Annotated in this window: 89 protein-coding genes; 58 read left to right on the forward strand and 31 right to left on the reverse strand. The window is 70.9% G+C overall.

The genetic code is table 11. The annotated features are described in order from the left end of the window. Positions 1-141 precede the first annotated feature (141 nt). Positions 142-795 (reverse strand): MBL fold metallo-hydrolase, encoded by a 654-nt coding sequence (locus KBX71_RS25780; protein ID WP_210820423.1) that lies wholly within the window; start codon positions 793-795, stop codon positions 142-144. Positions 796-802: 7 nt separating this feature from the next. Then, a complete protein-coding gene (locus KBX71_RS25785) occupies positions 803-1,519 on the reverse strand; it encodes a maleylpyruvate isomerase family mycothiol-dependent enzyme (protein WP_210820424.1) in 717 nt (238 codons plus the stop codon). 179 nt (positions 1,520-1,698) lie between these two features. Here KBX71_RS25785 and rsgA point away from each other — a divergent pair, with 179 nt between their 5' ends. The 5 genes from rsgA to KBX71_RS25810 all read left to right on the forward strand — a co-directional run bounded on the left by rsgA (position 1,699) and on the right by KBX71_RS25810 (position 10,260). Beyond that, positions 1,699-2,769 (forward strand): ribosome small subunit-dependent GTPase A, encoded by a 1,071-nt coding sequence (gene rsgA, locus KBX71_RS25790; RefSeq protein ID WP_210820425.1) that lies wholly within the window; start codon positions 1,699-1,701, stop codon positions 2,767-2,769. A 204-nt stretch (positions 2,770-2,973) separates the two neighbouring features. Continuing rightward, positions 2,974-5,919, forward strand: coding sequence for an excinuclease ABC subunit UvrA (gene uvrA, locus KBX71_RS25795; RefSeq protein WP_210820426.1), 2,946 nt, complete (start codon positions 2,974-2,976; stop codon positions 5,917-5,919). A 157-nt stretch (positions 5,920-6,076) separates the two neighbouring features. Then, on the forward strand, positions 6,077-6,562 hold the full coding sequence (locus tag KBX71_RS25800) for a Rieske (2Fe-2S) protein (protein WP_210820427.1): 486 nt from the start codon (positions 6,077-6,079) through the stop codon (positions 6,560-6,562). A gap of 176 nt (positions 6,563-6,738) precedes the next feature. Next, positions 6,739-8,727 carry an excinuclease ABC subunit UvrC gene (gene uvrC / locus KBX71_RS25805; protein ID WP_210820428.1) on the forward strand — a complete coding sequence of 663 codons (1,989 nt, stop codon included), beginning with the start codon at positions 6,739-6,741 and terminating at the stop codon, positions 8,725-8,727. An 873-nt stretch (positions 8,728-9,600) separates the two neighbouring features. Then, positions 9,601-10,260, forward strand: coding sequence for a C39 family peptidase (locus KBX71_RS25810; RefSeq protein WP_210820123.1), 660 nt, complete (start codon positions 9,601-9,603; stop codon positions 10,258-10,260). 67 nt (positions 10,261-10,327) lie between these two features. On the opposite strand, the gene recQ is transcribed toward KBX71_RS25810, so the two are convergent. After that, positions 10,328-12,172: a DNA helicase RecQ gene (gene recQ, locus KBX71_RS25815; RefSeq protein WP_210820429.1), complete on the reverse strand. Its 1,845-nt coding sequence runs from the start codon at positions 12,170-12,172 to the stop codon at positions 10,328-10,330. A 268-nt stretch (positions 12,173-12,440) separates the two neighbouring features. Here recQ and rapZ point away from each other — a divergent pair, with 268 nt between their 5' ends. From rapZ to KBX71_RS25855, 8 genes are all read left to right on the forward strand, one after another. Continuing rightward, complete coding sequence (gene rapZ / locus KBX71_RS25820) at positions 12,441-13,343, forward strand: RNase adapter RapZ (RefSeq protein ID WP_210820484.1); 903 nt, start codon at positions 12,441-12,443, stop codon at positions 13,341-13,343. Beyond that, on the forward strand, positions 13,340-14,443 hold the full coding sequence (locus KBX71_RS25825) for a 2-phospho-L-lactate transferase CofD family protein (RefSeq protein WP_210820430.1): 1,104 nt from the start codon (positions 13,340-13,342) through the stop codon (positions 14,441-14,443). Before rapZ ends, KBX71_RS25825 begins: the two co-directional genes overlap by 4 nt. Before the next feature lie 54 nt (positions 14,444-14,497). After that, positions 14,498-15,478, forward strand: a complete 981-nt coding sequence (gene whiA / locus KBX71_RS25830; protein ID WP_030337350.1) for a DNA-binding protein WhiA — start codon at positions 14,498-14,500, stop codon at positions 15,476-15,478. Positions 15,479-15,745: 267 nt separating this feature from the next. Then, a complete protein-coding gene (gene gap / locus KBX71_RS25835; protein WP_210820431.1) occupies positions 15,746-16,750 on the forward strand; it encodes a type I glyceraldehyde-3-phosphate dehydrogenase in 1,005 nt (334 codons plus the stop codon). 52 nt (positions 16,751-16,802) lie between these two features. Continuing rightward, complete coding sequence (gene pgk, locus KBX71_RS25840) at positions 16,803-18,005, forward strand: phosphoglycerate kinase (RefSeq protein ID WP_210820432.1); 1,203 nt, start codon at positions 16,803-16,805, stop codon at positions 18,003-18,005. Beyond that, a complete protein-coding gene (tpiA, locus tag KBX71_RS25845; protein WP_210820433.1) occupies positions 18,006-18,797 on the forward strand; it encodes a triose-phosphate isomerase in 792 nt (263 codons plus the stop codon). It abuts the gene before it with no gap. A gap of 96 nt (positions 18,798-18,893) precedes the next feature. After that, positions 18,894-19,154: a preprotein translocase subunit SecG gene (secG, locus tag KBX71_RS25850; RefSeq protein WP_124816438.1), complete on the forward strand. Its 261-nt coding sequence runs from the start codon at positions 18,894-18,896 to the stop codon at positions 19,152-19,154. Between the two features lie 140 nt (positions 19,155-19,294). Further along, positions 19,295-19,636, forward strand: coding sequence for an RNA polymerase-binding protein RbpA (locus KBX71_RS25855; protein WP_124816419.1), 342 nt, complete (start codon positions 19,295-19,297; stop codon positions 19,634-19,636). A 17-nt stretch (positions 19,637-19,653) separates the two neighbouring features. Here KBX71_RS25855 and pgl read toward each other — a convergent pair whose 3' ends face one another. The 6 genes from pgl to tkt form a co-directional block, all read right to left on the reverse strand. Further along, positions 19,654-20,424 (reverse strand): 6-phosphogluconolactonase, encoded by a 771-nt coding sequence (gene pgl, locus KBX71_RS25860; protein ID WP_210820434.1) that lies wholly within the window; start codon positions 20,422-20,424, stop codon positions 19,654-19,656. Between the two features lie 143 nt (positions 20,425-20,567). Further along, positions 20,568-21,584 (reverse strand): glucose-6-phosphate dehydrogenase assembly protein OpcA, encoded by a 1,017-nt coding sequence (locus KBX71_RS25865; RefSeq protein WP_196925493.1) that lies wholly within the window; start codon positions 21,582-21,584, stop codon positions 20,568-20,570. After that, complete coding sequence (gene zwf / locus KBX71_RS25870) at positions 21,581-23,134, reverse strand: glucose-6-phosphate dehydrogenase (RefSeq protein WP_210820435.1); 1,554 nt, start codon at positions 23,132-23,134, stop codon at positions 21,581-21,583. The genes KBX71_RS25865 and zwf overlap by 4 nt, the downstream gene beginning before the upstream one ends. A 2-nt stretch (positions 23,135-23,136) precedes the next feature. After that, on the reverse strand, positions 23,137-24,786 hold the full coding sequence (locus KBX71_RS25875; protein WP_210820436.1) for a glucose-6-phosphate isomerase: 1,650 nt from the start codon (positions 24,784-24,786) through the stop codon (positions 23,137-23,139). Positions 24,787-24,808: 22 nt separating this feature from the next. Then, positions 24,809-25,984: a transaldolase gene (gene tal, locus KBX71_RS25880; protein ID WP_124816410.1), complete on the reverse strand. Its 1,176-nt coding sequence runs from the start codon at positions 25,982-25,984 to the stop codon at positions 24,809-24,811. A gap of 15 nt (positions 25,985-25,999) precedes the next feature. Further along, on the reverse strand, positions 26,000-28,138 hold the full coding sequence (gene tkt / locus KBX71_RS25885; RefSeq protein ID WP_210820437.1) for a transketolase: 2,139 nt from the start codon (positions 28,136-28,138) through the stop codon (positions 26,000-26,002). Between the two features lie 267 nt (positions 28,139-28,405). Between tkt and KBX71_RS25890 the strand changes: the two genes are divergently transcribed. From KBX71_RS25890 to KBX71_RS25900, 3 genes are all read left to right on the forward strand, one after another. Then, on the forward strand, positions 28,406-29,359 hold the full coding sequence (locus tag KBX71_RS25890; RefSeq protein WP_124816407.1) for a heme o synthase: 954 nt from the start codon (positions 28,406-28,408) through the stop codon (positions 29,357-29,359). Between the two features lie 350 nt (positions 29,360-29,709). After that, positions 29,710-30,045 carry a hypothetical protein gene (locus tag KBX71_RS25895; protein WP_124816405.1) on the forward strand — a complete coding sequence of 112 codons (336 nt, stop codon included), beginning with the start codon at positions 29,710-29,712 and terminating at the stop codon, positions 30,043-30,045. Between the two features lie 14 nt (positions 30,046-30,059). Further along, on the forward strand, positions 30,060-30,980 hold the full coding sequence (locus tag KBX71_RS25900) for a RimK family alpha-L-glutamate ligase (RefSeq protein WP_210820438.1): 921 nt from the start codon (positions 30,060-30,062) through the stop codon (positions 30,978-30,980). Between the two features lie 411 nt (positions 30,981-31,391). Here the strand turns inward: KBX71_RS25900 and KBX71_RS25905 are convergent, their stop codons facing one another. Then, complete coding sequence (locus tag KBX71_RS25905) at positions 31,392-32,357, reverse strand: heme A synthase (RefSeq protein WP_210820439.1); 966 nt, start codon at positions 32,355-32,357, stop codon at positions 31,392-31,394. A 98-nt stretch (positions 32,358-32,455) separates the two neighbouring features. On the opposite strand from KBX71_RS25905, the gene KBX71_RS25910 reads away from it, so the two are divergent. From KBX71_RS25910 to KBX71_RS25970, 13 genes are all read left to right on the forward strand, one after another. Further along, positions 32,456-33,256 carry a helix-turn-helix transcriptional regulator gene (locus KBX71_RS25910; protein WP_372431739.1) on the forward strand — a complete coding sequence of 267 codons (801 nt, stop codon included), beginning with the start codon at positions 32,456-32,458 and terminating at the stop codon, positions 33,254-33,256. After that, positions 33,253-34,683 carry a Fe-S cluster assembly protein SufB gene (gene sufB, locus KBX71_RS25915; protein WP_210820440.1) on the forward strand — a complete coding sequence of 477 codons (1,431 nt, stop codon included), beginning with the start codon at positions 33,253-33,255 and terminating at the stop codon, positions 34,681-34,683. Before KBX71_RS25910 ends, sufB begins: the two co-directional genes overlap by 4 nt. A 57-nt stretch (positions 34,684-34,740) precedes the next feature. Beyond that, positions 34,741-35,883 (forward strand): Fe-S cluster assembly protein SufD, encoded by a 1,143-nt coding sequence (gene sufD / locus KBX71_RS25920; RefSeq protein ID WP_210820441.1) that lies wholly within the window; start codon positions 34,741-34,743, stop codon positions 35,881-35,883. Beyond that, the gene (locus KBX71_RS25925; protein WP_091403693.1) at positions 35,883-36,209 is read left to right on the forward strand and encodes a non-heme iron oxygenase ferredoxin subunit; all 327 of its coding nucleotides are present in this window, start codon (positions 35,883-35,885) and stop codon (positions 36,207-36,209) included. The genes sufD and KBX71_RS25925 overlap by 1 nt, the downstream gene beginning before the upstream one ends. Beyond that, entirely contained in the window at positions 36,209-36,982 is a 774-nt protein-coding gene (gene sufC, locus KBX71_RS25930) for a Fe-S cluster assembly ATPase SufC (protein ID WP_210820442.1), read from the forward strand. Before KBX71_RS25925 ends, sufC begins: the two co-directional genes overlap by 1 nt. 20 nt (positions 36,983-37,002) lie before the next feature. Then, a complete protein-coding gene (locus tag KBX71_RS25935; protein ID WP_210820443.1) occupies positions 37,003-38,307 on the forward strand; it encodes a cysteine desulfurase in 1,305 nt (434 codons plus the stop codon). After that, a complete protein-coding gene (gene sufU, locus KBX71_RS25940; protein ID WP_091403700.1) occupies positions 38,307-38,780 on the forward strand; it encodes a Fe-S cluster assembly sulfur transfer protein SufU in 474 nt (157 codons plus the stop codon). Before KBX71_RS25935 ends, sufU begins: the two co-directional genes overlap by 1 nt. A 67-nt stretch (positions 38,781-38,847) precedes the next feature. Next, positions 38,848-39,294, forward strand: a complete 447-nt coding sequence (locus KBX71_RS25945; protein ID WP_210820444.1) for a metal-sulfur cluster assembly factor — start codon at positions 38,848-38,850, stop codon at positions 39,292-39,294. 203 nt (positions 39,295-39,497) lie between these two features. Further along, the gene (locus tag KBX71_RS25950) at positions 39,498-40,097 is read left to right on the forward strand and encodes a TIGR03086 family metal-binding protein (RefSeq protein WP_210820445.1); all 600 of its coding nucleotides are present in this window, start codon (positions 39,498-39,500) and stop codon (positions 40,095-40,097) included. 396 nt (positions 40,098-40,493) lie between these two features. After that, positions 40,494-41,126: a LysE family transporter gene (locus KBX71_RS25955; protein WP_210820446.1), complete on the forward strand. Its 633-nt coding sequence runs from the start codon at positions 40,494-40,496 to the stop codon at positions 41,124-41,126. 63 nt (positions 41,127-41,189) lie between these two features. After that, the gene (locus tag KBX71_RS25960; protein ID WP_210820447.1) at positions 41,190-41,837 is read left to right on the forward strand and encodes an acVLRF1 family peptidyl-tRNA hydrolase; all 648 of its coding nucleotides are present in this window, start codon (positions 41,190-41,192) and stop codon (positions 41,835-41,837) included. A 96-nt stretch (positions 41,838-41,933) separates the two neighbouring features. Further along, entirely contained in the window at positions 41,934-42,245 is a 312-nt protein-coding gene (locus KBX71_RS25965; protein ID WP_210820448.1) for a muconolactone Delta-isomerase family protein, read from the forward strand. A 2-nt stretch (positions 42,246-42,247) separates the two neighbouring features. Beyond that, on the forward strand, positions 42,248-42,613 hold the full coding sequence (locus tag KBX71_RS25970; protein ID WP_247684130.1) for an SgcJ/EcaC family oxidoreductase: 366 nt from the start codon (positions 42,248-42,250) through the stop codon (positions 42,611-42,613). Between the two features lie 984 nt (positions 42,614-43,597). On the opposite strand, the gene KBX71_RS25975 is transcribed toward KBX71_RS25970, so the two are convergent. Continuing rightward, positions 43,598-44,509: a neutral zinc metallopeptidase gene (locus KBX71_RS25975; protein ID WP_210820450.1), complete on the reverse strand. Its 912-nt coding sequence runs from the start codon at positions 44,507-44,509 to the stop codon at positions 43,598-43,600. Positions 44,510-44,772: 263 nt separating this feature from the next. Here KBX71_RS25975 and KBX71_RS25980 point away from each other — a divergent pair, with 263 nt between their 5' ends. After that, a complete protein-coding gene (locus KBX71_RS25980; protein ID WP_210820451.1) occupies positions 44,773-46,377 on the forward strand; it encodes an ABC-F family ATP-binding cassette domain-containing protein in 1,605 nt (534 codons plus the stop codon). Between the two features lie 21 nt (positions 46,378-46,398). Here KBX71_RS25980 and KBX71_RS25985 read toward each other — a convergent pair whose 3' ends face one another. Next, the gene (locus KBX71_RS25985; RefSeq protein ID WP_210820452.1) at positions 46,399-46,998 is read right to left on the reverse strand and encodes a cadmium resistance transporter; all 600 of its coding nucleotides are present in this window, start codon (positions 46,996-46,998) and stop codon (positions 46,399-46,401) included. 216 nt (positions 46,999-47,214) lie between these two features. Between KBX71_RS25985 and KBX71_RS25990 the strand changes: the two genes are divergently transcribed. The 3 genes from KBX71_RS25990 to KBX71_RS26000 all read left to right on the forward strand — a co-directional run bounded on the left by KBX71_RS25990 (position 47,215) and on the right by KBX71_RS26000 (position 50,347). Next, on the forward strand, positions 47,215-47,442 hold the full coding sequence (locus KBX71_RS25990; RefSeq protein ID WP_007462679.1) for a helix-turn-helix domain-containing protein: 228 nt from the start codon (positions 47,215-47,217) through the stop codon (positions 47,440-47,442). A gap of 46 nt (positions 47,443-47,488) precedes the next feature. Then, complete coding sequence (locus tag KBX71_RS25995) at positions 47,489-48,256, forward strand: enoyl-CoA hydratase/isomerase family protein (protein WP_210820453.1); 768 nt, start codon at positions 47,489-47,491, stop codon at positions 48,254-48,256. Positions 48,257-48,370: 114 nt separating this feature from the next. Then, entirely contained in the window at positions 48,371-50,347 is a 1,977-nt protein-coding gene (locus KBX71_RS26000) for an ABC transporter ATP-binding protein (protein WP_210820485.1), read from the forward strand. A gap of 14 nt (positions 50,348-50,361) precedes the next feature. On the opposite strand, the gene mug is transcribed toward KBX71_RS26000, so the two are convergent. From mug to KBX71_RS26030, 6 genes are all read right to left on the reverse strand, one after another. Continuing rightward, on the reverse strand, positions 50,362-50,928 hold the full coding sequence (gene mug, locus KBX71_RS26005) for a G/U mismatch-specific DNA glycosylase (RefSeq protein ID WP_210820454.1): 567 nt from the start codon (positions 50,926-50,928) through the stop codon (positions 50,362-50,364). Further along, positions 50,925-51,686, reverse strand: a complete 762-nt coding sequence (locus KBX71_RS26010) for an SDR family oxidoreductase (RefSeq protein ID WP_210820455.1) — start codon at positions 51,684-51,686, stop codon at positions 50,925-50,927. The genes mug and KBX71_RS26010 overlap by 4 nt, the downstream gene beginning before the upstream one ends. Further along, on the reverse strand, positions 51,671-52,216 hold the full coding sequence (locus KBX71_RS26015) for a hypothetical protein (RefSeq protein WP_247684131.1): 546 nt from the start codon (positions 52,214-52,216) through the stop codon (positions 51,671-51,673). The genes KBX71_RS26010 and KBX71_RS26015 overlap by 16 nt, the downstream gene beginning before the upstream one ends. Then, entirely contained in the window at positions 52,213-53,031 is an 819-nt protein-coding gene (locus KBX71_RS26020; protein ID WP_210820456.1) for a DUF692 domain-containing protein, read from the reverse strand. The genes KBX71_RS26015 and KBX71_RS26020 overlap by 4 nt, the downstream gene beginning before the upstream one ends. Continuing rightward, the gene (locus tag KBX71_RS26025) at positions 53,028-53,960 is read right to left on the reverse strand and encodes a TIGR04222 domain-containing membrane protein (RefSeq protein WP_210820457.1); all 933 of its coding nucleotides are present in this window, start codon (positions 53,958-53,960) and stop codon (positions 53,028-53,030) included. The genes KBX71_RS26020 and KBX71_RS26025 overlap by 4 nt, the downstream gene beginning before the upstream one ends. A gap of 81 nt (positions 53,961-54,041) precedes the next feature. Beyond that, positions 54,042-54,614 (reverse strand): TetR/AcrR family transcriptional regulator, encoded by a 573-nt coding sequence (locus KBX71_RS26030; protein WP_030337284.1) that lies wholly within the window; start codon positions 54,612-54,614, stop codon positions 54,042-54,044. 77 nt (positions 54,615-54,691) lie between these two features. Between KBX71_RS26030 and KBX71_RS26035 the strand changes: the two genes are divergently transcribed. The 3 genes from KBX71_RS26035 to KBX71_RS26045 all read left to right on the forward strand — a co-directional run bounded on the left by KBX71_RS26035 (position 54,692) and on the right by KBX71_RS26045 (position 57,391). Then, positions 54,692-55,552, forward strand: a complete 861-nt coding sequence (locus KBX71_RS26035) for a carbon-nitrogen hydrolase family protein (RefSeq protein WP_307847317.1) — start codon at positions 54,692-54,694, stop codon at positions 55,550-55,552. 65 nt (positions 55,553-55,617) lie between these two features. Continuing rightward, positions 55,618-56,262, forward strand: a complete 645-nt coding sequence (locus KBX71_RS26040; protein WP_210820459.1) for an HAD family hydrolase — start codon at positions 55,618-55,620, stop codon at positions 56,260-56,262. 196 nt (positions 56,263-56,458) lie between these two features. Next, a complete protein-coding gene (locus KBX71_RS26045; protein WP_210820460.1) occupies positions 56,459-57,391 on the forward strand; it encodes a serine protein kinase RIO in 933 nt (310 codons plus the stop codon). A gap of 44 nt (positions 57,392-57,435) precedes the next feature. On the opposite strand, the gene KBX71_RS26050 is transcribed toward KBX71_RS26045, so the two are convergent. After that, positions 57,436-57,684 carry a DUF2630 family protein gene (locus tag KBX71_RS26050; RefSeq protein WP_124821979.1) on the reverse strand — a complete coding sequence of 83 codons (249 nt, stop codon included), beginning with the start codon at positions 57,682-57,684 and terminating at the stop codon, positions 57,436-57,438. Between the two features lie 443 nt (positions 57,685-58,127). Between KBX71_RS26050 and KBX71_RS26055 the strand changes: the two genes are divergently transcribed. From KBX71_RS26055 to KBX71_RS26095, 9 genes are all read left to right on the forward strand, one after another. After that, a complete protein-coding gene (locus tag KBX71_RS26055) occupies positions 58,128-59,465 on the forward strand; it encodes a cytochrome P450 (RefSeq protein ID WP_210820487.1) in 1,338 nt (445 codons plus the stop codon). Continuing rightward, entirely contained in the window at positions 59,462-60,379 is a 918-nt protein-coding gene (locus KBX71_RS26060; RefSeq protein ID WP_210820461.1) for a terpene synthase family protein, read from the forward strand. The genes KBX71_RS26055 and KBX71_RS26060 overlap by 4 nt, the downstream gene beginning before the upstream one ends. After that, positions 60,372-61,988, forward strand: a complete 1,617-nt coding sequence (locus tag KBX71_RS26065) for a prenyltransferase/squalene oxidase repeat-containing protein (protein WP_210820462.1) — start codon at positions 60,372-60,374, stop codon at positions 61,986-61,988. Before KBX71_RS26060 ends, KBX71_RS26065 begins: the two co-directional genes overlap by 8 nt. A 124-nt stretch (positions 61,989-62,112) precedes the next feature. Continuing rightward, positions 62,113-64,689 carry a nitrate- and nitrite sensing domain-containing protein gene (locus KBX71_RS26070; protein ID WP_210820463.1) on the forward strand — a complete coding sequence of 859 codons (2,577 nt, stop codon included), beginning with the start codon at positions 62,113-62,115 and terminating at the stop codon, positions 64,687-64,689. A gap of 90 nt (positions 64,690-64,779) precedes the next feature. After that, positions 64,780-65,202, forward strand: coding sequence for a roadblock/LC7 domain-containing protein (locus KBX71_RS26075; RefSeq protein WP_124821974.1), 423 nt, complete (start codon positions 64,780-64,782; stop codon positions 65,200-65,202). 5 nt (positions 65,203-65,207) lie between these two features. After that, entirely contained in the window at positions 65,208-65,594 is a 387-nt protein-coding gene (locus KBX71_RS26080; RefSeq protein WP_030337267.1) for a DUF742 domain-containing protein, read from the forward strand. Then, positions 65,575-66,186 carry an ATP/GTP-binding protein gene (locus tag KBX71_RS26085; RefSeq protein ID WP_196925521.1) on the forward strand — a complete coding sequence of 204 codons (612 nt, stop codon included), beginning with the start codon at positions 65,575-65,577 and terminating at the stop codon, positions 66,184-66,186. Before KBX71_RS26080 ends, KBX71_RS26085 begins: the two co-directional genes overlap by 20 nt. 48 nt (positions 66,187-66,234) lie before the next feature. Beyond that, positions 66,235-66,606 (forward strand): YciI family protein, encoded by a 372-nt coding sequence (locus tag KBX71_RS26090; RefSeq protein WP_210820464.1) that lies wholly within the window; start codon positions 66,235-66,237, stop codon positions 66,604-66,606. A gap of 29 nt (positions 66,607-66,635) precedes the next feature. Next, positions 66,636-67,871 carry an RNA polymerase sigma factor gene (locus KBX71_RS26095; protein ID WP_210820465.1) on the forward strand — a complete coding sequence of 412 codons (1,236 nt, stop codon included), beginning with the start codon at positions 66,636-66,638 and terminating at the stop codon, positions 67,869-67,871. A 297-nt stretch (positions 67,872-68,168) separates the two neighbouring features. On the opposite strand, the gene KBX71_RS26100 is transcribed toward KBX71_RS26095, so the two are convergent. Beyond that, the gene (locus KBX71_RS26100) at positions 68,169-68,357 is read right to left on the reverse strand and encodes a DUF397 domain-containing protein (protein WP_210820466.1); all 189 of its coding nucleotides are present in this window, start codon (positions 68,355-68,357) and stop codon (positions 68,169-68,171) included. Then, on the reverse strand, positions 68,348-69,115 hold the full coding sequence (locus tag KBX71_RS26105) for a DUF5753 domain-containing protein (RefSeq protein WP_210820467.1): 768 nt from the start codon (positions 69,113-69,115) through the stop codon (positions 68,348-68,350). The genes KBX71_RS26100 and KBX71_RS26105 overlap by 10 nt, the downstream gene beginning before the upstream one ends. 114 nt (positions 69,116-69,229) lie before the next feature. On the opposite strand from KBX71_RS26105, the gene KBX71_RS33980 reads away from it, so the two are divergent. Further along, positions 69,230-69,673, forward strand: a complete 444-nt coding sequence (locus KBX71_RS33980; protein ID WP_247684133.1) for a hypothetical protein — start codon at positions 69,230-69,232, stop codon at positions 69,671-69,673. Positions 69,674-69,730: 57 nt separating this feature from the next. Then, positions 69,731-69,946 (forward strand): hypothetical protein, encoded by a 216-nt coding sequence (locus KBX71_RS26115; protein WP_210820468.1) that lies wholly within the window; start codon positions 69,731-69,733, stop codon positions 69,944-69,946. A 77-nt stretch (positions 69,947-70,023) separates the two neighbouring features. Here the strand turns inward: KBX71_RS26115 and KBX71_RS26120 are convergent, their stop codons facing one another. Continuing rightward, on the reverse strand, positions 70,024-72,876 hold the full coding sequence (locus KBX71_RS26120) for an aconitate hydratase (protein WP_210820469.1): 2,853 nt from the start codon (positions 72,874-72,876) through the stop codon (positions 70,024-70,026). 213 nt (positions 72,877-73,089) lie between these two features. Between KBX71_RS26120 and KBX71_RS26125 the strand changes: the two genes are divergently transcribed. After that, a complete protein-coding gene (locus tag KBX71_RS26125) occupies positions 73,090-73,821 on the forward strand; it encodes a DedA family protein (protein WP_210820470.1) in 732 nt (243 codons plus the stop codon). A 150-nt stretch (positions 73,822-73,971) separates the two neighbouring features. Here the strand turns inward: KBX71_RS26125 and KBX71_RS26130 are convergent, their stop codons facing one another. From KBX71_RS26130 to KBX71_RS26140, 3 genes are all read right to left on the reverse strand, one after another. Continuing rightward, complete coding sequence (locus KBX71_RS26130) at positions 73,972-74,631, reverse strand: C39 family peptidase (protein ID WP_210820471.1); 660 nt, start codon at positions 74,629-74,631, stop codon at positions 73,972-73,974. A gap of 615 nt (positions 74,632-75,246) precedes the next feature. After that, positions 75,247-75,969 (reverse strand): hypothetical protein, encoded by a 723-nt coding sequence (locus KBX71_RS26135; RefSeq protein ID WP_210820472.1) that lies wholly within the window; start codon positions 75,967-75,969, stop codon positions 75,247-75,249. A gap of 65 nt (positions 75,970-76,034) precedes the next feature. Further along, positions 76,035-76,223, reverse strand: coding sequence for a hypothetical protein (locus KBX71_RS26140; RefSeq protein WP_196930465.1), 189 nt, complete (start codon positions 76,221-76,223; stop codon positions 76,035-76,037). Between the two features lie 19 nt (positions 76,224-76,242). On the opposite strand from KBX71_RS26140, the gene KBX71_RS26145 reads away from it, so the two are divergent. The 5 genes from KBX71_RS26145 (at position 76,243) to pulA (ending at position 84,665) form a co-directional block, all read left to right on the forward strand. Then, the gene (locus KBX71_RS26145) at positions 76,243-77,049 is read left to right on the forward strand and encodes a hypothetical protein (protein ID WP_210820473.1); all 807 of its coding nucleotides are present in this window, start codon (positions 76,243-76,245) and stop codon (positions 77,047-77,049) included. 37 nt (positions 77,050-77,086) lie between these two features. Next, positions 77,087-77,476 carry a hypothetical protein gene (locus tag KBX71_RS26150; RefSeq protein WP_124821962.1) on the forward strand — a complete coding sequence of 130 codons (390 nt, stop codon included), beginning with the start codon at positions 77,087-77,089 and terminating at the stop codon, positions 77,474-77,476. Positions 77,477-77,574: 98 nt separating this feature from the next. Continuing rightward, on the forward strand, positions 77,575-78,264 hold the full coding sequence (locus tag KBX71_RS26155) for a hypothetical protein (protein WP_210820474.1): 690 nt from the start codon (positions 77,575-77,577) through the stop codon (positions 78,262-78,264). A 111-nt stretch (positions 78,265-78,375) separates the two neighbouring features. After that, positions 78,376-79,059: a cellulose binding domain-containing protein gene (locus KBX71_RS26160; RefSeq protein ID WP_210820475.1), complete on the forward strand. Its 684-nt coding sequence runs from the start codon at positions 78,376-78,378 to the stop codon at positions 79,057-79,059. 110 nt (positions 79,060-79,169) lie between these two features. Next, positions 79,170-84,665, forward strand: a complete 5,496-nt coding sequence (gene pulA, locus KBX71_RS26165; RefSeq protein WP_210820476.1) for a pullulanase-type alpha-1,6-glucosidase — start codon at positions 79,170-79,172, stop codon at positions 84,663-84,665. Between the two features lie 52 nt (positions 84,666-84,717). Here pulA and KBX71_RS26170 read toward each other — a convergent pair whose 3' ends face one another. The 3 genes from KBX71_RS26170 to KBX71_RS26180 all read right to left on the reverse strand — a co-directional run bounded on the left by KBX71_RS26170 (position 84,718) and on the right by KBX71_RS26180 (position 90,313). Beyond that, positions 84,718-86,364 carry a hypothetical protein gene (locus KBX71_RS26170; protein WP_210820477.1) on the reverse strand — a complete coding sequence of 549 codons (1,647 nt, stop codon included), beginning with the start codon at positions 86,362-86,364 and terminating at the stop codon, positions 84,718-84,720. Between the two features lie 294 nt (positions 86,365-86,658). Then, a complete protein-coding gene (locus tag KBX71_RS26175; RefSeq protein WP_210820478.1) occupies positions 86,659-88,506 on the reverse strand; it encodes a right-handed parallel beta-helix repeat-containing protein in 1,848 nt (615 codons plus the stop codon). A gap of 325 nt (positions 88,507-88,831) precedes the next feature. Then, positions 88,832-90,313, reverse strand: a complete 1,482-nt coding sequence (locus KBX71_RS26180; RefSeq protein WP_210820479.1) for an aminopeptidase P family protein — start codon at positions 90,311-90,313, stop codon at positions 88,832-88,834. Positions 90,314-90,445: 132 nt separating this feature from the next. Here KBX71_RS26180 and asnB point away from each other — a divergent pair, with 132 nt between their 5' ends. Then, on the forward strand, positions 90,446-92,407 hold the full coding sequence (asnB, locus tag KBX71_RS26185; RefSeq protein ID WP_088951893.1) for an asparagine synthase (glutamine-hydrolyzing): 1,962 nt from the start codon (positions 90,446-90,448) through the stop codon (positions 92,405-92,407). Positions 92,408-92,521: 114 nt separating this feature from the next. Here the strand turns inward: asnB and KBX71_RS26190 are convergent, their stop codons facing one another. After that, positions 92,522-93,616, reverse strand: a complete 1,095-nt coding sequence (locus tag KBX71_RS26190; RefSeq protein ID WP_210820488.1) for a lytic polysaccharide monooxygenase — start codon at positions 93,614-93,616, stop codon at positions 92,522-92,524. A gap of 367 nt (positions 93,617-93,983) precedes the next feature. Between KBX71_RS26190 and KBX71_RS26195 the strand changes: the two genes are divergently transcribed. From KBX71_RS26195 to KBX71_RS26205, 3 genes are all read left to right on the forward strand, one after another. Further along, the gene (locus KBX71_RS26195) at positions 93,984-95,177 is read left to right on the forward strand and encodes an XdhC family protein (protein WP_307847320.1); all 1,194 of its coding nucleotides are present in this window, start codon (positions 93,984-93,986) and stop codon (positions 95,175-95,177) included. Positions 95,178-95,291: 114 nt separating this feature from the next. Next, on the forward strand, positions 95,292-96,227 hold the full coding sequence (locus KBX71_RS26200) for a carbohydrate kinase (protein ID WP_210820481.1): 936 nt from the start codon (positions 95,292-95,294) through the stop codon (positions 96,225-96,227). A gap of 194 nt (positions 96,228-96,421) precedes the next feature. After that, a complete protein-coding gene (locus KBX71_RS26205; RefSeq protein ID WP_210820482.1) occupies positions 96,422-98,248 on the forward strand; it encodes an alpha-galactosidase in 1,827 nt (608 codons plus the stop codon). A gap of 21 nt (positions 98,249-98,269) precedes the next feature. On the opposite strand, the gene KBX71_RS26210 is transcribed toward KBX71_RS26205, so the two are convergent. After that, positions 98,270-99,100, reverse strand: coding sequence for an MBL fold metallo-hydrolase (locus KBX71_RS26210; protein WP_210820483.1), 831 nt, complete (start codon positions 99,098-99,100; stop codon positions 98,270-98,272). Continuing rightward, positions 99,097-99,501, reverse strand: coding sequence for a thioesterase family protein (locus tag KBX71_RS26215; RefSeq protein WP_124820573.1), 405 nt, complete (start codon positions 99,499-99,501; stop codon positions 99,097-99,099). The genes KBX71_RS26210 and KBX71_RS26215 overlap by 4 nt, the downstream gene beginning before the upstream one ends. Positions 99,502-99,628: 127 nt before the next feature. Between KBX71_RS26215 and KBX71_RS26220 the strand changes: the two genes are divergently transcribed. After that, on the forward strand, positions 99,629-100,683 hold a 1,055-nt coding region (locus KBX71_RS26220), incomplete at its 3' end, for a phosphatase PAP2 family protein (RefSeq protein ID WP_247684134.1).

Here is a 100,683-nt window from a genome sequence, read left to right on the forward strand (position 1 = left end):
GGCTTGATCCCTGCGCCGGGCACGGCGGGCCCCCGCCCCCGTCGTGGTTCCGGTTTGTGTGGGGGTGCCGCCACCGCCGATCGGGTGTTGATCTTGGTGGTGAACGGTCGACGGTTGGTGATCTTTTTTGGGGTTGGGGGGTTACCAGCCTCTTGCTTTCCACTGGGGGAGGGCGGGGCGTTCGGCGCCCAGGGTGCTGTCCTTGCCGTGGCCCGGGTAGAACCAGGTGTCGTCCGGCAGGTGGTCGAACAGCTTGTGCTCGACGTCGCCGATCAGCGCCGCGAAGCGCTCCGGGTCCTTGTCGGTGTTGCCCACGCCTCCGGGAAAGAGACTGTCGCCGGTGAACAGGTGCGGGGTGCCGGCCGGGTCGCGGTAGAGCAGCGCGATCGAACCCGGGGTGTGCCCCTTGATGTGGATGACCTCCAGCGCGCAGTCGCCGACCGCCACGGTGTCGCCGTCGGCCAGCCGCTCCGCCTCGATCGGCAGCCCCGTCGCGTCGTCGGCGTGCACCAGCGCCCGGGCGCCGGTCTTGGCGACGACCTCCTCCAGCGCCACCCAGTGATCCATGTGCTGGTGGGTCGTCACCACGGCGGTGAGCCCACCGTCACCGATCAGGTCGAGCAGCCGGGGCGCCTCGTTGGCGGCGTCGATCAGCACCTGGTCACCGGTGCCCGTGCAGCGCAGCAGGTAGGCGTTGTTGTCCATCGGGCCCACCGACAGCTTGCTGATGGTCAGCCCGTCCAGCTCCCGAACCGCCGGTGCGCCGCCGTGCGTGACGTCTCCGCTGTATGTCATGACGTTTCTATATCCATTCCGGTGGGGTAGGCAGGGGACCGTCGGGGGTGACGGAGAGCGGGGCGCCGTCGGCACGGCCGATCAGCCAGGCGGCGAGGTCGCGGGCGGGACCGGCGACGATCGGGGCGCCGACCCGCTCCCCGATCACCACCTCATGCCCGTTGCCGTCGAGGCGAAGCACCACCGATGGCGGTGTCGGCCCCGTTGCGTGATGGCTGGCCGCCTCGCGCAGCAGGCGGTGGGCGAACGTCTCCGACCAGTCCGCCGCCCGATAGTCGGCGGCCAGATCGAGGTGGTGCACCTCGATCTCGCGCAGCCGGCCCCAGACGAGCAGCGCGGCCGGCCACGGGCCCTTCCGCGCCTGCACCGTCGCCGCCCAGGCCTCGGCCGGCATCGCCGCGACCGCCTCGGAGAACAGGTCCGCGGTGCGGCGCAGGTCGTCCAGGTGCGCGGTCGGTGGCCGGTTCGAACCGGCTTCGATGTCCGCCGTGCGGGCCTCCAGCGAGGCGTACATCGGTAGCGCCTCCCCGGTGCGGGCCGCGGTGAGCAGGTTGACGAAGCCGTCGGCGTTGCGGGCCAGATGCGCCAGCACGTGGCCGCGCGTCCAGCCGGGCAGCAACGACGCGGCGGCCAGGTCCACGGCGTCGAAAGAAGCGGCGGTACGGAGTAGTCGGCTGGTGGCCGCGTCCACCTCGCCCATCAGCAGCAGCGGATCCGTGGTCACCCGTCGACCCTAGCGGTCCGCCGCCCGCGCCGTCGCCGGGGAAATCGCTTTCGGCGCGTCGGCGCGCGACCTACCGTCAGCGGCAGACGCGGCACCGGGACATCGGACGGAGGTGGTGATCATGCCGGACGTGGCACGCGTGTTCCGCCATCACCAGCTTCGACACCGATGAGGATGCCATGACGATCGATCTGACCGCGCTCGGCTGGGACGCCGAGCGGACGGCGTACGCCGCGCGCCGCGGCGAGCACCAGCCGGGCCGGGTGGCCCGCGTGGACCGGGGGGTCTGCACGGTGCTCACCGCGCTCGGCCCGGTCCGGGCCAGCCTGGGCGGGGCGGTGCTGACCGCCGCCGCGCGGGACCCGTCCGCGCTGCCCTGCGCCGGGGACTGGGTGCTGCTCACCCATTGGCCGGACCGCCGCGTCACAGCGGAGGCGGTGCTGCCGCGGCGGGCCGCGCTGATCCGGCGTACCGCCGGCAAGGACGCCAGCGGCCAGGTGTTGGCCGCCAACCTCGACGCCGCCGCAGTGGTCGAGCCGGTGCACCCCGAGCCGGATGTGGGCCGGATCGAGCGGCTGCTCTCCCTGGTCCACGAGTCCGGCGCCCGGCCACTGGTCGTGCTGACCAAGGCGGACCTCGCGGCTGACCCGACCGCGTTGGCCCGCCAGTTGGCCGCTGTCGCTCCCGGGGTGCCGGTGCTGCCGGTCAGCGCCGAACGTGGCCTCGGGCTGGACCCGCTGCGCGCCGAGGTGGCGCCCGGCCGCACGCTCGGCCTGCTCGGCCCGTCCGGTGCTGGCAAGTCGAGCCTGGTCAACGCCCTCGTCGGGGCGGTGATGATGCCCACCCAGGCGATCCGGCGCGTCGATGGCAAGGGTCGGCACACCACCACCTGGCGGGCTCTCGTACCCATCCCCGGTGGCGGCGCGGTGATCGATACGCCCGGCGTGCGGGCGGTCGGCCTGCTGGACGGCGCGGCCGGGCTCGACCGGGCGTTCGCCGACATCGTCGGGCTGGCCGAGGGCTGCCGGTACGCCGACTGCGGCCACGACGGCGAGCCCGCGTGCGCGGTCCGGGAGGCGCTGCACACCGGCGAGCTCTCCACCCGCCGGTGGGAGAGCTGGCGGCGGTTGCAGGGTGAGGTGACCCACGAGAGCCGACGGCGGGAGGCCCGGGTGGCTGCGGAGCGGCGCGGTGGGTGGCGTTCGGCCCGCCGTCGGGCGGCCCGTCCGCCGACGCCGGGGGGTTACTGACCGAGCGCCTACCGGTGCCGGGCCGGCGGGCTTTCGGAGGGCGCGGCCGACCGGGCTGAGCTGGGGGAATGTGCGGGCGGGGGAAACTGTCATACCTCGGGGCTAGAGTTGCCGAGGCGTGTTTTCCGCGCCCGCACGACCGCTCAAGACCACCCAGAGCGGGACACATCCTTCGCTTCGTCTTCTCCCGGGAGTACACGCACCGTGGCCGACCGACTGATCATCCGTGGCGCGCGCGAGCACAACCTGCGTGACGTCAGTCTCGACCTGCCCCGGGACGCACTCATCGTGTTCACCGGGCTGTCCGGGTCGGGCAAGTCGAGCCTGGCCTTCGACACGATCTTCGCCGAGGGGCAGCGCCGCTACGTCGAGTCGCTCTCGTCGTACGCCCGGCAGTTCCTCGGCCAGATGGACAAGCCAGACGTCGACTTCATCGAGGGCCTGAGCCCGGCCGTCTCGATCGACCAGAAGTCCACCTCGCGTAACCCGCGTTCGACGGTCGGCACCATCACCGAGGTCTACGACTACCTGCGCCTGCTCTACGCCCGCATCGGTGAGCCGCACTGTCCGGTCTGTGGCGAGCGCATCTCGCGGCAGAGCCCGCAGCAGATCGTCGACCGGGTCCTCGCGATGGCCGAGGGCACCAAGTTCATGGTGCTGGCCCCGGTGGTCCGTGGCCGCAAGGGCGAATACGTCGACCTCTTCGCCGAGCTGCAGGCCAAGGGCTATGCCCGGGCCCGGGTCGACGGCGTGGTGCACCCGCTGACCGAGCCGCCGAAGCTCAAGAAGCAGGAGAAGCACACCATCGAGGTGGTGATCGACCGGCTCACCGTCAAGCCGAGCGCCAAGCAGCGGCTCACCGACTCGGTCGAGGCCGCCCTGGGCCTGTCCAGCGGCCTGGTCCTGCTCGACTTCGTCGACCTTCCCGAGGACGACCCGGACCGCGAGCGCCGCTACTCCGAGCACCTGGCCTGCCCCAACGACCACCCGCTCGCCATCGAGGATCTCGAGCCTCGGGTCTTCTCCTTCAACGCGCCCTACGGCGCCTGCCCGGAGTGCACCGGCCTGGGCACCAAGAAGGAGGTCGACCCGGAGCTGCTGGTCCCCGACCCGGAGCGCAGCCTGCGTGAGGGCGCCATCCAGCCCTGGTCCACCGGGCACAACCTGGAATACTTCCTGCGCCTGCTGGAGGCGCTCGGCGAGGCTCAGCACTTCGACATCGACACCCCGTGGCGGGCGTTGCCGGCGCGGGCGCAGAAGACGATCCTGCACGGCTCCGACGATCAGGTGCACGTGCGCTACCGCAACAAGTACGGCCGTGAGCGCTCCTACTACACCGGCTTCGAGGGCGTGGTGCAGTGGATCGAGCGCCGGCACTCCGACACCGAGTCCGAGTGGTCGCGCGACAAGTACGAGGGCTACATGCGTGACGTGCCGTGCGCGGCGTGCGGCGGCGCCCGGCTCAAGCCCGAGGTGCTCGCTGTCACGTTGGCCGGCAAGAGCATCGCCGAGGTCTGCAACCTGTCCGTGGGGGAGTGCGCCGACCTGCTCGCCGGCATCGAGCTGACCGACCGGCAGAAGATGATTGCCGAGCGGGTCCTCAAGGAGATCAACGCTCGACTGCGGTTCCTGCTCGACGTCGGCCTCGACTACCTCTCCCTGGATCGGCCGGCCGGCACGCTGTCCGGCGGTGAGGCACAGCGCATCCGGCTGGCCACCCAGATCGGCTCCGGCCTGGTGGGCGTGCTCTACGTGCTCGACGAGCCGTCGATCGGGCTGCACCAGCGTGACAACCACCGGCTGATCGAGACCTTGATCCGGCTGCGCGGGCTGGGCAACACGCTGATCGTGGTGGAGCACGACGAGGACACCATCCGCACCGCCGACTGGATCGTCGACATCGGGCCCGGCGCGGGCGAGCACGGCGGCAAGATCGTGCACAGCGGCTCGGTGCCGGCGCTGCTGAAGAACAAGGAGTCGATCACCGGGGCGTACCTGTCCGGTCGACGGTCGATCCCGACGCCGACGGGTCGCCGCCCACAGGACCCGGCCCGGGAGTTGGTGGTGCACGGCGCGCGGGAGCACAACCTGCGCAACCTGACCGTCTCGTTCCCGCTGGGCCAGCTGATCGCGGTCACCGGGGTCAGCGGCTCGGGCAAGTCGACGCTTGTCAACGACATCCTGTACGCGGTGCTGGCCAACCAGATCAACGGCGCCCGGCTGGTGCCCGGCCGGCACACCCGGGTCTCCGGTCTGGAGCACGTGGACAAGGTCGTCGGCGTGGACCAGTCGCCGATCGGCCGGACGCCGCGCTCCAACCCGGCCACCTACACCGGTGTCTGGGACCACGTCCGCAAGCTGTTCGCCGAGACGACCGAGGCGAAGGTGCGCGGGTACGGCCCGGGGCGGTTCTCGTTCAACGTCAAGGGCGGGCGCTGCGAGGCGTGCTCGGGTGACGGCACCATCAAGATCGAGATGAACTTCCTGCCCGACGTGTACGTCCCCTGCGAGGTCTGCAAGGGCGCCCGGTACAACCGGGAGACCCTGGAGGTGCACTACAAGGGCAAGACCGTCTCGGACGTGCTGGAGATGCCGATCGAGGAGGCCGCCGAGTTCTTCTCCCCCATCCCGGCCATCCACCGGCACCTCAAGACGCTCGTCGACGTCGGCCTGGGCTACGTCCGCCTCGGTCAGCCCGCGCCGACCCTCTCCGGCGGTGAGGCGCAGCGGGTCAAGCTCGCCTCCGAGCTGCAGAAGCGCTCCACCGGGCGGACGGTCTACGTGCTCGACGAGCCGACCACCGGTCTGCACTTCGAGGACATCCGCAAGCTGCTGATGGTGCTGGAGGGGCTTGTCGACAAGGGCAACACGGTGATCACCATCGAGCACAACCTCGACGTGATCAAGACGGCGGACTGGCTGATCGACATGGGTCCCGAGGGCGGCCACCGCGGCGGCACCGTGCTCGCCACCGGCACTCCCGAGGAGGTCGCCGAGGTGGCGGAGAGCCACACCGGCGAGTTCCTGCGCCAGGTGCTCAAGCTCGACGGCGAGGCCAAGGGTGCGGCTGCCGCCACCACCCGGGCCGCCAAGGCCAACGGCGCGACCAAGACACGGGCCAGCCGTAAGGTGCCGGCCGGCGCACGCTGATCTCTCGGTACGTGTTCGCGGGGCGGGTCGGTTGACGACCCGCCCCGTCCCATTTGCCGGTCGGACGAATGCCGCCGTGAACCATCCGGCACAGTTGCCCGTGTGGAGAAGTGTGGCCGGCTCTTGACCGGCCCAGCGGGCTAGAGAGAGGCGAGGCATGAGTGACGATCAGGCACTGACCGGTCCGGGTACGCAGACACGTCGTACCCTGCTCACCGGCGTCGGGGCGGTCGGCGCGGCCGTCGTCCTGGCTGCCTGCGGCAGCGACGACGGTGGCAGCGGCAGTGACGCACCCACAAGTGGTGGTCCCGCCGTGCCCAGCACCGGCGACGCCGGCGGCGGCGACCGGCAGAAAGCCCAGTCGTTGGCCACCACCGCCGACATCCCGGTCGGAGGCGGCAAGGTCCTCGCCGCCGAGGGTGTGGTCATCACCCAGCCCGCGGCGGGCCAGTTCAAGGGCTTCAGCCCGATCTGTACGCACCAGAACTGCCCGGTGACGAACGTCGACGGCGGCACCATCAACTGCACCTGCCACGGCAGCAAGTTCTCGATCGAGGACGGCTCGGTGAAGGCCGGCCCGGCCACCAAGCCGCTGCCGCCCAAGAACATCAAGGTCACCGGCGACCAGATCTCGCTGGCCTGATCCGACCCGGGCTGGCCCGGCCGCCTTTCGCTGACCGGTCGGCCCGGCGTCGCAGGATCGACTCGCGTTTCCGGAAGTCGGGGTGTTGGCGGTGTGCCGACACCCCGACTTCCGGGACGCCGAGTGGATCACGCGCCTGCGGTGGGCTGTCGGTGCTGCGGACTACGCTTGTTGGCGTGGCTGACCCCTCGACCTACCGCCCCGCACCCGGCACCATCCCGGAGCTACCGGGGGTCTACCGCTTCCGCGACGGCACCGGCCGGGTGATCTACGTCGGCAAGGCGCGAAATCTGCGCAGCCGACTCAACTCCTACTTCGGCGACGTCTGGAACCTGCACGAGCGCACCCGGCAGATGGTCACCACCGCCGAGTCGGTGGACTGGATCACCGTCGGCACCGAGGTCGAGGCGCTCCAGCAGGAGTTCACCTGGATCAAGCAGTACGACCCCCGCTTCAACGTCCGCTACCGCGACGACAAGTCGTACCCCTATCTCGCCGTGACCCTCGACGAGGAGTACCCACGGCTGCAGGTGATGCGCGGCGCCAAGCGCAAGGGCGTGCGTTACTTCGGTCCCTATTCACACGCCTGGGCCATCCGGGAGACCCTCGACCTGCTGCTGCGGGTGTTCCCCGCGCGCACGTGCTCCGCCGGGGTGTTCAAGCGGGCCGGCCAGGTCGGTCGTCCCTGCCTGCTGGGCTACATCGGCAAGTGCTCGGCGCCGTGCGTCGGCACCGTCTCCGCCGACGAACACCGGGCCATCGTCGACGGGTTCTGCGACTTCATGGCCGGGCGCACCGACACCATGGTCCGCAAGATCGAACGCGAGATGACCGAGGCGAGCGAGCAACTGGAGTTCGAGCGGGCCGCCCGGCTACGCGACGACGTGGCCGCGCTGCGCCGGGCCATGGAGAAGCAGACAGTGGTGCTCGGCGACGGCACCGACGCGGACGTCGTCGCGTTCGCCGACGACCCACTCGAGGCGGCCGTGCAGGTCTTCCACGTCCGCGACGGCCGGGTCCGTGGCCAGCGCGGCTGGGTGGTGGAGAAGACCGAGGATCTGACCACCGGGGACCTGGTGCACCACTTCTGCACCCAGGTGTACGGCGGCGAGCACGGCGAGACCGACGTGCCCCGGGAACTGCTGGTCCCCGAGCTGCCCGCGGACGCCGACGCGCTGGCCGAATGGCTCTCCAACCATCGAGGCAGTCGGGTCTCGCTGCGGGTGCCGCAGCGTGGCGACAAACGCTCACTGATGGAGACGGTGGAGCGCAACGCCAAGGACGCGCTGGCCCGGCACAAGCTCAAGCGCTCCGGTGACCTGACCACCCGGGGCAAGGCACTGGACGAGATCAGCGAGGCGCTGGGCATGAGCACCTCGCCGCTGCGCATCGAGTGTTTCGACATCTCCCAGATCCAGGGCACCGACGTGGTCGCCAGCATGGTGGTCTTCGAGGACGGGTTGCCCCGCAAGAGCGAGTACCGGCGGTTCATCGTCCGGGGCGCCACCGACGACCTCTCCGCGATGTCCGAGGTGCTCCGCCGCCGCTTCGCCCGCTACCTGGACGCCAGGGCCGAGACGGGCGAGGTGGGCGTCGAGTCGGCCGACGACGCGGCCGCCCCTGAGGACGCGGTCGAACCGCAGGTCGGTGTCCTGATCGATCCGACCACCGGCCGGCCCCGAAAATTCGCGTACCCGCCGCAGCTGGTGGTCGTCGACGGCGGCGCCCCACAGGTCGCGGCCGCCGCGCAGGCCCTCGCCGACCTGGGCATCGACGACGTGGCCCTGTGCGGGCTGGCCAAGCGGCTGGAGGAGGTGTGGCTCCCGGACGACGAGTTCCCCGTCATCCTCCCGCGCACCTCGGAGGGGCTCTACCTGCTGCAACGGGTGCGTGACGAGGCGCACCGGTTCGCCATCACCTTCCATCGGCAGCGCCGCTCCAAGCGGATGACCGAGTCGGCACTGGACCACGTACCCGGCCTCGGCGAGGTGCGACGCAAGGCGCTGCTGCGGCACTTCGGCTCGCTCAAGCGACTCTCGGCCGCAACCGTCGAAGAGATCACCGAGGTGCCGGGGGTTGGTCGGCGCACCGCCGAGGCGATCCTGGCCGCCCTCGACAAGGACACAAAGGCCGGCGACAGCGCGGAGGCGAAGCCCACCACCTGAGCACTTGTCGGCGCTCGCCCGGCTGAACAGCTCACGCAGACGGTCCTCGCTCGCCCGATGATGGGCGGTCGCGGCCGGGCATGATCGTGCTCGATCCTGGATGTAGTGGCCTCGTTGCGCTGGGAGGGGCCTGTTTCCTGGATCGAGCACGATCATGCGGGCCGCGAGGTTCCGTATGGCGCGCTGCCCCTGGCCGGGCCGGCCGTGCGGCGCGGCTGCCCCGTGCGTCGGGCCGATCCGTGCCCCGCCCCGTCCCGCCTTCGACCGGTCCGGGCGCGCGAACGGGGCGGGCGGGCATGATCGACTCGGCTTTCATGATGTCGGGGTCTCCCCGGCGCCCGGACACCGCGACTTTCAGGAACCCGAGTGGATCGCGTCGCCGTGGCCGCCGTGTCGGGTTCGGTGGGCCGGTAGTGTGCGTGGTTTGTCGGGTTTGGCCTCACTGTCGGGTGGTCGGAGCCACCCCCGTGGCGGAATCGGCGGCCGGGCCGGGTCGTTATACCTGGCAGACCACCGCACCAGTCCGGGTCACGGCGCGCGGGCCTCGCCGGGAAACAGTCGCCGGGCCCTCCCGCCGGGAACATCCGGCAGGCCACCCCGGTTACATCCCCCGCACCGTCGAGCACCACGACGGCCCGGGCATGGCAGCCGCCGGGAACATCTGGCAGGCCGCCTCGGTTACATCCCCCGCACGGCCGAGTACCACAACGGCCCACCCCCTGCGGGTAGGCGGAATTACCCGCCACCGCGAACGGTTACACCCTGTCCCGACGCCGACCCCTTTTTCCGCGGGTCGCCGGGCGCAAATCTTTCCCGCACCACCACACCCCCCGAGGTGGTGCGGGCACCCCCGATGCAGAGGAGCACGCCACCATGCGTACCGATCTGATCCGTAAGACCGCCCTCACCGCCGCTGGTCTCGCCTTCACCGGCGGCGCCATCGCCGGCCCCGTCACCACCGCCTTCGCCGCCCCCAGCGGCAAGCCGGCCACCCAGACCCAGACCGACCGCAAGGGCCACGGCGACCGGGAACTCGGCGTGCGCTACGAAGCCCAGCCGAACTTCTACTACTGCGGCCCCGCCGCCACCCGAAACGCCCTGTCCGTGCAGGGCAAGAACATCAACGTCGACGACATGGCCAAGGAAATGGGCACCACCGAAGCCGGCACCAACTCCATCAACGACATCACCCCCGTCCTGAACAAGGAAACCGGCAAGACTGACGCCTACCGGTCCGTAGAAATCAGCACCCCCGACGCCGACGCGAAGCAGACCGACACCCTGCGCGCCGACATCGTCCGCACCGTCGACGACGGTAGGGCCGTGGTCGCGAACATCGCCGGCACCAGCACCGACACCGTCGGCACCACCCACTCCTACCAGGGCGGGCACTACATCAGCGTCGTCGGCTACCACGACAACGGCAACACCGTCACCATCGCCGACTCCGCCGACCCCAACCAAGCCGCCTACCAGATCACCGTCGAGCACCTCGCCGACTGGATCGCCACCCGCGGCTACGCCACCAGCTGACACCCAACACCACACACGAAGCGAAGGGCCGGACCCCACCACAGGGGCCCGGCCCTTCGGCATGACCTCAGTCGGTGGCGAGGACGGCCAGGATCTGCTCGCCGTACTTGGCGAGTTTGTTCTCGCCGACCCCGCTGACGCGGGACAGGTCGGCCAGGGTGCTGGGCGCGTCGCTGGCGATCTGTCGCAGGGTGGCATCGTGGAAGATCACGTACGCCGGGACGCCCTGCTCTTTCGCGCTCGTCGCACGCCAGCCGCGCAGCCGCTCGAACAACGAGGCGGCGGCCGGGGTCAGTTCGGCGACGACTGTGGACGAGCCGCGCGGCTTCGATGAGCGGCTCGATGCCGGCTTCTCCGGTTCGCGGCGGAGGGTGACCGTGCGGCGGCGACCGAGGACGTCGGCGCTCGCCTCGGTCAGCACCAGGGTGCCGTAGTCGCCCTCCACGGCGAGGAGCCCCTCGGCGAGCAGTTGCCGGACCACGCCCCGCCACTCGGCCTCGCCGAGCTCGGAGCCGATGCCGAAGACGGTCAGGGAGTCGTGACCGTACTGGCTGATTTTGTCGTTCTGTTTGCCGAGCAGGATGTCGATGCAGTGCCCGGCGCCGAAGCGCTGGTTGCGTTCGCGGTCGAGGCGGAAGACGGCGGACAGCAACTTCTGGGCGGCGACGGTGCCGTCCCAGGACTCGGGTGGGGTGAGGCAGGTGTCGCAGTTGCCGCAGGCGGCCGTTGTCGTCTCGCCGAAGTATTCGAGCAGTTGGACCCGCCGGCAGCGCACCGTCTCGCAGAGGGCGAGCATGGCGTCCAGGTGCGCGGCTAGGTTGCGGCGGTGGGCGAGGTCGCCATCGGAGGTCTCGATCATCTTGCGTTGCTGGACCACGTCCTGCAGCCCGTACGCGAGCCAGGCGGTGGACGGCAGGCCGTCGCGGCCGGCGCGGCCGGTTTCCTGGTAGTAGCCCTCGACGGATTTGGGCAGGTCGAGGTGGGCGACGAAGCGGACGTCGGGCTTGTCGATGCCCATGCCGAAGGCGATGGTGGCCACCATGACCAGGCCGTCTTCCCGCAGGAAACGCTGTTGGTTGCGAGCGCGGGTGCCCGCGTCCAGCCCGGCGTGGTACGGCAGCGCGGCGACCCCGTTGGCGGTGAGGAACTCCGCCGTCTTGTCGACCGAGGCCCGGGACAGGCAGTAGACGATGCCGGCGTCGCCGGGGTGCTCGTCGCGCAGCAGGGTCAGCAGTTGCTTGCGGGGCTCGCGTTTGGGCACGATCCGGTACTGGATGTTGGGCCGGTCGAAGCTGGCCACGAAGTGCCGAGCGTCGTCGAGGTTGAGTCGGGTCGCGATTTCGGTGCGGGTGGCGCTGGTCGCGGTGGCGGTCAGCGCGATGCGGGGGACCTCGGGCCAGCGTTCGTGCAGCATCGACAGGGCGAGGTAGTCGGGGCGGAAGTCGTGCCCCCACTGGGACACGCAGTGCGCCTCGTCGATCGCGAAGAGGGAGATGCGCCCCCGGTCGAGCAGGGCGAGGGTGGACCGGACGCCGAGCGCCTCCGGGGCCAGGTAGAGCAGGTCCAACTCGCCGGCGACGAAGGCGGCTTCCACCCGCCGTCGGGCGTCCAGGGTCTGGGTCGAGTTGAGGAAGCCGGCGCGGACGCCGACCGCGGTGAGGGCGTCGACCTGGTCCTGCATGAGCGCGATCAGCGGGGACACGACGACGGCGACCCCGTCGCGGACCAGGGCCGGGATCTGGTAGCACAGGGACTTGCCACCACCGGTGGGCATCAGCACCAGTGCGTCGCCGCCGGCGACCACATGGTCGATCACGTCCTGCTGGAAACCACGGAACGCGTCGTAGCCGAAGACCCGGCCCAGCACGTCCAGGGCGTCGGAAGCGGCACGCAGGTCGGTGGGAGAAGCCATCCGGGGAGTCTACGAGCCGACGCCGACAGCGCCCGTCCGGCGCACCCGGGTCGGGTGGTCCGGACGGGCGACGCGGTCAGCCGGGCTGGTGGGCTCGGTGTCGGGGGAGCGACCGTCGACATGGTCCGCAGGCACCGTCCGGCCACGGGTGCCGGGCCACGACCCGGCGGCGGGATAGAGTCGCTGATTGACCAATCGCGGCCGAGGGCGGCCGCGGCGCCACGGCTTGGGGGTACGGGTGAGCGAGGCGCGCACAACCGGTGACCGGATCGACGGCCCGGATGCCAATGACGAGCAGCTGGCGGCCGAGTCGGAGACCACCCTCGTGGTGGTCACCGGCCTCTCCGGGGGCGGCCGAAGCACTGTCGCCCGGGCGTTGGAAAACGTCGGCTACTACGTCGTGGACAACCTGCCACAGGCCCTGATGCTGGACATGGCCGAGTTGGCGTTCAAGGCGGGCGGCGCGGCCCGGCGTACCGCGATGGTGCTGGACGTGCGGTCGCGGGCCTTCTCGACGGACCTGGCCGGGGCGATCCGGGAGCTCAAGGAACGCGGGTTCTCGCCCCGGGTGGTCTTCGTCGACGCCGACGACGAGGTGCTGATCCGGCGGTTCGAGAGCGTTCGGCGTTCGCACCCGTTGCAGGGTGACGGGCGGCTGGCCGACGGCATCGCCGTGGAGCGCGGTCTGCTGGAGGAGGCGCGCGACCAGGCCGACGTGATCATCGACACCAGCCACCTGAACGTCAACCAGCTTCGGCGGCGCATCGAGGAGCTGTTCGGCGGCGAGGACGCCCGCCGGCTGCGGGTCACCGTGCTGTCGTTCGGCTTCAAGTACGGCCTGCCGCCGGACGCCGATTTCGTGTTGGACGCCCGCTTCCTGCCGAATCCGTACTGGGTGCCGGAGTTGCGGGAGCACACCGGGCGGGAGGAGGCGGTCAGCGCGTACGTGCTGGGCCAGGAGGGCGCGGACGCCTTCGTCGCCTCGTACGCCGACCTGGTCAACGCCACCACGAGCGGCTTCGAGCGGGAGGGCAAGCGGTACCTCACGGTCGCCGTGGGCTGCACCGGCGGCAAGCACCGCAGCGTGGCCATCGCCGAGGAGTTGGCCAGCCGACTGCGTCACTCCGGGCTGGCGGCGAACGCCCAGCACCGCGACCTGGGGCGGGAATGACGGCCCGGCGGGTGGTGGCGTTCGGCGGCGGGCACGGGCTGTCCGCCTCGTTGCGGGCGCTGCGCCACTGCGCTCCCGAACTCGACCTCGACATCACCGCGGTGGTGACTGTGGGTGACGACGGCGGCTCCAGTGGTCGGCTGCGGGCCGAGCGGGGTGGCCTGCCGCCGGGAGATCTGCGCCAGGCGCTTGTGGCGTTGGCCGGGGATCACCCGGCCACCCGGCGCAGCGCCGGGCTGTTCCAGCACCGCTTCGCCGCCGTACCGGTGGGCGTACCTCGATCGGGGGCGACCGACGGGAGCCCGGCGGTGGGCGACGACCCGGACCGGGACGGCGTGGCCCCGCGCGGCACCGACGGGGCGTCGGCCGGCACCGACGGGGCGTGGGCCGGCGGGGCGTCGGCCGGCACCGACGGTCTGACCGGGCACGCGGTGGGCAACCTGGTGCTCTGCGGCCTTATGGAGCTGCTCGGCGACCCGGTGGCCGCGCTGGAGCACGCCGGCGCGATGCTCGGCGCCGTCGGCCGGGTGTTGCCGATGTCCCGCCAACCGGTCGGCATCGAGGCTCGGGTACGCGGCGTCGACCCGGCCGCCCCCGACGAGGTGCGTACGGTGAGTGGCCAGCACCAGGTGGCCGTCACCACCGGGCGGGTCGAGTCGCTGCGGCTCACCCCGAGCGCCCCACCGGCCTGCGCCGAGGCCATCGAGGCGATCCGGGCAGCCGATTGGTTGATCTTCGGGCCGGGCAGCTGGTACACGAGTGTGCTTCCGCACCTGCTGGTGCCGCAGTTGGCCGACGCGATCGTGTCCACCTCGGCGCGGCGGCTGGTCACGCTGAACCTCGCCGCGGAGAAGGAAACCCTCGGGCTTTCGGTCGCCGACCATCTCGCGGCCCTGCACTGGTACCTGCCCGAGCTCAAGGTGGATCTTGTGCTCGCCGATGCCAAGGCGGTGGGTGACCCCGAACCGGTCGAACGTGCGGCAGAATCGCTGGGTGCCCGCCTGGTCCTCGCCCCCGTCGCCGTTGTCGACGGGACTCCCCGCCATGATCCGGCTGCCCTGGGCGCCGCGCTGGTGCCTGTACTGGGTGCCGATCGTTAGACACGTACGTAATCTCCGGCGACACGCCGGAACAGGTCCGTGAGGGGACGCACAATGGCGATGACGGCCGCGGTCAAGGACGAGCTGAGTCGGGTCGACGTGCCCAAGCCCTGCTGCCGACGGGCGGAGATGGCCGCTTTGCTGCGCTTCGCCGGCGGGCTGCACATCGTCTCCGGCCGCGTGGTGGTGGAGGCTGAACTGGACACCGGGGCGGTGGCCCGGCGGCTGCGCCGGGAGATCGCCGAGGTCTACGGCTACCCCAGCGAGATCCACGTGCTGGCCTCCGGTGGGCTGCGCAAGGGCAGCCATTTCATCGTGCGGGTGGTCAAGGACGGCGAGGCCCTCGCGCGGCAGACCGGCCTGCTCGACGTGCGGGGTCGCCCGGTGCGGGGGCTGCCCCCGCACGTGGTGGCGGCGAACGTCTGCTGCGCGGTCTCCGCGTGGCGGGGCGCGTTCATGGCCCACGGCTCGCTCACCGAGCCCGGCCGCTCCAGCGCGCTGGAGATCACCTGCCCGGGGCCGGAGTCGGCGTTGGCGCTTGTCGGCGCGGCCCGCCGCATCGGCATCACCGCGAAGAACCGCGAGGTACGCGGGGTGGACCGGGTGGTCGTCAAGGACGGTGACGCGATCGCCGCGCTGCTCACCCGGATCGGCGCCCACTCCAGCGTGCTGGCCTGGGAGGAGCGTCGGGTACGCCGCGAGGTGCGGGCCACCGCCAACCGGCTCGCCAACTTCGACGACGCCAACCTGCGCCGCTCGGCGCGGGCGGCGGTCGCCGCCGCCGCCCGGGTCACCCGCGCGCTGGAGATCCTCGCCGACGAGGCGCCCAACCACCTGACCGACGCCGGGCGGCTGCGCCTGGAGCACCGGCAGGCGTCGCTGGAGGAGTTGGGTGCCCTGGCCGACCCCCCGCTGACCAAGGACGCCATCGCGGGGCGGATCCGCCGGCTCCTCGCGCTGGCCGACAAGCGGGCCCGCGACCTCGGCATCCCGGATACGGAAGCAGCCGTCACGCCCGACATGCTCGTGGTCTGATAGGACGGTGGGGCCGCACGGTGCGCCCGGGAGCACGACCCGGCGCAGCGTGGTCTCGCACGCTCGGATAGGGTCGCTGAGTACGGCAAGGGGGCCGACACCGGCACTTCTCGTCGTGCCCACCGCCTCGGGGCGGTCAGGTCCTCAGACCGCGCGGCGGGGTGGCCGAGTTGAACCGTCGACGGCCGGCTCCAACGGTCGGCGCACACCATTCCCGCCGGCCCGTTGTCTGAAGCCGGCGGACCAGAACGCGAGGAGATGGGACCTGTGACCACCCGGGTTGGCATCAACGGCTTTGGCCGAATCGGCCGTAACTTCTTCCGGGCAGTGCTGGCGTCTGACGCCGACATCGAGATCGTGGCGGTGAACGACCTGACCGACAACGCCACGCTCGCCCACCTGCTCAAGTACGACAGCATCCTCGGTCGCCTGCCCTTCGAGGTCAAGGCCACCGCCGACGAGATCACCGTCGGTGGCAAGACCATGAAGGCGTACGCCGAGAAGGACCCGTCGAAGCTGCCGTGGGGCGAGGTCGGCGCCGACGTCGTCATCGAGTCGACCGGCTTCTTCACCGACGCCACCAAGGCCAAGGCGCACGTCGACGGCGGGGCCAAGAAGGTCATCATCTCCGCCCCGGCGAAGAACGAGGACGTCACCGTCGTCATGGGTGTCAACCACGACACCTACGACCCGGCGAAGCACACCATCATCTCCAACGCCTCGTGCACCACCAACTGCCTCGCCCCGATGGCGAAGGTCCTGCACGACACGTTCGGCATCCAGCACGGTCTGATGACGACGATCCACGCGTACACCCAGGACCAGAACCTTCAGGACGCGCCGCACTCGGACCTGCGTCGGGCCCGGGCCGCCGCGCTGAACATCGTGCCGACCTCGACCGGCGCCGCCAAGGCGATCGGTCTGGTCCTGCCGGACCTCAAGGGCAAGCTCGACGGGTACGCCCTGCGGGTGCCGATCCCGACCGGCTCGGTCACCGACCTCACCGTCAACGTGGGTCGCGAGACCACCGTGGACGAGGTCAACGCCGCGCTGAAGGCCGCCGCGGACGGCCCGCTCAAGGGCATCCTGGTCTACAACGAGGACCCGATCGTCTCCACCGACATCGTGACCGACCCGGCGTCGTGCATCTTCGACGCGCCGCTGACCAAGGTCGTCGGCAACCAGGTCAAGGTCGTCGGCTGGTACGACAACGAGTGGGGCTACTCCAACCGGCTGGTCGACCTGGTCAAGTTGGTCGGTTCGTCGCTGTGAGCGCGAGGAGTGAGCTTGCGAGCCCCGCAGTCGCGAACGGAAGGCTAGCTCTGTGAGTGCCCTCCGGACCCTCGACGACCTGCTCGCCGAGGGGGTGTCGGGTCGGCGCGTGCTGGTGCGCGCCGACCTGAACGTCCCGCTCGACAAGCAGACCGGTGCCATCACTGATGACGGCCGGATCCGCGCGGTGCTGCCGACCCTCGGCGCGCTGGTCGAGGCCGGCGCGAAGGTGGTCGTCTGCTCGCACCTGGGCCGCCCGAAGGGCGCTCCGGACCCGCAGTTCAGCCTGGGCCCGGTCGCCGGGCGGCTCGGTGAGCTGCTCGGCGCGCCTGTGCACTTCGCCACCGACACCGTTGGTGATTCCGCCCGCTCCACAGTGGCCGGGCTGGCCGACGGTCAGGTCGCCCTCCTGGAGAACCTGCGCTTCAACGCCGGTGAGACCAGCAAGGACGAGGCCGAGCGGGGTGCCTTCGCCGACCACCTCGCCGCGTTCGGAGACGCGTACGTGGACGACGCGTTCGGCGCCGTGCACCGCAAGCACGCCAGCGTCTTCGACGTACCGGCCCGGTTGCCGCACGTCGCGGGCCGGCTGGTGCTGCGTGAGGTCGAGGTCCTCTCCAAGCTCACCGCTGACCCGGAGCGCCCGTACGTGGTGGTGCTCGGTGGGTCGAAGGTGTCCGACAAGCTCGCCGTGATCGAGGCTCTGCTGCCCACTGTCGACCGGCTGCTCATCGGTGGCGGGATGTGCTTCACCTTCCTGAAGGCCCAGGGCCTGGAGGTGGGCACCTCGCTGCTGGAGAAGGACATGGTCGAGACCTGCCGCAACCTGCTGGAGCGGTCCGGCGGCAAGATCATGCTCCCGGTCGACGTGGTGGTCGCGGACGCGTTCGCTCCGGACGCGGCGCACGACACGGTCCGGGTCGACGGCATCCCGAGCCACCGGCTCGGCCTGGATGTCGGCCCGGAGACGGTGGCCGGCTTCAGCGCCGCGCTGTCCCAGGCGAAGACGATCTTCTGGAACGGCCCGATGGGCGTGTTCGAGATGCCGGCGTTCGCGGCGGGCACCCGGGGGATCGCCGAGGCGATCACCAAGGCCGACGCGTTCAGCGTCGTCGGCGGCGGCGACTCCGCTGCGGCGGTGCGTGCGTTGCGGCTGGACGAGACTGATTTCAATCACATCTCCACCGGTGGTGGCGCCTCCCTGGAATACCTCGAGGGCAAGACCCTCCCCGGCATCGCGGCCCTGGAGAACTGAATGTCGAGCACGACCCGCCGGCCGTTGATGGCCGGCAACTGGAAGATGAACCTCAACCACCTCGAGGCCAACCTGCTGGTGCAGAAGCTGGCGGCGAGCCTCACCGAGAAGCAGCTCACCGCCGTCGAGACCGTCGTGTTGCCGCCCTTCACCGACCTGCGAACCGTGCAGACGGCGGTGGACGGCGACAAGCTGCTCATCGGCTACGGCGCACAGGACCTCTCCCCGCACGCGTCCGGCGCGTACACCGGGGACATCTCCGGGCCGATGCTGGCCAAGCTCGGCTGCACGTACGTGGTGGTCGGGCACTCCGAGCGGCGGGCCTACCACCACGAGGACGACGCGTTGGTCAACGCCAAGGTCAAGGCGGCGCTGACGCACGGCCTGACGCCGATCCTGTGCGTGGGGGAGGGGCTGGACATTCGCGAGCAGGGCACCCACGTGGCGCACTGCTCCGACCAGCTCGACGGGGGACTGGCCGGGCTCACCCCCGAGCAGGTGCGGCAGGTCGTGATCGCGTACGAGCCGGTCTGGGCGATCGGCACGGGCAAGACCGCGACCCCGGACGACGCCCAGGAGGTCTGCGGGGCGGTGCGTCAGCGACTGGCGGAACGCTTCGACCAGGAGACCGCCGACCAGGTTCGGGTCCTCTACGGCGGCTCGGTCAAGGCGTCCAACATCGCCTCGATCATGGGCCAGGCGGACGTGGACGGGGGTCTGGTGGGGGGCGCCAGCCTGGACGCGGAGGAATTCGCTCAGATCTGCCGGTTCCCGGAGCACCTCGCCCGCTGATCGCTCGGTATCCTTGACACCGCCCGTCCGCCGGTCGGTGCCGCCGTGCCCGATCAGACCGGGCGAGGATCGCTACGAGAGGAACTGACCCCAGCCATGCCGATCTGGTTCGCATACACGTTGATCGTGTTGCTGGTCATCACGAGCATTCTGCTCACCATGCTGATCCTGCTGCACCGCGGCAAGGGCGGCGGTCTGTCGAGCATGTTCGGCGGTGGCGTCAGCTCCAGCCTCGCCGGCTCCTCGGTCGCGGAGAAAAACCTGGACCGTTACACCGTTCTGGTGAGCGTCGTCTGGTTCGCCGCGATCGTCGGGCTCGGGCTCTGGCTGCGCCTCCAAATGAACAGCGGCGCCTGAGCAGGCTCAGTAAGTCGTACAATCTGCGCGCGGTTCGTCACTCGACGGGCCGCGCGCAGGCTTTTCTCCGCTGCACCGCGTCGCCCGCCGCTCCACCCCCGAAGACGGCGGGTCCCCTCCGACGACAGGAGCGAGCAGCCGTGCCGAGTGGCAACGTTATCCGGGGAGCCCGGGTCGGGTCCGCACCCATGCGCCCGGACGAGCGGCACCAACCCGCCCCCCGACAGGACGTCACCTACTGGTGCCGTAACGACCACCGGGTCGACATCCGGATCGCCGCGGACGTCGAGCCGCCACCCCTGTGGGACTGCCCCCGCTGCGGCCTGCCCGCCGGCCGGGACGCCGAGAACCCGCCGGGCCGGGTCCGCGCCGAACCGTACAAGAGCCACCTGGCGTACGTGAAGGAGCGGCGCACCGCCGAGGAGGGGGAGGCTCTGCTCGCCGAGGCACTCGCCGCACTACGCCGTCGACGCGGCGAGTAGCAGGCTCCTCCTCGCGCTCAGCGCAGGCTGCGCAGTCGGGCCGGTACGTCGGCTGCCGCCGCCCGGTCCAACAGCCAGCGGGTGCGGCCCACGCCGCGCACCCCGGCGGCCGGCAACTGCACCGGCCCGGCACCGGCCAACGCCATACCCACCGCGCGAGCCTTGTCGGCGCCGGCGGCCACCAGCCAGACCTCCTCGGCGGTGTTGATCGCCGGCAGGGTGAGGGTGGTCCGCGTCGGCGGCGGCTTGGGGCTGCCCCGCACCGCGCTGACCGGCCTGGTCTCGTAGCCGACCGGGTGCCCGGGGAAGACCGACGCCACGTGGCCGTCCTCGCCGACGCCCAGCATCAGCACGTCGAAGTGCGGCAGTGTGGCGTGTCCGGGCCGGGCGGCGCGTGCCAGTTCGTCCGCGTACGCGGCAGCCGCCGCCTCGGGGTCGTTACCGGCGGGGCCGTCCGAGGCTGGCATCGCGTGCACCCGGGCCGGGTCCAGCGGCACCGCGTCCAGGAGGGCGGCGCGGGCCTGGGTCTCGTTGCGGTCCGGATCACCGGCGGGAAGGAATCGTTCGTCGCCCCACCACACGTCGACCCGGGACCAGTCCACCGCGTCGCGGGCCGGCAGCGTCGCCACCGCCCGGTACACGGCCGCGGCGACCCGCCCTCCGGTGAGCACCACCGAAGCTTCGCCCCGATCGGCCTGGGCGTCGAGCAGCTTCACCAGCAACCGGGCTGCCACGGCCTGCGCCAACAGGTCGGCGTCGGCGTGGACGGCGACACTCGCCTCACTCATGGTTGCGCCTTCGTTTCCCGACCGCGAGGCGGTCGCTGTCGTGCCCGGGGCGGTGTGCCCGAGGTGGTGGGGCGGAAACCCCGAAGATTGCGGGGCAGGGCCGGTGTGTACCGGCCCTGCCCGACGTCCTGCCCCGGCTGGGCTCAGCCCTCGCCGCTCGTGCCAGTGTGCGCGGTGACCCCGGCCTCGGCGCGCTGCGCGGTGGCCGGATCCTTCCAGACGTGGACTCGCTGCGGAGGGCGCTGGTCCAGCCCTCGCAGCCCCGCCGTCGCACCCAACGCCTCCGCGTACACCTGGTCGGCGTCCAGACGCCGCAGCTCCTCGGCCAGTTCGTCGCCGAGCGGGCGACGGACCAGCGGCAGGGCCCGGTCGTCCTGGCCGGTCCGCCGGAACACGGCCATGCTGTCCTCGCGGGTCAGCGTCAGCTGGTCGCCGTTGGCGCAGCTGAGCTGCACCTCCCGCATCCGAGGGAATTCGTTGCTGTCCACCCGGCGTGGGGTGATGCCGAGCCGGCTGGACAGCCAACCCGCCATCAGCGCCGCCGTCGGGTCGGTCGGCGGCGCGACGATTGTCGCCTCGGTGACCCGGTCGCTCGTGGTGTCGAACGCCCCGGCGACCAGGGTGCGCCACGGGGTGATCCGGGTCCACGCCAGGTCGGTGTCGCCCGGGGCGTAGTCCCGGGCACGCTGCCGCAGCGCCTCCACCGGGTCGGCGGCCTGCGCGGAGTCGGTGATCCTCCGGTCGGCCACCACTCCGAGGAAGTCGGTGGCGATCTCCGCCGGCGGTTCGCCGTGCCACCAGGTGACCACCGGCACGTCGGGAACGAGCAGCGGCATCACCACCGACTCGGCGTGCAGGGACAGCCGGCCGTACATCCGGGTGACGACCGCCTCGCACGGGCCGAGCCGCCCACCGACGACGATCTCCGCGTCCAGGCGGTTGCGGTCCCGTTCGATCTCCGAGCGCACCACCACCACGAGCCGGCACGGGTGGGCGGCCGCCGCGATCGTCGCCGCCGCCTCCGCCTCCCGGACCCGCTTCTCGTCCACGACCACGATGAGGGTGAGCGCCATGCCGCTGGCGACTCCGCCGGCGCTGCGCCGCTCGGCGGCGAGCGCCTTGACCACCTCGTTGCCGGTGGTGTCCCACAGCCCGATCATGCTCGTCTCCAGGCGCGGCCCTCGCGGGCCAGCATCTCGTCGGAGGCCCGTGGGCCCCACTCCCCGGCCCGGTACGGCTCCGGGGTGGTGCCCTCCCAGGCGTGCTCCAGGGGATCGATCACCTGCCAGCTCTGCTCGACCTCGGCCGCGTCCGGGAACAGGGTGCGATCGCCGATCAGCACGTCCAGGACCAGACGTTCGTACGCCTCGGGGCTGGACTCGGTGAACGCCTCGCCGTACTGGAAGTCCATCGCGATGTCGCGGACCTCCATGGTCGTGCCCGGCACCTTCGAGCCGAACTTGAGCACCACACCCTCGTCCGGCTGCACCCGGATGACCAGCTGGTTGTTGCCCAGCGACTCCATGTCGGCGTCGTTGAACGGCAGGTGCGGCGCCTTCTTGAACATGATGGCGACCTCGGTGACCCGCCGGGGCAGCCGCTTGCCGGCCCGGATGTAGAACGGCACCTCCGCCCAGCGGCGGTTCTGAATGCCCAGCCGCACCGCCACGTACGTCTCCGTGGTGGAGTCGGTGGGGACGTCCCGCTCATCCAGGTAACCGACAGCGCGTTCGCCGCCGACCCAACCGGGCAGGTACTGGCCGCGGACAGTGTCCCGGGTGACGTCCTTGGGCAGGGTGATGGCCTTGAGCACCTTCAGCTTCTCGGTCCGGATCTCGTCGGCGTCGAAGCTTGTCGGCTCCTCCATCGCCACCAGGGCGAGAAGTTGCAGGAGGTGGTTCTGCAACACGTCGCGGGCGGTGCCGACGGTGTCGTAGAAGCCGGCGCGGGTGCCGATGCCGACGTCCTCCGCCATGGTGATCTGCACCGAGTCGACGTACTTGGAGTTCCACAGCGGCTCGAACAGGTTGTTGGCGAACCGCAGGGCGAGGATGTTCTGAACCGTCTCCTTGCCCAGGTAGTGGTCGATCCGGAAGACGTCCTGCCGGGTGAACACGTCGTCGACGAGGTCGTTGAGCGCCTTCGCCGACGGCAGGTCGTTGCCGAACGGCTTCTCCACCACGACCCGGCGCCAACCGCCGGACTTGTCGTTGTCGGCCATCCCGGTGCGGGCCAACTGCTTGAGCACGACCGGGAACGCCGCCGGCGGGATGGAGAAGTAGAACGCCGCGTTGCCGGTGATGCCGTGGGTCTGGCGCAGATCGTCAAGCGTCGAGGCGAGTTGGTCGAAGGCGGCGTCGTCGTCGAACGACCCACCGACGAACTTGATGTTGCCGGCCAGCCGCGCCCACACCTCGTCCCGCCACGGGGTGCGGGCGTGCTTGCGAGCAGCCTCGCAGGCCAACGTCTCGAAGTCGCCGTCACCCCAGTCGCGGCGCGCGAAGCCGAGCACCACGAAGCCCGGCGGCAACAGCCCCCGGTTGGCCAGGTCGTAGACCGCGGGGAGCAGCTTCTTGCGGGCCAGGTCCCCGGTCACCCCGAAGATCACCAGAGCGCAGGGCTCGGGGATCCGGGGCAACCGGCGGTCCTGCGGGTCGCGCAGCGGGTTCACCGAACCGCCTCCTCGCTCCGCCTCACTCACGTCGTCCATCCTCACGCCCGCAGATCACCTGCCGCGTCCAGTAGTTGGGCGACACCGGCGGCCCGGTCGGTCAGGTGCAGGCGCAGCACCGGCCGCTCCCGACCGGCGAGGGCCTGCCGGTCCCCGGCGGCCTGCGCCGCCTGCAGCTCACCGAAGGTGTACGGCTTGCCCGGCACCGCCAGGTCCTCGGCGACCGCACCGGTCACCTGGAGGTAGCTGCCCACCTGCGGACCGCCCTTGTGGTACTGGCCGGTCGAGTGCAGGAACCGCGGACCCCAGCCGAAGGTGACCGGCCGCCCGCCCGCCTGGGCCAGCAGCGGCCGCAGTCGGGCCGCGTCGGCGTCGGCGAACCGATCGAGGTACGCCATCGCCGCGAGGTAACCGTCGTCGCCCAGCCCGTCAAGCAGCCAGCGCAGCACGCCGGCGAGGTCCCCGGGGGCGCCCTGCGGGGCGTACACCTCGATCGCGCCCTCGGTGAACGACGGCGTCTCCGCCGGCAGGCCCGAGGCCAGGATCTTGTTGGTGTTCTCCTTGGACTCGGTGACGTTCGGCTGGTTGAACGGGTCGATGCCGAGCACCACGCCGGCCACCGCGGTGGCGTACTCCCAGGCCAGGAACTGCGCGCCCAGCGGGCCGTTGACGGCCACGTCCGGGGCGGCGCCGCCGCCCGGCACGTCACCCGGGGCCAGCGCGCCGCCGTAGCTGACGGTCAGCACGTCCGCGCCGGTGGCGCCGGGGCTCTGCGGAGACTCCACGACCACCGGGAGGATGCCCACCCCGGCCTTGCCTGTCGACTCGGCGATCAGCTGCTCGGCCCAGTCGCCGAGCCCGTCGATGCCGGTGCCGTCGGAGACCAGGGCGACCTTGTCCCGGGCCAGCGTGGCCGCGGCGCCCAGGGCGGCGCCCAACGCCAGCGCCGGGTTGTTCTGGTCCGCGCCGAGCGACGTGGCCAGCGCGTCAGCCTGGTCGAGCAGCTCCGCGACCTCGACCCCGGCCAGCGCCGACGGCACCAGACCGAAGGCGGTCAGCGCCGAGTACCGGCCGCCGACGTTCGGGTCGGCCAGCACGGTGAACGCGCCCATCTCGGCCGCTGTGGTCTCCAGCGGCGAACCCGGGTCGGTGACGATGACGAAGTGCCGGCCGGCCTCCGCCTCGGTCATCCCGGCGTCCAGGAACGCCTGCCAGTAGGCGCGCCGGTGGCTGTCGGTCTCCACCGTCGAGCCGGACTTGCTGGCCACCACCACGACGGTGCGCTCCAGCCGGTCAGCGAGCGCCGCCCGGACCTGGCCCGGGTCGGTGGTGTCCAGCACGGTCAGCGGGCGACCCAACGTCTGGGTGATCACCTCGGGCGCGAGCGACGAGCCGCCCATGCCGGCGAGCACCACATGATCCAGGTCGGCCAGCTCCGCGGTCAGCTCGGCCAACTGCACGAGCAGTTCGCGGCTGCGCCGGTGGGTGTCCACCCAACCCAGCCGGATCTTCGCCTCGGCCTCGGCGTCCGGACCCCACAGGCTCGCGTCCTTGCCCGCCAGCTTGCCCGGGACGCCGGCCTTCACCAGCGCGTCCCGGGTCGAGGCGGGCGCGGCCTTGTCGACCGCGTCCGCGCCGTACACCGCGAGCCCGGCGGCTGCCTCCACCGGCCCTGCAAGAAGGTCGCTCATGCCGTCACTCCGCTTCGCTCGCTCATGCGCCACCGGTCTTCTCGGCGGCCTTGGCGTTGCCCTTGGCCGCCTTGTTCGGAGCGCCAGTGCCCTTCGCCGCCGCCTCCAGCGACTTGCGGACCCCGTCGAGCAGCTCCTGCCAGCTGGCCTCGAACTTTTCCACACCCTCGCGCTCCAGGGTGTCGATCACGTCGTCCATGTCCACCCCGACCGACTTCAGGTCGGCGAAGACCTTCCGGGCCGCGTCGTAGGCGCCGGTGATGGTGTCGCCGCGGGTCTCGCCATGATCGGCGTACGCGTGGATGACCGACTCCGGCATCGTGTTGACCGTGCCGGGGGCGATCAGCTCCTCGACGTAGATGACGTCCCGGTAATCCGGGTTCTTCGTCGAGGTGGACGCCCAGAGCGGCCGCTGCGGGTGCGCGCCGGCGCCGGCCAGCGCCTTCCAACGGTCGGAGGAGAACACCTCGGAGTAGCGCTCGTACGCCAGCTGCGCGTTGGCGATGGCGGCCTTGCCCTTCAGCGCCTTCGCCTGGTCGGAACCGACCTTCTCGAGCCTTTTGTCGACTTCGCTGTCTACGCGGGAGACGAAGAACGATGCGACCGAGCCGATCTTGGACAGGTCGTGGCCGTTCGCCTTGGCCTGCTCCAGACCGGCGAGGAACGCCTCCATGACCGCCGAGTAGCGGTCCAGACCGAAGATCAGCGTGACGTTGACGCTGATCCCCTCGGCCAGGGTGGCGGTGATCGCCGGGAGGCCGGCCTCGGTGGCCGGGATCTTGATGTAGAGGTTGGGGCGGTCCACCAGCCACCACAGCGCCTTGGCCTCGGCCACGGTCTTGTCGCTGTCGTGCGCCAGCCGGGGGTCCACCTCGATGGAGACCCGACCGTCCACGCCGTCACTGCCGTCGTACGACGGGCGCATCACATCGCAGGCCCACCGCACGTCGTACGTGGTGAGCATGCGCACCGACTCCTCGACCTCGACGCCACGGGTGGCGAGGTCGTGCAGCTGCCAGTTGTACTCGTCGGCGTCGCTCAGCGCCTTGGCGAAGATCGTCGGGTTGGTGGTGACACCGGCCACGTGCTTCTCGCGGCGCAGCTGGTCCAGCCCGCCGGAGCTCAAACGCACCCGGGAAAGATCATCGAGCCAGACCGCCACGCCCGCGGCGGTGAGCTCATTCAGCTTGTCCGTCATGCCGTCCACGCTCCCTCAGTTGCCGGTCGTGAAACCGGTGATGTCGCCCACCCGGGCCAGCGAGGCGTGTGCCGCCGCCACGATCCGGTCGGGGGTGAACCCGAACTGCTCGAAGAGCACGGTGTGCGGGGCGCTCGCTCCGTAGTGCTCCAGGCTCACGCTCTCGCCGAGGTCACCGACGACACCGCGCCAGGACATCGCGATGCCCGCTTCCACGCTCACCCGTGCCTTTACCCCGCGCGGGAGCACCGACTCCCGGTACGCCTCATCCTGCTCGTAGAACCACTCCTGGCATGGCATCGAGACGACCCGGGTTGGGGTGCCGTCGGCCTCCAGCCGCTCCCGGGCGGTCAGGCAGAGCTGCACCTCGGAACCGGTGCCAACGATGATCACCTGAGGCTTGCCGTTGGACGCCTCGGCCAGCACGTAGCCGCCCTTGGCCACGCCCTCCGCGCTGCCGAGGACGTCGCGGTCCATGGTCGGCAGCGGCTGACGGCTCAACGCCAGCGCGGTGGGCCGGTCGGTGTGCTCCAGCGCCTGCCGCCAGGCCCAGGCGGTCTCGTTGGCGTCCGCCGGCCGGACCACGTCCAGGCCCGGGATGGCGCGCAGCGCGGTCAGGTGCTCCACCGGCTGGTGGGTCGGGCCGTCCTCGCCGAGGCCGATCGAGTCGTGCGTCCAGACGTAGGTCACCGGCAGCTTCATCAACGCGGCCAGCCGCACCGACGGACGCATGTAGTCGCTGAAGACCAGGAACGTGCCGCCGTACGGGCGGGTGCCACCGTGCAGGGCGATGCCGTTGAGGATCGCGCCCATGGCGTGCTCACGGATGCCGAAGTGCAGCGTGCGGCCGTACTCGTGACCGGGGAAGTCCTTGGTGGCGTGCGTGGCCGGGATGAACGACGGCTCGCCCTTCATCGTGGTGTTGTTGCTCTCGGCCAGGTCGGCCGAGCCGCCCCACAGCTCCGGGAGCACCGGCGCGAGCGCCTCCAGGACCTTGCCGGAGGCGGCCCGGGTGGCCACACCCTTGGCGTCCGCGGGGAAGACCGGCAACGCGTCGGTCCAGCCGTCGGGGAGTACGCGGCCGGCCAGCCGCTCGTAGAGCGCGGTGCGCTCCGGGTTGGCCTTCTTCCAGGCGTCGAACGCGGTGGTCCACTTCTGCTCTGCGTCGGAGCCGCGGCCCATGACCGTGCGGGCGTGGCCGAGCACCTCCTCGTCGACCTGGAAGGTCTGCTCCGGGTCGAAGTCGAGGATCCGCTTGGTGGCCTTCACCTCGTCGGCGCCGAGCGCCGAGCCGTGGATCTTGCCGGTGTTCTGCTTGTTGGGCGCGGGCCAGCCGATGATGGTGCGCAGCGCGATGAAGGAGGGGCGGGCGGTCTCCGCCCTGGCGGCCACCAGCGCCGCGTACAGCGCCTCGGCGTCCTCGTGGTAGTCGCCCTGGTCGGCGTCGCCGCTGCGCCAGTCGACGGTCTGCACGTGCCAGCCGTACGCCTCGTAGCGGGCGGCCACGTCCTCGCTCTTGGCGATCCGGGTGTCGTCCTCGATGGAGATCTCGTTGTCGTCGTAGATCACCGTGAGGTTGCCCAGCTGCTGGTGGCCGGCGAGGGCGCTGGCCTCGTGGCTGATGCCCTCCTCGATGTCACCGTCGGAGACGATGCACCAGATGTTGTGGTCGAAGACGGAGGCGCCGAGCTCGGCCTCGGGGTCGAACAGGCCGCGCTCGCGGCGGGCCGCCATGGCCATGCCGACCGCGTTGCCCAGACCCTGCCCGAGCGGGCCGGTGGTGGTCTCCACGCCCGGCGTGTGCCCGTGCTCGGGGTGCCCAGGCGTCTGCGAGCCCCACTGCCGCAGCGACTTCAGGTCGTCCAGGCTCAACGGGTAACCGGAGAGGAACAGCTGGATGTATAGCGTCAGGCTGGAGTGCCCGGCGGAGAGGACGAACCGGTCGCGTCCCGGCCAGTTCGGGTCGGCCGGGTTGTGCCGCATGACGCGGTTGAAGAGGAGGTACGCCGCGGGCGCGAGGCTCATCGCGGTGCCCGGGTGGCCGTTGCCGGATTTCTCAACGGCGTCCATGGCCAGCACGCGGACGGTGTCTACGGCCCGGCGATCGAGGTCGGACCAGTTCAGTGCGGAGTGCTCGGGTCGTTTAACAGCCACGATGGTTGTGCTCCTCGGCAGATGGGCGGAACCCTCACTGATGACCTTATCGAGCGTCCCTAAACGTGCGCCCGGGGATCTGTGCATGGTGTGCGCTACGTGACCATCCGGATGCTCGGTTCAACCCGGTGGTGTGACGGCCCGCACCGTTGTCGGGTCGGCCGGGCAGCCAAAACGACGACGCGTAGTGTGTGGGTCGGTATGCGGACCCGTTGTGGTCCCGACCAATCCGATCTCCCCGTGCCCGATGCCGGAAGGTGGCAATCCGTGAGCATGATCACCGAGCGCCCCGCGAGCAACCCGGCCGGGCAACACCCGGCGCGGGCGGCCGAGGGCCCGGTGGCCCGGCGGGACGTACGCGCGGTCCTCTCGTCGTACGTGGCGCTCACCAAGCCGCGGATCGTCGAGTTGCTGCTGGTCACCACCATCCCGGCGATGATGCTCGCCGAGGGCGGGCTTCCGTCGCTGTGGCTGATGGCCGTCGTGCTGATCGGCGGTTCGCTCGCCGCCGGCGCGGCCAGCGTGCTCAACTGCTACATCGACCGTGACATCGACCAGTTGATGCGGCGTACCAAGCGCCGGCCGCTGCCGGCGCACACCGTGTCGCCGCGAAGCGCGCTGATCTTCGGTCTGGTGCTGGCGGCGGTGTCGATCGTCCTGCTGGCGGCGTTCACCAATCTGCTGGCCGCCGGGCTGACCCTCGCCGCGATCGTCTACTACGACCTCGTCTACACCCTGTGGCTCAAGCGCTCCACCCCGGCGAACACCTTCTGGGGTGGCGCCTGCGGTGCGGCACCGGTGCTGATCGGGTGGGCGGCGGTGACCGGCTCGCTGTCGCCGGCCGCCTGGGGGCTCTTCGCGGTGGTCTTCTTCTGGCAGATGCCGCACTTCTACCCCCTCGCGATGAAGTACAAGGACGACTACGCCCGGGCCGGCATCCCGATGCTGCCGGTGGTGGCCTCGGTCCGCCGGGTGAACGCCGAGATCCTGATCTTCGCGTGGCTCACCGTGCTCACCTCCCTGGCCGTCTGGCCGCTGGGGCTCAGCGCGATCTACGGGGTGCCGACCCTGGTGGTGGGCGCCATCTTCCTGGTCGAGGCTCACCGGCTCTGCCGGCGCGCGACGCGCGGCGAGGCGGTCAAGCCGATGCGGCTGTTCCACTGGTCGACGACGTACCTGACGATCGTCTTCGTGGCCGTCGCGCTCGACGCGCTGATCTGACCCGTCCCGCACGCCCCGGCTCTGCCCGTCGGCTCTGCCCGTCGGCTCTGCCCGTCGGCTCTGCCCGTCGGCTCTGCCCGTCGGCGAACGGTAGCCGTGATCTAGTGACTAATCATGGACGTGGATGAGTTGTCCGGGTTTAACGTCACATCAGAGTAACTTTCGGCATGAGTCGGATCGGCTCAACTCGGGGCGGTTCGGAGGCGATTTGTCAGCGTGGTTTGACGGTAAAAGTCAGTAAATAAGCGGACAGCAAACCTGTGGTCATCCTTAAACCTGTAGGTAATTGGCATCACAAAAGGTTCATGGTTCTCGCCCGACCGGGTGCGACTCTGCTTAGGCTTCGCGTCATGGCAGATGGTTCCGATACGACGCTGACGGCCGAGCAGACCGCCGGCGAGCAGGCGCCCCACGGCCTGGTCGCGGGCCTCAAGGCGTTCGCCGCCGGACACGGCGGCGCGAAGGCGGTCATCGAGTACGTCGGCAAGCGTGGCGCGCGGATCGTCCTCGTGGGTTCCGACGGTGAGTGGGGCGACCAGTTCGCCGACGACACCGTCACCGCCCGGGAGGCGTGCGCCAAGGCGGGAGTCACCGTCGAGAACGCCTGGGAGCGCGAGCTGATGGACCAGATGCGTCCGAGCAACGACCTCTGGCGGTCGATGGCCCGCCGCACGATGTCCCGCTGAAACAGACAGCTGAATTGACCACATATCACCAGTCGACCCGGGGGGAACCCCGGGTCGCTCTCGTTACCTGCGCCGACCTGGCCGACCTCGACCCGGACGACCGGCTGGTCCTCGCCCCGCTCGCGGCCCGTGGCGTCGCCGTCCAGGCCGTCATCTGGGACGACCCCGACGTCGACTGGTCGTCCTACGACCTGGTCGTGCTCCGCTCACCCTGGGACTACGCGCTACGCCGCGACGAGTTCGTGTCCTGGGCGGCCACCGTGCCGACGCTGGTCAACCCGGCCGACGTGGTCCGCTGGAACACCGACAAGCGCTACCTCGCCGAGCTGAGCGCCGCCGGGGTGCCAACCGTGCCAACGTCGTGGATCGGGCCGGGGGAGAGCTGGCAACTGCCCGCCGAGACCGGCGAGTACGTGCTCAAGCCCGCGATCAGCGCCGGCAGCCAGGACACCGGCCGGTACGACCTGGCCGACCCGGAACACCGGGACCTGGCCGCCGCACACGTTCGCCGGCTCTCCGAGGCCGGCCGGGTGACCATGGTCCAGCCGTACCTGCGTGCCGTCGACACCGAGGGCGAGACGGCACTGCTCTTCCTGGCCGGCCCGGATGGGCTCACGTTCAGCCACGCGATCCGCAAGGGTCCGATGCTGGCCGGGCCGGACCTCGGCCCGGACGGGCTCTACAAGGCTGAAGAGATCACCGCGCGCACCGTCCGCCCCGAACAGCTGGCGGTGGCCGAGCGGACCCTCGCGGCGATACCTGGTGGCACCCGACAGCTGCTCTACGCCCGGGTCGACCTGATCCCCGGCCCGGACGGCGAGCCGGTTCTGGTCGAGCTGGAGCTGACCGAGCCGTCGCTCTTCATCGGGTACGTGGACGAAGCCCCTGACCGCCTCGCCACCGCGATCACCACCCGCCTGACCCGCCGCGCCTGACCCGCCGCCTGACCTCCCGCACCGCGTGGTGCCTGCGGTGCCCGTGCTCTCCGCCGCAAGATCGCGCAGCATCCTGGTTGTAGTGGTGTCGGTGCGTCGGTGATGCCACTACATCCTGGTTCGAGCGTGACCTTGGCGGCCGTGGGCACCCCAAACCCCGCTCCGGGTCCGTCCGGGGCGGGGTTCGTCGTCAAGATCCGCGCAGTTTCGGGGATGTTGCTGTCTCTCGGCGTGTCGGAGGCAGCAACATCGGGGTAGTTGCGGAGATCTTGGCGCGGGGCGCGGGGCGCGGGGCGCGGGGCGCGGGGCGCGGGGCGCGGGGCTCGGGCGGCGGGGGGACTAGGCGGCGGGCGGTCGTCAGGTGGCCAGGGTGCGTCAGGTGGGGAGGGTGCGTCGGGCGGGCAGGGTGCGTCAGGCGGTGACTGGTACCGGGGTGGCGGTGTCGGCCGGGGCGGCCTGAGGGGTCGGCGCGACGGGGTGGCGTTCCCGGGTGGACCACTGCACCGCCAGGGCGGCCAGCAGCACCAGGCAGGAGCCGAGCATGTGCGCGCCGACCAGGATCGCCGGCACGTGGGTGAAGTACTGCACGAAGCCGATCACGCCCTGACTCAACTCCACGGCGAGCAGGATGATCGCGGCGCGGGTGGCCCGCTGCGCACCGACGGCGCGGAACGCGAAGATCAGCGCCACCGAGAGGCCGATCAGCAGAAAGACCCCGTCGGCGTGCACCTGCGAGATCGTCTCCGGGTCGAGCCCGTTGCGGGCGGCGCCGTGGTCGCCGGCGTGCGGGCCGCTGCCGGTGACCCAGGTGCCGATGGCCAGCACCGCGACGGTGACGCCTGTGGTGATCCGGGCCAGCGTGCGCAGAGGTGCGGGCACCACGGCCACTGTCGGGCCGTCGGGGTCGCCGATGCGCCGCCAGAGGGCGTACGCGGCGGCGATCACCGCCATCGAGGCGAGGAAGTGCAGGCCGACCACCCACGGGTTGAGGTTGGTGAGCACTGTGATGCCCCCGACCACCGCCTGGGCGGGGATGCCCAGGAACACCGCGACCGCGAGGGGCAGCAGCCCGGGTCGGCGCGGCCGGTGCAGCAGTACGGCCAGCAGGGTGGCCAGCGCGATCAGGCCCACCGCGAAGGTCAGCATCCGGTTGCTGAACTCGATCACCCCGTACACACCCATCTCGGGGGTGGTGACGTACGAGTCGTCGGTGCACCGGGGCCAGGTGGGGCAGCCGAGGCCCGAGGCGGTCAACCGGACGGCCCCGCCGGTGACGACGATCGCCACGTTCGAGATGATCGAGGCGAGCGCGAGACGGCGCAGCAGGTTGCCGGAGACCGGACGGGCGATTCGGTTCACGGCGCAAATCCTACGCACTGTAGTGATCGAGGTTCGTCCGACTCCGCCGGCTCGGTGGCTCGGATCACCGGGGCCCGGGTTTGCGACCCTCCGGGTAATTACGTAACGTTGGCGTTGTGAAAAACGCGGCGGCGCTCTCCGGGCACCAACCGACGGCCGTACCGGCCCTCGGTGCGCCCGTCTCCGCGCCCGCCGTGACCACGTCGACCGGCCTCGCCGGGTCGGCGGCGGCCGAGATCTCCACCCGGGATCGGGTCACCCAGTTGCTGCTGGAGCAGGGTGCCACCACCGCCGCGCAGCTTGGCGCGGCGCTCGGGCTCAGCCCGGCGGCGATCCGCCGACACCTGGACGCGATGCTCGCGGACGGTGACGTGTACGCCCGCGAGCAGACCGTGCAGGGCAGTCGCGGTCGGGGGCGCCCGGCCAAGGTGTTCCTGTTGACCGAGGCCGCCCGGGTCCGCTGTGGCACACACCACTACGACAACATGGCCACCGCCGCGCTGCGGTGGATCGCCCGCAGCGGCGGTTCGGGCGCGGTCGAGGCATTCGCCACCGAGCAGGTGTCCGCGCTCGAGTCCCGTTGTCGGACGGCTATGGAGGACGCCGGCGACGAGCCTCTCGCCCGAGCCGAGGCACTCGCCGCAGCGCTCACCGCCGAGGGTTACGCTGCCAATGCGACCACGATCGCCTCCGGCGGCCAGCTCTGTCAGCACCACTGCCCGGTGGCGCACGTGGCCGCCGAGTTTCCCCAGCTGTGCGAGGCCGAGACCGCGGTTATCTCCCGTCTGGTCGGCACCCACGTGCAGCGTCTGGCCACCATCGCGCACGGCGACGGGGTGTGCACAACGCACATCCCGACCCAGCCGAGCCGCGTTCAATCAGGTAATCCCGTCACCACTGTGAGGACAGATAGATGACCGAGCAGATCGTCCAGCCCCTGACCCAGGAAGAGCAGCTCGCCGCCCTGGGCCGGTACGAGTACGGCTGGTCCGACCCGGACGCCGCCGGGGCGGTCGCCCAGCGCGGCATCAACGAGGCCGTGGTGCGGGACATCTCGGCCAAGAAGAGCGAACCGGCGTGGATGCTCGACCTGCGGCTGAAGGGCCTGCGGCTGTTCGGCCGTAAGCCGATGCCGGCCTGGGGCGCGGACCTCAGCGGGATCGACTTCGACAACATCAAGTACTTCGTGCGGTCCACCGAGAAGCAGGCCACCAGCTGGGAGGACCTGCCCGAGGACATCAAGAACACCTACGACCGGCTGGGCATCCCGGAGGCGGAGAAGCAGCGGCTGGTCGCCGGTGTCGCGGCGCAGTACGAGTCCGAGGTCGTCTACCACAAGATCCGTGAGGACCTTGAGGAGCAGGGCGTCCTCTTCCTGGACACCGACACGGCGCTGCGCGAGCACGAGGACGTCTTCAAGGAGTACTTCGGCACGGTGATCCCGGTCGGCGACAACAAGTTCGCCGCCCTGAACACCTCCGTGTGGTCCGGTGGCTCGTTCATCTACGTGCCGAAGGGCGTGCAGGTGAAGATCCCCCTGCAGGCCTACTTCCGGATCAACACGGAGAACATGGGCCAGTTCGAGCGGACGCTGATCATCGTCGACGAGGGTGCGTACGTGCACTACGTCGAGGGCTGCACCGCGCCGCTCTACTCCTCCGACTCGCTGCACAGCGCGGTCGTGGAGATCATCGTCAAGAAGAACGCGCGCTGCCGCTACACGACCATCCAGAACTGGTCGAACAACGTGTACAACCTGGTCACCAAGCGCGCCGTCTGCCACGAGGGCGCGACCATGGAGTGGGTCGACGGCAACATCGGCTCCAAGGTGACCATGAAGTACCCGGCGGTCTACATGACCGGCGAGCACGCCAAGGGCGAGGTGCTCTCGGTGGCGATGGCCGGCGAGGGCCAGCACCAGGACGCCGGCGCCAAGATGGTGCACGCCGCGCCGCACACCTCCTCGAACATCATTTCCAAGTCGATCGCCCGTGGCGGCGGCCGCACCTCGTACCGGGGTCTGGTGCAGGTGCTGGAGGGTTCGCACCACAGCCGGAGCACTGTCAAGTGCGACGCGCTGCTGGTCGACACCATCTCCCGCTCGGACACCTACCCGTACGTCGACATCCGCGAGGACGACGTGTCGATGGGGCACGAGGCGACCGTCTCGAAGATCAGCGATGACCAGCTCTTCTACCTGATGAGCCGGGGTCTGAGCGAGGACGAGGCGATGGCCATGATCGTGCGCGGCTTCATCGAGCCGATCGCCAAGGAGCTCCCGATGGAGTACGCCCTGGAGCTCAACCGTCTGATCGAGCTTCAGATGGAGGGCGCGGTCGGCTGACGCCGCCCGCCCTACCGAGCACCTGACACCGTCGTCGTAGAACAGACCAAGGAAGAAATGACTACCCAGGCTTCCGCGCCGCCCAGCACCAAGTCGCAGGCGCTGCGCTCGTACGACGTCGCCGACTTCCCGGCCCTCACCGGCCTGGAGGAGGAGTGGCGCTTCACCCCGCTCAAGCGCCTCCGCGGCCTGACCAACGAGGCGCCGGCCGCGACCGGCGCGGTCCGACACGAGTACGGCGACCTGCCCGAGGGCGTCGCCATCACCCGGGTCGGCCGTGACGACGAGCGGGTCGGCAGCGTGCTGACCCCTGTCGACCGGGTCAGCGCGCTGGCCTACGGTGCCGCCGCGGACGCCCTGCTGCTGCGGGTGGCTCCCGACGTGGTGCTCGGCGAGGCGGTGCGCCTGCGGGTGGTCGGCGAGGGCGTCGAGCAGCCGTCGTTCGGTCACACCTTCGTCGAGGTGGGCCGGTTCGCCGAGGCGACAGTGGTCCTGGAGCACGTCGGGTCGGCCACCCTGGCCGACAACGTCGAGGTGGCCGTGGCCGACGGCGCGAAGCTGACGCTGGTCACTGTCGCCGACTGGGCCGACGACGCGGTCCAGGCCCAGCACCTGAAGATCAAGCTGGGCCGGGACGCCAGGGTCATCCACATCCAGGTCTCCCTGGGTGGCGATCTGGTCCGGCAGTTCACCAGCGTGGAATACACCGGGCGCGGTGGAGAGGCAGAGCTGTACGGCGTCTACTTCGCCGACTCGGGCCAGCACCTGGAGCACCGGCAGCTGGTCGACCACAGCGTTCCGGACTGCCGCAGCTACGTCGGCTACCGGGGTGCCCTGCAGGGCGAGAGCGCGCACACCGTCTGGGTGGGCGACGTCCTCATCCGGGCCGAGGCGACCGGCACCGACACGTACGAGATCAACCGGAACCTGCTGCTCACCGACGGCGCGCGGGCGGACTCCGTACCCAATCTGGAGATCGAGACCGGCGAGATCGCCGGCGCCGGCCACGCCAGCGCGACCGGCCGCTTCGATGACGAGCAGTTGTTCTACCTGATGGCCCGGGGAATTCCGGAGAGTGAGGCCCGCCGGCTGGTGGTCCGTGGCTTCTTCGCCGAGCTGATCAACAAGATTCCGGTGGAGTCGCTGCGCGAGAGCCTCGGCGACGCGATCGAGGCCCGGCTGACCAAGGCGGGCGCTTGATGATCCGAATCTGCTCCACCGAGGACGTGCCGAAGGGCACCGCGATCAGCGCGGACGTCGACGGCACGCCGATCGCCCTGGTGCATGGCGAGGACGGCGGCTTCTACGCCGCGTACGACGAGTGCTCGCACGCCTCGGTCGCGCTCTCCGAGGGTGAGGTCGATGGCTGCACGCTCGAGTGTTGGCTGCACGGCTCGCGCTTCGACCTGCGCACCGGTGAGCCGACCGGCCTGCCCGCCACCGAACCCGTTCCCGTCTACCCCGTCGAAGTCCGCGACGGCGACATCTACCTCAGCCTGACGCCGAGTAATGGAGTGACCCGATAATGAGCACCCTGGAGATCCGCGACCTGAAGGTGTCGGTCAAGCTGCCCGAGGGTGAGCTCAAGCCGATCCTGCATGGGGTAGACCTGGAGGTGAAATCCGGTCAAACCCACGCGATCATGGGCCCGAACGGCTCCGGCAAGTCCACCCTGGCGTACTCGATCGCCGGTCACCCCAAGTACGAGATCACCGGCGGCACGGTGACCCTCGACGGCGAGGACGTGCTGGCCATGACGGTCGACGAGCGCGCCCGCGCCGGCCTCTTCCTGGCCATGCAGTACCCGGTCGAGGTGCCCGGTGTCTCGGTGGCGAACTTCCTGCGGACCGCGAAGACCGCCATCGACGGCGAGGCGCCGAAGCTCCGTACCTGGGGCGGCGAGCTGCGCGGCGCGATGGAGCGCCTCCAGATGGACCCGGCGTTCGCCCAGCGCAACGTCAACGAGGGCTTCTCCGGCGGTGAGAAGAAGCGGCACGAGATCGTCCAGCTGGAGCTGCTCAAGCCGAAGATCGCGATCCTCGACGAGACCGACTCCGGTCTCGACGTGGACGCGCTGCGCGTGGTCAGCGAGGGCGTCAACCGGGTCCGCGACAACGGCGACACCGGCGTGCTGCTGATCACCCACTACACCCGGATCCTGCGCTACATCAAGCCGGACTTCGTGCACGTCTTCGTGGCCGGCCGAATCGTCGAGCAGGGCGGCTCGGAGCTGGCCGACAAGCTCGAGGCCGAGGGCTACGAGCGGTACGCCGCCGGGGCCGGCACGGCCAAGGCCTGAGCGGGAGAGGCGCTGCCGAGATGACCAGCATCGCGATCCCTTCGGGGATGCCGCAGTACGACGACGTGCCGCGTTTCGACGTGGCCCGGGTGCGCGCCGACTTCCCGATCCTCGATCGGGAGATCAACGGGCACCCACTGGTCTACCTCGACAGCGCCAACACCTCGCACAAACCGCGCCAGGTGCTCGACGTGCTCGACGAGCACTACGCGCGGCACAACGCCAACGTGTCGCGCTCGGTGCACACCCTGGGCACCGAGGCCACCGAGGCGTACGAAGGGGCGCGGGCGAAGATTGCCGCGTTCATCAACGCGCCGAGCGTCGACGAGGTGGTGTTCACCAAGAACTCCACCGAGGCGATCAACATCGTGGCGTACGCCTTCTCGAACGCCTCGCTGCGCCCGGACGCCGACAGTCGGTTCCGGCTCGGTCCGGGCGACGAGGTGGTGATCTCCGAGATGGAGCACCACTCGAACATCGTCCCGTGGCAGCTGCTCTGTGAGCGGACCGGCGCGACCCTGCGCTGGTTCCCGGTCACCGACCAGGGTCGGCTGGACGAGTCGGGCCTGGAGGATCTGGTCACCGAACGGACGAAGATCGTCTCGTTGGTGCACATGTCCAACATCCTCGGCACCGTCAACGCCACCTCCCGGATCACCGCGCGGGTCCGCGAGGTGGGTGCGCTGCTGCTGCTGGACTGCTCGCAGTCGGTGCCGCACCTGCCCATCGACGTGGTCGACCTGGACGCCGACTACATCGTCTTCACCGGCCACAAGATGTGCGGTCCGACCGGCATCGGCGTGCTCTGGGGTCGGGGTGAGCTGCTGGCGGCCATGCCGCCGGTCTTCGGCGGCGGCTCGATGATCGAGACGGTCACCATGGCCCGGTCCACGTTCGCCGCGCCGCCGGCCCGCTTCGAGGCGGGCACCCCGCCGATCGCCGAGGCGGTCGCGCTCGGCGCGGCGGTCGACTACCTGACCGGCATCGGGATGCCGGCCATCCAGTGGCACGAGAAGGAGCTGACGGCGTACGCGCTGGACGCTCTCGGCTCGGTGCCGGACCTGCGGATCTTCGGCCCGACCGTGCCGGTCGGCCGGGGTGGCACCATCTCGTTCGCGCTGGGTGACCTGCACCCGCACGACGTGGGTCAGGTGCTCGACTCGCTCGGCGTGCAGGTGCGGGTGGGCCACCACTGTGCCAAGCCGGTGTGCAGCCGGTTCGGCGTCCCGGCCATGACCCGGGCCTCGTTCTACCTCTACACCACCACCGAGGAGATCGACGCTCTGGTGGCAGGTCTGGAGCAGGTGCGGAAGGTGTTCGACTGATGCAGCTCGACCAGCTCTACCAGGAGATCATCCTGGACCACTACAAGCGCCCACACGGGCGTGGCCTACGCGACGCCGACGACCCGGGCGACCAGGTCGCGGAGGCGCACCACGTCAACCCCACCTGCGGTGACGAGGTCACCGTCCGGGTGGCCACCGACGGCACGGTGCTGCACGACATCTCGTACGACGGGATGGGCTGTTCGATCAGCCAGGCCTCGGCGAGCGTGCTGCACGAGTTGCTGCGCGGTCGCGGCGCTGGGGAAGCATTCGAGGTGCACGAGGCGTTCGTGGAGTTGATGTCCGGACGTGGTCAGGTCACGCCGGACGAGGACGTGCTCGGTGACGGGGTTGCTTTCGCGGGTGTGGCCCGTTACCCCGCCCGGGTCAAGTGCGCGCTGCTGCCGTGGATGGCGTTCAAGGACGCCGCAGCACGCGCCGGTGTGGGCGTGAGTCCGGAGGTGAAGGCGTGACGGTGCGTCAGCGAGCCAATGACACAGTGGTGCCCTGTGGCATCACACAGCGATGCGGAGGGACGGCATGAGCGAGAACATCGCTACCGAGGCGACGCCGGAGGCCGGTGACACCACAGTGGTGCCGCAGACCGACGCCGCGACGACCGATGGCACCGGTGACGCCGCCGCCCCTGCGGGCGGCGTCAGCAAGGCCATGATCGCCGACATCGAGGAGGCGATGAAGGACGTCGTCGACCCGGAGCTCGGCATCAACGTGGTCGACCTGGGCCTCGTGTACGGCGTACACGTCGATGACGAGAACGTCGCCACCCTGGACATGACGCTCACCTCGGCGGCCTGCCCGCTGACCGACGTCATCGAGGACCAGACCCGGCAGGCGCTCACCACCGGCCCCGGCGGCGGCCTGGTCAACGACATCCGGATCAACTGGGTGTGGCTCCCGCCGTGGGGGCCCGACAAGATCACTGACGAGGGTCGGGACCAGCTCCGTTCCCTCGGCTTCAACGTCTGACCCGACTTCGTCCTACCTTCGTCGAGCGCGGTGCCCGTTTGGGCGCCGCGCTCGATCTGTTGTGCCTCGATGCGAATCAGTAGTGGAACGGATCGTTCCGGTCTGCTAGTCTGATTGCAGAACGGAGCGGAATATTCCGTTCACAAGCGAGTGGGTTCGCTCGCTTGGCGGGGTCGGCGGAAAGGGTCGGGACAATGGGTGAGATGGCAGCTGGACAGTGGCGGGTCGTGCTCGACGAGGCGCACAAGGCACTCCGGACGACCGCCGAGGGAATCCCGGCCGACGCCTGGGACCTGCCCACCCCGTGCGAGCGGTGGACGGTCACGCAGGTGCTCCAGCACGCGACAGGTGACCAGACCGCCTTCGCGGCGGCGATCGTCGGCGGGGCGGGGCCGTCGGAGGACCCGTTCGCCCCCTCCGGTCGGATCGAGGGCGACAAGCTCAGCGGGCTGCGCGCCGCCCTCGACGCGTCCGCCCACGCCTGGGCGGGCGTCGCCGACGACGATCCGCAGGTACGGACGCCGCTGCCCCAGGGTGCGCTGCCGGCCGAGGTGGGTGCCGTCGCGTGCGCCCTCGACGCGGCGGTGCACGCCTGGGACATCGCGGTGGCCACCGGTCAGCCGTCCCCGCTCCACGACGACCTGGCCCGCCCCCTGCTGGAGGTCGCCCGGCAGATCGTCGAGCCGTTGCGGAACTACGGCGCGTACGCCGCGGCGCTCGACGCCGGCGCGGAGGCCGACGACGTCAGCGCCCTGCTCGCCTACCTCGGCCGCGACCCCCGGTGGGCCGGCGTGCGGCGCTGACCGCTCGACCGACCTGAGATCGCGGTCGATCATTGATGTAGTGGCCTCGGTGCGTCGCCGAGGCCACTACATCCTGGTTCGGGCGTGACCTTGGCGGCCGTGGACACCCCAAACCCCGCTCCGGGTCCGTCCGGGCCGGGGTTCGTCGTCAAGATCCGCGCAATATCGGGGATGTTGCTGTCTCTGGCTTGTCGGAGGCAGCAACATCGGGGAAGTTGCGGAGATCTTGGCGCGGGGCGCGGGGCGCGGGGAAATTCGGTGGCGGGGGTGCCGGTTTGGCGCGCAGGATGCGCGTGTGATTGAGGCGTACCCGATGCAGGTCCCTGTCCGTGCGGCGACTGCCGTGCGTCGACAGCGGCCGCTCCGGGGACGAGCCTCGACCCGCCACCGACGTCCGTGACCGGGGCGTTCCTCGCCGGCCTGGTCGCCGGTTACGGCGTCGCCATCCCGGTCGGCGCGATCGCGATCCTCATCCTGGGGCTCAGTGCCCGTACCTCGTTCCGGGTCGGTGCGGCCGCGGCGCTCGCCGTGGCGACGGCCGACGGGCTCTACGCGGCCGTCGCCGCGCTCGGCGGCGCTGGCCTGGCCGACGTCATCGCGCCGGTCGCCGGGCCGCTGCGGGTGGTCGCCGCCGTGGTCCTGTTGGGGCTCGCCGGGCACGGCCTCTGGCGGACGTTGTCCGCGCACCGCTCGCGGCGGTCGCCGACGGCACGCGCCGGTCGGGGCATGAGTACTCCGGGGCGGGCCTACGCGGCGCTGCTCGGGTTGACCCTGCTGAACCCGATGACGGTGCTCTACTTCACCGCGCTGGTGCTCGGCCGTCGGGACACGGCCGACCCGGGCATGCTCCCCGTGGCGCTGTTCGTGGCCGGTGTCTTCCTGGCGTCGGCGAGCTGGCAGTTGGTCATCGCCGGCGGTGGCACGGTGGTCGGTCGGGCGCTGACCGGGCCGCGTGGCCGGCTGGTCACCGGCCTGCTCTCCAGCGCGCTCATCGCCGCGCTGGCGGTGGCTGCGGTCCTGCCGGGCTAACCGTGCTGGATCCGCGTGCCGCCCGGGGGTCCGGACGGGCCCGCTGTGCCGTACGGTCGGGCGATGACCAGTCGACCCGCAGCCGGCGGAGGCCGGTGGGTCGAGGTCGACCCGGCCCGCGTCGGCCGCTGGGTGGAGGGCTTCGCCGACCGGCACGGCCCGCCCATCACCAGCGCGCGGGAGTACGGCCTGCTGCTCGCCGCCCCGGACGGGGCAACCGCCGAGCTGTACGCCCCACCGGGTGCGCCGGCCGGTGTGGATGTGGACGGGTTCGTGGCCGCCGCCGTCATGCCCCGCCGGATCGGCCTGCTGCTGGCCCGCAAGGGCGCGGTGGCGATCGGGGTGGCCGCGGGCGCCGACCTCGTCGTCTCCAAGGTGGACACCCGGTACGTGCAGGGGCGCACAGCGGCGGGGGGATGGTCGCAGCACCGGTTCGCCCGTCGGCGCGACAACCAGGCGAAGGCTGCGCTGGGTGACGCGGCGGACCTGGCCGTACGGCTGCTGTTGCCGGAGGCGGCGAAGCTCACCGCGCTGGTCTGCGGCGGTGACCGGCGGGCGGTGGACGGGGTGCTGGCCGACCGGCGGTTGGCGCCGCTCGTGCCGTTGCGGGCGGAGCGGTTGCTCGACGTGCCGGAGCCCCGGCACGTGGTGCTGGTCGCGGCGGTGGGCGCGGCCCGGTCGGTGCGGATCCTGGTGCGTGACCCCGACTGACCTCGGCGTTCGGCGGCGGTGTCGGAGGGGGAGACGACCGCCACGCGAAACGGGGTTCCCGGCGTGCCGCCCGGCCGGTGGTCGGAGGATGGGCGCGTGGAGTTTCTGGTTGACATGGTGACGACGGTGCCGCGGGGAACCTCGGACGACGGGGTCGCCGACATGCGCGCTCGTGAGGCGGCGCGTTCGGCCGAGCTGACCGCGCAGGGCAGTCTCCTGCGGCTGTGGCGGCCACCGCTGGCGCCGGGGGAGTGGCGTACGTGGGGGCTGTTCCAGGCCGACGACGCCGATGAGTTGGAAGCCGTACTCGCGTCGATGCCGCTGCGCGCCTGGCGGCGCGAGACCGTGACGCCGTTGACGCCGCACCCGAACGACCCGGGTCAGCCGCCCCGGCAGCCGGGGAGGTGACCATGGCCAGCAGCGACGAGCAGATCCTGCGGACCGTCCTCGACCGGTGGGCGTCGGCGGTCGACGCCCACGAGCCGGAGCGCGTCGCGTCGTCCTTCACCGAGGACGCGATCTTCCAGGGGCTGCGTCCGTACACCGTCGGCCGGGCCGGGGTCGCCGCGTACTACGCCGCCCAGCCGCTCGGCCTGACCGCCGCGTACGACATCCGGGAGGTCCGCCGGCTCGCCGACGACGTGGTCCTGGGCTACCTGGAGGTCGAGTTCGGCTTCACCGACCGACCGGCGCTAACGGTGTACCTCGGCGTGCTGACGCGACGGGTCGGGGACGTCTGGTTGATCGGGCACTACCAGGTGTCGCGGCGCGACTGAGGGCACCCCGTTCCCCGGATATCTGGACTCAACGGCGTTGGTTGCCTGAAGCAAGGTCATGCTTGCTGGGCGGCAAGCATGACCTCGGGATTTGGCACGAAATCGGCTTCAGTCGTCGGCTCCGCCTCAGGCTTGCCAGGCAGCGCATTCACCGCCATCAGAGCATCAGGTATCGGCGAGCGGGGTTGACAGGCCCTGGAGACAAGCGTTGTATAAACAGCGCGGCACCAAGAGAGCGAATTCCGGTAACGGGATTTCTCGGTCCGGGTGCCGCGCTGGTCGACTACGGCGATTTGTGCACGGGGGGCCGTGGCTCGAGCGACGTCGGTCGTTCCAGGATGTCATGGGTCATCGCAGCGTCTGATGACCTCGGAATTCACCTGGAGGACACGTGTTAAAGGCAATGACCAGGCTTTTCTCGGTCGCAATTATCCTGATGGGTTTGTCCTTGACCGCTGCCTCGCCGGCGGCGGCCTCGGTTGCCCAGGAGCGAACCGCCAAGCCCGCAGCAGAATGTGTTACCGCAGCTCAGGGTTCATCTGACATGGTTCCCATGTTCGAGATCAACCCTTGCGCCGACCTGGACTTCAGTCAGGTCAACGATTGCACCTCCGGCACGTGCTATTCATACTGCTGGGATGTTGTGCACCCGTACACCTATTACTGGTGCGAGAGTCAGAAGAAGAACGTCCGGCATCATAATTGGCTCACCTACCGCACTGGTACTCGTATGCCGAGTGGGTGCACTGGCAGTGTCGCAGCGGCGTAATTCGGAGAACTGACGCAGAAATTGATGGTCGAGAGTAATTGACAGTCCTATGGCCCATTGCTCTCGATCAGCGTGTCTGTCGTCAGGTGCAGTGCCGTTGACGAAGCCTCCCCGTCCCGACGTCTGCACCCGAAACGCTGCCGGGCCTTGACCCGACTGACGGTAAACATGGACGTGGCAGGCCCCGCGGGGCCTGCCACGTCGCTTGTTGAATGTCAGAGCTGGTCGGTGCCGAAGGTGTCGCAGGTCTTCGGGTCGCCCTGATCGTAGCCCCGGCTGAACCAGCGCTTGCGCTGCCCGGACGTGCCGTGGGTGAACTGGTCGGGGTTGACTCGTCCGCCGGAGCGCTCCTGAATGCTGTCGTCACCGATCGCCTCGGCGGCGTCGATGGCCTGACTGACGTCGGCCTCGGTGATCGACTTGAACAGGGGCTTCTCGCCGGTTCTGTCCTTGCTCTCGCTGGCGTGCTTTGCCCAGGCGCCCGCGTAGCAGTCGGCCTGCAACTCTAGCCGCACGGAGGCGGACTTGGGGCCGCTCTGGTCGCCCTGGCCGGCCTGCGCGTTGGTGCCGAGCAGGTTCTGGACGTGGTGGCCGTACTCGTGGGCCAGCACGTACGGCTGGGCGAACTCGCCCTTGGCCCCGAATCGGGTGGCCAGCTCGTCGTAGAAGCTCAGGTCGATGTACACCTTCTGGTCGGCGGGACAGTAGAACGGGCCGACACCCGAGTCGGCCTGCCCGCAGCCGGTGTTCACGGCCTCCTGGAAGAAGTTGGTGATGGTGGGCTCGTACTTGCCATTGCCCAGCTCCGGGTATGCCTTCTGCCAGTACCCCTGGATGCTGTTGACGTAGAGCAGGTTGCGGCAGCGCTCGTCCTGGAGGCGGTCCGGGTTCGCGGTGGAGCACACCTGGTCCAGGTCGTCGCCGGCCTGACCGCCCTCGTCGCCGTTGGTCATCGCGTTGAGGCCGAAGCCGCCGCCGAGCAGGGCGATGAGCACAGCCACCACGATGCCGATGATGCCGCCCCGACCGCCACCTCCCGGGATGGGGATGCCGATGCCGCCCCCGCCGCCGCGACCCAGGTCTTTGGCCTGGGAGGTGTCGAGCTCGGCCCGCTCGTTGAGTTCCATGCTGACCCCGATCGCCGTATGCCGGTGAATGTCGTCTGTGTGTCGTTTTGTCGCGTGAGTGCCGGACGGGGTCCGGACAGGCGTTCCGATACCCGATGATCTTGATCGGTAATCCGGGCGGGACGTCCGACGGCGCCCGGTACACTTGTCAGGTGCTGCGCTGCGAAGGCTGAACCGCCCCGCGCCGTCGGGCCCCTTGAGCCCGCCGGCCGTTTCGCGTGCCCCGAGTCAGCCTTCCGAACCCCGAGAGCGAGCCCGCAAACATGATCACTGCCACCGGCCTGGAACTGCGTGCCGGTTCCCGGATCCTGCTGTCCGACACCACCCTGCGCGTGCAGCCCGGTGATCGGATCGGCCTGGTCGGTCGCAACGGCGCCGGCAAGACCACCACCCTGAAGGTGCTCGCCGGCGAGGGGCAGCCGTACGGCGGCCAGATCGACAAGCGCAGCGCCATCGGCTATCTCCCGCAGGACCCGCGCACCGGTGACCTGGAGGTGACCGGCCGCGACCGGGTGCTCTCGGCGCGCGGCCTGGACGTGTTGATGTCCCAGATGCAGGAGGTCGAGGCCCGCCTGGCCGAGGACGCCAGCGACAAGCTGGTCCGTCGGTACGGCGCGCTGGAGGACCAGTTCGCCGCCCTCGGGGGGTACGCGGCCGAGGCTGAGGCCGCGCGGATCTGCGCCAACCTCGGCCTGCCGGACCGGGCGCTCGCCCAGACCATCGGCACCCTCTCCGGCGGTCAGCGTCGGCGCATCGAGCTGGCCCGGATCCTGTTCCGCGACGCGGGCGAGAACGGCGGCGGCATCCTGCTGCTCGACGAGCCCACCAACCACCTCGACGCCGACTCGATCACCTGGTTGCGGGGCTTCCTCGCCAACCACAAGGGCGGCCTGATCGTGATCTCCCACGACGGCGCGCTGCTGGAGTCGGTGGTCAACAAGGTCTGGTTCCTCGACGCCACCCGGTCGGTCATCGACGTGTACAACCTGGGTTGGAAGGCGTACCTGGAGGCGCGCGAGACCGACGAGCGGCGCCGCCGTCGGGAGCGGGCCAACGCGGAGAAGAAGGCCGGTGCGCTGATGGCGCAGGCCGACAAGATGCGGGCCAAGGCCACCAAGACCGTGGCCGCGCAGAACATGGCCCGTCGTGCCGAGAAGCTGATCTCCGGCTTGGAGGAGGTGCGGGTCGCCGACCGGGTGGCCAAGGTGCGTTTCCCCAGCCCCGCGCCGTGCGGCAAGACCCCGCTCACGGCGACCGGCCTCTCCAAGTCGTACGGTTCGCTGGAGATCTTCACCGACGTCAACGTGGCGGTGGACCGGGGCTCCCGGGTGGCCATCCTCGGGCTCAACGGCGCCGGCAAGACGACGCTGCTGCGGATGCTCGGCGGGCTGCTCAGCCCGGACACCGGCGGGGTGCACGCGGGGCACGGCCTGCGGCTGGGCTACTACGCCCAGGAGCACGAGACGCTGGACGTGGAGCGGACGGTGTTGGAGAACATGCGCGCCGCCGCCGTCGAGCAGTCCGACACCGACCTGCGCAAGATCCTTGGCGCGTTCCTCTTCTCCGGTGACGACGTGAACAAGCCGGCCGGCGTGCTCTCCGGTGGTGAGAAGACCCGGCTGGCGCTGTCCACCCTGGTCTGTTCCGGCGCCAACGTGCTGTTGCTCGACGAGCCGACGAACAACCTCGACCCGGTCAGCCGGGAGCAGGTGCTCGACGCCATCGCCAACTACCCGGGCGCGATCGTCCTGGTCACCCACGATCCGGGTGCGGTGCTGGCGCTCAAGCCGGACCGGGCCATCCTGCTGCCCGACGGCGACGAGGACGCGTGGAGCGACGACCTGCTCGAACTGGTCGAGCTGGCCTGAGCGAGGAGGCTCGGCCTGCTCTCAACCGAGCAGGTCGGCCAGTCGGCCGAGCACACCGGAGCTGACCAGGATCACCAGTCCGATGGCGATGAAGATCGTCGGCACCAGCCAGGCGCCGGCCCGCTCGACCAGGCGGACCACCCTCCGGTGCCCGCCCAGCCAGGCCCCGGCCACGCACCACAGGGCGATCAGCAGCACGAAGACCAGCAGGAACACCGCGCTGTCGGCCACCCCAAGGGCCCGGAAGACGGGTACGTAGACCGCGACGTTGTCGGCGCCGTTCGCGATCGTCACTCCGGCCACGCCGAGCGCTCCGGTGACGACCGTGGGCGTCTCGTCGTCGCCCGAACCCCGCAGTGCGCGTACGCCGAGCGCGATCGGCAGCAGGCCGAGCAACCCCGTCCACGGGTCGGGCACCACCAGGAGTCCACCAGCGATCACCGCGCTGGCCAGCGCGAGCGCGCCGATGCCGAGGTATTGCCCGGCGACGATTTCCCAGGTGCGGGGTTGGCCGGTGGTGCGGGCCGCGACGAAGAACAGCGTCAGGATGACGATGTCGTCGATATCGGTGGCGGCGAAGACCACCGCCGCCGCGCCCGCGGTGCTCAACAGGTCGATCACGACCGAAGGCTACGGGTCGTCGACAGCCGCCAGCTCGCGGCTGTGGTACGCCCGGACGCCGCGGCGGACCCCATCGCCAGGATCACTCTATCGGGAAGCTGACATTGCATAGCGTGTCGGTTGGCGAAGAGTTGATATCTGGCGCATGATCGTCCGAGGCGGTCTAATAGGTGGGACCGTATCCGAACCGCACAGTCTGGGACGTGAGGACACAGCATGGCAGCCACTGGCACAGCCACCAGCACTGAGAAGGGTCGCCGGATCGTCGGAGCCGAGCGTCAGACGCTCGCCAAGGACCTGGTAAAGCGGTACACCTCGGGGGAGAGCATCCGCGCGTTGGCGGCCTCGACCGGCCGTTCCTACGGGTTCATCCACCGAGTGCTCACCGAGTCCGGGGTGCAGCTGCGTCAGCGCGGTGGTGCCCGGCGCCGCAAGAAGGCGTGACCCGCCCCTCAGCGTCGTTCACCAGCGCCGCGCCCCGGGACGTCCGGTGACCGCCGAGGCGACCGGGGTTCGGCTGACCTGCGACGGGCCGGTCGCCACGGTGACGTTGTGCCGGCCCGACGTGCTCAACGCCCAGACGCCCGCGATGTGGCGAGCGATGAGCGACTTCTCCCGTGACCTGCCCGGCGACGTGCGGGTGGTCGTGGTCCGTGGTGAGGGTCGTGCGTTCTCGGCCGGCCTCGATCTCGCGGTGGCGGGCGCCTCCGGCCCGGGGTCGTTCGCCGAGTTGGCCGCGCTGTCCGAGCAGGAGTGCGCCGAGCGCATCGCGGAACTCCAGGCCGGTTTCACCTGGCTGCACCGACCGGACGTGGTCTCCGTCGCGGCCGTGCAGGGCCACGCGATCGGTGCCGGCTTCCAGCTCGCGCTCGCCTGTGACCTGCGAGTGCTGTCCGCGGACGCGAAGTTGTCGATGGCCGAGGTGACCCTCGGCCTGGTGCCGGATCTGGCCGGCACGAAACGCCTCGTCGAGTTGGTCGGATATTCGCGGGCGTTGGAGATCTGTGCGACGGGCCGCCGGTTGGACGCCGCCGAGGCGGACCGGATCGGGCTGGCCACCCTTGTCGTACCCCCGGCCGAGCTGGACGGCGCGGTGCGGGACCTGACCGCCGGCCTGCTCTCCGGGGCCCGCGACGCGGTGGTGGAGATCAAGGCGTTGCTCGCCGGTGCGGGCGGCCGGTCGCACGCCGACCAGCAGCGCGCCGAGCGGGAGGCGCAGACCCGCCGGCTGCGTGACCTCGCCGGCACTGGAGAATAGGTAAGGACCGCACGGGAAGATCCGGGTTACGACCGAGGTTGTCACACTCGTCGGGAGAATTGACCTGACGGTGCGGTCTGCCCGGCGACCCGGAGGTGAGCGATGTCCAACCCGATGTCCGGCGGTGGCATGGTCGGGTGGAGCATGCTCCGGTCGATGCGCAACCGCGACGAGGTCTCCGCCCACCGGCTCAAGCGCGGCGTGGCCCGCCGCATCGTCGCGTTCGCCCAGCCCTACCGGCGCGACATCATCGTCTTCCTGGCCACCGTGGTGTTGGCCGCCATCATCGGCGTGGCCACTCCGGTGCTCGCCGGTGACGTGATCAACGCGATCAACCGGGGCGGCACCGAGGCCGGCCGGCTCGTGGTGCGGCTGGCCCTGTTCATCGCCGCGCTGGCGGTCGCCGACGCGCTGCTGTCGCTGGCCCAACGATGGTATTCCGCCCGCATCGGCGAGGGCATCATCTTCAACCTGCGCACCCGGGTCTACGACCACGTGCAGCGGATGCCGTTGCAGTTCTTCACCCGTACCCAGACCGGCGCGCTGGTCAGCAGGCTCAACAACGACGTGCTCGGCGCCCAGCGGGCGTTCACCTCCACCCTGTCCGGTGTGGTCAGCAACGTCATCCAGTTGGTGCTCACCGCGGCGGTGATGTTCACCCTCTCCTGGCAGATCACCGCGCTCTCCCTGGTGCTGCTGCCGATCTTCATCATTCCGGCGCGCCGGGTCGGTCGACGGCTGGCGGACATCACCCGCGAGGCGTACAACCTCGACGCCAAGATGAGCGCCACCATGACCGAGCGCTTCGGGGTGGCCGGCGCGCTGCTGGTGAAGCTCTTCGGCCAGCCCGAGATCGAGGCCCGCCGGTTCGCCGACCGGGCTGAGCGGGTGCGCGACATCGGCATCCAGTCCGCGATGTACTCACGGACGTTCTTCGTGGCGATGCTGCTGGTCGCCTCACTGGCGCAGGCGCTGACCTACGGTCTCGGTGGCTGGCTCGCGGTGACCGGCGGCGTCAGCGCCGGCACCGTGGTGACCCTCGCGCTGCTGCTCACCCGCCTGTACGGGCCGCTCACCGCGCTGTCCAACGTGCGGGTGGACGTGATGAGCGCGCTGGTCTCCTTCGACCGGGTCTTCGAGGTGCTCGACCTCAAGCCGGGCATCGTGGAGAAGCCCGACGCGGTGCGGGTGCCCCGGGGCGCCGGCCGGGTCGACTTCCGCGACGTGCGTTTCCGCTACCCGAGCGCCGCCGAGATCTCCCTCGCCTCGCTGGAGGAGGTCGCCACGCTCGACCGGACCGTCAACGAACCGGTCCTCAAGGGGGTCTCGTTCAGTGTCGAGCCGGGGCAGATGGTCGCGCTGGTCGGCCCTTCCGGGGCCGGCAAGTCGACACTGTCGATGCTCATCTCCCGGATCTACGACGTCAGCGACGGGCAGGTGCTGGTCGGCGGGGTGGACGTACGCGACGCGACACTCGCCTCCCTGCGCGACGAGATCGGTGTGGTCACTCAGGATTCGCACCTGTTCCACGAGACGATCGCCGAGAATCTTCGCTACGCCAAGCCGGACGCCACCGACGACGAGATCTGGGCCGCACTGGCCGGTGCGCAGGTGGCCGACCTGGTCCGGGCGCTGCCCGACGGTCTGGACACCACAGTGGGGGAGCGCGGCTACCGGTTCTCCGGCGGCGAGAAGCAGCGCATCGCGATCGCGCGACTGCTGCTCAAGGCCCCGTCGATCGTGATCCTGGACGAGGCGACCGCACACCTGGATTCGGAGAGCGAGGCGGCGGTGCAGCGGGCGCTGTCGGTGGCGCTGGCCGGGCGTACCGCACTGGTGATCGCACACCGGCTCTCCACAGTGCGCGACGCCGACCAGATCCTGGTCCTCGACGGCGGCCGGATCGTCGAGCGGGGTCGGCACGAGGAGCTGGTCGCGGTCGGCGGGCTCTACGCCGAGCTGTACCGGACCCAGTTCGCGATCGCCGACTCGCCCACCCCGTTCGTCGACGCGACCGGCCCGGAGCCGGTGGTCATGCCGCTGGGCACCTACCGCGCCGACGAGGTGCTGCCGCCCGCCGCCGCCAACTGACGTCGCCGAGTCGATCAACGGGCCGGTAGTTCCGTCGCGACGCGCAGCTCGGCGAAGGCGAGGCCCAGGGTGACCGGGGTGAAGTGGGCGTTCAGGCCGCTCGGGTTGGGCAGCACCCAGAGCCGGGCGCCGGCCAGGGACTCCGGCTGCGGCCCGAATGTGGCTTTCGGCCGCTGAAAACCGATCCGGTACGCGGTCACCCCCACCACGGCCACCCAGCGCGGCCGGTACCGGGCCACCTTCTCGGTCAGGGTCGCCGCGCCGTCGAGGAGTTCCTCGGCGCTCAGCTCGTCCGCGCGGGCGCTGGCCCGGGCGGCCATGTTGGTGATGCCGAGCCCGAGCGCGGGCAACTCGTCCTGTTCGCTGGGGTGCAGCAACCGGTGTGTGAACCCGCCCCGGTGCAGGGCGGGCCAGAACCGGTTGCCGGGCCGGGCGAAGTGCCACCCGGTCGCGGCCGACCACAGGCCCGGATTGATGCCGACGAAGAGCACCGTCAGCCCCGGCGCGAGGACGTCGGGGATGGTCCGGTCCGCGGCCGCCGCCAGGTCCGCCCGGGTCGGCCGGACCCCACCTGCCGTCACAGGCCGCGCAGCGCGCCGCCGTCCACCGGCAGGGTGATCCCGGTGAGGTAGCTCGCGGCGGGGGAGAGCACGAACGCGGCCACACGGCCGAACTCGGCGGGGTCGCCGAGGCGGCGCAGCGGGATGGTGGCCTCCGCGTCGGCGCGGGCGCGATCCGGGTCGCCGGTCGCGGCGAAGAGTTCCCGGTTGCGGTCGGTCAGGATCCGGCCGGGCAGCAGCCCGACCACCCGGACCCCCCGCGGGCCGTAGTCGTCGGCGATGTCCTTGGCCGCGCCGACCAGGCCGGGCCGCAGGCCGTTGGAGATGCCCAGGCCGGGCACCGGGCCGCGGGCCGAGGTGGAGAGCACCAGCCCGATCGCGCCGCCCTCGGGCAGTACGGCGGCGATCGTGCGGACCGCCCGGATGGTGCCGAGGAAGACGGTTTCGAAGGAGAGCCGCCACTGCTCGTCGGTGATCGCCGCGGCGTTGCCGGCCGGTGGGCCGCCGACCGAGATCAGCGCGCCGTCGAGTCGGCCGAAGTGCTCCTGGGCGGCGGCGACGAGCTGCCCCGGGGTTTCCGGGTCGGTCAGGTCCGCGGTCAGCCCGACGGCGTGCTCCGGGCCACCCAACTGCTGTGCGGCGGTGGCCACCGCCGCCGGGTCCCGAGCCGAGAGCACCACCCGCGCGCCGTCGGCGACAAGGCTCTGCGCGGTCGCGTAACCCAGGCCGCGAGACGCGCCGGTGAGGACGTAGACGCGGTCGGTCAGTCCGAGATCCATAACTTCGATCCTGCCGCATCCGGTAGACCGTCGCCAGGAGGGGTGGGTACCCGTGGGGCGGGGCGCAGCAGGCGTACCCGGCCGACGATCTGGACTGCGACGGCGCCGCCGGCGCGGCCCACCGCCGGCACTCGGCGCGGACGCGGCGCCCGAAGCCCGTCATAGCGCAGGCGCGCCTCACGGACGGCCAACTCCTCGGCGGCCGCCGGGGGGAGCGCGTGCTGGTCGTGCAACGCACGGGCCAGGTCCCAACCGTCGCGCAGTGATCCGGCGGTGGGTCGCCGGGCGGCCCAGTCGGCGAAGGTCCTCGACCACCCGGCGCCGAGGCCGGCGGCGAGCAGTGGCCAGTGCCGGGCCACCTCGCCGGCCCGCTTGCGCAGCAGGGCCGCGCGGGTGGCGGCCAGGGGGCCCGGCGCGAACCCCGCCGGGGGTGGCCCTCCGGCGACCAGCGCCGCCACCAGTTCGGCCTGCCGTTCGGCGAGCCCTGCCCGGGGCGTGGGCATGAGGTCGCCGTCGGGTGCGCCGGTCATGTCACGGCCGGGAAGCCCGCGGCGGCGGCCAGGGCGTCCAGTTCCGCGCGGAGCTCGGCGGCCGGCGGGTAGTGGCCGTCGCGCTCCAGCAGCAGCGCCGGCGGTCGCCGCCGGTCGCAGAGCGCGCCGACCAGCTCCAGCACCTCCGCCGGCACCGGGTCGGTGTGGGTGTCGTGGTAGAAACCGCCGTGCTCGGCGCCGCCGGCCACGTGGGCGTACGCGACCCGCTCCAGCGGCAGGCGGTCCAGCAACGTGAGCGGGTCGGCGCCCCGGTTGCGGGCGTTGGCGTGCACGTTGGCCACGTCCAGCAGCAGCAGTGCCCCGGTCCGGTCGAGGATCTCGGTGAGGAAGTCCGCCTCGTCCAGCTCGTCGTCGGGCCAGTCCACCAACGCGGCGATCGGTTCCAGCGCGATCGGCACCGGAAGCTCGGCCTGTGCCCGCGCCACGTTGGCGCAGACCGCGTCGACGGCTTCCCGGCTGCGCGGCAGCGGCAGCAGGTGGCCGGCCTCCAGGCCGCCCGCCCGGACGAACGCGATGTGCTCGCTGACCAGCGGGGCGTCCAGGCGTTTCGCCACCGCGGCCAGGTGGGCGACCCGGGCCCTGTCGACCGGCTCGGCGCCGCCGAGGGAGAGCCGAACCCCATGCGGTACGACTGTCACCGCGCGTTCCCGCAGCTGCGTCAGGCCGGGCGGGAGCGGCCCGGAGGCGGGCACCCCCTCGGCCACCACCTCGACGAAGCGCAGGCCGGGCAGCTCGGCCACGAAGCCGGCGATCTCCGGACGCCAGCCGATGCCGACGCCGGACGGGCCGGTCATCCGCCGCACCCGCCGCCGCCCCCGCACCCGCCGCCTCCACCGCCGCAGGAGCTGCCGCCGTCTCCACCGGAGCTGTCGCCTCCGCCACCGGACGATCCGTCGGAGCCGCCCGTCCAGCCTCCGTTGCCGGAGATGGCCTGGCGCTGGATCTCGGCCTGCTCGGCGAAGCCCGGGTCGAGCGCCCAGAGCGAGGCGGTGCCGTACAGGGCCACGCCCATCGCCGCGCCGGCCGCTCCGTAGGTGGCGTAGGCCGGCGCGGAGGCGGGCGCGAGGTGGGTGTGTTCGCGGCGGACGGAGCGGAGGGCGGTGCGGCCGGCCCGGGTGCGGACGGGCGCGCGGCCCAGCAGCAGGGCCGCGCCCAGGAGGCCCGCCAGGGTGAGCAGCAGGTAACCCACCGGGCGATCGCTGAACAAGCCGGAGAACAGCCGGAGCACGCCGAGACCCAGGAGGGCCAGCAGGACCTGGTTCCAGAGGCGGGCGCGGGCGCGCTGCGTGTCGTTGGTCAGCAGCCCGCGCTGCTCCAGGCCGTTGCGGATCTGCTCCAGCGCGGTGCGTACGCGCTCGTCCTGCGGCAGGTCCCGGACCCGCGAGTGCCGGTGGGCTGCCCAGTGGATGGCCTGGTCCAGCGGGGTGAGCCCGGACGGGGCGGCACCGACGGTGGTCAGCCGGCGGTCCGGGCGCACGCCGACGGCGCCGCTGCCGCGCAGCCCGCCCAGGGCGGCGTGTACCGCGAGCTGGGGACCACCGTTGAGGTACGCGACCTGCTGTGGTCCGAGTGGATCGAGTGTGGTCTGCGCCGGGGCGGCCAGCAGGCGGATCCGGTGGTACGCCACGATCGCCACCACCACGATCGCCGCCGCGAGGTAGTACCGGAGGAAGGTCGGGCCGGAGATGCCCCAGGTGTCGCCGGAAGCGGCGTAGACGATCATCGACTGCTCCTGTCACCGGAGGGATCGGCGGCCCCATTGTGGAGCAGCGTCGCCACGGGCGACCGACCGGTGTCCGCGTGGTCAGTGGCGGCGGACCGCCTCCTCGACCAGGTCGAGCACCGGGCCCAGGTCACCGGCCGGTCGGCCCATGGCCAGGTGCAGCACCAGGCCGTCGTAGGCCAGCTCCAGGAACTGGGCCAGCACGTCGATCGGTACGTCCTCGCGCAGCACCCCGGCGTCGCGCTGGCGGGCCAGCCGGTCCCTGGTCGCCTCGGCGATCGCGGCGGACCGCTCGGCCCACCGCTTGGCGAACGCGGGGTCGGTGCGCAGCCGCCGGGACACCTCCAGTTGGCTGCCCAGCCAGCCGGTGGTGTCCGGGGAGACGGCGCGGGCGAGCAGATCGCGCATCACCTGCACCAGACCGTTGCGGGCCACCGTCTCGACCATGGCCGCGGCGTCGTCCTCGGCGACGGCCAGGAAGAGTGAGTCCTTGTCGCGGAAGTGGTGGAAGATCGCGCCACGGGACAGGCCGGTGGCCTCCTCGAGGCGGCGTACTGTCGCCCCCTCGTAGCCGAGCCGGGCGAAACACGCCCGGGCCGCGGCGAGGATCTCCTGCCGGCGCGCGTCGAGCTGGTCCTGGCTTACTCTGGGCACACGTCGATCGTCGCAGGTCACCCCGGGGCATGCAAACCGTACGTACGGCTTGGGATGTCGCCGATTACCATCGCCCGGTGACCCAGCCCCGCACCGTGCCCAGCTCCCCGCTGACAGTGGCCACCGTCCAGGCCACCCCCACGCCGGGCGACGTCGTCGGCAACGTGGTCGTCGCCGCCGACCTGGTGCGCCAAGCCGGCGAGCGGGGCGCCCGGGTGGCAGTCCTGCCGGAGTTGTTCCTCTGCGCGTACCACCCGCCGGCCCTCGCCGCCGACCCGGCCGGCACGGACGTCGCGGCCGATCCGGCCGGGATGGTCGCGGATCCCCGGCTCGACCCGCTGCGCGTCGCGGCGCGCGAGGCCGGCGTCACCGCGCTGGTCGGCGCGGCCGTCCGGCACCCGGACGGCCGGCGGACCATCGCGGCGCTGGTGGTCGACCGGGCCGGCGGGGTACGGGTCGGGTACGACAAGCAGCAGTTGTGGGGCGACGAACGGGAGCTGTTCACCCCCGGCGATCGGGGTGCCACGTTGCTCGTCGACGACTGGCGGCTCGGGCTGGGCATCTGCTACGACGGGTGTTTCCCCGAGCACGGCCGGGCCGCCGCCCTCGACGGGGCACACGCCTACCTGTGTCCCAGCGGATACCTGGCCGGCTCCGAGCACCGCCGGGATCTCTACTACGCCGCGCGTGCCCTGGACAACACGATGTTCGTGGTCTTCGCCAACTCGGTCGGCGGCGTCGACCCGTGGCGGTTCAACGGCGGCGCGGCCATCTACGACCCCGAGGGGCGGGTACTGGTCCGCGGGGCCGACGACGGCGCGGCGGTGCTCGTGGCGACGCTGGATCCCGCCGTGCTCGGAGCCACCCGGGCGGCCCACTCGATGCTCGTCGATCGGCTGTCGGAGCAGGGCGGCCCCCGCGTGTCGATGCCTGGCTGAGCCCTTCGACAGGTCAACAGCCGCCGCATCTGTTGGCGGACACGTCGGTCCCGTAGGGTGCCCGAGTGCCACTGCTCCTGCTGGACCTGGACAACACCCTGCTGGATCGGGCCGGGCCGTTCCGCCGCTGGGGTCAGCGCTTCCTGGACAGCATCGGCGCGCCCCACACCGACATCGACTGGCTCGTCTCGATCGACGCCGACGGTCTGACCGACCGCTGGGACCTCGCCGACGCCATCCGGGACCGCTACGAGCTGCGCATTCCCTCGATCGATCTGGTGGAGGAGCTGCACGACGGCGTGGTGGCGCAGACCCGGCTCGACCCGCTGACCGCCTGCGCGCTGCGGATCGCCGACGACGCCGGCTGGGTGCCGGTGGTGGTCTGCAACGGCACCGTACGCGTCGAGGACGCCAAGATTCGTCGGACCGGGCTGGACCAGTACGTCGCCGACTGGGTGATCTCCGAGGAGGCCGGCGTCAGCAAGCCCAACCCGAGAATCTTCGCGCTCGCCGCCCAGCGGGTCCGGATGCCACTGCGGGGGGCGTGGGTGATCGGTGACAGCCCGGAGGCGGACATCGGCGGCGCGGCGGCCGTCGGGCTGCCCAGTGTCTGGCTGCACCGAGGGCGCACCTGGTCGGACGTCCGGTTCGCGCCGAGCCGCACCGTGGACGGGTTGATCGCCGCGGTCGCCACCGTCCTGGCCCGCTGAGTTTCCCGCGCTGGAGGTCGCGTTCAGGCGGCGGCTCGGTAATTCGGTTGACCGCCTGCCGTGGTGGTACGAGCATTGTCCGCGCATGGTGCATCCCGGGCGTGTGTCCGGTTGAGGAGAGGGGGTCGGTCATGGCCGTCTTCGCAGGTCGCTTCCAGCCGCCTATCTCAGCCTCGACCAAGGGAACCTCACCACAGTGCGCGATCATGACCTTCCGGCGCTGGAGCGCCGCAGCCGCGGCAAGAGCCGCTTCGACGACGACGAACCACAGTTTCTGAAGCGCGGGCGGCCCACTGAGCCGCTCGCGGACCCGGACAGCGAGCCCGACCCGGACACCGGCGAGCGCTGGTCGTCCTGGGACGACGCCGTGCACGGGCCACAGCCCCACCCGGCCTGGCTGGTCACCGAGTTGGCCGCCAAGGACACCGAACTGGGTGTGCTGAAGACCGGCAAGGAGGCGGACGTCCACCTGGTCCGTCGGGCGGTGCCCGACACCGACCGGTCCTGCCTGCTCGCTGTGAAACGCTACCGCGATCCCGAGCACCGGCTGTTCCACCGCGATGCCGGCTACCTGGAGGGCCGCCGGGTCCGCCGGTCCCGGGAGAATCGGGCGATGGCCGGTCGGACGGCGTTCGGCCGGCAGATGATCGCCGGGCAGTGGGCAGCGGCCGAGTTCGCCGCGCTGAGCCGGCTCTGGGAGATCGGCGCCGGGCACGACCGGATCGCCGTGCCGTACCCGGTGCAGGTGCGCGGCACCGAGCTGATGCTGGAGTTCGTCGGTGACGCCGAGTCGGGGGAGGCGGCGCCCCGACTGGCCCAGCTACGACCCGACCCGGCCGAGCTGCGTGACCTGTGGGCCCAACTGGTGGAGGCGCTGCGGGTGCTGGCTCGGGCCGGCTACGCGCACGGCGACCTGTCGCCGTACAACCTGCTCGTGCACCAGGGTCGGCTGGTCGTGATCGACCTGCCGCAGGTGGTCGACGTGGTGGCGAACCCGCAGGGGCCGGAGTTCCTGGCCCGCGATGTGCGGGTGGTCGGCGCCTGGTTCGCGGCTCGTGGTCTCCCCACCGAGCAGGTCGATCCCGGCGTGTTGACCGGAGAGCTGCTGCGCGAGGCGGGCCTGCGCTGATCGGAGCGGGTCGGGCGGCCACACCGCCCGACCCGCCGCGTCGGCTACTGCAGGTAGCGCTCCACCTCGGGCTTGGGGCGTTCGCCCTGGGCGTCCGGGTCGCCGTGGGTCTCCCGGGCGGCCCGTCGGCGGCGCAGCAGGTCCCAGCACTGGTCGAGGGACTCCTCCAGCGCGCGCAGTCGTTCGCTGGCGTCGCCCTCGGTGCCCGACTCGTGGGCCTGGGCGTCGGCACGCAGCTTGTGTTCCTCGTCGACCAGCTCGGAGATCCGGTTCAGGATGGTCTTGTCGTCCATGCCACAGAGCCTGGCACAGGGTGCCGGGCATCGCCCGGATTCGGGGGTACCGGTGCGTCAGGCGTCACTGGCCCGCGCCGGCCAGCTCCGACACGCCCGCCTGGTGCTGATGCCGTGGTCGGTCGGCGGCACGCGCCCGTTGCGCCCGTCGCGCTGGTTCGTCGGCCGGCCCGGCGCGGCACCTCGCCTGACAATCCATTCAGGATTCCCGTAGGGCGAGACATTGATGTACGTGCGTTGGCGTAACCGGAAATTGCGCTGTCCGCAAGTCTGGAGGTGCCCCTCGTTTGATGAGATGCTTCCGTCGGCCCAGAAGGTGAAAGTTTCATCAACCTGCCCGACCGAAGTGGACCGCTACGGTCGCCGGGACGACGAGGAGAAGTGGTTCGATGTCGCAGGTGTTCGAGGCACGCCCCGCCACCGTCAGCCCCGAACCCCGGACGATCCCGTTACGACGCGCTCTGCCCGCACTGGTCCGTGACCCGCTGGGCGCGCTCGTCGACTTCGCGCAGGCCGCCGACGGCGAGGTCATCCGGCTGAACCTCGGCTCGTTCCGCCCCTACCTGGTCAGCCATCCTGAGCACCTGCAACGCGTTCTGCGGGACAACGTTGCCAACTACACCCGGGACGGCGACGGGTTGCTCTGGCGACCCGTTCGTCGGATCGTCGGTGACGCCATCCTGGTCGCCGAGGGTGAGGTCTGGGAGTCCAGCCGAGGCGCTCTGCAACCGTTGTTCACCGCCAAGCGGGCCGAGACGCTCGTCGACAAGATGGCCGAGGCGATCAACGAGGCGGTCGACGAGTGGCTCGAACCGGCCCGCGCCGGTCGCCCGATCGACGGCGGCGCCGAGCTGACCCGGATCGTCCTGCGCACCACCATGCGGGTGCTCTTCGCCGACCGGATCTCGGTCCCCGACGCGCTGCGGATCAGCGCCGCGCTGGACACCGTCACGACCGCGATGCTCCCACGGCTGCTGATGCCCGCCGTGCCGTACGCGGTGCCGATGCCCGGCGACCGGCGCTTCCGCGAGGCCGTGCGCACCATCGACGAGGTGGTACTGCCGATCATCCGGGAGGCTCGGGCTCGCCCCACCGACGGCGAGGACATCATCTCCACCCTCTGCCGGCCGCGCGCCGACGGCAGCGAACCCGACGAGTACGCGATCCGCGGCGACGTGGTCGCGATGTTCTCCACCGCCACCGAGACCACGATCGCCCTGCTCTCCTGGCTCTGGCCGGTGCTGGCGTCCCGGCCCGACGTGGCCGAGCGGATGACCGACGAGATCGAGCGGGTGGTTGGCGCCGAACGGGTCGGCCGCGAGCACCTGCCCCAGCTGCGCTACGGCCGGATGGTGCTCGACGAGATGCTGCGGCTCTACCCGGCCGGCTGGATGATCCCGCGCACCGCGGTCGGCGACGACGTGCTGGGCGGGGTACGGATCAAGGCCGGCGGCACCGTGCTGGTCAGCCCGTACGTCACCCAGCGGATGTCGACGTTCTGGGACGACCCGGCGCTCTTCGACCCGGAGCGGTTCGCGCCGGAGCTGCCCCGGCGGCGCTACCGCTACTCCTACTTCCCGTTCGGCGGGGGCCCGCACCAGTGCCTCGGGCAGTACCTGTTCCTGCTGGAGGCCCAGCTCATCGTCAGCACCGTGCTGAGCCGCTACCGCTTCCAGCTCAGTGAACCGGTCGACCTCACCCCCCGGATGGGCGCCTCGCTGCAACCCAAGCAACGGGCCGAGCTCATCCTCACCCCGGTCGAGCGCACGGCCGCATCGTGACGGAGACCCCGCGACCGGCGCGGGCCGGTCAGGACGCGGTCGCCGAGCAGGGCCGGGTGTGCGCGCTCGCCGTGCGGGGCGTACGCGACCTTCAGGATGTCACCGCCGCCCACCCCGAGCTGTTCGACGCCGCGCCGTTCGACCCGGCGCTGCTCAGCTCAGTGGCCACCGCCATCGCCTTCACCGCGCCGTGGCACACCGCCGCGGAGCTGCGGATCACCACTCGTACCCTGCTCTGGGTCTTTGCCGCCGACTGGCAGGTCGACTACCTCGCGCGGTCCGTCGACGACGTCCGGGAGGTGGTGACCGACTGCCTCGCGGTGGCCGACGGCGCGGCGCCGCCACCGGGGCGGCACCTGGCGCGGCTGCTGGCCGACCTGCGCGACGAGCTGACCACCGTGCCGGCCTTCGCCCGGCTGCGGCCGATCTGGCGCGACGAACTGGCCCGGATGCTCGCCGCCGTGGCGCGGGAGTGGGACTGGAAGAACCTGCCGACCGACCCGACCACCGGGCGGCGCCTGCCCGACCTGGACCGCTACCTGGACAACGCCGACAACCTCGCCTGCTCCTTCGTCAACGTCACCCACTGGATCGCCACCGGCGACGACCGGACCCTCGCCCAGCTGACCGACCTGCTCGACGCCGGTCGTGGCGTGCAGCGCGTACTGCGGCTGGTCAACGACCTGGCCACCCACGGCCGGGACGCCGAGTGGGGGGACCTGAACGCCCTTCTGCTGGTCGACGACCCGGCGCAGGTGCACGACCGACTGGCCGAGCTGACCGCCCGGTCCCGGGGGGACCTGGCCGCCCTGGCCGAGCGGTGTCCCCGCCAGGCGGACTACCTCAACCGGCAGATCTCCTTCACCGGCGGTTTCTACCAACTGTCGGACTTCTGGGGGGCACGCGATGAGTGACCGCGCCACCCGGGTGTTGGCCGACGCGCCGACCGCCGCCGACCCGGTCACCGACGCCGCCCGCGAACTGATCGCCGGTCTCGGCCTGCGGCCGTGGGGGCAGGTCGCCGCGTCGGTGTACGAGACCGGGCGTCTGGTCGCCGTCGCACCCTGGCTGACCGGGCACGACCAGCGGATCGCGTTCCTGGTGCGCAGTCAGCGCCCGGACGGGGCGTGGGGCCCACCCGAGGGGTACGCCCTGGTGCCGACGCTGAGCGCCACCGACGCGCTGCTCGCCGCGCTCGTCGACGGCAGGGCCGGGACGGAGCTGCTCGCCCCCGTGGCCCGTGGGCTCGGTGCGCTCGTCGGCACGCTGCTCCGCACCGACGCACGGACCCTGCCGGACACTCCCGCGCTGGACCTCATCGTTCCGGCGCTCGTCGACACGATCAACGACCGGCTCGCCGGGCTGGAGCGGGCCACCGCCGACCGACTGCCCCACCCGCCGTTGCCGCTGCCCGCCGGGCTCAACCGGGACCGGCTGCGCGCCGTACGGTCAGCGGTGGCCGCCGGGGCGGCGCTGCCACCGAAGCTGGCTCACTTCTACGAGATCCTGGACGCGGCACCCGCGGACGCCGGCCCCACGCTCACCGCGGTCGGCGCCTCGCCCGCCGCGACCGCGGCCTGGCTGACCGCGGCCGGCCCGGCCGCAGGCCCCACCGCGTACGCCTTCCTGCGGGCGTTGATCCGCGACGAAGGCGGCCCGGTGCCCTGCCCGGCACCGATCACCGTCTTCGAGCGGGCCTGGGTGCTGGGCGGCCTGAGCCGGGCCGGCATCCCGATCAACCCGCCGAACTCCGTCGTGGAGACCCTGACCGCCGCCACCGCCGGCCAGGGCATCGCCACAGGTGAGGGCCTGCCGACCGACGCCGACACCACCTCGGTGTCGCTCGACGCGTTGGCCCGACTCGGCCGTCCGGCCGACCCGGGCAGTCTGTGGGCGTACGAGACGGCTGACGGCTTCTGCACCTGGCCGGGGGAGGACGGCTTCTCGGTCACCACAAACGCCCACGTGCTGGACGCCTTCGGTCAGCACCTGAGCCGGCACCCGGACGCGGACGCGCGCTATCACCGGGCGGTCGACCGGCTGAGCGTGGTGCTGCCCGGGCACCAGCGCGCGGACGGCGCCTGGCAGGACCGCTGGCACGCCTCGCCGTACTACGCCACCGCCTGCTGCGTGCTGGCACTTGCCGAGTTCGGGCGGGGTGCGGCCGCCGCCGAGGCGGTGGATCGGGCGGCCGGCTGGGTGCTGAACAGCCAACGCGCGGACGGGTCGTGGGGGCGGTGGGGCGGCACCGCCGAGGAGACCGCGTACGCCCTCCAGGTGCTGCTGACGGTGCCGACGACTGTGCCACGGGTCGACGACGCCGTGGCTCGTGGGCACGCCTACCTGCACGAATCCGCCGCCCGGGAACACCCTCCACTGTGGTACGGCAAGGAGCTGTACTGTCCGACCGTGATCGTGCGCGCCGCAGTGCTCGCCGCCTGCCGACTGGTCGGCGTTCGTGCCTCCGGCGCGGACCGATCGGTGGTGGATTGCGGTTACCGGTCAACAAAAACAACAACTTGAGGGGTTGTGTGGACACTGCTAGCGTACGCAGAGCCTCAGCCCCGGATGCCCCGCTGCGGTGGGACGTCGCCCCCTCTGATCACCCGTTGATGAGCTGAGTCAACGCCCGGCCTGGGACGGTTCAATGCGTTCTCGCGGTACGAGTATCCGCACCAAGATTGTCGCCCTGCTGCTCTCCCTGGTCGCGCTGTGGATGTTCGCGGCCTGGGTGACCCTGCGGGACGGCTTCAACCTGCTCGGTGTCCAGTTGCTCAACAGCAAGGTCTACACGCCGAGCGAACCGCTGTTGCAGGAACTCCAGGTGGAGCGGCGGTTGACCCAGGCGTACCTGAGCAACCCCGACGCCACGCAGCGGACGGCTCTGGAGGCCGAGCAGCGTAAGGCCGCGGAGCTGGCCGGCGACTTCGCTGACTCGGTGCGCAACTGGCAGGTCGACATCGCCGGCAGCTCCGCACTGGACACCCAGCTCGGCATGACGATCGCCCAGATCAACGCGTTGGAGCAGACCCGCGCCGAGGTGCTGGACCGCAAGATCGACCGGATCACCGCCGCCGAGGCGTACACCGGAGCGATCGAGTCGATCTTCCAGATCTACGACGTGACGGGCAGTCTGGACGACAAGCAGATCGCCGCCGAGGCGGCGGCCCTGATCCAGCTGAACCGGACGAAGGAGCTGATCTCCCAGGAGGACGCGCTGCTCAGCGGCCTCTTCGGCAACGGTCGGATGAGCGGCGCCGAGTACGCCCGCTACGTCGCGTTGGTCGGCTCGGAGCGGTTCCTCGGTGAGGAGACCCGGGTCCGGCTCGCCGACGCCGACCAGCGCCGTTACCAGCAGCTCGTCGAGGGTGAGGCGTTCACCCGACTGCGCGCCGTGCAGGACAGCATCATCCGCGAGGGCCGGCCGTCGACCCAGCTGCCGATCGGCGCCGAGCAGTGGCGGGGCACCGTCGAGCCGGTGCTGGCCGAGGTGAACAACGCCGTGACCGCGGGCGGCGAGGGCATCGTGGGTCGGGCCACCGGTGTGGCCGTGATGGTCGTCGTCCGACTGGTGCTCGCCACCGGTCTGGGCCTGCTCGCCGTCATCGCCTCCGTCGTCATCTCGATCACCACCGCGCGGAACCTGCTGCGCCAGCTGGACCGGCTGCGTGAGGCCGCCTGGCAGCTGGCCGACGAGCGGTTGCCCCGGGTGGTGGAGCGGCTCGGGCGCGGCGAGGAGGTCGACGTGGCCACCGAGGCGCCCCCACTGGAGTTCGGCACCGACGAGATCGGCCAGGTCGGCAAGGCGTTCAACGCCGTGCAGGAGACCGCCCTGCGGACCGCCGTCGAGCAGGCCGACCTGCGTCGCAACGTCCGCGAGGTCTTCCTGAGCCTGGCCCGACGCACGCAGGCACTCGTACACCGCCAGCTCACCCTGCTCGACTCGATGGAGCGCCGCGAACACGACGCGGAGGAGCTGGAGGACCTGTTCCGGGTCGACCACCTGGCCACCCGGATGCGGCGCAACGCGGAAAACCTCATCGTGCTCTCCGGCTCCACCCCCGGTCGGGCCTGGCGGCGCAACATCCCGATGGTCGACGTGGTGCGCGGTGCCGTGGCCGAGGTGGAGGACTACACCCGGGTCAACGTGCTGCCGCTCGGGCCGGTCTCCCTCGCCGGCCGCGCGGTCGGCGACATCATCCACCTGCTGGCCGAGCTGATCGAGAACGGCCTGTCGTTCTCCCCGCCGCACACGACCGTCGAGGTCCGCGGCCAGCTGGTCTCCAACGGGTTCGCCATCGAGATCGAGGACCGGGGCCTCGGCATGAGCGAGGAGGACCTGGCCGCGGCGAACCACCGGATCGTCGACCGGTCCGAGCTGAACCTCGCCAACGCCGCCCGCCTCGGGCTCTACGTGGTGAGCCGGCTGACCGAACGGCACGGCGTGCGGGTACGGCTCAAGGAGTCCGCGTACGGCGGCACCACGGCTGTCGTGCTGATTCCGCTGGACCTGGTCACCGAGGCCGGCGTCTCCCCGGAGGACTCGGGCTCGTTCCGGGCCGGTTCGGCCATCCCGATGCCGTCGGCGCCCACCGCGGACACCGGCCGTCCGGCGTCCCTCGCACCTGTCGCGCTCGCCGCGCCGACGACCACCACGCCGGACGTGCCGGCGACGTCGGCGGTGCCGGTGACGTCGGCGGTGCCCATGTCGACCGACACCACCACCCCGACGACGGACGAGGAGGCCGAGGCGGACACTGTTCTCCCCACCCGACAGCGGACCACCCCGGCGTCCGGCACACCCGACCTGCCCACCCGTGCCCGGCGGGGCCCGGGTCAGCCCGCACTTGAAGCCCCGACCGTGCCCACTGGCCTACCCGCCGTCGAACGCGTCCGCCCGGAGGCCCGCGACGCGGAGCCGGTCGCGGCCGGCGACGGTGGTCCGATGCCCGCCCGCGCCGAGACGGACCGGACCGACTCCGGCCTGCCCGTCCGGGTCCGACAGGCGAGCATCGTTCCCGAGTTGCGAGACGACCCGGCGATGTCGGAGACCGACGACGAGGATGTGGTGCGCCCACCGGAGCAGGTTCGCCGGATGATGAGTTCCTACCAGACCGGCACCCGGCGTGGGCGGACCGACGCGGCTCGGCTGCTCGGCGGCGCCTCCGGCGCCCCGGCGGCGACGCCGTCCGAGCCGACCGACGAGGATCCACAAGCGACCTGACCGAGCACCGATGACGCGGGTTTCCACGCGGTGTGACGGTCAAGCCCCAGACGAACACGGCGCACAGCCGGGCGAGAAGAGGACGACGAAGTGACCCAGAAGACGGCTTCGAGCGCCGACCTGACGTGGTTGCTGGATGACCTGGTGGGCCGGGTGAAGCAGGCCGAGCACGCGGTCGCGCTCTCCACCGACGGCCTCATGATGGCCTCCTCCCAGGGGTTGAGCCGGGACGACGGCGAGCACCTGGCAGCGATGGCGGCCGGCATCCAGAGCCTCGCCCGGGGTGCCGGCAAGCGTTTCGGTGGCGGGCAGGTGCAGCAGACCATCATCGAGATGCAGTCGTCGTTCCTGTTCGTCACGGCGGCCGGCCGCAACGCCTGCCTGGCGGTGCTGGCCACCGAGGACGCCGATGTCGGCCTGATCGCCTACGAGATGGCGATGCTCGTCACCCGGGTCGGCAAGTACGTCGCGTCGCCGTCGCGCGGCACCGATCAGCAGGTCGGCGAGAGGTAGCGGCGATGACGGTCCAGGGGGAGTCCGCAGACCATCAGTGGGTGGATGACCATGCGGGTCCGGTGGTGCGTCCGTACGCGGTGACGCGCGGTCGGGCCCGCCCGGTCACCGGCACATTCGACCTGATCTCCCTGGTCACGGCGACCCGAGCCGAGGTCACGCCCGAGGTCGGTCTCGGTCCCGAGCATTTGGCGATCGTCGGGCTGTGTCAGCGCATACAGTCCGTCGCCGAGATCGCCGCCCATCTCGACCTGCCGGTGGGCACCATCCGGGTGCTTCTCGGTGATCTGGCAGCCCGCAGCCTGGTGCAGGTCCGCGAGCCGCAGACCACGGCCGGTCTTCCCGACAACAGCATCTTCGAGGCGGTAATCAATGGACTACGGGCACTCTGACCGGCCGGCGGGAGCGACGCCACTGCCCACCGCGATCAAGATCCTGGTCGCGGGCGGCTTCGGCGTGGGCAAAACGACAATGGTTGGCGCGGTCAGCGAAACCCGGCCGTTGCGCACCGAGGAGGTGCTGACGGAGTCGGGGGTCGGCATCGACGACCTGTCCGGGGTGGAGGCCAAGACCACCACCACGGTGGCCATGGACTTCGGCCGGATCACCATCAGCGACGACCTGGTGCTGTACCTGTTCGGTACGCCGGGGCAGGACCGGTTCTGGTTCGTGTGGGACGAGCTGGCGTTGGGCGCGATCGGCGCCGTGGTGCTGGCCGACACCCGCCGGCTCGCCGACTGCTTCCCCTCGATCGACTACTTCGAGGGTCGGGGCACGCCCTTCGTGGTCGCGGTCAACTGCTTCCAGGACGCCCGGAAGTACCGGCTCGACGAGGTGCAGGCCGCGCTGAACCTGGACCCGGGTGTGCCGGTGCTGCTCTGCGACGCCCGGCAACGTGAGTCCAGCAAGGAGGTGCTCGTCACGCTGATGGAGCACGCCATGAAGACCCGCGAGGCCCGCCGCCGCGCCGCCAGCGGAGACTGACAGAAGTTTTTCGGGGGAGGGTGTCCGGAACACCGTCGGCCGATCGTCATGCTGGCGACACCCCGAGAAACCAAGGAGCGACCAGATGAAGTACATGATGTTCGTTTGCAGCGACACCGAGCCGGACACCGACCCCACCGAGCTGCCCGACATCCACAAGTGGGTGGCGGAGAACGACTCCCAGGGCCGCGTCTGACCGGCAACGAACTGGGGTCGACAAGCGCTGCCACCACAGTGCGTGTACGCGACGGTGAGCTGCTCGTCTCCGAGGGGCCGTTCGCGGAGACCGCCGAGGTGATCGTGGGCTTCGACCTGCTCGACTGCGCCGACCTGGACGAGGCGATCGAGGTGGCCCGCACCCACCCGATGGCCCGCCAGGGGCGACTGGAACTGCGCCCGTTCGCGGACCTGTCCGACTGACGGAGTTGTCCACCTCACAGCGCCGGCCGATGCGCATCCCGGCACCGGCCGGTGCCGTGGCGGCGGAGGCCGTTGCCGCCGCCGGCGTCGAGGCGTACCCCCGGATCGTCGCGACACTGATCCGGGTGACCGGCGATTGGGCGTTGGCCGAGGACTGCGCCCAGGAGTCGTTGACCGTCGCCCTGGAGCGCTGGCCCGCCGACGGCGTGCCGACCAACCCGGGCGGCTGGCTCATGACGGTGGCCCGCAACCGGGCGATCGACGTGCTGCGCCGGGCCACAGTGGAGCGGCGCAAGCTGCACGACCTGGCCCTGCTCACACCGGACGACGCGTCGCCCGAGCCGCAGGTGGGGCAGGACGTGGTGGACGACCGGCTGCGGCTCATCTTCACCTGCTGCCACCCGGCGCTCGCGCTCGAGGCCCGGGTGGCGTTGACGTTGCGAACGGTCTGCGGTGTGCCGACCGCCGACATCGCCCGCCTCCTGCTGGTCAGCGAGTCGACGATGACCCGCCGCCTGACCCGGACGCGCACCCGCGTCGCGCAGGCGGGCATCCCGTACCGGGTGCCGAGCGGGCCGGCGCTGACCGAGCGGCTGCCCGGCGTCCTCGCCGTGCTGTACCTGCTGTTCACCCGGGGCTACGTCGCCGACGGCGAGCCCGCCTTCGCCGACGAGGCGGTCCGGCTGGCCCGGCTGCTCGACCGGTTGATGCCCGAGCAGTCCGAGGTCGCCGCGCTGCTGGCGCTGTTCCTGTTCCAACACTCCCGTGCCGACGCCCGCCGCGACGCCGCCGGCACCCTGCTCACCCTGCAACGGCAGGACCGCGACCGGTGGGACCGCGAGGCCATCGCCGAGGGCCTGGCCGCCCTCGATCGGGTACGCCACGACGGGCCGTACGCGTGGCAGGCCCGGATCGCCGCCTGCCACGCCACCGCCGCCTCGGCCGACGACACCGACTGGCCGACGATCGCGTGGGCCTACGACGCGCTGGCCGACATCCGCCCCTCGCCGGTGATCGCGCTCAACCGTGCGGTCGCACACGGCTACGCGTACGGGCCGGCTGCCGGGTTGGCCCTGCTCGACGCGGCGCGTGCCGGGGGTGGGCTGGACGGCTACCCGCTCAGTGTGGCGGTGGAGGCCGACCTGGTGGCCCGGCAGGGTGACCGGCCGCGGGCGGCCGGACTGTTCCGGGAGGCGGCGGCAGCGGTGGGCTCGACCGCCGAACGCCGTGCGCTGCTCGACCGGGCCGACGAACTCGATCGGTAGCGGAGCGGTCGCACGCCACCAGGAGCGGTACGTCGGTCATCTGGACCGGCGCCGCCACGCCGATCACGGAGTTGTGGTGGGCGACAAAGCCCCCGTGAATTGCCAAACCAGGCATCACCACTCCATTATCGACGAGCCGGGTCTGCCCCCGCTCCGCGATCTTGCATTTTCTGTCCCGACACAAGGGGCATACCCGCTCAGGTCGACGACCGAAACTGCAAGATCGGCGCGATCTTCTCGCTCTGCACACGTTGGTCTACCTGCACCGTGGGGCCGCATGGTCGATTGCGGGGAGGGTCAGCAGCGCTTGGCCATTGCCACGAACCGGGTCCAGGCCGCCGGGTCGAAGGCGAGCGCCGGACTGGCCGGGTCCTTCGAGTCACGTACGCCGATGACGCCCGCGAGGTTGTCGGCCACCTCGACGCAATCGCCGCCGTTGTTGCCGCTCTTGCTGCTCTTGCGCCACCGAGCGCCGGTCAGGTCCATGATGCTGCCGCTTCTCTGATGAGGCTGAGGGACTGCGCACGCGACAGGGCACCGTCGCGAATGCGTTCCCACCGTCGATCGAGCGTAGCAACGTCGCCAACCTTGTCGATGAGCTGCGCCTGCGCCTGGCTGTCGACGTGCGCGACCCGCGCCCCGTCCGGCATCTCGGCCACCGTGAACGGGCCACCGAGGCCCGGATACATGCCGACGTCGACGGGCACGACGAACAGCGACACGTTCGGCAGCGTGGCCTGCTCGGCCAGCCGCTCGCACTGCTCCCGCATCATGGCCCGGTCGCCGTCGAGGGTGCGCCGCAGGACTCCCTCGTCGAGGACCGCGACGAGCAGCGGCGGGCGTTCCCGGCGCAGGATGGCCTGCCGGCTCAGCCGCGCCTCGGCGAGGTCGTCGGCCTCGGCCGGTGTCAGCGCCTCGCCGACCAGTGTCGCCAGCGCGTACGCCTTGGTCTGAAGGAGGCCCGGTATCCACGCGAGCTGAAACGACCGCAGCGACAGTGCCTCGCGCTCGATCTCGGCCCACTGTCGGAACCAGGCCGGCGTCCGGCGCTTGAGCGCGTCCGGCCACAACTCATCGACGTTCCGGCCGAGCAGTTCGGCCACCCGCGCACGATGACGCGTCTGCGGAATTCGTCCCGTGCTCGCCCACTTGGCGGCCGTCTTCGGATCGACACCAATCTGAGCAGCGAGACTGTCCGCTGTGTGGCCCCTCTCGGCCATCGCGGCCTGTACTGCTCGATTCATCTCCAGACCCTCCAGAACGTTCCAGACGTCGGAAGGAAATACTTCTACGCGGTGTGATCGCTTGGCAACCCTCGGCAGGGTGCTGTGTAGACAGCATCAACGAGGGAGCACCGGATGCCCGAGGACAGGTCCTGCAACCGCCCACACCGGCCAGGCAATCGACCGGGCCAGCCGGCCTCGCCCCGCGTGAACGTCACCGGCCCGACCGGGCCACGGCACCCTCCGTACCGTGGCCCCGGTCGCGCGCCGAACGTCGTACCCGAGTCACGTTGGCGGTCCCGGTGCGGCCCGCCGGTCGCGCATACCGCCGACGGCCCCCTGTGGACGTGCGACGCCTGCGGTCGGGACTGGCCCTGCCCTGCGCTGCGAGCGACCCCGACGGACGCCGCCCGCCGGGCGACCCTGATTCCCGAGTTCTCCCGGATCACCCGCCGGGCGATCCGCGATCTGCGCGGCCAGCCGGGCGGCCCCGATCCGGTCGCCATCGTCCGCCGTTTCCTCTGGTTCCTGCCGCTCACCGACGAGGAGGCCCGCGCGGTCGCACTGCGGCTGCGCTGAGCGTTCACCCTTGTCGCCAACCCAGCCGGTGCGACCGGCGACCGATATGGTGGCCACATGGAATTGCCGTTCGTGGTTGCTCTGCGCGGTTATGACATGCGTCAGGTCGAGAGTCTCTTCGCCGAGGTCGATGGGGCTCTGGCTACTGACAGCGCTGTGGCACGGGCTGCCGCGCGAGACGCGCTGCGGGCGGCCAGCCTTCGACGGCGGTTACGTGGCTACGACGTCCGGGAAGTGGATGCGGCGATAGACGAGCGACTCCGGGCGCTCTGACCGCAAGCCTTCCTAAGTGTTGACGGCGAAGGCCGCCCCCGCCGAAGCGGGAGCGGCCCTCGACCAGCCGTACGCGATCAGTTGGCGATCATGCGGCGCAGCACGTACTGCAGGATGCCGCCGTGCCGGTAGTAGTCCGCCTCACCGGGGGTGTCGATCCGCACCACGGCGTCGAACTCGACGCCGGTGTCGGTGCTGACCAGCACGGTCTGCGGGGTATCACCGTCGTTGAGGGCGGTCACCCCGGTGATGGTGAACGTCTCCGTGCCGGTCAGGCCGAGCGACTCCGCGGTGACGTCCACCGGGAACTGCAGCGGCAGCACGCCCATCCCGATGAGGTTGGAGCGGTGGATCCGCTCGTACGACTCGGCGATGACCGCCCGGACGCCCAGCAGCATCGTGCCCTTCGCCGCCCAGTCCCGCGACGAGCCCGAGCCGTACTCCTTGCCAGCCAGCACGACCAGCGGGATGCCAGCCTCCTGGTAGGCCACCGAGGCGTCGTAGATCGAGGTCTTCTCGCCGGTGAGGTGGTTGACGGTGAAGCCGCCCTCCACCCCCGGCACCAGCTGGTTGCGCAGCCGGATGTTGGCGAAGGTGCCCCGGATCATCACCTCGTGGTTACCCCGACGGGAACCGTACGAGTTGAACTCGTGGCGCGGCACGCCGTGCTCGGCGAGGTACGTGCCGGCCGGGGAGTCCGCCTTGATCGCGCCAGCGGGCGAGATGTGGTCGGTGGTCACCGAGTCACCCAGCTTGGCCAGCACCCGGGCGGCGGAGATGTCGACGACCGGGCTCGGCTCCTGCTGCATGCCCTCGAAGTACGGGGGCTTCCGCACGTAGGTGGAGTCGCTCTCCCACGCGAAGGTGTCGCCGGTCGGGGTCGGCAGCGACTGCCACCGCTCGTCGCCGGCGAAGACATCGGCGTACGCGGCGCTGAAACCGGTGGCGCCGATCGCCTGGGCGATGACGTCCTGGATTTCGGCGCTGTTCGGCCAGATCTCGCGCAGGTAGACCGGGTTGCCTTCGGTGTCCTCACCGATCGGCTCGTTGGCCAGGTCGATGTCCATCGTGCCGGCCAGGGCGTAGGCGACCACCAGCGGCGGAGACGCCAGGTAGTTCATCTTGACGTCCGGGTTGATCCGGCCCTCGAAGTTCCGGTTGCCGGAGAGCACCGAGACGACCGACAGGTCGTGCTCGTTGACCGCGGCGGACACCTCCTCGGGCAGCGGGCCCGAGTTGCCGATGCACGTGGTGCAGCCGTAGCCGACCAGGTTGAAGCCGAGCTTGTTCAGGTACGGCGTGAGGCCGGCCCGCTCGTAGTAGTCCATGACGACCTTCGAGCCCGGGGCCAGGGTGGTCTTCACCCACGGCTTACGGGTCAGGCCCTTCTCCACGGCGTTGCGGGCCAGCAGCGCGGCACCGATCATCACCTGCGGGTTGGACGTGTTGGTGCAGGAGGTGATCGCGGCGATCACCACGGCACCGTGGTCCAGCTCGTACTCGACGCCGTCGGCGCCGGTCACCCGGATCGGGTGGCTGGCCCGGCCACCAGCGCCGACCGCCGCGGTCTCCAGGTCACGCGGCTCGTCGGCCGGGTCGCTGAACTCGTTGGCCGGCGGGTCGCTGGCCGGGAACGACTCGGCACTGGCCTCGTCGGCCGGGCCGTTGGCGCCGCGCGGCAGCTCCTCGCGGGGCACGCCCGGCTTGAGGTCACGCTCACCGACGGAGTCGTCGGCCACGTAGTCGGTCAACGCGGAGCGGAACAGCGTCTTCGCGGCACCCAGCGGCACCCGGTCCTGCGGGCGCTTCGGGCCGGCGAGCGACGGCTCGATGGTGCCGAGGTCCAGCTCAAGGCGCTCCGAGTACTCCGGCTCGTGGTCCGGGTCGTGCCAGAGGCCCTGCTCCTTGGCGTACGCCTCGACGAGCGCGACCTGCGCCGCGTCGCGACCGGTCAGCTCCAGGTAACGGATCGTCTCCGCGTCGATCGGGAAGATCGCCACGGTGGAGCCGTACTCCGGAGACATGTTACCGATGGTGGCCCGGTTGGCCAGCGGTACGGCGCTCACGCCGGGGCCGTAGAACTCGACGAACTTGCCGACCACACCGTGCTTGCGCAGCATCTCGGTGATGGTCAGCACCAGGTCGGTGGCGGTGGTGCCGGCCGGCATCTCACCGGAGAGCTTGAAGCCCACCACCCGGGGGATCAGCATGCTGACCGGCTGGCCGAGCATCGCGGCCTCGGCCTCGATGCCGCCGACGCCCCAGCCCAGCACACCCAGGCCGTTGACCATCGTGGTGTGCGAGTCGGTGCCGACGACCGTGTCCGGGTACGCCTGGCCGTTCCGTTCCATGATCGTGCGGGCCAGGTACTCGATGTTGACCTGGTGCACGATGCCGGTGCCCGGCGGGACGACCTTGAACTCGTTGAACGCGGTCTGACCCCAGCGCAGGAACTGGTAGCGCTCCTTGTTGCGCTCGTACTCGAGCTCGACGTTGCGGGCGAACGCGTCCTCGCGGCCGAACAGGTCGGCGATGACCGAGTGGTCGATGACCAGCTCGGCCGGGGCGAGGGGGTTGACCTTGGTGGCGTCGCCGCCCAGGTCGCGTACGGCCTCGCGCATGGTGGCCAGGTCGACCACGCAGGGCACGCCGGTGAAGTCCTGCATGAGGACCCGCGCCGGGGTGAACTGGATCTCCACGCTCGGGGCGGCGGTGGAGTCCCACTCGCCGAGCTGGCGGATGTGGTCGGCGGTGATGTTCGCGCCGTCCTCGGTCCGCAGCAGGTTCTCCAGCAAGACCTTCAGGCTGTACGGCAACCGGGCCTGGCCGTCCACCTTGTCGATCTTGAAAATCTCGTAGCTCGCGTCTCCGACGCGTAGCTGGGTCTTCGCACCGAAGGTGTCGAGGCTCGCCACGTCGTACTCCTTCACACCAGCGACCGTGAGTAGTCCTGAGCAGTCTGTCGCACCGGTCGGGGTGCCGCCGAGGTTAGGTGACACTTACCGCCCGATTCCGCTTCCAACAAAACCGTACGTCCGTCTTGCTATCTGCGCAACCCGGCGTCACGGGCTGGGCGGCCCACGACCGCGCCGCGTCGTCGGGTCGGCGGGGGTAGGGTCGGGGCCGATCGGAAGGGGTGCCGAGTGATAGACGTTCAGCACTGGCTCTCGGCGCTACCTCCGGGCGTGATCTACCTGATCGTCGCCGGGGTGATCGGTGTGGAGAGCATGGGCGTCCCGCTGCCCGGCGAGATCGTCCTGGTCAGCTCAGCCCTGCTCGCCGCCACAGGCGTCGTGGAGCCGGAGTGGGTGGCCAGCGCGGCGGCGTTCGGCGCCATCGTCGGCGACTCCGTCGGGTACGCCATCGGCCGACGCGGCGGTCGACCACTGCTCGTCCGGCTGGGCAGACGATTCCCCAAACACCTGGGCCCGGCGCAACTCGCCCGCGCCGAACAGAGCTTCGCGCGGCACGGCGTCTGGGCGGTCTTCTTCGGCCGGTTCGTGGCACTGCTGAGGATCCTGGCCGGGCCGCTCGCCGGCGCCCTGCACGTGCCCTACCGCCGCTTCCTGCTGGCCAACGCGGCCGGCGGGCTGGTCTGGGCCTTCGGCACGACCTACCTGCTCTACTCGGTTGGCCGCGCGGCCGAACACTGGCTGAAGGACATCTCCTGGGCCGGGTTGGTCCTCGCGGTGCTCGCCGGGCTCGGCAGCACCTGGTGGCTACGCCGACGCGCGCACCGCATCGAGGCGGCCGACACTGCCGCCGCCTCGGCCGCGCCCGAGCCGGCGTCCCAGACTGCTGGGGCGGCTTCGGGCGGTGAGTCTGGTGCGGTGGCCTCCGGCGGTCAGTCTGGTGCGGTGGCCTCCGGCGGTTAGTCGGCCGAGGTGGCCCCGGCGGTTGGTCGGCTGTGGTGGTCGCGGTCGGCGTTGAGCCGATCCGCGCGGGCGAGCACTGACCTAGGCATGCCGAAGGGCCGGGCCCCTGTGGTGGGGTCCGGCCCTTCGCTTCGTGTGTGGTGGTGGGTGTCAGCTGGTGGCGTAGCCGCGGGTGGCGATCCAGTCGGCGAGGTGCTCGACGGTGATCCAGTAGGCGGCGGTGTTCGGGTCGGCGGAGTCGGCGATCTTCACCGTGTTGCCGTTGTCGTGGTAGCCGACGACGCTGATGTAGTGCCCGCCCTCGTAGGAGTGGGTGGTGCCGTCGGTGTCGGTGCTGGTGCCGGCGATGTTGGCGACTACTGCCCTACCGTCGTCGACGGTCTTGACGATGTCGGCGCGCAGGGTGTCGGTCTGCTTGGTGTCGGCGTCGGGGGTGCTGATTTCTACGGACCGGTAGGCGTCAGTCTTGCCGGTTTCCTTGTTCAGGACGGGGGTGATGTCGTTGATGGAGTTGGTGCCGGCTTCGGTGGTGCCCATTTCCTTGGCCATGTCGTCGACGTTGATGTTCTTGCCCTGCACGGACAGGGCGTTTCGGGTGGCGGCGGGGCCGCAGTAGTAGAAGTTCGGCTGGGCTTCGTAGCGCACGCCGAGTTCCCGGTCGCCGTGGCCCTTGCGGTCGGTCTGGGTCTGGGTGGCCGGCTTGCCGCTGGGGGCGGCGAAGGCGGTGGTGACGGGGCCGGCGATGGCGCCGCCGGTGAAGGCGAGACCAGCGGCGGTGAGGGCGGTCTTACGGATCAGATCGGTACGCATGGTGGCGTGCTCCTCTGCATCGGGGGTGCCCGCACGGCACTCAACGGGGGGTAGTGCGACCGTGCGGGGGAAGTTCATGGCGACGCCGGCGATCCGGGGGGACCTGCTCGGGCGTTGCGGGGGATGTAACCGGGGCGGCCTGGCGGGTGTTCCCGGCGGCTGCCGCGCCCCACCACCCGATGGTCGCGGTGGCATGCCAGGTATAACGACCCCGGCCGACCGCCGATTCCGCCGTCGGGGTGGCCCCGACCACCCGACACCACAGGTCAAACCCGACAACCCGCCCACGTGGCGAACCGGACACGCCGGCTGTGACTGCCTGATCGACTCGGGTTCACGGAAATCGCGGGGTCCGGGTGCCGGAGATCCCCCGACTGCATGAAAACCGAGTGGACCATGCCCATCTGGGCCGTTCGCGCGCCCCGCCCCGCCCCGCCTGGCCCGGCCCGGTGGCAGAAGATCTCACCGGCGGCCCGACCCGGGGATCGGGCTCGGCCCCCGCCCAACACGCACCACACCACCCAAGATCGTGCTCGATCCCGGAAGGAGGCCCCTCGTCACGATGAGGAGGCCACTACAACAAGGATCCGGCGCGATCATGCGGGGCCGGAACGGTCAGGTTGCGTCGAGCAGCTCCAGGACCGCGTCGCGGGCGGCCAGCACGGCTGCCTCGGACTGCGGGCCGGGGTTGAGGATGTCGAAGGAGTGCTGACCGTCCGGCACCTCGATCACCCGCATCGGCCAGCCCTGCGCGGTTGCCGCGGGGAGGAACGCGTCGATGCCGGCCAGGACCGGTGGGATGTCCTGGCCGGCGCGGGTCAGCACCAGCGGCACGCCCGTGCCGGCGCTGAGCGCTTCGACCGGCAGGAACCGAGCGTCGACCTCCCAGCCGGGGAACGGGATGAGCAGCGGGTACGTCAGTGCGATCCCGCGTAGCCATGGCGGCGGGACACGGAGCCAGTCGGCCGCGAAGAGGCCGCCGCCGGAGAAGAACCACAGCACCACCCGCTCGGGGTCGACCCGTGGATCGGCGCGGACCTGCTCGATCATCGCGGCGATGTCGTCGGCTGCGGCGGGCAGTGCCGACAGCTCGGACACCTGGTAGCTGACCAGCGCGGTGACCACGCCGCTCCCGGCGAGCAGTGCGCCGTAGCCGCGGTAGAGCAGCCAGTCGCGGGGATCGGGCGCGTCGGGTGGCAGTGGAGCGCCGTGCACCACCACGACAGCGGGCGCGGGGCCGCTGTGGGTGGGCAGGTGCAGGTCGACGTCGCCGTGTCGTTCGATCGGCGCGGGCGGGGTGGACAGGACGAAGGGCCGTTGTGCGACGGGCGTCGTCATGGCCTCATCATATCGATCTTCAACCTGCCCGGCTGCCCCGACCAAGATCTACAGGGGACTGTCGGTCAGGCCGGGTCGCCGGGCTTCGCGGTCTCGCCTGCCTGGGCGTGCCGTTCCAGTAGCCGCTGCCGGATCTCCTCCGGGGTGTACGCGCGCCGACGCCGTTCGGCCCGCGCGATGACCACGCCGGAGGCCGCGACGCCGGCGAGCCCGGCCAGCCCGAGAACCTTCCACCACCGCATTCGTTGCCGCATCGGCCTAGGCTAGACCCTCATGAGCATCAGCCTGGATGAGGCCGTCGAGTTGACCCGCACCGGTGACGTGTGGGTTTTCCGGGGTCGTAGCGTGCCGGACCGGGCGATCCAGTTCACCACCAACAGCCCGGTGAACCACGTCGGGATGGCTGTGGTGTTGGACGACATGCCGCCGCTGATGTGGCACGCGGAGTTGGGCAGGTCGTTGCCGGACCTGTGGTCGGGCACCCACCATCGCGGCGTCCAGCTGCACGACCTGCGGGACGCGGTCTGCGTCTGGGCCAACCGCTACGGCCAACGGGCCTGGCTGCGGCAGCTCGACCCGCCTGCCGACGGGGAGATGGAGCAGGCGGTGCTGCGGACGATCGCGCGGTTGGACGGTACGCCGTTCCCGTCGACCGCGCAGTTGGCGTGGCGCTGGGTGCGTGGTCGGGTGCCGGCACTGCCGCGCCCCGGCCGGCTTCCCGCGCTGCCGCAGCTCGGTCGGCTGTCGGCGCTGGCGCGCCCCGGCCACCCGACACCTCGACCGACCCCAGCCGACCGCGCCGGCCAGACCGACCGCGCCAACCCGGCCGACCAGGCTGACCGCGCCAACCCCTCCGGCTCGGTCAGCTCGGCCCGATCGGCGAGGGAGCGGGACCGGGCACTGGAGACGGCGTACTGCGCCGAGGTGGTGGCGGTGACCTATGAGGCCATGGGGTTGCTGCCGGCTGGCCGGCGTCCGAACTGGTATGACCCGGGGCGGTTCTGGAGTGGGGACGACCTTGGACTGGGCGCCGACGCCCGGTTGGGTTCGGAGATCGAGGTGCGGGTGCCGCTGCGCTGAGGTTTGACCTGGGCGGTCACCGGCAATTGCTGTGACCGTGAACGCCTCCACGGATCTTGACACGTTGGCCGACTTCTTCGACCGGTACGGCGTGGCGTTGACCTCCGGCGATCTGCCGGCCATCGCCGGCTGTTACGCCCTGCCGGGGTTGGTGGTGGCCGACACCTACAGCTTCTCGTTCACGACCCCGGCGGCGGTGGCGTTGTCCTTCGTGGGCGCCGCACCCGACTACCAGAGCCGGGAGTTGGTCGCGGCCCACGCCCGGATCGAGGACGTGCAGCAGGTGTCCGCGCTGTTGACGATGGTGGCGGTGGAGTGGGAGTTCCTGGACAGTCGGGGGCAGGCGGTGCCGGGGGAGCGGTACCGCTACCTGCTGCGTATCTCGGATGATGGTCCACGGATCTGCACGGTCGTCCGGACGGGCTGACCGACCGGGGCCGGTCGGCCCGATCCGTACCCGCCCGGTTCCCGGTCCGTGCGGCGCTGGCTACGCTGTCGCGTCGGTGGGGGACGAGGGGAGACCTGATGGCGGTGCGGCCGGACGGTGCGGCAGGTTCGCGGGCGGCGCGGGTGTTGGCGTCGATGCCGTGGATCGTGGTGCTGCTCGGTGTGTGCGCGCTGGTGGTGCTCCTGGTGATTGCGCTGTTGTCGTTCCGGACCAGGGAGCGGGATGCCGCGCCGCAGGCCGCGCCTCCGGCGTTCCTGCCGACCGTGCCGGCCGCCGCGTCGGCCACCGGTGGGCCGACCCCGGGCGCTGTGGAGCGACGCTCGGTGTCGCCGCGACCGTCGCGCAGCAGTCGGACGCCGTCGCCGCGGGCCACCGTGACCGGCTCGCCGGTCTCGCCGGCTCCGGGGCGGACGAGCGCCCTGATGGCGCCGCCAGTTCCGGTGGACGACACGGTCAGCGCCGGATACCAGGTCGGTACGAACGGCTGGGACGGGGACGCGGCGGTTCTGTCGATCGCCAACAAGTCGAGTCGGTCGGTGGACTGGCAGGTGGAGTTGACTCTCGACGACGACACGTGGGCCCTGCGAGTTGTCGATGACTCGGGCGTCTCGGTGCGGGGGCGCGGGCACGGGGAGTTCGTGTTGCGCGGCACCCGTTCGCTGGGACCGGGCGACTCTCGGACGCTGCGGCTGCGCGTCGGCTGGGGCGAGTCGGCGCAGCGACCCCTGAAGTGCACGATCAACGGGGTCGACTGCCGGATCGGCTGAGCTGGCGCCGGGTCGGTGGTACGGCGGGGGTTGCGCCGTCAAGGCTTTCCGGCTCGGGCCGCCGATCGCTAGGCTGCGCGGACGGTCCGCTGAAGGAGGTACATGTCCGGCATGCGCCGTTCTCCGCGCCCGCCGCACGGTCCGGTCGCGATCGCATCGTCGCCCTGGATCGTGGTGGGCGCCGGTGTCGTCGTGATGGTGGTCCTGGTCTTTGTGGCCATGGGCGCATACCGGGGACGTAGCCCCGCACCGGACGGCGCGCGGCCGCCGGCGCTGCCGGTGCCGTCGGCGGTGGTGGCGCCGAGCGTGCCCACGTCGGTGCCGTCTCCGGTGCCGGTGCTGCCGGGGCTGTCCGGGCGTGCGAGCGGACTGCCGCCGAGCGCCACGGCCCTGTCGGGATCACCCTCGGCCGGGCCGACGGTCGGTGCGACCGGGAGGCCGACGGCGGCGCGGTCGCCGAGCCGGGCGGCGCAGGGGCAGCCGGCGATGAGCGGGCGGTACCGGGTGGTGCAGAGCTTCGACGGCGGTTTCATCGGCGAGGTGGCGATGGTCAACGCGTCGGCCCGGAGCCGTGGTTGGACTGTGCGGTTGGAGTTCTCCGGTGGGCGGCTGGTGACCGCCTGGGTGGAGGGTGTTCCACAGGGGACGATCAACCAGTCCGACGACGGCTTCACGTACGTCAGCGGGGTTGAGGTGTCGCCCGGCGGTTCGGTGTCGTTGCGGTTCCACATGGAGCGGGCGTCCAGCACGCCACGTGAGTGCACTGTGGACGGGGTGCGCTGCGGGGGGTTCTGAGCGGCGCTCCCGCAAGGATGCTGCTTTGTTGCGACCATGTTTGCAAGACATTGCAGAATGTTTCGGCAAGGGTTAGCGTGCGGCCAATCAGCGACCAGAGGAAGGCGTCGATGAAACCCACGCCGATACCGCGCAGCGCCCTGCTGGCCCTTGCCTCCCTGCTCACCGCCACGCTCGTCGGCGCTCCGGTCGCCGTGCATCCCGCCGCCGCGGGCCCTCCGCCGTCCGACCGCGCTCCACTCCCGATCGGCGGCGCGATTCAGTGGCGTGACGAACCCACCGCCGAGGCGCTGCTGAAGGCCGGCGGCAACTCCGCCCGAGCCGAGCAGTTCTACTTCGTCCTGCCGGACCGGTTCGCCAACGGCGACCCCCGCAACGACCGGGGCGGCCTCACCGGTGACCGGCTGCGGACCGGCCTCGACCCGACCGACAAGGGCTTCTACCACGGCGGTGACCTCAAGGGCGTCATCGACAAACTGGACTACATCCAGGGGATGGGCACCACGGCGATCTGGCTCGCCCCGATCTTCAAGAACCGGCCGGTGCAGGGTGCCGGCAACGACATCTCGGCCGGCTACCACGGCTACTGGATCACCGACTTCACCCAGGTGGACCCGCACTTCGGCACAATGGAAGAGATGAAGCGGCTGGTCAAGCTCGCCCACCAGCGTGGCATCAAGATCTACCTCGACGTGATCGTCAATCACACCGCCGACGTCATCAAGTACGCCGAAGACAAGTACGCGTACGTGGACAAGGCGACCTCGCCGTACACCGACGCGCAGGGCCGGGCGTTCGAGGACCGCAACTACGCCGACGGCAGTCGCGCGTTTCCGCCTGTCGACAAGGAGTCCTTCCCGTACACGCCGACGTTCGCGGAGCCGGGGGACGCGAGCGTCAAGGTCCCCGCCTGGCTGAACGACGCCACCATGTACCACAACCGAGGTGACTCCACCTTCGCGGGCGAGAACAGCGAGTACGGCGACTTCTTCGGCCTCGACGACCTGTGGACCGAGCGTCCCGAGGTGGTCCGAGGGCTGACCAGGGCGTACGGGGACTGGATCGGCGCGACAGGCGTAGACGGGTTCCGGTTGGACACCGTGAAGCACGTCAACATGGACTTCTGGCCGCAGTTCAGCCTGGGCATCGAGCGGGCCGCCGAGAAGGCCGGCAAGAAGGACTTCTTCATGTTCGGCGAGGTGTACAGCGCCGACCCGGAGATCAGCTCCAGCTACGTCCGGCAGGGTGGCCTGCCGGCCACCCTCGACTTCGCCTTCCAGGAGGCCGCGCGAGGCTTCACCGCCGGCGCCGGCTCCGCGAAGGCGCTCGCCGACGTGTACGCCCGCGACGACCTCTACACGGCCCGCGACACCGACGCGGGCCGGATGCCCACCTTCCTCGGCAACCACGACATGGGCCGGATCGGTTCGTTCATCGCGGGTGGTGGCAGCGACCCGGCCAGCCACCTGCGTCGCGACCAGCTCGCGCACCAGTTGATGTTCCTGACCCGTGGCCAGCCGGTGGTCTACTCCGGCGACGAACAGGGCTTCACCGGTCCGGGCGGGGACAAGGACGCCCGCCAGGACATGTTCGCGTCGACGGTTCCCGACTACCTCGACGACGACCTGCTCGGCACCGACCGCACCCACGCCAGTGACCAGTTCGACACGGCCCACCCGCTGTACCGGACCATCGCCGAACTGGGCCGGCTGCGCCAGGCGCACCCGGCGCTGCGCGACGGCGTGCAGGTCACCAGGTACGCGGCCGACGGGCCGGGCGTCTTCGCCGCCTCCCGGATCGACCCGGCCGACCGCACCGAGTACGTGGTGGCCGTGAACAACGCCGACACCGCGCAGACTGTCACAGTGGACACCTGGTCGGCCGGCGCCACCTTCACCAGCATCTACGGCGGCTCAGGCGGCGAACAAGCCGGCGACGACGGTGAGCTGACCCTCAGCGTGCCGCCGCTGTCGGCGGCGGTGTACCGGGCCGGCAAACCCATCGCGCCGCCGGCCGACAAGCCGACCATCACCATCACCAGCCCGGCTCCGGACGCGCCGGTCGCCACCCGGGCCGCGGTCACCGCCCGGGTGACAGGTGACCCACTGGCCACCGTCACCGTCGCGGCCCGGGTGGCCGGCGGCCGGTGGACGCTGCTGGGCAGCGCCGACCACGGCCCGTACACCGTGCAGCACGACCTGACCGGCCTGGCCGGCGGCACCCCTGTCGAGTACAAGGCGGTGGTCCGCGACGGCCGGGGCCGTACCGCCACCGCCCGGTCCGCAGCGGTCGTGGGCACCCCGGAGCAGGGCAGCTCCCGGGAGTGGGCGGTCGTGCACTACCAGCGCCCCGCCGGGGGGTACGACGACTGGGGGCTGTACGCCTGGGGGGACATCGACACGGCGTACGTCACCGAGTGGCCGCAGGGGCAGCCGTTCGCCGGGGAGGACTCCTACGGCCGGTTCGCCTGGGTGAAACTCAAGCCGGGCGCGACGTCGGTGAACTTCCTGGTTGTCGACAAGGCTGGTACGAAGGACGTCGCCCAGGACCGCAGCATCGACGTCACCCAGACCGGCGAGATCTGGCTCAAGCAGGGCGACCCGGCGATCTACCCGAGCAGGCAGGCGGCCACCGGCGAGCCGGACCCACCGGTCGAGGAGGGCACCGCCGTGCTCCACTATCGGCGGGCCGACGGCAACTACGACGGCTGGGGCCTGCACGTGTGGGACGGTGCGGCCAACCCGACCGAGTGGTCCGCGCCGCTGAAGCCCACCAGGACTGACGCGTTCGGGGCGGTGTTCCGGGTGCCGCTGGCGGCCGGCGCCACCGGCCTGAACTACATCATCCACCAGGGCGACACCAAGGACCTGCCCGACGACCAGCGGCTCGACGTCGCCAGCGCCGGCCGGGAGGTGTGGCTGCTCGCCGCCACACCGGGCCGCCTGCTGCCGTCGACGGCCACCACCGCCAGCGGGGACACCGACATCAGCAAGCAGAAGGCGCACTGGATCGACAGGTCCACAGTTGCGTGGCAGACACCCCCGACCGACGGCAGGACGTACGCGCTGGTCGCCGCGCCCGCCGGCGGGGTCGGCGTGGTCGACGGGGAGCTGACCGGGACGTACACCACGTTGCCGCTGCGGGCGCAGCGCAACGGGCTCACCGAGGCCCAACGCGACAGGTTCCCGCACCTGTGGTCGTACCGTAGCTTCGCCCTGGACCGGGCGGACCTGGCCAAGGTCCCGGCGGCGCTGCGGGGGCAGCTGCTGGTCACCGAGCGCGACGCCGAGGGTGCGCTGCTCGCCGCGACCGGCGTGCAGATCCCCGGCGTGCTCGACGACGTGTACTCCCGGGCGGCCGACGCCACCCTCGGGCCCACGTTCGTGGGCCGGACGCCGAGCCTCGCGCTGTGGGCGCCGACCGCCCGGAGCGTGCGCCTGCACCTGTTCGACTCGCCCACCGCCGCCCCGAAGGCGGTGCCGATGCGCCGCGACGACCGCACCGGCGTCTGGTCGGTGCGCGGTGACCACACCTGGACCGGGAAGCTCTACAGGTACGAGGTGCGGGCCTGGCAGCCGGCGGCGCAGAAGGTGGTCACCGCGTCGGTCACCGATCCGTACTCGGTGGCCCTCGCCGCGGACTCCACACACAGCCAGCTCGTCGACCTGAACGACGCGGCGCTTGCCCCGACGGGCTGGCGCACGCTGCGCAAACCGGCACCGGTGCCGCCCGCGAAGGCGCAGATCACCGAGCTGTCCGTTCGGGACTTCTCCATCGCCGACGACACCGTGCCGGCCGAGCGGCGGGGGACGTTCCTCGCGTTCACCGATCCGGGAACCGCCGGTATGACCCACCTGCGGGCGCTCGGCGACGCCGGGGTCACCCACCTGCACCTGTTACCGGCGTTCGACTTCGCGACGATCCCCGAGAAGCGGGCCGACCAGCGCCAGCCGGCCTGCGACCTGGCGGCGCTGCCGCCGGACTCGGCCGAGCAGCAGAAGTGCGTGGCGGCGGTCGCCGAAACCGACGGCTACAACTGGGGGTACGACCCGCTGCACTACACAGTGCCGGAGGGCGGCTACGCCGTCGATCCGGTCGGCGCGGCGCGGACCACCGAGTTCCGGCGGATGGTCGCCGGGGTGAACGACGCCGGGCTGCGGGTGGTCATGGACGTGGTCTACAACCACACGTCGGCGGCCGGCACCGACCCGAAGTCGGTGCTCGACCAGATCGTGCCCGGCTACTACCACCGGCTGCTGGAGGACGGCACTGTGGCCGACTCCACCTGCTGCGCCAACACCGCTCCCGAGCACGCCATGATGGGCAAGCTGGTGGTCGACTCGCTGGTCACCTGGGCGCGGCAGTACAAGGTGGACGGCTTCCGGTTCGACCTGATGGGTCACCACCCGAAGGCGAACATCCTGGCCGTCCGCGCGGCACTGGACCGGTTGACAGTCGCCCGCGACGGCGTGGACGGCCGGTCGATCCTGCTCTACGGCGAGGGCTGGAACTTCGGTGAGGTCGCCAACGACGCCCGTTTCGTCCAGGCCACCCAGGCCAACATGGCCGGCACCGGCATCGGCACCTTCAACGACCGGCTGCGCGACGCGGTGCGCGGCGGCGGCCCGTTCGACGCCAACCCGCGGGTGCAGGGTTTCGCCTCCGGGCTCTACACCGACCCGAACGGCGACGACGTCAACGGGTCACCGGCCGAGCAGAAGGCCCGACTGCTGCACGCCCACGACCTGATCAAGGTGGGGCTCACCGGCAACCTGCGCGGGTACCGGTTCACCGACACCACCGGGCGTGCGGTCACCGGGGCGCAGGTGGACTACAACGGCTCCCCGGCCGGCTACACCGCCGCGCCGGGGGAGGCCGTCACCTACGCCGACGCGCACGACAACGAGATCCTGTACGACGCGTTGGCGTACAAACTGCCGCAGGCCACCACGGCGGCCGACCGCTCCCGGATGCAGGTGCTGGCGCTGGGCACTGTGGTGCTGGGCCAGGGCACCGGATTCGTCACCGCCGGCACCGAACGGCTGCGGTCGAAGTCGCTGGACCGCAACTCGTACAACTCCGGTGACTGGTTCAACCAGATCCGCTGGGGCTGTGAACGGGGCAACGGGTTCGGCGCCGGTCTGCCGCCCGCGCCCGACAACGAGGACAAGTGGTCGTACGCGAAGCCACTGCTGGCCGACCCGGCGCTGGTGCCGGACTGCGCGGCGATCAACACCACCGACGCCCGGTACGCCGAGTTGCTGCGCATCCGGGCGTCGTCGCCGGTGTTCGGGCTGGCCACCGCCGAACAGGTGCAACAGCGGGTCGCGTTCCCGCTGTCCGGAGCGCAGGAGACGCCCGGGGTGCTGACCATGACCCTGGACGGCAGTGGGCTGGGCGGGCCGTGGAAGTCGCTGACCGTCGTCTTCAACGGCACCCCGTCGGCGGCCGAGCAGACGCTGACCGGACTGCGCGGAGTGGACGTGGCACTGCACCCGGTGCTTGTCGACTCGGCCGACCCGGCGCTGCGTACCGCCTCGTTCGACAGGGCGGCCGGCACGTTCACCGTACCGGCGCGCAGCGTGGCGGTCTTCGTCCAGCGATGACGTGAACCGGCCCCCTTCCGCGTCGCGCGGAAGGGGGCCGGTCCGTTGGTGATCAGGCGAAGCAGTTCTCGATGGTGCCGCCTGGGATGGCCAGGCAGTTGGTCGGACGGTTCGCGGTGATCGCGGACTTGTCGTCCACGTTCACGTCTCCGAAGAAGCTGAAGACACCGCCCGGCTCGAAGGTGGAGAAGTTGTGGGCGACCTTCGTCTTCGACAGGTTGACCTCGCCGAAGATGTTGAAGATGCCGCCGCCGACTCCGATCGGGCCCACGGCCCGGTTGCCGACAACCTCGCTGTCGCGCAGCGTGGTGACGCTGCCGGCGTTGAAGAGCCCGCCGCCGAAGAAGCCGGCGGTGTTGTCCTTGATGCTGCTCTTCTCGAACGTGGCCACGCTGTCGAAGGCGATGGCCACACCGCCACCGACACCGGCGGTGCTGTTCTTCTCGACAGTGACGTTGTGCAGGTTCAGCTGGCTGTCGGCGGCAGCGAGACCGCCACCGGCGAGAACCGCGGTGTTCGAGACGAACTTGGTCTCGTACGCCGTGGTGTTGCCCTCGATGTCGAGGTAGCCGCCACCGAAGCCGAGCGTCTCGTTGTCGGTGATCTCGGTCTTCTTCAGCTCGACCGTTCCGCCGTCGACGTCCTCGGTGAAGATCTCCGCGGCACCGTTGGAGATACCGCCACCACCGATGACGGCGGTGTTGTCCTTGATCTTCGACTCCTCGACCTTGAGCAGCCCGGCGTTGAAGACGCCACCGCCGAAGAAGAAGGCGGTGTTACGGGTGACGGTGCTGTGCCAGATCTTCGTGGTGCCGAAGTTGGCCACACCACCACCGTTGCCGCCCGACTGGTTCAGGACGACCTCGGACTCCAGGATCTCGGCGGTGCCACCCGGCTGGACCAGGATTCCGGCGCCGTCGTTCTCCTCCGGCTGCTCGACGAGCGGCGTGACGACGCCCGGCGTGGCCTTCGGGGTGACCTTCGGCGCGGCCTTCAGGCCCGCCTTCGGGTTGGCCTGCCGCGCGGTGAGCGCCTGGGCCAACGGGGTGCCCGCCTTCACCTGCGCGGCGAGCGCCTCGGAGTCCGAGTAGGCCGCCCAGACAGCGGCCGGCTCGACGCCGTTCTCCAGTTCGAGGGTCTGGCCGCCCTTGATGGTCAGGCCCTTGATGGTGAGGTGACCACCGGCGCCGACGTTGAGGATGCGGAAGTAGTCCGCCGTGGCTTCCCGAGAGATCGTGGTGTGCTCGCCCTTGAGCGTGATCCGCTCGGTGATGATCGGCAGGCCGTTGCCCTGGTAGTCGTTGCGGGTCAGGTTGTAGGTGCAGCCCTTGGCCAGCTCCAGCACACCGCCGTGCTTGTTGTTGGCGAACACGATCGCCTGAATCAGCTTGTCGGTGTCGCAGGGCACCTCCTTCCCACGCTCGTGGTCCTTGTCCTTGTCCTTGTCCTTGTCCCGGTCCTTGTTCTTGTCCTCGTCCTTGTCCCAGTCGCGCGCCTCGTCACCCCGCTGGTCACCGTCCTTGCTGACCTGCGCGGTGTTCCAGTTCAAGCCGACCGCACCGGCGCTGCCCGCGACGCCAACCGCCGCGAGACTGATCACGCCCGTCAAACCGGCCACGCCACTGGCGAGCCAGAGCTTGCGGCGGCTCTTGGCCGTCGCTCGCCCGGAGGCTTCGTTGTTCGTTAGGTAGTTGGACATCGGAGCTCTCTGCCCTCTCCTCGTACCAGACAGGGTCGCCGCCGTCAGACGGGTGTCCCCTGCTACAAATCGGTTGTAGCTCCCAAAACCACCGTATGAGAAGGTTCCTCGCCTCGCGGGCTTATCCGAGAGAAGCCCACATTCGGTTCATGTTGCCCACACCAGGGCCTGGACCGACACACGACCACCCAAGCCGGCCTGCACGCACCTGACCTGCCCAAATGGGTACGCCCCTCCGAGCCGCTCGCGGCTCGAAGGGGCGCACCCTCTATGTGGTTCAGCCACCCGTTCCGGTCAGAAGCACCCGGGAACGTTCAGGCAGTTGGTGGGGCGGTTGGCGGACACCACGGACTCGTCGTCCAGCCGGACGAAGCTGAAGAGGCCGTTGGAGATCCCGCCGGGCGGCAACGTGGCGAAGTTGTGCGTCACCTTCGTCCGGTGGAGGCTGATCTCGCCACCATCGGTGTTGTAGATGCCACCGCCGCTGCCGAACGGGCCGACGGCCCGGTTGCCCGTCACCTCGCTCTCGCGCAGCGTGGTGACGCTGTCCTCGTTGTAGAGGCCGGCACCGAAGAAGCCTGCGGTGTTGTCAGTGATCCTGCTGTTCTCGATCGTCGCGACGCTGTCGGAGGTCACGGCCACGCCGCCACCCACGCCAGCGGTGCTGTTCTTGACCACCGTGGCGTCCTTGAGGGTGAGCTGGCTGTCGGCCACCGCGATGCCACCACCGGCGAGGAGCGCGGTGTTGTCACTGACCGTCGTCTGGTGCAGCGTCGTGGTGCCCTCGACATCCAGGACGCCGCCGCCGAAGCCGAGCGTCTCGTTGTCGGTGATCTCGCTCTTGTAGACCCAGACCGAGCCGCCGTCGACGTCCTCGGTGAAGATGTCGGCAGCGCCGTTGGAGATGCCGCCGCCGCCGATGATCCCGGTGTTGTCCTTGATCTTCGACTCGTCGACCTGGAGTACGCCGGCGTTGAAGACGCCGCCGCCGAAGAAGAAGGCGGTGTTGTGCGCGACGGTCGTCTTGCTGAGCCTGGTGCTGCCAAAGTTGGCCAGCCCGCCACCGTTGCCGCCGGACTGGTTGTAGAGCAACTCGCTGTCCAGGATCTCCGCGCGACCACCGGGCTGCACCAGCACCCCGGCGCCGTCGGTGAAGCCAGGCTGCTCGACCAGCGGCACTACCGCCGTACCGGCACCCACCGGCTTCGCCGCCGCGGCTACCGGCTTGGCAGTGGTGGCCTTGGTTGCTGCCGTTGCGGGCTTGGCCGGCGCTGCTTTCGCAGCCGGCTTGGCGGCAGCCTTGGCTGGCGCTGCCTTGGCGGTGGCCTTGACAGGCGCTGCCTTCGCTGCCGGCTTTGCTGCCGCTGCCGCTGCCGGCTTGGCGCTGGGCGCGGCAGCGGTCGCCGACTTCGCGGCGGGCGGCTGGGCCACGGTCGAGCGGACCTGGGCCGAGTACGGCGCCCAGACCGTCGCCGGGTCGGCGGTCATCGGGGACTGAAGGGTCTGCCCACCCCTGATGCTCAGGCCCTTGAGAGTGAGGTGCCCGCCGGCGCCGACGTTGAGGATGCGGAAGTAGTCGGCAGTGGCCTCGCGGCCGATGGTGGTGTGCTCACCCTTGAGGGTGATGCGCTCGGTGATCACCGGCAGGCCGTTGCCGTCCTGGTTGCGAGTCAGGGTGTAGGTGCAGCCCCTGGCCAGCTCCAGCACGCCACCGTCCTCGTTGTTGGCGAACGTGATCGCCTGGATCAGCTTGTCGGAGTCGCACGGGACCTGCTTGGTACGGTCCTTCTCGTCGTCCTTGCCGTCCTTGCCGTCCTCGCGGTCCTTGTCATTCTTGCCGGACCGGTCGTCGAAGCCGCTCCAGTCGTCGCCGCTCCACTCGTCGTCCTGACCACCATCGTCCTTGGCGCCGCCCAGGTTCGCGCCGCCGTCATCGCTGACTTTCTGCCGGTCGGTCGACGGCTGCGCGTCGGACACCTGGTCGGACTTCGGCTTGTCGTCCCGAGCGGCGACGCCGCCGAGGGCCGCCAGGCCGACCACGCCGGTCAGCCCGGCCACGCCGGCGACCCAGAGCGCCCGCCTTCGCCGTGTCGGCGGAGCTGCCGAGGCCCCGCCGTCGGTACTCGTTACGTCGTTGGACATCAGAGCCTTCCGCCCTTTCCTGCTACCAGACGGGATCGCACCGCCCGAGGCGCCACGACCAGCTACAAATGGGTTGTAGCCTCTGATCCCCACCGTATGAGAACGATCTTCGCGATGCGGACGTATCCGAAATAACCACGCATTTGGCGCAGGTCAGGTGAAGGCGGCCAACCGGTCCGGGCAATAGAAAAGCCCCGAGCAGCACGAACACCGAACGTTGCACGACAGAAACCCCTGGTCGCCAGCCCTCAAGAAGGGGCGGGCGGCCAGGGGTGGGCGGGCCAGGGATCGGGGCTTGATCCGTCAGCCCCGGCAGAACACCGGGTCAGCCGGGCAGGCGGGGGCCGGCTTCGCGCTGCGCGGCCAGCCAGGTCTCCACCTCGTCGGAGGTGCGGGGCAGGCCGGCCGACAGGTTCACCGCGCCGGTAGCGGTGACCAGCACGTCGTCCTCGATCCGGATGCCCACACCGCGCAGCTCGGCGGGGACCAGTTCGTCCTCCGGCTGGAAGTACAGGCCGGGCTCGACGGTGAGTACGTAGCCTTCGCCCAGGGCGCCGTCGCGGTACGTCTCCTTGCGAGCGTTGGAGCAGTCGTGCACGTCGATGCCGAGCATGTGCCCGAAGCCGTGCAGCGTCCACCGCCGGTAGACCGTCGACTTCTCGTCCATCGCCTCGTCCACGCTCACCGGCAGCAGACCCAGCTCGGACAGGCCCTCGGCAAGCACCCGCATGCAGGTCAGGTGGACGTCCTTGAACTTCACACCGGGGCGGATGGCCTCGATGCCGGCCTGCTGCGAGGCGTACACGATGTCGTAGACCTGGCGCTGCAGCGCGGTGAACCGGCCGCTCACCGGCAGGACCCGGGTGACGTCGGCGGTGTAGAGGTTGTGGCCCTCGACACCCATGTCCATCAGCAGCAGGTCACCCGATCGGGTGGCGCCGTGGTTGTGCACCCAGTGCAGGATCGTGGCGTGTTCGCCGGCCCCGACGATCGAGCTGTACCCGACGTCGTTGCCGTCGTGGCGGGCCCGCAGCGCGAAGACGCCCTCCAGGAGCCGCTCGGAGACCGCCCGGTCGGCCGGCAGGATCCGGGCCACGTCCTCGAAGCCGCGTACTGTGGCGTCGATCGCGTCCTGGAGTTGGCCGATCTCCCACTCGTCCTTGACCAGCTTCATCTCCGAGATGGCGATCGCCAACTCCCGGTCCCGAGCGGGCTGGCCCTCGGCGCGCGGCCCGTCGTAGGGGCGGACGACCGCGTCCACCTGGGCGTCGAAACCGCGCAACACCCGGGTACGCCCCGGAGCCAGGTCGGCGAGCGTCGCCTCCAGGCCGGTCAGGTCGGCGGTGGGCAGGCCCAGCTCGGTCGACTTCTCGCCGAGGGTGTGCCGCCGGCCCACCCACAGCTCGCCGTTGCGGCTGCGGAAGAACTCGTCGGTCTCCCGGGAGGACCGGGGCCGCATGTACAGCATCGCGTCGTGCCCCGAGCCGTTCGGGCGCAGCACCAGCACGCTGTCGGCGTCGTGGTCGCCGGTCAGGTAGGCGAAGTCGCTGCCCGGCCGGAACGGGTAGTCGGTGTCGTTGGCCCGGACCTTCTCGGTGCCGGTGGGGATCACCAGCGTCTCGCCGGGGAAGGCCGCCGAGAGGGCGGCCCGTCGCTTGGCGTAGTTGGGCGTCTCCGGGCGGGGCGTCACGGGGAGCGCAGTGTCGCGCCAGCCCTGCCGCATGAAGGACAGGAACGCCTCCGGGAAGTCCGGATCGTGCGATTCCGTACCGTCCGTCGGCGTACCGTCGGTGCGTCCCTCGGTCATTGCGCCGCTCCCTTCGCTTCGTTGCTGGTCCCGACGGTACCGCGCGCCCGGTTGGCGGTAACGCCCCCTGGGAGTCGGGCGGATCGACGGACGGCTGCAAGGGCCGACAGGGCGCGTGGAAAGATGGCCACCATGTGCGGACTTCTGGCCTTCTTCAGCGCGAACGGCAACGCCGCCGCCCATCGCGACCACATCGCCGGAGCGTTGGAATGCCTGCACCACCGCGGCCCCGACGAGACCGGGGTCGAGGTGGTCGGCGACGCCTCCGGCCGGTACGCGGACGGCGTGTTCGCCCACAAGCGGCTGGCCATCATCGACGTCGCGTCGAGCCACGAGCCACTGCCCTACGCGAACGGCCGTTACCTGCTGACCTTCAACGGCGAGATCTACAACTACATCGAGCTGCGCGAGGAGTTGATCAGGAACTTCGGCGCCCAGTTCGCCACCGCCGGTGACGGTGAGGTGATCGTCGCCGGCTACCACTTCTGGGGTGAGCAGGTGCTCACCCGGCTGCGGGGCATGTTCGCCTTCGTCATCTGGGACCGGCAGGAGCGCCGGGCGTTCGGTGCCCGCGACTACTTCGGCATCAAGCCGATGCACTACCTGGAGACCGCCGACGGCCTCTACCTGGCCTCGGAGAAGAAGGCGCTGCTGCCGTTCGCGCACAGCAACTACCAGGGCGACGCGGGCGTCGACACGGCCAACCTGAGTCACTACCTGACCCTGCAGTACGTTCCCGAGCCCGGCACCCTGCACAAGGGCATCAGCCGGATCGGCTCGGGGGAGTACCTGAACTGGACGCCGGGCGGCCGGATCGACGTACGCCGGTGGTACCGGCCGGTGTTCCGGCCGGCGCCTGTCGACGACGAGCAGAAGCTCTACCACGAGATCCGCGAGACGCTGCGGGAGAGCGTGCGCATGCACATGCGCTCCGACGTGCCGGTCGGCTCGTTCCTGTCCAGTGGCATCGACTCCACAGCGGTGGTGGCGTTGGCGCGGGAGTTCAACCCGAACATCCTCACCTTCACCGTCGGTTACGACGTGCCGGGTTACTCGGAGATCGACGTCGCCCAGGAGTCGGCCCGGCACCTCGACGTCACGACGATCCCGACCAAGATCGGTCCGCAGGACATGATCGACGCGCTGCCGAAGATCGTCTGGCACCTGGACGACCCGGTGGCCGACCCGGCGCTGGTGCCGCTCTACTTCGTGGCCAAGAAGGCCGCCGAGCACGTCACCGTGGTGCTCTCCGGTGAGGGCGCTGACGAGTTCTTCGGCGGTTACACGATCTACCGGGAGCCGCTGTCGCTGGGCACCGTCAACGGCCTGCCCGGCGGTGTGCAGAAGGGGCTGCGCGCGGTCTCCAAGGCGATCCCGCAGGGGGTCAAGGGCAAGAGCTTCCTGGAGCGCGGCACCACCCCGATCGAGGAGCGTTACTACGGCAACGCCCGGATGTTCACCGAGGAGGAGAAGCAGCACCTGATGCGCCGCTACGACCCCTCGGTGCGCTACACGGACGTCACCGCCCCGATCTACGCCGAGTGCACGGAGCTCGACGACGTCACCAAGATGCAGTACGTCGACCTCTACACCTGGCTGCGCGGCGACATCCTGGTCAAGGCCGACCGGATCTCGATGTCGCACTCGCTGGAGGTGCGGGTGCCGTTCCTCGACCGTGAGGTCTTCGACGTCGCGGCGAAGATCCCGGTCGACCTGAAGCTGCCGCCGCGCTCCGACGCCACCAAGTACGCGATGCGTCAGGCGTTGCAGGGTGTCGTGCCGCCGGCCATCGTCAACCGCAAGAAGCTGGGCTTCCCGACCCCCACCCGGGTCTGGCTGCGCGGCGAGATGTACGAGTGGGCCCGGCACGTGCTCAGCACCTCGGGTGCGGGCGACCTGCTCGACCTGTCGTACGCGCTGCGGCTGCTCGACGAGCACAAGCGGGAGGAGGCCGACCACTCCCGCAAGGTGTGGACGGTGCTGATCTTCTGCATCTGGCACGCGATCTTCGTGGCCAAGACCCTCGACCCGGGTATCCAGCGCAACCAGTCCGCACTGCTCACCAAGCCGGTGGTCGGCTCCATGGTCCGCTGACCCTGCCCCAACCCTGTTGATCAAGAGGTTTGCGTCACCGGAGCGGTTCCGGATGACGCAAACCTCTTGATCATTTCACTGTGGTGTGGTGTGGTGTGGTGGTGGTGGTGGGGTTTAGCGGCGGGCGCAGGTGACCGTGGGGAGCCCGTTGGTTCCTGTGGAACTCGCCAGGAAGCCGAACGTCGTGGTGCCATTCGGTGCGACAGTGCCGTTGTAACCGACGTTCGTCGCCGTCACCGTCGAGCCGGACGACGACTGGGTGGCACCCCAGATCTGACTGATCGCCTGCCCGTTGGGCCAGGTCCAGCTCGCGGTCCAACCGGAGAACGGCGAACTGCCGTGGTTCATGATCGTGACCTCGCCCTGGAAGCCGCCCTGCCAGGTGCTGGACACCTTGTAGGTGGCCATGCAGTCACCGCCGGACGGCGGCGGGGTGGTCGTCGGCGGATCGGTCGGATCGGTCGGCGGATCGGTCGGGTCCGTCGGCGGGTCGGTCGGCGGGTCGGTCGGCGTACCGCCCGGACCCACGCCGGTGACCTGACCGCTGCCGCCGTCGAAGGTCACGTCGGAGCAGCCGAAGAAGTTCTCCTGCGAGTCCGAGCGGACCCAGCGGGAGTAGATGATGTGCCGGCCACTCTTGCCCGACGGCAGGTTGCCGCTGAAGTAGTAGTGGCCGTCGTTGCTGCCGACCGACCCGCGCTGCGGCGGGTTGGTCACCGTGAGGAACGGCTCCTCCAGGTCACTCCAGGCCAGGGCCCGGGTCGGGCTCCAGCTGTTCTTCGTCACGTAGAAGTAGAACGTGCCCGGGTGATGCGCCCAGTTGCTGTACTTGAAGTCCAACCTCGCCCCGGCGGTCAGGTGGGTCAACGGCCAGTCGGTACGCGGCAGGTCGTAGCCGCGGAAACCGGTTGCGCCGCCGCTGCACAGTTGCCCGTCCGGGATGAAGCCGGTGGTCCGGCCGCCAGCGTCGGAACGCAGCACGCTGAACCAGTTGTACAGCGAGTTCGCCCCGCTCTGCGCCACGGCGGCGGAACACGCGGGGTTGTTCGGCTTGATCTCACCGGTCTGGCTGCGGCCGTCCTGCCAGCACAGGTAGGTGCGGCTGCCTGGCGTCATCGCCGCGCCGTGCGCGGCGGCCGGCTGCGGATTGGCCGCCAGGGCGACAGCGCCAAGCGCGAGGGTCACGGCCGCAGTGAGCAATGTGGCCATACGGGAACGGTTCACGGGTTCTCCTGACTCGCGAGGGGCGCTGGCTGAGCCGCCCCGCCGCAATCGGGTGGGATGTGGCGTGATCGCCCCGCTGTCGTGAGCGGTGCGACGATCACGGCGACGTGCCCCGGCGGAAACAGCCAGTGGACGTGCGCCGTCGACGGTCCAGTCCTGGACCGGTGCCCTCGCGTCTAACCAACCCGGCAACCGGCGGCGCCGCAGCCCTCGCACCGCCCGGTAAGCGTCATCCCACCACGCCCCAGGGGCCGAACGCAATAGGTCTTCCTCGATGCACGAGAAGACCCGCCGGTCTTCGGTGAACGCCATATCCTGCGTACGGGGAGCGGGAACGGAGAGGCGGCAGCCGGTGCCGGACGTGTTCGACGAGGTGCACCGCCGCTGCCGCGACGGCGAGTCGGTCGCGCTGGCCACAGTCGTGGCGACCTGGCACTCCGCCCCGCAGCCGCCCGGCGCCGCCATGGTGGTCGCGACCGACGGCACGATCATCGGCAGCGTCTCCGGCGGCTGCGTCGAGGCGGATCTCTACGAACGGGCCCGTGGTGTGCTCGACACCGGCCAACCCGAGCTGCGCCGCTACGGGATCAGCGACGACGACGCGTACACAGTGGGCCTGACGTGCGGCGGTGTCCTCGACGTGTTCGTGGAGCGCGTCGACGCTAGCGCCCTGCCGGCACTGGACGCGGTCGCCGCCGCCCGCCGCGGCGGCCACCCGGCGGCAATCGTCACCTGCGTATCCGCCGACGCCAACGATCCACCCGCCGACGCCCGCGACCCAACCGCCGGCGCCGGTGTTCCGCCGGGTGCCGGGCCGAGCGACCCGGCTCGGCGGCTTGGCCGGCGGCTGGTGCTGAGCGGTGAGCGGTCCATCGGTTCGCTCGGCGACGACCGGCTCGACGACGCCGCCAGCGCCGACGCCCTCGGGCTGCTCGCCGCCGGGCGCAGCGGGATGCTCCGGTACGGGTACCACGGGCAGCGCCGGGGTGGCGGCCTCAGCCTCTTCGTGACCGTATACGCAACCCCACCCCGGATGATCGTCTTCGGGGCTATCGACTTCGCCGCCGCGGTGGCCCGGATCGGCGCGTTCCTCGGCTACCGGGTCACCGTCTGCGACGCCCGGCCGGTCTTCGCCACCGCGCGGCGCTTTCCCGAGGCGGACGAGGTGGTGGCGCAGTGGCCGCACCACTACCTGCGTACGGAGTTGGCGGCGGGTCGGCTCGACGAGCGGACGGTGGTGTGCGTGCTCACCCACGATCCGAAGTTCGACGTGCCGTTGCTGGAGCTGGCGCTGCGCCACCGGTTGGCGTTCGTCGGCGCGATGGGCTCACGGCGCACCCATGACGAGCGACACAAGCTGCTGAGCGAGGCGGGGCTCAGCCCGGACCAGCTCGCCCGGCTCGCCTCTCCGATCGGGTTGGACCTCGGTGGTCGTACCCCGGAGGAGACCGCCGTGAGTGTGGCCGCGCAGATCGTCGCGGCCCGGTGGGGTGGCACCGGCGGCCCCCTCGCGGCGCTCGACGGGCCGATCCACCGACCGGGGTAGCGCGCGCGGCCGTGCGTGGCCTTCGGCGTCCATCGGGCCGCGCGTTGTGCCAGCCTGGTGCCACGGCGACCGGCTCGGCGAGCAGCGGTCGGTGGCGACGACGAGAGGATCGGCATGGGATACGCGGTGGTGCTCGGCGAAGCGCTCGTCGACCTGCTCGACGGCGAGCTCGACGGGGAGCGGGTCTATCGGCAGGCCATCGGCGGCGGGCCGCTCAACGTCGCCGTCGGGGTGGCCCGACTCGGCGGCGCGGCGCAGTTCGTCGGCTCGCTCGGTGACGACGCGCTGGGCGGCCGGATCCGCGCGTTCCTCACCGCTGCCGACGTCGGGGTGGCCGGTGCGATCACGGCGCCGGCGCCGACCACGCTCGCGGTGGTCACGTACACCGGGCCGGAGCCGGACTTCCGTTTCTACGGCGAGCCGCCCTCCTACGGACTGCTCGGCCCCGACGATCTGGACCTGGCGCTGCTGGAGGGCGCCGACGTGCTCTACTGCGGCTCGATAGTGCTGCTCCAACCCGACACGCTGGCCGCCGCCCGACGTGCCTGGTCGCTCGCCGCCGGCCTGCGGGTCTTCGACCCGAACGTGCGCGCCCGGCTGCTGAACGGACCGGCCGCGCTGGAAGGGCTGCGCGAGGTGGTGGCCGAGTTCGCCGCCAGCGCCAACCTGGTCAAGCTGAGCGCCGCCGACGCGGTGCTGCTCTATCCCGGTGAGCCGGTCGAGGGGGTGGCGGCGTACCTGCGTGAGCTGGGGGCAGGCACTGTGGTGGTGACGATCGGCGCGGCCGGTGCGGTGCTGGCCGCCGCCGAGGCCGACCCGGTCCGGGTGCCGGCGCCCAAGGTCAACGCGATCGACGCCACCGGCGCGGGTGACTCGGTGATGGCGGCGTTGATCGCCGACCTGCTCCTCGACGGCGAGCCGGAGGACCCGACGGGCTGGGCCGACCGCGTGGCCTTCGCCCTGCGGGTGGCCGGCCTGGTCTGCGAATCCCCGGGCGGCGCCACGGCCATGCCCACCCGCGCCGCCGTGCAAAACCGCTTCAACACCTGAGCCGGCCGACCCGCCCCGCCCCGCCCCCCGGCGCCGATCTTGCACTTTCGGTCGTCGATTGGTCCACTTTGCTCATATTCGACCCCGCAGAAAGTGCAAGATCGCGGCAGGGGGGAGGGGTTGACCCCGAGGTTTTGTGAGCGTTAACATTGACGACGCACGATGGAAATGTGGGCGTTGTCGGGGAGGCTCTTGTGCGTGTGGCTCTGGTACCTCTGGCGTTTCGCCGCGTCGCGGCCCTGCTGGTGATGCTTCTCGTGGCTGCCGGGATGGTCGTCGCCGACCCGCCGGAGCGGGCGCTCGCGTGGGACAACGGGGTGGCCGACACGCCACCGATGGGGTGGAACAGCTACGACTCGTTCAACTGGAGCGTCACCGAGGCCGACGTCCGGGCCAACGCCGACTACATGGGCACGAACCTGCGGCAGTTCGGCTGGGAGTACGTGGTGATCGACTGGGCCTGGTACTACCCCGGTCGGCACAACAACAGCCCCAACCAGGACGGGAGCCTGCAACCCCGGCTCCGGATGGACGCCAACGGGCGGCTGCTGCCGGACACCACCCGGTTCCCGTCCGCCGCCGGTGACAACGGGTTCAAACCCCTCGCCGACTACGTCCACGGGCAGGGGCTGAAGTTCGGCGTCCACCTGATGCGTGGCATTCCCCGCCAGGCGGTCGCCGACAACGTCCCGATCCTCGGCACCACCTGCCGCGCCAACCAGATCAACAACACCACCACCGCGAACTGGCTCAACCTGATGTGGGGCCTGAACATGTCCAACCCCTGCGCGCAGACCTACCTGGACTCGATGTTCCAGCTGCTGGCCTCCTGGGGGGTCGACTACGTGAAGGTGGACGACATCGCCGCCCCGACGTACCGGCAGTCGGAGATCGAGGGATACCGACTGGCCATCCAGCGCAGCGGCCGTCCGATGGTGCTGAGCCTGTCACCCGGCCCGACCTCGGTGGCCAACGGCGCACACGTCCAGGCCAACGCGCACATGTGGCGGATCGTCAACGACCTGTGGGACAACTGGTCGTCCGTGGACGCGCTCTTCGACCAACTGCGCAACTGGACCCCGTACCGCACCACCGGCGCCTGGCCCGACGCCGACATGATCCCGATCGGCCGGCTCTCCAGGTACGGGCCGGTCGGGTCGCCGCGCTACTCCAACCTGACCTCCGACGAGCAGCGGACCCTGATGTCACTCTGGGCGATCAACCGGGCGCCGCTGATGTGGGGCGGCAACCTGGTCGAGAACCGCGCCGCGGAGCTGGCGTTGATGACCAACGCCGCCGTCATCGGGGTCAACCAGAACAGCGCGAACAACCGTCAGCTCTACGGCGGCAACCAGCAGGTGTGGACCGCCGACGTGCCGGGCAGCACCGATCGGTACGTCGCACTGTTCAACCGCACCAGCAGCGCGGCGCAGGTGTCGGTGAACCTCGCCGACCTCGGGATCGGGGCGGCGGCCGTGACCGACCTCTGGTCCGGCGCGGTCCTCGGCACGGTGACCGGCACCCTCACCCGGTCGCTCCCCGCCCACGGATCCGGGCTGTACCGGCTGGCCCCGGACACCACAGTGCCGGTGCCGACCACGTACACAGTCGCCGCGCGGCACAGCGGCAAGCTGCTGGACGTGTACAACAACGCCACCAGCGACGGCGCCGAGATGGTGCAGTGGGCCGCGAACGGTCAGCCCAACCAGCGCTGGCGGTTCCAGGACGCGGGTGGGGGTTACCAGACTGTGGTCAGCGTGCACAGCGGCAAGTGCCTCGACGTCAGCGGCGGCGCGAGCGCGACCGCCGACGGTGCCCGCGTGATCCAGTGGAGCTGCAACGGCGGCACCAACCAGCAGTGGCGCGTACAGGACCTCGGCACCGGGTACGTGCAGCTCGTCGCCCGGCACAGCGGCAAGTGCCTTGAGGTGCTCAACGCCGCCACCACCGATGGTGCCCGCCTCGCCCAGTGGACGTGTGGCACCGGCACCCACCAGCAGTGGCGGCGCACCCAGGCGTAGCCGCGCCGGTGGTGGGTGGGGCTAGAGGTCGCCGTTCAGTTGGTCGTAGGCGCGGTGGGCGGCGACCAGGGCGGGACGGGCGCCGAAGGGCGCCTCGGCGGCCACCCGCTCCGGCGGGGCGCTGCCGGTGTGCCCGGCCCGGATCAGCCAGGCCAGCTTCGCCAGCTCCGCGTGCTGGGCCCGGACGAAGTCGACGTCCACCGGGTCACCGTGGCCCGGGATGACCACCGTGCGCGCGGTGGTCAGCCGCAGCAGGTCCGCGACCGCGTCCGGCCACTGCAAGGGGTACGAGTCCTCGAAGGCGGGCGGGCCGCTCTGCTCCACCAGGTCCCCGGCGACCAACACGTCGGCGTCCGGCACGTGCACCACCAGGTCGGCCTCGGTGTGCCCCCGCCCGGGGTGGCGCAGCAGCACCCGTCGACCGCCCAGGTCGAGGACCGTTTCGACGTGCACGATGTGCGTCGGGGCGAGCAGCGGGGTGTCGGCCAGCTCGGCGGCGAGCGCCGGGTGCTCCGTGCGCAACTCCTCGTACGCCTCCCGGCGCAGCCGCTCCGGCTCCTCGCGCAGGGCGGCGGCGGCCAGCTCGTGCGCGTACACCGGACGGGGTGGGTCGCCGGCCAGGACGGCGTTGCCGAAGCAGTGGTCGTAGTGGTGGTGGGTGTTCACGAGCGTCAACGGACGGTCGGTGACCGCCCGGACGGCCGCGGCCAGCTCGGTGGCCTGGTCGGCCGACGAGAGAGTGTCCACCAGTAGCGCCTCGTCGTCGCCGACGACAAGTGTGACGTTGACCCGCAGCAGCGGCTCGGCCAGCACGTGCACCCGGTCGGCGACCTCGACGAAACCGGCGTTCACGACACCCGCCCGGCCCGCTCGACGAAGCGTCCCCGGTCGACCAGGATCCGGTCCACCCGGCCCCGGGCCACCGTCTGGTCGCCGTCGCTGACCGTGACCTCGAACGACAGCCGGCGACCGTCGACCGTCGCCAGCAGCGCCTGCGCGCGGACCGTCCGGCCGACCACTGTCGGCGCCAGGTGCTCCAACTCGACCCGGGTGCCCACTGTCGTCGAACCGGGCGGCATCCCGGTCGCCGTCGCCGCGACGGTGGCCGCCTCGGCCAGCGCCAGCACCCGGGGAGTGCCCAGCACCGGTACGTCCCCGGAACCGACCGCCTGAGCGGTGTCCGCGTCGGTGACCGTCAACTCGACCTGGGCGGTCAGACCCGGCGCGAAGGCCGGCTCGGGCTGCTCCTGCATGGTCGTCAGCCTAGGGGCTCGCTGGACGCGTCGAGCACCCGCCCGACGATCCGGGCGCACCCGGCCCCGACGGCCAACGGGTGGTCCCCGTCGGTCGATGCCGTCCCCGTCGTTAACCTTGACCCCGATGGCCGTCGTGACTGACCCCCAGCCCCCCGCCCGGACCGACCCGCCCGCGTCCCCGGACGGGGGTCGTCGGCGCATCGTCGCCATGACCGTCTGGGCGGTCGCCTTCGTCGGCGCGTGGCTGGGCATCGGGCTTCCCACCGATCCCGCGTACGCCTTCGTCTGGATCTGGCTCGCGACCATCGCCTGGAACAGCGAACGGCCCTGGCGCAGTCACCTGCGCTTCGCCCGGGACTGGGTGCCGGTGGTGCTGCTCTTCGTGGTGTACAACCTCTCGCGCGGGTTCGCCGACAACGGGGCCACGCCGCACGCCATGGAGCTGATCGTCGCCGACCGGTTCATGTTCGGCTGGGCCACCGGCGGTGAGGTGCCCACCGTCTGGTTGCAGCAGCACCTCTACCGCCCGCAGGTGCACTGGTGGGACGTCGCGGCGAGCTGGGTGTACTTCTCGCACTTCGTGGTGGCGCTGACCGCCGCCGCGGTGCTCTGGCTGCGCGACCGGCACCGCTGGGCCGCGTACATGCGGCGCTGGGGTTTCCTCTGCGCGGCCGGTCTGGTCACCTACTTCATCTACCCGGCCGCCCCGCCCTGGTGGGCGGCGCAGAACGGCCTGCTCACCGAGGTCGCCCGGATCTCCACCCGGGGTTGGAAGGCGTTCGGCATGCACGGCGCCGGCAACGTCCTCAACGCCGGCCAGATCGCCTCCAACCCGGTCGCCGCGATGCCGTCGCTGCACACCGCGTGGGCGCTGTTCGTGGTGCTGTTCTTCCTGACCGCGACCCGTCGTCGCTGGTGGCCACTGCTGCTCGCGTACCCGCTGGCGATGACCTTCACCCTGGTCTACTCCGGTGAGCACTACGTGATCGACGTGCTGGTCGGCTGGGCGTACGTGGGGCTGACCTTCCTGGTGGTCGGTCTGGCCGAGCGCGGCTGGGCGGCCTGGCGAGCCCGCCACCCGAGCGCCAAGTCGGCACAGGCCACGGGACTCCCACCGTCGCCCACCGACCCCCCGCCCGGCGAGCCCGAGCCCCCGTCACCACGGGAACCGGACACGAC

Origin of the sequence: Micromonospora sp. D93, from assembly GCF_018070365.1 — a bacterium.
Classification (GTDB): Bacteria; Actinomycetota; Actinomycetes; order Mycobacteriales; family Micromonosporaceae; genus Micromonospora; species Micromonospora ureilytica.

Coding starts and splice junctions, on each gene's coding strand:
- sufB (WP_210820440.1), top strand. CDS start 33,253: ATGACCGAGCAGATCGTCCAGCCCCTGACCCAGGAAGAGCAGCTCGCC.
- KBX71_RS25935 (WP_210820443.1), top strand. CDS start 37,003: ATGACCAGCATCGCGATCCCTTCGGGGATGCCGCAGTACGACGACGTG.
- sufD (WP_210820441.1), top strand. CDS start 34,741: ATGACTACCCAGGCTTCCGCGCCGCCCAGCACCAAGTCGCAGGCGCTG.
- sufC (WP_210820442.1), top strand. CDS start 36,209: ATGAGCACCCTGGAGATCCGCGACCTGAAGGTGTCGGTCAAGCTGCCC.
- KBX71_RS25925 (WP_091403693.1), top strand. CDS start 35,883: ATGATCCGAATCTGCTCCACCGAGGACGTGCCGAAGGGCACCGCGATC.
- KBX71_RS25990 (WP_007462679.1), top strand. CDS start 47,215: ATGGCAGCCACTGGCACAGCCACCAGCACTGAGAAGGGTCGCCGGATC.
- KBX71_RS26160 (WP_210820475.1), top strand. CDS start 78,376: ATGCGCCGTTCTCCGCGCCCGCCGCACGGTCCGGTCGCGATCGCATCG.
- KBX71_RS26015 (WP_247684131.1), bottom strand. CDS start 52,216: ATGACCGGCGCACCCGACGGCGACCTCATGCCCACGCCCCGGGCAGGG.
- KBX71_RS26130 (WP_210820471.1), bottom strand. CDS start 74,631: ATGCGTACCGATCTGATCCGTAAGACCGCCCTCACCGCCGCTGGTCTC.
- KBX71_RS26090 (WP_210820464.1), top strand. CDS start 66,235: ATGCTGGCGACACCCCGAGAAACCAAGGAGCGACCAGATGAAGTACAT.
- KBX71_RS26180 (WP_210820479.1), bottom strand. CDS start 90,313: ATGACCGAGGGACGCACCGACGGTACGCCGACGGACGGTACGGAATCG.
- KBX71_RS26170 (WP_210820477.1), bottom strand. CDS start 86,364: ATGTCCAACTACCTAACGAACAACGAAGCCTCCGGGCGAGCGACGGCC.
- KBX71_RS26190 (WP_210820488.1), bottom strand. CDS start 93,616: ATGGCCACATTGCTCACTGCGGCCGTGACCCTCGCGCTTGGCGCTGTC.
- KBX71_RS26000 (WP_210820485.1), top strand. CDS start 48,371: ATGTCCGGCGGTGGCATGGTCGGGTGGAGCATGCTCCGGTCGATGCGC.
- KBX71_RS26100 (WP_210820466.1), bottom strand. CDS start 68,357: ATGGACCTGACCGGCGCTCGGTGGCGCAAGAGCAGCAAGAGCGGCAAC.
- whiA (WP_030337350.1), top strand. CDS start 14,498: ATGGCGATGACGGCCGCGGTCAAGGACGAGCTGAGTCGGGTCGACGTG.
- KBX71_RS26010 (WP_210820455.1), bottom strand. CDS start 51,686: ATGGATCTCGGACTGACCGACCGCGTCTACGTCCTCACCGGCGCGTCT.
- KBX71_RS25980 (WP_210820451.1), top strand. CDS start 44,773: ATGATCACTGCCACCGGCCTGGAACTGCGTGCCGGTTCCCGGATCCTG.
- KBX71_RS26025 (WP_210820457.1), bottom strand. CDS start 53,960: ATGATCGTCTACGCCGCTTCCGGCGACACCTGGGGCATCTCCGGCCCG.
- KBX71_RS26080 (WP_030337267.1), top strand. CDS start 65,208: ATGACGGTCCAGGGGGAGTCCGCAGACCATCAGTGGGTGGATGACCAT.
- KBX71_RS25895 (WP_124816405.1), top strand. CDS start 29,710: ATGGCAGATGGTTCCGATACGACGCTGACGGCCGAGCAGACCGCCGGC.
- pgl (WP_210820434.1), bottom strand. CDS start 20,424: ATGAGTGAGGCGAGTGTCGCCGTCCACGCCGACGCCGACCTGTTGGCG.
- KBX71_RS26050 (WP_124821979.1), bottom strand. CDS start 57,684: ATGGACGACAAGACCATCCTGAACCGGATCTCCGAGCTGGTCGACGAG.
- secG (WP_124816438.1), top strand. CDS start 18,894: ATGCCGATCTGGTTCGCATACACGTTGATCGTGTTGCTGGTCATCACG.
- sufU (WP_091403700.1), top strand. CDS start 38,307: ATGCAGCTCGACCAGCTCTACCAGGAGATCATCCTGGACCACTACAAG.
- KBX71_RS26105 (WP_210820467.1), bottom strand. CDS start 69,115: ATGAATCGAGCAGTACAGGCCGCGATGGCCGAGAGGGGCCACACAGCG.
- pulA (WP_210820476.1), top strand. CDS start 79,170: ATGAAACCCACGCCGATACCGCGCAGCGCCCTGCTGGCCCTTGCCTCC.
- KBX71_RS25975 (WP_210820450.1), bottom strand. CDS start 44,509: ATGGAACTCAACGAGCGGGCCGAGCTCGACACCTCCCAGGCCAAAGAC.
- KBX71_RS25950 (WP_210820445.1), top strand. CDS start 39,498: ATGGCAGCTGGACAGTGGCGGGTCGTGCTCGACGAGGCGCACAAGGCA.
- KBX71_RS26155 (WP_210820474.1), top strand. CDS start 77,575: ATGGCGGTGCGGCCGGACGGTGCGGCAGGTTCGCGGGCGGCGCGGGTG.
- KBX71_RS25960 (WP_210820447.1), top strand. CDS start 41,190: ATGACCAGTCGACCCGCAGCCGGCGGAGGCCGGTGGGTCGAGGTCGAC.
- recQ (WP_210820429.1), bottom strand. CDS start 12,172: ATGGCTTCTCCCACCGACCTGCGTGCCGCTTCCGACGCCCTGGACGTG.
- KBX71_RS26085 (WP_196925521.1), top strand. CDS start 65,575: ATGGACTACGGGCACTCTGACCGGCCGGCGGGAGCGACGCCACTGCCC.
- KBX71_RS26020 (WP_210820456.1), bottom strand. CDS start 53,031: ATGACCGGCCCGTCCGGCGTCGGCATCGGCTGGCGTCCGGAGATCGCC.
- KBX71_RS26215 (WP_124820573.1), bottom strand. CDS start 99,501: ATGCAGGAGCAGCCCGAGCCGGCCTTCGCGCCGGGTCTGACCGCCCAG.
- KBX71_RS25865 (WP_196925493.1), bottom strand. CDS start 21,584: ATGATCGGGCTGTGGGACACCACCGGCAACGAGGTGGTCAAGGCGCTC.
- KBX71_RS26175 (WP_210820478.1), bottom strand. CDS start 88,506: ATGTCCAACGACGTAACGAGTACCGACGGCGGGGCCTCGGCAGCTCCG.
- KBX71_RS26065 (WP_210820462.1), top strand. CDS start 60,372: ATGAGTGACCGCGCCACCCGGGTGTTGGCCGACGCGCCGACCGCCGCC.
- KBX71_RS26135 (WP_210820472.1), bottom strand. CDS start 75,969: ATGACGACGCCCGTCGCACAACGGCCCTTCGTCCTGTCCACCCCGCCC.
- KBX71_RS25875 (WP_210820436.1), bottom strand. CDS start 24,786: ATGAGCGACCTTCTTGCAGGGCCGGTGGAGGCAGCCGCCGGGCTCGCG.
- asnB (WP_088951893.1), top strand. CDS start 90,446: ATGTGCGGACTTCTGGCCTTCTTCAGCGCGAACGGCAACGCCGCCGCC.
- KBX71_RS25810 (WP_210820123.1), top strand. CDS start 9,601: ATGCGTACCGATCTGATCCGTAAGACCGCCCTCACCGCCGCTGGTCTC.
- KBX71_RS25970 (WP_247684130.1), top strand. CDS start 42,248: ATGGCCAGCAGCGACGAGCAGATCCTGCGGACCGTCCTCGACCGGTGG.
- KBX71_RS26140 (WP_196930465.1), bottom strand. CDS start 76,223: ATGCGGCAACGAATGCGGTGGTGGAAGGTTCTCGGGCTGGCCGGGCTC.
- KBX71_RS26070 (WP_210820463.1), top strand. CDS start 62,113: ATGCGTTCTCGCGGTACGAGTATCCGCACCAAGATTGTCGCCCTGCTG.
- KBX71_RS26200 (WP_210820481.1), top strand. CDS start 95,292: ATGGGATACGCGGTGGTGCTCGGCGAAGCGCTCGTCGACCTGCTCGAC.
- KBX71_RS25945 (WP_210820444.1), top strand. CDS start 38,848: ATGAGCGAGAACATCGCTACCGAGGCGACGCCGGAGGCCGGTGACACC.
- tpiA (WP_210820433.1), top strand. CDS start 18,006: ATGTCGAGCACGACCCGCCGGCCGTTGATGGCCGGCAACTGGAAGATG.
- KBX71_RS26115 (WP_210820468.1), top strand. CDS start 69,731: ATGGAATTGCCGTTCGTGGTTGCTCTGCGCGGTTATGACATGCGTCAG.
- KBX71_RS26095 (WP_210820465.1), top strand. CDS start 66,636: ATGCGCATCCCGGCACCGGCCGGTGCCGTGGCGGCGGAGGCCGTTGCC.
- KBX71_RS25800 (WP_210820427.1), top strand. CDS start 6,077: ATGAGTGACGATCAGGCACTGACCGGTCCGGGTACGCAGACACGTCGT.
- tal (WP_124816410.1), bottom strand. CDS start 25,984: ATGACGGACAAGCTGAATGAGCTCACCGCCGCGGGCGTGGCGGTCTGG.
- zwf (WP_210820435.1), bottom strand. CDS start 23,134: ATGGACGACGTGAGTGAGGCGGAGCGAGGAGGCGGTTCGGTGAACCCG.
- KBX71_RS26145 (WP_210820473.1), top strand. CDS start 76,243: ATGAGCATCAGCCTGGATGAGGCCGTCGAGTTGACCCGCACCGGTGAC.
- KBX71_RS25825 (WP_210820430.1), top strand. CDS start 13,340: ATGACGGCCCGGCGGGTGGTGGCGTTCGGCGGCGGGCACGGGCTGTCC.
- KBX71_RS25780 (WP_210820423.1), bottom strand. CDS start 795: ATGACATACAGCGGAGACGTCACGCACGGCGGCGCACCGGCGGTTCGG.
- KBX71_RS33980 (WP_247684133.1), top strand. CDS start 69,230: ATGCCCGAGGACAGGTCCTGCAACCGCCCACACCGGCCAGGCAATCGA.
- rsgA (WP_210820425.1), top strand. CDS start 1,699: ATGACGATCGATCTGACCGCGCTCGGCTGGGACGCCGAGCGGACGGCG.